The sequence below is a fragment of the Butyrivibrio sp. FCS006 genome (assembly GCF_000424525.1).
GTDB lineage: Bacteria > Bacillota > Clostridia > Lachnospirales > Lachnospiraceae > Butyrivibrio.
In genome coordinates this window covers 576,713-692,055 of record NZ_AUKB01000008.1, presented here as the reverse complement: position 1 = coordinate 692,055, position 115,343 = coordinate 576,713, and the positions used below count along the sequence as shown (strand labels likewise).

Sequence of the window (115,343 nt, the reverse complement as noted above, 5' to 3'; positions counted from 1 at the left end):
CAGCAAATATGTTTGAGGCTACTATTAAGTTTTCATATGTCGATGCCAATGGCGAAACAAATAAAGAAGTCAAAACTGTTTCCTGGGATGCTGATGAAGATGGTGAAAAATATGATTACACTTTACCTTCATTTAATGAAATCTTTAAAAACGTAAGTTTTGAAGATCAGACCTTTGACGGATGGGAAGATGAAAATAACCAATCTCTGGAAGTATTGACTTTAAATAATGCTGATTACAGAGAAGTTACTGCTACTTGGAAAAAGGCTGAAGAATCTAACGAAGAAGGATTCGATGTAGAAGAAAATAAGGTTGATATAGACGTATTTGTAAGGAATAGTACAAATGACGTTACAGAAAAAGAATTTAAAAAGCTTTTAGGTCTGGAAGAAGCTAACGAAGGCCAGTATGCTATTGGTAGCGCAAGCATTTCTGAGGAATTTGTTAAGGCTGAAGCTTCTGATAACGATACTGTCAAAGGTATTTTTACAGAACTCAATACAGACGGTCTTAATGCAAATGCAAATAATACTGTTGCTGATAATGTCGATAAGCTGACTTTTGATTATATTATTGTGAATACTGAGGAAGCAGGATATCAGCTTGTTATTAATATCTCTGATATTGATACGAAGACAGTTACTTTTATAGCTCGTTATTTTGAAAATAAAGATAGCGAATTTATAGAAAGAACTATTGGAGAAATTAAGTATTTACCAGGAAATGATGTTCACGCTTCTGACTCAAATGCTCTGATCGCATATAAGAAGACTTTTAAAGGTGTAGTATATGCGGTAAATGCTATATTCACATTAAATGGTGAGGATGCTGAAGACTACGTCGGATTTAGTAATATACAAGAAGACAAGACTGTATATGTTAAGTATCTGCCATTAAATCTGGAAGGAGATATTGTTGATGCATATTTCTTCCTGTTAAAGCGTGGAGAGACACTTATATTTACTGAAGATGACCCATTAGGCGAGGATCATCAGCCTGACAATGGTTATTTCCCTGAAGGTTCAGGCTACTGGGCAGGTTATGCAAAGAATATTGATTCAGAAGAACTTGCTGATAAGATAACATATCCAAAGCCTGATGATTACGATTACAAGGCTATTTTTGATTGGTATAACGGTATTAACCAGAGCGAAATCGGTTTTGGATTTAAATCGGGAACAACTTCAAGAATTCAGGAACACCTTGATGCTGATTATAATGCTTATCTTGATGCTGATGATGAGCGTTTCACTTTGGATGATATTAGATGGTATGTCTATAAGAGTGAAAGAGCAGCCGCAGTTGCGAATCATATTGATGGATATGTTACCGCTTATGTAACTTATGATTCAAACTACTTCGATACTAAGGATGAAGATCAGACAAGAATTAAAGATGCAAAGATAAAGGTTGATGATAAAACTGCAGTCAAAGACAACATGTTTACATCATACCCTTATGAATTCATCGGATGGAATACAGAAAGAGATGGTTCCGGAACAGCATATTCAGCTACAGATGAAATTGTAGTTAATAAAAAAATTGTTCTTTACGCGCAGTGGAAGAAAGCAAAGAAGTACAAGATAAAGATTCAGGTTGATGCTGATGGCAAGCAATTAGATGTTGTAGAAAAATACAGTGGTATATATTTTACAAATGATCTTAATGTAAATGTTAAAGCTGAAATGCTTGGACATGATGTCGACCAGAATAATACAAATGGCGTCTTTTTCAGAAAGGCAGTTTCTGACTTTGTAAATAAGGTTCTTAGTCTTGGAACACTGGTTGTATATGCTGCTGATGAAGATGCAGATAATAACAAGAGAGTTGTAGACCCTGTGACTGAGCTCATCGATGGGTTGGATGTAACTGTTGAAGGACTTTATACTACCGGTGGAAAGGGCTTGGATGTAGGTAATTATCCTGTAGATCTTCATTATGATGAGCTTAAAATTACTACCAAGGTAGATGGTAGTGATGTTGACGTCAAGGATTTATTCGAAGTAGAAGTTGAGCTGAAAAATGGTGAAGAAACTAAGACCATTTCTATTACAGAAGCTGAAATGAAAGAAACCACCAAGATTGCTAATCTTGAGATTGTTAAGAGAAATGTTGTTCTTACATCAGGCAGCGATAGTAAGGTTTACGACGGAACTCCTCTTACAAAGGATGGCGTAAGCGTTTCAGGTGATGGATGGGCAAATGGAAAAGAAAGAGGTCAGGAAGGCGCTACATATAACGTAACCGGATCTCAGACGGCAGTTGGTAGCAGCAGTAATCCGTTTACTTACACTCTTAAGAGTGAGAATACTTTTGCCGGTAACTATAACATCACAACTAATTTTGGAACACTTACTGTTACACCGCCTAGAAGTGATGATAATCCTCCGCCAGATGATCCGCCTACAATAACACCTCCTACAGAGGGTCAGGTTCTTGGTGCAACAAGACCGGTTGACGGAGCAGCAGTCCTTGGTGCAAGAAGAGGACGTACAGAAGATTCTACCAATACTTTTGGAAGAATAATTACAATTATCGTAGCAGCTGCTATCGGCTTCACAATGGTATTCATTAAAAGAAAGACAAAAGAAGAATAAGCCTACTACATAAAAGAAAGACGTCTGGCCGCTTTGGCGGTCAGGCGTCTTAGTTTTAGTATTAATCACTGATTAGTTTGAGTGATGATATATCAGGTGAAATCGCCATGGAGTAATTGGTGTAATAAACAACGAATCCCGGTTTTGCACCATTTGGTTTTTTCACATCTTTTCTTTGAAGATAGTCTATTTCTACTTTTTCCTGATTTTTTCCTTTAGAATAAAAGCCTGCAAGAGCAGCCGCTTCTTCAAAAGCTCTGTCTGGAACTTCTTTACCACCGGTTAAAAGAACTACATGTGATCCGGGAATCTTTTTAGCATGGAACCACCAGTCGCCTCCGTTTGCTGTCTTAAATGTAAGTTCATCGTTTTGAATGTTATTCTTTCCTACATAAATATCAAAGCCATCGCTGGAGAGGTAGTGGAAAGGAGCACTCTTTACCTTGTCATTCCGTCCTTTTTTACCTGATACATGGGATTTAATATATCCGCTTTCTGCAAGTTCCTGCCTTATCTGAGCCAGGTCAGTTTCTTTCTGAGCTATATCAAGAGAAGTAGCAATAGACTCGAGCTGTTCAATTGCTTCAGCTACTTCTTTCATCTGTTCTTCCAGGGCTTCCTGAGTCCTTTTTAGCTTGGTGTATTTATCGAAATACTTCTTGGCATTCTGATTAGGTGTAAGAGTAGGATCAAGCGGAATTGTGATATCTTCACCTGTGTTATAGTCATTAACAGTGATTGATTTGTCACCTTCTTTAGCACTGTAACCATAGGTGTTTAGAAGTTCTCCGTAGACCCTGTATTTATCTTTTTTCTCAGAATCTGCCATCTGTTTTGACTGAAGATCGTATTTACGGACGTTGCGTTCAAGTGCAGTCTGAACAATTTTTCTAAGGTCAACTGATTTCTGACGGATTCTTGTGAAGGTGTTCTTTTCAGCGTAGTATTGTTCAATAAGTGAAGAGATGGAATCAAATTCTTTTACCTGCCATGAACTATCGGATTCAGAAAGTTCTTTTCCGAAACCATAAAGTGTAAGAGGTATGGAAGAATATTCCTTGGGAGCATTGCTATCATAGTAAATTGCAGGATTATAGTTGCCTGTTTTGATACATTCAACAATATCTCCAAAGTGTCTATAAATAGATGTTGATTCCTTCATGTCTAAAGCAATGGCTGATTTATCAGCGTCAATTCCGGCCCTAAAGCAAATTTCCTGAGCGATAATAGGAGATATTCCGGTATAACTGGAATAGATTGCCTTAAAGACAGGCATTCCTTTGCTAAGAACAAGGGAAGAGAATTCATCAGCCGTGGTTGCGAGCGGATTAGCTTTCTCTTGAGAAGGGATAAAATAAGTCCTTCCGGGGAGAACCTCTCTTACAGAACTTACAGATGCCGGAATATGCTTAATAGAGTCGATTATTACGTCATTTTCATCAGTAAAGATAATATTACTGTATTTGCCCATAATCTCGATTATGAGAGTTTTATGGCGTAAATCGCCCATTTCGTCTAAATGCTCTACCTCAAAGCGGATGACTCTCTCAAGACCGCCGGGCTGTGTTATAGATATGATCCTTCCGTTTTGTATATGCTTTCTTAGGAGCATGCAGAAGTTGGGTGCAGTCATAGGAGATGCTTTTGTTTCATCCGTAAGATAAACAAGTGGAAGAGTGGCATCTGCTGAAAGCACCAGCTTTGTCTGCTTGATCCCGAATTTATCTGCTGCTTCAAAAGAGAGTTTCACAGTGATAAAAAGCTCATCACTTTCTGTCTGAGCTATCTTGTATATACGTCCTCCGACGAGCAGGTCGGAGAAATCCTTTGTAAGGTTTGCGATTGTAATCCCGTCAAATGCCATTTCAAATATTTCCTTTTCAAATAATAAATGCATGACTATTATACAGTAAAATAGCATATTTGGTTGAGATTTTTTGAAATTGCTGATATAGTATTTTAGTATACATTTTGGAGGATTAGCTATGGAAAACGAAAAGAAGATAATGCTCTCCGGCATTCAGCCAAGCGGAGATTTACATTTGGGTAATTACCTTGGAGCCATCAAGAACTGGGCAGACAGGGTAAATGATTTTGAGTGCTATTACTTTATGGCAGATATGCACACCATCACAGTAAGACAGGATCCCAAGGAACTCAGAAGACGTTCTCTTGAGATGCTTGCTCTTTATATTGCATGCGGACTTGATCCTGAGAAGAACACTCTTTTCCTTCAGTCACATGTTCCGGCTCATGCACAGCTTGGATGGGTTCTTGACTGCTATACAATGTTCGGCGAGCTTAGCCGAATGACTCAGTTTAAAGACAAATCCGAGAAGCACAAAGACAATATCAATGCCGGTCTTTTCACATATCCTTCTCTTATGGCTGCAGATATTCTTCTGTATCAGCCTCACTACGTACCTGTAGGAGAAGACCAGAAACAACACGTTGAGCTTACTAGAAATATTGCTGAGCGTTTCAATAACATCTATGGTGACGTATTTAGAATTCCTGAGCCTTATATTGCCAAGACAGGTGCTCGTATTTATGGCCTCACAACACCGGGATCCAAGATGAGTAAGTCAGAGCCTAACGGATGTGTATTCCTTATGGATGAGCCTGATGTTGTAATGAAGAAGTTCAAGAGAGCAGTAACAGACTCAGATACAGAGAACTGCGTTCGCTATGACAAGGAGAACAAGCCGGGCGTAGCTAACCTTATGAATATCTACTCAACCATTACAGGCAAGACCTTTGAAGAGATTGAGAAAGAGTTCGAAGGACAGGGCTATGGTGCATTTAAGCCTGCAGTAGGAGAGGCTGTGCTTGAGACACTTAATCCTATTCGTGAGGAAGCTAAGAGACTTATTGCTGATAAGGCTTATCTTGAGAGTGTATATAAAGAGGGTGCTGAGAGAGCATCTTATATTGCAAACAAGACACTTCGTAAGGTTTATAAGAAAATCGGATTTTATCAGCTCTGATTTAATATGATGATATAAAGGGAAACGCCGCTTTCAATAAAATGAAAGCGGCGTTTTTTAAAAGGATTAGGAGTTGAAATGAAAAATAGAATTACTGTATTTAAGGATTAAAGGCAGCTCTGGTATGCAGCCTTAGCACCCTCTGTGCGGATCTTCTTAAGATCAGCAATAACTGTATCTGTAAGACCATCAATCTTATTGAGGTCCTGATCCCACATCTTTTCATTGCCAAGGACAGCCTTTACAAGGTCTTCCTCAGAATCATTCTTGTGGTCATAGAAGAACTCAAGTGCCCATCTGTCATCGTTGACAGTGTAGGTGTTTCCGGCAGATCTCTTGCATACAAGTCCTGCATCTGTAAGTTCCTGAACATCATTTGAATAGAAAGCTATATATGCTGCCAGTGACATTGTAAGGCAAACAGGGAGCTTGCCGTTCTTATCAATATACTGAAGGAATGAAGGCATGTTTCTTGCCTTCCACTTACTTGTTGAGTTAAGTGAGATTGACATAAGCTCGTGGTTTACAAAAGGATTGTTGAATCTGTCCTTAACAGCAGCTGCGAACTGATTGAGGTCATTCTCATCAAGGTGATCAACGAGAGTAGGGATAACTTCTTCATTGAGCATCTTGTTCATGAAGCCTGCAACAGCATCATCCTGCATGCAGTCACGAACAATATCAAATCCTGCAAGATAGGCTCCGAGTACAAATCCTGTGTGAGCACCGTTGAGGATACGAACCTTACGATGCTTATATGGCATTACATCAGGAACAACATGTACATTTACACCGGCTTTCTTGAAAGGAAGTCTGTCCTCAAGACCTTCAGGTCCTTCGATGATCCATACTCCAAAGATCTCACCAACATCGATGAGCTCGTCGTGATATCCATTCTCAGCTTCAAGCTTCTCAACTTCCTTAGGATCACGGATCCTTCCGGGAACAATTCTGTCTACAAGAGTAGAGCAGAAGATGTTTTCATTATTTACCCAGTTCTTAAACTCATCCTCAAGTTTCCACTGGTCGATGTATTGATTGACACACTTTAAAAGCTCTTTTCCGTTATTATCTATAAGCTCGCAGGAGAGAACAACGATGCCCTTCTTGCCTGCCTTAAATCTTCTGTAAAGTACCTGAGTGAGCTTTCCGGGGAAGCTGGCTGCAGGCTGATCATCAAAATTGCAAGATGAATCATAAGCGATACCTGCCTCGGTTGTATTGGAAGCAATGATATCAAGGTCGTCGCTTTCTGCAATTTCCATAATCTTATCAAAATCGCTCTTATCGTATGGATTTAAGCAGCAGTCACATGCGGAGATAACTCTCTTTGCATCAACTTTCTGACCGTTCTCACTACCTCTTAAGTAAAGGGTATAAAGACCTTCCTGCTTATTTACAAGCTCTGTAAGTCCCATTGAAATAGGCTGTACAAGAGCAACCTTACCGTTGAAACCGGCCTTCTCATTGCTGATGTCAAAGAAATAGTCAACGAAAGCACGCATAAAATTACCTTCGCCAAACTGAAGAACCCTGATAGGAGCATCCTTTAAAACGTACCCCTTGTAACCTGATTTCTCAAGTACATCATAGTTTAATAACTCCATATGAATTTACCTCCTGTAATGTAACCGCTTACAATTATTAGCGCTTAATTTCTTTTCTAAATATTGTTATATCAAATTATGTAAGCGTTTACAATAGTAAAATTTTAATAATTTTCAAATGCTTCTTTTGGCACAGTTACGGATTTCGTTGACATTGACCTTGAAATTGCGTTATATTATAATAACTTGTGTAAATTTATACCCAAAATAAGGGGGATTACTAGATATGGTCTGCAGTATGACTGGTTTTGGCAGAAGTGAAGTCACAGAAGGTCAGCGCAAGTATATTGTTGAGCTTAAGTCTGTTAACAACAGGTACCTTGATATCAATATAAAGATGCCCAAGAAGTTCAATTCTTTTGAGTCAGCTATAAGAGCTGAACTTAAGAACTTTATGAAGCGTGGCAAGGTCGATGTTTTCATTAGTTATGAGGATTTTTCAGAATCAGAATCCAGAGTAAAATATAATAAGGCTATCGCTGAAGAGTATTTCAATTACCTGAAAGAAATGGCGGATGATTTCGGACTTGATAATGATGTACGTATCTCAGTACTTTCAAGATTTCCGGAAGTATTTACTATGGAAGAAGAGGAACTTGACGAAGAAGAGGTCTGGAGCGGAATCAAGAAGGCTCTTGATGAGGCAGGCAAGCAGTTCTTAGAGTCAAGGACAAGAGAGGGCGAGTTCCTTTCCAAGGATTTAAATGCCAAGCTTGATGGTATGTTTGAGAATGTAGAATATATCACCGAGAGATCGCCTGAGATCATAACAGAGTACAAGGCTAAACTCAGAGAGAAGATAGCAGATCTCTTAGATGACAAGCAGGTTGATGAGAACAGGCTTGCGATGGAAGTTACCATCTACGCTGACAAGGTTTGCGTTGATGAGGAACTTACAAGACTTAGAAGCCACATTCTTGCTACCAAGGAAGCTCTTTCTACAGGCGATGACAAGGACGGAATAGGCAGAAAGCTTGATTTCCTGGCGCAGGAGATGAACAGAGAAGCCAATACAATTCTTTCAAAGTCTACAGACCTTAAGATCTCAGACAGAGGAATCGCACTTAAGACTGATATTGAGAAAGTAAGGGAGCAAATACAGAACATTGAGTAATCGTAAAGGTATAATAATAGTTGTTTCAGGATTTTCCGGTGCCGGTAAGGGCACACTTATGAAGGAGCTGACCAAGAAATACGACAATTACGCGCTTTCAGTATCAGCTACAACCAGAAACCCAAGACCCGGAGAAGTTAACGGCAGAGAGTATTTCTTTGTATCAAATGAGGAATTTGAGAAGCTCATTAACGAGAACGGCCTCATAGAACACGCAGGTTACGTAGATCACTACTACGGAACTCCCAGAAAGTTTGTAGAGGATAAGCTTTCACAGGGAATAGATGTTATACTTGAAATAGAGATTCAGGGAGCTCTTCAGATAAGAGAGCAGTATCCTGACGCGGTACTTCTTTTCGTAATGCCGCCATCAGTGGCAGAACTCGAGAAGAGACTTCGAGGACGCGGAACAGAGACTGAGGAAGTAATTCTTCAGAGGCTAAAGAGAGCTAAGGAAGAGTCCGTAGGAATCGAGAAGTATGACTATCTTGTTATCAATGATGATCTTGAAAAGTGCACAGAGAGGCTTCATAGTATAATAGAAGCAGCTCACGGAGCACCATCAAGAAATCTTGATTTTATAGAAACCATCAGAGATGAGCTTAACAGGTTATAAACCTTTAGCTTGTATATGCGGTTATTATCGCAGGAAAGGAATAAAATGATACACCCTTCTTATGTAGATCTTATGAACGTAGTAAACAAGGAAGTTGAAGAGGGCGAGCAGCCTGTAATCAATTCCAGATATTCAGTAGTTATGGCTACTGCAAAGAGAGCAAGACAGATCATTGCCGGTGACGAGCCAATGGTTAAGGTTAAGGACAAGCAGAAGCCTCTTTCAATTGCAGTAGACGAGATGAACCAGGCACAGCTTCGTATTCTTACAGATGAGGAGAAGGCAGCACTTCTTTCAGAGAACGAAGAGACAGCCGCAGCTGAGGAGACAGCAGAGAACGAATAATATGAAAATATTTTTTGTTTCGCTAGGATGCGACAAAAACAGAGTTGATACCGAGGTAATGCTTGGAATGCTCCAGGCCCGCGGATACAGCTTTACAGATGATGAGGATGAAGCAAAAGCAGCAGTTGTAAACACCTGCTGCTTTATAAATGATGCCAAGCAGGAGAGTATCGACACTATTCTAGAGCTTTCCGAGCGCAGGAAAGATGGCAGGCTTCAGGCACTCATAGTTACAGGTTGTCTCGGCCAGAGATACCAGGATGAGATACAGAAGGAGATTCCAGAAGTAGATGCAATCCTTGGAGTTACTTCAATGGACAAGGTAGTTGATGCTATCGAAGCTACCGTCAAGAGGAACAAGCTCTTTTCCCATGAAAATTATTTCGAGGATATCGATAAGCCCGCTAAGGGCGGATATAAGAGAGTTATCACCACAGGAGGACTCTTTGATTATCTCAAGATTGCAGAAGGCTGTGATAAGCACTGCACCTACTGCATCATCCCCAAGGTAAGAGGAAGGTATCGCAGTATTCCCATGGATGAGCTTCTTATTGAGGCAAAAGACCTGGCGGAGGGCGGAGTTACTGAGCTTCTCGTTGTTGCTCAGGAGACCACCATCTACGGTACAGACCTGTACGGAAGAAAGATGCTTCCGGAGCTTTTACGAAAGCTCTGTAAGATAGAGGGCTTTAAGTGGATAAGAGTACTTTACTGTTATCCTGAAGAGATTGATGATGAACTGATAAAAGTCATGAAGGAAGAGCCCAAGATATGTCATTATCTTGACATCCCCATTCAGTCAGGGTCTGACAGGATCCTTAAGCTGATGGGAAGAAGGACGAACAGCGCCGAGATAAGAGCGCTGGTTACGCACCTTAGAGAAGAGATTCCGGACATCTGCATCAGAACTACGCTGATAAGCGGATTCCCGGGAGAGACTGCCGAGGATCACAAGCAGACAGAAGAGCTTGTAAGTGATCTTAGATTCGACAGATTAGGGGTATTTACTTACTCTCAGGAAGAGGACACACCGGCTGCCACAATGCCGGATCAGGTTACTGAGAGGGTAAAGAACACTCGCAGAAACAAACTTATGCGAATTCAACAGAAGATCGCATTTGAAGCTGCGGAGGATATGGTAGGAAAAACTGTAAGAGCAGTTGTGGAAGGCAGGATCACAGATGCTGATGATGACGATGGCCTTTCATACGTAGCAAGAACTTACAAGGATGCACCGGATATCGATGGATATCTTTTTATAACAGGAGTGCAGAGGGAGCTGATGACAGGGGATTATGTTGATGTCCTTATTACCGGCTCGAACGAATATGATTTGATAGGAGAGCTGAAAGATGAATTTACCAAATAAGTTAACTGTAGCAAGAGTAATTCTTATTCCGTTTTTTGTGTTTTTCCTTTTAAACGATTCTATGAACCCTAACTTTAAGTGGGTTGCGCTCGCAATCTTCATTGTTGCGAGCCTTACTGACCTTCTTGACGGCAAGATTGCCAGAAAGTACAACCTTGTAACAGATTTTGGAAAATTCATGGATCCCTTAGCTGATAAGCTACTTGTTTGCAGCGCAATGATCGGCCTTATTGAACTTGGCAGGATCGAGGCGTGGATCGTAATCGTGATCATTGCAAGAGAGTTCATTATCAGCGGATTCAGACTTATTGCAGCAGATAACGGAAGAGTTATCGCAGCAAGCTATTGGGGAAAATTTAAGACTACATTCCAGATGTTCATGGTAATTCTTATGATTGCCAATATCGGAATGACACCATTTCCGCTTATAACACAGATCATCAAGTGGATAGCTCTTGTCCTGACTATCGTTTCACTTGTGGACTACCTTATCAAGAATAAGGACGTAATGAGCGGTCCCTTTTAAGCGATTTTAGGAGTATTAATGAGTAGTAAAGAAGTAAAAGAAGAAGTTAAGATCAGATACGACGAATCAGGTCTTGACGAGAGAATTATCAGAGCAGTCACCGAGATGGGATTCGAGTACATGTCACCCATTCAGGCAGCTGCAATCCCTGTGATGATGGAGGGAGTAGACATCATCGGTCAGGCCCAGACCGGAACGGGCAAGACAGCTGCATTTGGAATACCTCTTCTTCAGAAAGTAGATCCGGACAACAAGCACCTTCAGGCAGTGGTTTTATGTCCTACAAGAGAGCTTGCGATGCAGGCAGCTGACGATATCAGAGATTTTGCCAAGTTTATGTCGGGAGTTAAAGTTCTTCCGGTATATGGCGGACAGGATATTTCAAGACAGATAAAGGCACTTTCTGCAGGCGTTCAGATAGTAGTCGGAACCCCGGGACGTGTCATGGATCATATGAGAAGGCATACCATGAAGATGAAGGATGTCAGAGTTCTCGTGCTTGATGAAGCTGACGAGATGCTCGACATGGGCTTTAGAGATGACATTGAGACCATCCTTCAGGGAATGCCAGAGGAGCGCCAGACAGCTCTTTTCTCAGCAACAATGCCCAAGCCCATCCTCGAGATCACCAAGAAGTATCAGAAAGAGGATGCAAGGTTCATCAAGATGACTCCCAAGGAAATAACCGTGGCGGCCATCGAACAGGCATATTACAGAGTTCCTCAGAAGATGAAGGAAGAGGTGCTCACAAGGCTCATGGATTACTATAATCCTGCAAGAAGCCTTATTTTCTGCAACACCAAGAGAATGGTAGACCAGCTCTCTGAGAGCCTTAAGGGCAAGGGATATCTGTGTGACGGGCTCCACGGAGATCTTTCTCAGAACCAGCGCGATACCGTAATGAATCTCTTTAGAAGTGGCAGGATCAACATCCTCATTGCTACAGATGTAGCTGCTAGAGGAATTGATGTAAGCGGAGTTGAGGCTGTATTTAACTTCGATATTCCCGAGGATATTGAGTATTACGTTCACAGAATCGGACGTACCGGAAGAGCAGGTAAGAGCGGAAAGAGCTTTACCCTCGTCGGCGGCAGAGAGATGTACAAGCTTCGCGAGATTGAGAAGATCTGCCACACAACCATCGAGGAGAGACGAGTTCCAGGTGCAAAAGAGATAACAAGGGCCAAGTCTCAAAAGGTCTTTGCCGAAGTTATCGATATCATTGAGAATGACGACATCACTCAGGTTCTTGAGTATGTAAAGAGCAAGGTTGATGAGGGCGAGTACACAGCTGAGCAGCTGGCAGCCGGATTCATGAAGCTCAAGATGGGCGCTGACATTAAGGATATAGTTCTTTTTGAAAAGAGAGAATCCAAGCGCGACAGATACAGAAGAACCGGTGAAAGACTAAAAAGGCGCGAGGATGAGGGCGGAAGGCGCGAAAGATCTGATGATGAAAAGAGATCTTCGCGTGGCAGACGTTCCGATAAGAAGGACAGATTTGAGAAGACTGAAAAGAGGTTCGAGAAGAAGTCCGATAAGAAGAGCATTTCCGGAAGACCTTCAAGAAAATCAGAGAAGAGACCTGAGAGAGTAGTTGAGAAAAAGCCTGAGAACAAGCTGGATATTGGCGATCTTAACGAACTCAAGGATATTTACAAAAAGAAAGAGAGCAGGTCAGCTGATAAAACTCGCAAGCCTTCAAACGACAGACCTGCAAGAAAGCGTTCATCAGATGCATTCGAAAATGTAGGACGTATCAACATCAAGGGCGAAGGCTCAACCAAGGCCTGGTATGTAGGACAGGACGAAGACACCATGAACCTGTCAAAGTCCAAAAAGAAGTCTGTAAAAGCTCAGAACAAAAAGAGGAGCCTTGATTATCTTCAGGATATGAGCGATCTTGTAATGGAGAGCTTCGGAAAAAGGAAGAACAGGGAGAGCGGGGATAAGAAATGACAAAAACTGGGGGTCGTAATCTAAACCGTGTAAGAGCTAAAGTCTTTAATATGGTCAGTACCGGCGTTGTTGATCAGCCAATCAACAAACTTTACGACATCCTGAGTATTATTGCCCTGATACTCAATCTTTTTGCGGCTTTCGCAATAACATTTGATTATATGGAGGAGCACTATAAAGGGCTCCTCCTTGCTATTGAAGCAGTAACGACATTTTTCTTTGCTATTGATTACGTGCTTCGTCTTTTTACAGCAAAAGAGCTGTATCCAAAACTTTCAGAAAAAGATTCGGTAATAAAATATATCTTTTCCTTTGCAGGTCTGGTAGATCTTTTATCTTTCCTGCCATATTACCTGCCTGTATTCTTCCCTGCAGGAACCACTGTGTTCAGGCTCTTTAGAGTGGCAAGAATACTAAGGCTCTTTAGGATCAACTCCTATTATGACCAGCTGAATGTTATCACAGAAGTCCTTTCATCCAAGAAGCAGCAGCTTACAGCATCAGTATTTATCATTCTGATCCTTATGATGGCTTCCAGTCTTTGCATGTATAGCGTTGAGCACGATGCTCAGCCGGAGGTGTTCCAGAATGCTTTCTCGGGAATCTGGTGGTCTGTATCTACGCTTCTGACGGTTGGATATGGTGATATTTATCCGGTAACAATAGCAGGTAAGATGCTGGGAATACTCATAAGCTTTTTAGGCGTTGGAATGGTAGCTATCCCTACCGGTATCATAAGTGCCGGATTCGTCGAGCAGTATCAGAAGCTTAAGGCAGTAGGACAGTTCGCAGAGGAAGAGAATATTCACTTTATCAGGATCAAGCTTGGCGAAGAGGATTCATGGAATGGAAAAAGAATCTCTGAGATCGGTTTTCCTAAGGACATGATAGTTGTTTCCATCCAGAGAGAGAATGATACCATAATTCCAAGAGGAGATGTTGTCCTTAGGGTAGGAGACGTCGTTGCACTCTGTGCCGAGAAGGCAAAAGACCTCCAGCCTATTGAGCTTAGAGAGATCACAATAAATGAAGGCCATTCCTGGAATGGCGTTGCCATAAAAGATCTGGATATTTCAAGGCAGAGTCACATCTTCCTTATCAGGAGAAACGGAGAGGCAATCATTCCTCGCGGCAGTGTTGTCATAAATGCCGGAGATGTTATTCTTTTACAGGATAAGTATAAGAGAGTGATAATCTAAATTGTGACAAATATGTCACGTGGTAGCGATAATTATTTGAGGTAGAACCGTGAGTGAGAATATTTTAAAGGACTTACAGGATATAGAATTAAAGAAGAAAATTTTAAAAGATACAGAGCTCTTTGTGCTTGACATGGATGGCACTTTTTATTTAGGTGATGAGATCCTTGACGGAGCTCTTGATTTCCTTGAATCTGTTAAAAGAGCCGGTAAGAAATATATCTTTTTTACAAACAACTCATCAGTGTCATCAGAGAACTATATTGAGAAACTAAAAAAGATGAACTGTCACATTTCAAGGGACATGATCATGACCAGCGGAGATGTGATGATCAGATTTATAAAGTCCAGGTACTCTGACAAGAGTGTATACCTGCTTGGAACACCTGAACTGGAAAAGAGCTTTAGAGAGGCAGGAATAAATCTCTTTGAATCAGAGCGAGATGAAAAGGCAGCCATGAGCCATGCAATCTGTGAGAGCATACCGGACATCGTGGTAGTAGCCTTTGATAAGACTCTTAATTATGAGAAGCTCTCAAATGCCTGCGTTTATATTATGAAGGGCGCAAAGTTCCTGGCAACACACCTAGATATAAACTGCCCTGTGAAAGAAGGTTTTATTCCTGACTGCGGAGCTATGTGCGCTGCAATCGAGCTTTCAACTAAGGTGAGTCCTAAGTTTGTCGGCAAGCCATTTAAAGAGACTGTAGATATGGTGGTTGACGCGACAGGAGTAGATGCTTCCAGGATTTCTTTTGTCGGAGACCGTATATACACTGATGTTGCCACAGGCGTTAATAATGGGGCAATGGGAGTGCTGGTTCTGACCGGTGAGTGCAAGCTTGAAGAAGTGCCGGATTCTGAGGTTAAACCCACTGTTATATTTGACTCGATCAAGGAGATGGGAGAACTCCTTGATTAAAGCAAACAAATGTTCTATAATGTTCTTTAGAAAATCAGTTAGTGGGGGAAATTGCTGTGATAGCTTATGTTAACGGCATTTTAGAGAGTATTGAAGAAGGGCTTGCCATAGTCGATGTGGGCGGAGTCGGGATGAATGTATTTATCTCAGGTTCAACAATGGACAGAATGCCAGGCATCGGCGAGGCTGTCAAGCTCTATACATATACCTCGGTAAAAGAGGATTCTTTTACTCTATACGGATTTCTATCAAGGGATGAGCTCTCCTTATTCAAGATGCTCATCTCCGTCAACGGAATAGGCCCCAAGGGAGGTCTTTCCATTCTGTCGGTCATGACACCGGATGATCTCAGATTTGCAATAATGGCGGGAGATGCAGGAACTATCTCCAAGGCTCCGGGAGTCGGCAAGAAGACTGCCGAGAGGATAACTCTTGAACTTCGCGACAAGATCAAGGCTACGGAGGATGATATGCTTCGCAGCTCATCTGCCGTTACACTTGATGATCTTACAGGTGAGGCTTCATCAGCAAGAGATGAGGCAGTTGCTGCACTTGTAGCACTTGGCTACAACTCATCCGATGCAATGAAGGCTGTCAGGAAAGTTCTTGCTGAGAATGATTCTGCATCCGGTGATACTGAGATGCTGCTTAAACTCGCGCTTAAGGAGATGTTCTGATGGAGAAGCGTAAGATTGTAACCACTGCCAGAGGGATGGATGCGGAATTTAGTCCTGAAGATGTCAAGATTGAAGGTTCCCTTCGTCCCAAGACTTTAGATAACTACATAGGACAGAAGAAGATAAAAGAGAGCCTTAAGATTTACATCGAGGCTGCCAAGGGAAGAGGCGAGAGCCTTGATCACCTGCTTTTCTACGGACCTCCCGGACTTGGTAAGACTACACTTGCCAGCATTATTGCCAATGAAATGGGAGTTGGCATTAAGATCACATCAGGTCCTGCTATTGAGAAGCCCGGAGATATGGCTGCTATCCTCAATAATCTTAAAGAAGGTGATGTTCTCTTTGTAGATGAGATCCACAGACTTAACAGGCAGGTAGAGGAAGTTCTTTATCCTGCCATGGAGGATTTCTGCATAGATATCATGATAGGCAAGGGACCTACAGCCAGATCTATAAGGCTTGATCTGCCTCATTTTACGCTTATAGGTGCAACCACCAGAGCCGGAATGCTTTCAGCGCCCTTAAGAGACAGATTTGGAATGATCCACAGAATGGAGTATTACGATATCGAGGAGCTCTGCAGCATTATCCTTCAGTCCGCAAGAGTACTTGATGTTGAGGTTGATAACGCAGGCGCTATCGAGATGGCCAGAAGGAGCCGTGGAACTCCGCGTCTTGCCAACAGAGTGCTTAAGAGAGTAAGAGACTTTGCTCAGGTGAGGTTTGATGGCAAGATCACAGAGGATGTTGCAATAACAGCTCTTGATCTCATGGATGTCGACAAGATGGGACTTGATCACACTGACAGAAATCTGCTCCTGACGATGATAAACAAGTTCTCCGGAGGACCTGTCGGCCTTGATACTCTGGCAGCTGCCATAGGAGAGGATCCAGGTACTATTGAAGATGTTTACGAGCCATTTCTTATCAAAAACGGGTTCCTGAACAGAACACCCAGAGGAAGAGTGGTAACAGAAGCTGCATATCATCATTTAGGGCTTGAAATGCCGAGTGATGCTGACATATAATTGAAATGATATTATGACTTTGAAGTCATGATGTAAATCATTTTACGTACAGTATGAGGGAGAGATAATGGCATCCAAGACAGATACCGAAGTATTGATCGGGGGCAAGGTTTTTACATTAAGCGGATATGAGAGTGAGGAATACCTTCAGAAGGTAGCTTCTTATATCAACAATAAGATTGCTGAATACAACAAGATCGACGGCTTTAAGAGACAGCCCATCGATACTCAGAATGTGCTTCTTCAGCTCAATATCGCTGACGACTACTTTAAGTCCAAGAAGCAGATAGAGCTTATGGAAGAGCAGCTCTCCGAGAAGGAGAAAGAGCTCTATGACCTCAAGCATGAGCTTATCGCAACTCAGATCAAGCTTGAGAACACTGAGAAGAATAGCAAGAACCTTCAGACCAAGCTCGATGATTCATCCAAGAAGATCATTCAGCTTGAAGCTCAGGTGAAGGGTAACAAGAAGTAAGGATGTTTAAGGCTGTCTCAGGACAGCCTTTTTTAAGCGTATGAAAAGAGTAGAACTTCTTTCACCGGCTGGTGGATATGAAACAATGGTGGGAGCATTCAATGCAGGTGCTGACGCCGTTTATCTGGGCGGATCCAAATTTGGTGCAAGAGCCTATGCTGACAATTTTGACAGAGATCAGGTTCTTGACGCTATTTCCTACGCCCATCTCCATGATAAAAAGATATATATGACGGTCAATACGCTGGTCAAGGAAAACGAGTATGGCGAGCTTTATGACTTTATGCTTCCATATGCAGACAGAGGGCTTGATGGAGTAATAGTTCAGGACCTTGGTGTTATGCGTCTTATAAGGCAGGAATTCCCCGGGATAGAGCTTCACGCCAGCACTCAGCAGACAGTGACCGGTGTATATGGTGCCAAACTCCTTAAAGAGAGGGGCTGTACCAGAGTTGTGCCAGCCAGAGAGCTTAGTCTATCTGAGATGAAGGCCATTAGAGATGAGGCTGACATCGAGGTAGAGGCATTTATTCATGGTGCAATGTGCTACTGTTATTCCGGAATATGTCTTTTCAGCAGCGTTGTTGGAGGCAGGAGCGGTAACAGAGGCAGATGTGCTCAGCCCTGCAGACTTCCGTATAGAATGAATGGCAAGTCAGGAGAGCAGTATCCACTAAGTCTTAAGGATATGAGCACGATTGCCATTATTCCTGAACTTATCGAGGCAGGAATAGACTCTTTTAAAATCGAAGGAAGAATGAAGAAACCGGAGTACTCTGCCGGTGTAACGGCTCTTTACAGGAAATATATTGATAAATACTACGAGAATCCAAAGGGGGATCACAGCGTATCCAAAGAGGATATGGAGATACTTAGAAACCTCTATCAGAGGACCGGTATCAGCGACGGATATTATCACAGACACAATGACAAGGCTATGGTAACTGTAGTTTCACCGGCCTATAACCCAACATCGGAGGAGATTCTGTCAGAGGTTCATGAGAAGTTCCTTACATCAGAACTTAAGCTAAAGTGTGACATTTTCTGTGAGCTTAGGGTTGGAGAGGCTGCTAAGATTGCAATGTCGCTTTCTTTTGGTGACGATGTTATTTACGAGGAGTGCACGGGTAGTGAGGTACAGGCTGCATCCAAGAGACCTCTCGAAGAGGAGAATGTAAGAAAGCAGCTCCTTAAACTTGGCGGAACACCTTTCGAGTGCGAGAACATCGAGATCACTATTGATGATAATGGCAGTGGAACAGGAATATTCATCGCTGTAAGTGAGCTTAACGAACTCAGAAGAACGCTTGTTGCAAAGGTGACAGACAGGCTTTATGAGATCAAAAAGAGTGCACAGAAGATAAACTCTTATGAGAATGTTAGGCACTTTACCGACCTTGATTCATATAAATCTGTAGCTACTATGAGAGGACCTTTACATATCCTTTGCAACACTAAAGAGCAGTTAAGTACTGTACTTGAGAGAGCTGAGAATAATACCGATATTGGTAGAATATATGTAGACAGCAATATCTTTTTATCTGTTGATGTAAAAGAACTTTCGACTAACATTTCGAATCTTGAGATGTTTGTAGCGCTTCCTTATGTCACAAGGCAGGAAGACTTTGACGGCTGCAAGGAAGTTCAGAGAGTACTTGATAAGCTCCCGGAATCGGGATATACAGGTGTTCTTGTAAGAAATCTCGAGCAGCTGGGCTATCTATGCGATAAAGGTTTTACTGGCAAAGCTGTCTCTGATTACAGCGTATATACCTGGAATAAAGAAGCAGCAATGGAACTAATAGACTGTAATGAACAGGATGGATTCAGACTTGAGGAAGTAACTGGGCCTTATGAGCTTAACTTTGGTGAAGCAAGAGATATGGCAGGAGAGCTCAAGAAGACAGTAGATATTCCTGTATCCTACAATCTCTATGGCCATATGCCCATGATGGTAAGTGCAGGCTGCATCAAGAAGACAACAGACAGATGCAGTGGACGTGTTCATGAGCTCTACAGTGAAAACACAACCATTATAGACAGACTCGGCAATGTGCTGCCTGTAACCTGCAATTGCAGACATTGCTATAACGTGATCTGGAACGTCCATCCAACATCTCTTCATGGAAGAATGGGCAAGATCATGAACGAAAAGAGCTTTGATCACTACCGCATTGATTTTACTATTGAGAGTGCAAAGAGATGCGGAGAAGTTTTGGACTATTACACGGATCTGTATAACGGAGCAGATGCGTCAGATATATTTGAAAGTGGCAGCTTTACCACAGGACATTTTAAACGCGGAGCAGAATAAGAACTTAAATGGAATTATACGTAACTGAGATATCAAAATATGTCATTGATATTTTTATGCTGATCTATGTGATAGAGGCTTTCATGGCCTTTAGATACAAGACAGAGAAGAAGAGAAAAGGCTTATACATAAGACAGATCATCTGCATGTTTGCCATGCAGGTTTCCTGTTTTATCCAGATAATAGCAAGGACCGGTAAGCCTGTTTATCTCTTTTTCTTTGCGTTTCAGATAATCATCTTCGCATCGGTGCTGATGCTGTTTTATGTTATCTATCCTGAAGGCAACAGGCTTCTTATCAACAATACCTGCCTTCTTCTGATGATCGGAATGATAATCCTGACAAGACTTTCCTATGATAAGGCCGTCAAGCAGTTCTTTATCGTAACTGCTTCCTTTATCATTGGCTTTTTTATTCCTGAGGTGATCCTTAGATTTGATTATCTGAAGAAACTGACCTGGATATACGCAGGAGCCGGGATTGTTGCCATAGGAGCAGTGCTTTTATACGGCGCTGTTACTAATGGTTCCAAGATTTCTTTTACCCTTGCGGGAATTACATTCCAGCCGTCTGAGGCAGTTAAGGTGCTGTTCTTATTTTTTATGGCCGGAGCGCTTCTTGAGGCGGAAAATATCTGGCAGCTGTTTCTTGCATCAGTCGTAGCAGCCGGACATGTGATCATTCTTGTTCTTTCAAGGGACCTTGGTAGTGCGCTTATATTCTTTGTCATATATCTGGCACTGATCTATATTTCTACTGAGAACATCGGATATCTCTTCATAGGCCTTGGACTGGGGGCGGTAGCCAGCGTGGTTGCTTACAAGCTCTTTTCCCATATAAGACTAAGAGTTCAGGCCTGGCTTGATCCCTTCGGAGATATAGAGACTTCCGGCTATCAGCTCTCGCAATCTCTGTTCGGTATTAGTAGTGGAGGCTGGTTTGGCCTTGGACTATATGGTGGTTCTCCCAGATCAATTCCTTATGTTGAGCAGGATTTCATTTTCTCGGCAATTGCTGAGGAAATGGGGGTAATTTATGCTGTTCTTATGGCGCTTGTCTGTGTCAGCACATTCTTTATGCTCATGTATGAGGGCTATTATATCAAGGATAAATACTACCGAATGGTGGTTTGCGGAATTGGTGTAGCTTACATATTCCAGACGTTTCTTACAATCGGCGGAGGTGCCAAGTTCATCCCTCTTACCGGTGTAACACTGCCTCTGGTCAGCTACGGAGGAACATCTGTCCTTGTATCAATTGTGATGATCATGATAGCAGAAGGTATCTGCATGATAAGGACAGACGAGAGATTCGAAGCCATGGAGAGGCGAAAACAAAAACGCGAGCAGGAAAGAAGACAGAATGGAACAACAACAAAAGCCTAAGAAAAAGAAAATACGATCATATCCAATACTTGTCATCTCTGCGTTTTATGCTCTGATTTTCTGTGTGATGCTGGGATATATCAGTGTTTATGCGTATAACAACAGACAGGTTCTTATGAACAACAGCTACAACACCAGACAGCAGATCCTTTTGAATCAAAACCTTCGCGGATCGATACTTTCAAGAAACGGAGATGTGCTGGCTTACTCAGAGACCGATGCAAACGGCAAGGATGCCCGTGTCTATCCCTATGGGAAAGAATTTGCTCACGTGGTAGGTTATTCAACAAACGGAAAGGCAGGTATAGAAGCCCTTGCCAACTATTACCTGATAAATACAAGTATTGATCTGCCTGATAAGGTTGCACTGGATACACAGGGAAGCAAGTATCCCGGAGATATGTGCATCACAACACTTGATGTAAATCTCCAGGAGGTTGCTTACAACGCACTTTCAGCCAGAAAGGGAGCAATAGTTGTAACAAATCCGAAGACAGGAGAAGTCCTTGCCATGGTGTCAAAACCTGATTTTGACCCAAACACAATTCAGAGTGACTGGGAGAGCCTTCTTGCAGACAAATCACCCGATGCCAAGCTTTTAAACAGAGCAACGCAGGGCATGTATCCTCCGGGATCAACCTTTAAGATCATTACAACACTTGCGTATTTAAAGCAGCATCCAAAGGATTATACAAATTATAAGTTTAGCTGTAATGGAAGGTTTCAGGCTGAGGGAGAGAGCATTCAGTGCTTTCACGGAGAGGTACATGGCAGTGTGGATCTTACAAAGTCATTTGCTGAGTCCTGTAACTCATCCTTCGCCAACATAGGTGTAAGCCTTGATCGAAAGGTCTTTTCCGAAACAATAAATCAGCTTTTGTTTAACCAGGAGCTTCCAATAGATATCCTGTATGCAAAGAGCAGTGCCAAAGTTGACCAGAGCACAAGCGTGGGAGATGTAATGCAGCTCTCTATCGGTCAGGGAGCAACTTCAGTTTCGCCTATGCACATGAATATGATCACCTGTGCAATTGCCAATGAAGGTGTTCTGATGAAGCCTTATCTGGTGGATTCAATTAAGAGCGTAGATGGAAAGACTGTTAAGAATTATGAGCCTGATTCCTATAAGAGACTAATGACTGCCCTTGAGGCTGATACAATAAAGGGCATGATGAAAGAAGTTGTTGAGTCCGGAACTGCAAGCAAATTAAAAGGCCTTTCCTACACAGCGGCAGGAAAGACCGGTTCTGCTGAATTTACCAATACTACAACTGATTCTCATGCATGGTTTACAGGATTTGCACCTGCTGATGATCCGGAGATCTGCGTGACCATTATCGTGGAGAACGCAGGAAGCGGTGGAAGTTTCGCTGTACCTATTGCTAAGAGAATCTTCGATGCATACTTCGGAGTGGAGTGAGCATCAGAATACTGAAACAATGGCCAGTTGCATGTTGGTCGAAAGGTCAATAAGTGAATTGTCACTAAGTTTAACGAGAGGGCGTGAGAGCGCCTTCTCATTTATTAATATGACTTCTCCGATCTGGCCGTTACTAAGCTGTACGTTAAAGCCAAGCTGAGAGTTTGCTATATGTGACAGGATGGACTTGATAGCAGCAAAGTCATATTTAACGAAGCCTTCGTTCTCATAGTTAGCTATGATCTGGAATGGATTGAGCTTCTGACGATAGGTTCTTGGCGAAGTCATGGCTTCATAAGTATCGATAATTGCTATATATTTGGCGAACTGATCGATTTCATTTGATTGAAGTGATTTGGGATAGCCTGAACCATCGCACCTCTCGTGATGCTGAAGAGTTGCATTTAAAATATGCTCGTCAAAAGAGCCATAGCTCTTTAAAAAATCGTATCCGATGGTGGTATGTCTCATTACAAGCCTGTATTCTTCAGAAGTGAGCCTTTCGGGTTTCCAGAGGATCTGATAAGGAATGCTGAGCTTGCCGATGTCATAGACAAATCCGCACTGAATGAGGAGGTTGATGTCCTCATTGGAAAGACCGAGCCATGTGCCAAATACGCCGGCGATGAGAGCGGAGTTAAGGCAGTGAGCGTGAGTCATGTCATCCTCACCGGGAAGCATATTGTAGAGGTAATCAAGAAGTAGTTCTCCACTTTTTGCGCATACAATGATATTGCGATAAACCTCCATAAGCTGGTTCATGTTAATGGGAGTTCTGTTGGTTACCGCACTTACTACGAGATTTTTGAAAACAGGGAAATATATTCTATAGGTGGATTCAAAGGCCTTAAAGCCTTCTGTCAGACGGACTTTTTCGAAATGAGTGGTGGCAAAGTCTGCTTCTTCCTTGATGGGGACAACCAAAATAGACTGCCTTGCCAGTTTCTCAATGATTGTATCATTTATTTTGGTGTTCTTTGAAACTATGATCTCATTCTGATAATTCAAGACGTCTTCAGCTACAACCATCCCCGGTTTTAGCTCCATTCTAGCAACAGACTTCATACGACTCCTCCGATAAATGAAGTGCAATCATAATTTAAAAATCTAAATCTATATGATAATATAAGTATATCTGTTTATAAGACGACATTCAATTTGTTTTTATGCAGATAAACGATATTTGGGAGATGTTTTGGGGTATGAGATCAAGAGGCTTTTGCCGATTCTATAAGAACCTCTATTGGGGTGATTCTATTAAGATGCATTCGCAGGTGAAATGGAGACTCTCTCACGGAAGAGGACAGTTCACGATCTATTGTTTAAAAAGAGCTGATTCCGACGGTGATCAGCTTGATATTATCCACAGTGCATTCCTTCAGCAAAAATATTTCAGAGACAATCCTGCATATATATACGGGATTGCAGGAAGTTATAACGAAGCCCTTGATCTTGTGCTTAAGATTACGGATGAAGCTATAAAGGCCGGCTATGAGGGAAGAATTCTGGATTACCTGGATGATAAGGATACTAAAAAATAATTACCGGAGTGTATTATGTTACTTACTGGAGTTTTGACGGTTTTAAAAATAATAGGAATTGTGCTGCTGGTGATACTGGCAGTTATTCTCTTACTTCTGTTATTGGTTTTGTTTGCACCGATCTTTTACAGGATAGATGCAAATGTTCCGGAGACGGAGCTTGATAACGGCTTTGATACGGATAAGGTATTCGCCAAAGTGTCTTTTCACTGGCTATTGTTTGTTATAAGAGGCGGAATAGAATTCCCCAAGAACAAAGAGTTCACGCTGAGAGTCTTTGGGATAAAGATCCTTCCAAAGAAAGAGAAACCTGAAAAAGAAAGCAAAAAGAAGGACAAAGACAAGGAAAAAGATACTGATGAGAAGCCGTTAGAAGATATGACTTCGGAGGAAAAGAAGGAAGAAGAGAAACCGGAGAATGTTAAACCAAGTGAAGAAGTAACTGATTCTGAGGCTTCAGAAACAGGTTCAGATCTTGAAATGAAAACCGAGGATGAAGAGCCTAAATCTTTTCTTGATGTTTTATGGAATATTATAGATAAAATAGACAATATTCTGAAAACACCACTAAATGTGTTTGAAAAAATACGATATACAATATCTAGAGTTTGTGATAAGATAGAAATGATTAAAAGCACCCTTGAAAACGATATTTTCAAGAGAGCATTTGCACTTGTTAAGAAGAAACTGATCAAGATAATCAAGATGATCCTGCCGGATAAATATGATATAGATTTAATGCTAGGCACCGGAGATCCGGCCCAGACAGCAGAGATCATGGCCGGCTATGGAGCACTGTATCCTTATCTGTACAAGAAGGTCAGATTCGAACCTGATTTCGAGCGGAAAGTCATAATGACTGATGCTCATATCAAAGGACATATAACATTATTTACTATTGTCTACAGCGCAGCTGTTTGCTATTTCAACAAGGATGTGAAGAAGACAATAAAAAGATTTAAGAAGATTATCAATTCATAATTTATATATTTTGGAGGGGTATCATGGCAGAGAATAATTTTGGCGGTGTTGTAGAATCCTTACTCAGCGGTATGAACAGAGTAATGAGCACCAAGACAGTGATCGGAGAGCCTACTAAGGTTGGAGATACAATCATACTTCCATTGGTAGATGTTTCATTTGGGGTTGGGGCAGGCTCAACTTCTGCCGATAAAAAGAATGGAGGATGTGGCGGATTTGGTGCCAAGATGTCACCAAGTGCAGTCCTTGTTATAAAGAATGGTTCAACTAAACTTGTTAACATCAAGAATCAGGACGCAGTTACCAAGGTACTTGATCTGGTTCCTGACATCATGAACAAGTTCAGCGCTAAGAACGAAGGAATCATGGATGATGATGAAGCAGTAAACATTGCTTTCCCTGAGGGCACTGAGGAGAAGTAATAAATCCACAAGGCGGGGGGATTCCTTATGGAAGAAAAAAGAAATATTGAAGAAATCATTTTAAACGGAACAGAAGACGAGCTTGCAGAGCTCAGAATATGGCTTTTCAAGGAAAGCGTACGTCTCGAGAACCAGGAAAGTGCTCTTTCTGAGCAGTACGAGGGACTCTACAGAGACGAAATGGCTTTTAAAGAGAGGATGGATGCTGCTGAGAAGAAACTTGAGACAGCAACCCGAAAGCTCAACAATGAAAAGGCATTATTCGATCAGAGACTCAGGATATTGAACAATGGTTTTGATCAGCTTAACTCCGATAAGAAGAAGCTCGAGAGTGAATTTATCAGACTCGAGAGAGAAAAGGCTTATCAGAGAGAGGATGAGTATGATGCCATTGATATGCTCTTTAGAGGTGTCAACAGTCCGCTTACTTTGAAAAAGAGATATAAGGACCTCATGAAGATGTTCCACCCGGATAATGTAAGTGGTGACTCCTACATGGTGCAGCTTATTAACGAAGAGTACAGAGTTCGCTGCAGTCATTATGACATGTCCATGTGATAAGGAAAATTCTTTTGACACTAAAATTTTAATATGATATTATAACCAAGTCATTGCAGTGTCTGTGCAATGACTTGTGTGTTTAGTGGGGACTAAACGTCTGGCGTATCTGCCGGAATTTTCATTTTTATAGTTAAAAATTTATTGACACAATCGAACATCTGTTTTATATTTATATTATCAAGACGAACGGATGTTCTAAAAGGAGGAAATATGGAAAGAGAAGAAAAACAAAAAGCATTGGAAGCAGCCCTTGGCCAGATTGAGAAGCAGTTCGGAAAAGGCGCTGTTATGAAGCTTGGTGATTCCTCGGATACAATGAACATTGAGACTATCCCTACAGGATCTCTGAGCCTTGATATTGCACTTGGACTTGGTGGAATCCCTAAGGGAAGAATCGTTGAGATCTACGGACCTGAGTCCAGTGGTAAGACAACCGTAACACTTCACATGATCGCTGAAGTTCAGAAGAGGGGTGGAATTGCCGGATTTATCGATGCTGAGCATGCCCTTGACCCTGTATATGCCAAGAATATCGGAGTTGACGTTGATAACCTGTATATTTCACAGCCTGATTCAGGCGAGCAGGCTCTTGAAATCACAGAGACAATGGTTAGATCAGGAGCTATCGATATAGTAGTTGTTGACTCTGTTGCAGCTCTTGTTCCCAAGGCCGAGATTGACGGAGATATGGGAGATTCACATGTAGGTCTTCAGGCAAGACTTATGTCACAGGCCCTTCGTAAGCTCACAGCAGTTATCAGCAAGTCTAACTGCACAGTAATATTCATCAACCAGCTCCGTGAGAAGGTTGGTATCATGTTCGGTAATCCTGAGACCACAACCGGTGGACGTGCTCTTAAGTTCTACTCATCAGTTCGTATGGATGTACGTAGAATTGAAGCTATCAAGCAGAATGGTGAGAACATCGGTAACAGAACAAGAGTTAAGGTGGTTAAGAACAAGATTGCTCCTCCTTTCAAAGAGGCTGAGTTTGATATCATGTTCGGTAAGGGAATCTCTATGACCGGTGATGTCCTTGATCTTGCAGCAAACGCTGACATCGTTAACAAGTCAGGCGCATGGTACCAGTACGAAGGTGAGAAGATTGGTCAGGGTCGTGAGAATGCTAAGCTCTACCTTGAGAACAATCCACAGGTACTTGCAGAGATCGATGCCAAGGTAAGAGCTCATTTTGGTCTTCCTGTAGACGGCGCCAAGGCAGCACCTAAGGCAGCTGAGTCTGCAGAGAAAGAACCAGCTAAGAAGGGCAGAGCAGCCAAGGCTGAATGATAGTACCATAATTAGTCGATTTTTTTGTCCCCTGATAGTTCATATAACTATCAGGGGATTACTTTAAATATTGTGTGGGGATATTATGACAGTCACAAATATAGTTGAATTAGATAAAAAGAGATGCAAAGTATATTTGGATGGTGAATTTACATTCGTTCTATATAAAGGGGAATTACGAGATTACAGTATAAGAGAAGGACAGGAGCTATCTGAGACAAATTACCAAGAGATTATGGATGTTGTTCTTCCTAAGCGCTGTAAACTAAGAGCTATGAATCTCTTGCAAAAGAAAGACTACACTGAGAAACAGCTACGTGATAAGTTATCAGAAGGTCTTTATCCAAGAGAAATCATGGATGATGCGATTCATTATGTAAAAGCATATCACTACTTAGATGATGAACGATACGCCAGAGATTATATCTCTTACCATATGTCCATAAGGTCTAAGAACCGAATTATCCAGGATCTTTCAGGGAAGGGTATCAGTAAAGATGTCTTTATGCCTATAGTTGAGGAACTTTATGTAGAAGAGGATTCTGAAATAGAACTTGAACAGATTAAAAAGCTACTTTCCAAGAAACACTATGATCCTGAACAGACAGAATATAAAGAGAAACAGAAGATAATGGCGTTTCTTTTGCGGAAAGGCTTTCAAATGTCTGATATTCGCAGAGCAATGGAACTTTATGATGAATAATCAATAAAAGAGAACTGATTCACATTGTTGAATCAGTTCTTTTTTATATATGCTGTTGATAACGATATGTATGTAATCGTAGACGGGCATATTCTAGAAGACAATGACCCAAACATCAATATTGATGCAGCTAAGGCTTTCTTTGAGATGATTTCATCCGAATATTCATCTGTTCCAAATATTATCTACGAAATATGTAATGAGCCCAATTGTGACACAGATTGGAATGATGTTTATGGATATTCAGAGCAGATAATAAAAATTATACGTAATAATTGTACTGATTCCCTTATTCTTGTCGGCACTCCCGATTATGACAGAAATCTCGCGCCATGCGTAAGAAAGCCACTTCCGTACGATAATGTAATGTATGTTCTTCATTTCTACACAGCATCTCATCATGAGGGATTACAGATCTGCTGTGGACTGGTTCGAGATACTGGGAGAGTACGGCATTATTTCACATTTGATCAGAAATATAGCGTATAGAGTATTGAGGTGATTTGGCTTGACGTTATATAGTCGCACAATATTCTAAAATAAAAATTAAATTTCTTAATTTTACGATTTTGTGTAACAATAATTCGTTAAAATATAATTGTGGGTTTTTCTTTGTTTGAAGTATTGTGCAGGAGATTAATATGAGAAAAAAGATTGTATCTGTCCTTATTGCAAATATTATTTTTGTGTCAAATGTTGCTTTTGCTCCGTTTATTTCAGATGCAGTTTTCTATGATGGTACTGATTTAACTGAAAATACTCAAGTGGAAGAATATGAGGAAGATGTTGAATCTAATGAGTCGGATATTTCTGATGAACAGGTCTATGTCAAGATATCAGGATTTGAAGAATTGCCTGATGAAATTGCTTATCAAGAGGTAAAAGCAGGAACTGCATTAGAAGATATTTTCTTTCCTGACACATTAAATATTGATGTTGTCGCTGATACTGATCATGATGAAAGAATAGCTAAACAACTGGGGAGTGAGCGCGCTAGCCATAAGTCTGAAGATGTGTCAGAAACTGAAGGGCTAGAAAATGAAGAACCAGAAGATGAAGAACTGGAAGAAGACCCCAGTGATGATATCATGTTCTTTGACTCAGAAACAGGAGAGGTATCTTCAGGCGTTATAGATAAAAGTGATTCAAGCGAAAATGATAATGAGATAAATGATGTAGAAAGCAGTGATAGCGTTGAAGATGTCTATGACAATAGTTCAAATTCATCTTCGGACAACATAGTACCTGATGATTCTGAAACGAATGATGAAGAAGTCAGTGAAGATGGTGATTCGATTACATTCTTTGAAGAAACAGATGCTCCGATAGAGGAGGAAGAAACCGAAAACGGAGAAGGACTCATTGGCAAGATTAAAGATGTACTTGGTATGAGCAGAGTCCATGCAATTGATTCTGTTAATGACGATGAAATTAGTCATGAGATGGTATCAGGAATTAAGTGGATACTCGATCCTGTCCTTAATGGAACTGACGAATATGATCCTAATATGGTAGGAATGGAATATGTATTTACACCGATATTGCTTATTCCGGATTTCTACTATGTTGAGGCCAAGCTCCCGACCATTACAGTTAAGATTATAGAAGAGTACTTCGAGTTTGATGAAACTGTAGAAGTAGACGGCGTCAAAATAAGAGTAAGAGCAGATAAGGGAGTATTTCCTTTAGGTGCTTCTGTTAATGCAAGTAAGCTTGATGGAGAGCAAGAAGAAAGAGTAAATAGCGTATTATCGGAACAGATTGAGACAGATTGTAATGTCGTAAAATCATACTCATTTGACATACAGATTCTTGATGAAAATGGTAAAGAAATTGAGCCTGATACTGAAAAAGGCAGAGTAATTGTATCATTTGAATCGGAAGAAGTAACGAATGAATCTCTTAAAGCAGATATTTATCATATATTGGATGAAAAGAAGCAGGAAGATTCTGAATCAGCTGTTCTGGGAGCAACTCGTAGTATGTCCGAAGACAATTCATCTTCAGATGATATAGTAGTTGAAAAGTTAGCAGCAGTAGTTGTTGATGTTGAAGATGCTAAGGCTATTGAAGCTGTAACATATGGTTTCTCAACGTATGTTCTTAGATTTAGCTATGAAGGAGAGCTTAATTACGAGATTAAACAGTCAGTAGTATCTTTGGATGATGTTCTCAAGGAACTGCAGATTGCTCAAGATGACGATGGAAAAGAAATAAATACAATTTCAACAGACGACTCATTAGTGAATTACATCTACGTTGATACACTGGAATATGAAATAGATTCAAGTGGCCAAACAATACCGACAATTGATGATAATGGCCTGTTTAAGCCAAGTAATTCGGGTAAGTGGTTTTTGGTTGTTCAAAAGCCTCAAAAGAATATCGAGACAACATTAGATATAACTTACGGCGGACTTACATATGCTCTCACATTGAGCATTGGAGATATTTCCGCAGAAACAGTTGACTTCGAAAATGGAGGTTATCCATCCGGTATAGAGCTTGGTACAAATTCCTTTAAGCTTAAAATGCCTATAAGGATTAATAGTAATGCACAAGAAAAAGGAGCTGTTTCTTATCAATGGGAGAGCAGTGATACAAATGTCGACAGCTCTTTTACTCCTATCATGTATGCTAACACTCAGGAATATGGCGTTAGTTCTTCTTCTGCTGTAGGAAAATGGTACAGATGTCGAATCAATGGTCAGGCAAGTAATGCTGTTCAGGTAATAACCAAAAACTCAGATATGTTACGAGACTGGGTTGGTGTAAATACTGATTCAGACCAGTGCTATATTACAAATGGTACTATGGCATATACGCTCAATTCTATAACAACTTCGGCAGGAAGAGTAGTACAGACCTTCGATGTAATCGGAGACTTTGAAGATGATATGCTTACAACTACTGCAAGTGGTGAAGGATGGAAAGTTCTATCAAGCGAGCAGGCAAATCCAATAAGTTCAGGTTTTGGCGCTGGGGCAGCTTTGAAAGAGCTGTATTTCAGGTTTAACGAAAACGATCCTTCGATTTTGTATGGTTCAGCAAATCTGCCAGATGGTTACCGCTCTTTTGCATTTGGAGAAGACACTGCTATTGGCAATAATTCAATTGCAACTTATGCAACAAACGGTACCATTTATGCAAATAAAAATAGTGGCGCTATAGATTGCGTCACATACATGGCTGTTGATTCTATCCAAACAGCATCTACTAAGATGAAAAGTAAGGCTGAAGCGATCCAGTTACCGGCATATGCTGTTCTGCCGATAACCACAACAGGTCTAAAAGTATGGATGGGTATTCAAAATCCATCGCATCCACTCGCTTACACAAGCAGTGAACTCAATTTGCTTGAAAACAAACAGGGGTCACTGGGGATGTCATGGGTTAATGTTCCTTCCGGATCGAATGTTGAGTTTGCTTTTTCTCTTGATTCTTTATGGGATGTATACTCACTTGAAAAACATAAGAGAGTATCCAATTCTTCATATTATATGCCAAGTGAATTAAAGACAAATGTAAAAGGTGTATCACTCAATAACGAAGGAAAAGCTAAGCTTCAGACTTATGCTGAAACAGTTGGTACTCCTTATGACGATGTTGTTGTAAATATGAATTTTGCTTCTGCTGAACTCTCGGACTCAATCATTGACGAGTTTAAAGGAAAGAAGAATCTGACCAGAGATTCTCAGGATTCATCAGATGTAGGAAGTACAACAGCATATTTCGCCGATATAATTGAAATTGATGTAAATCAGACGGTTACTACAAATGGTTCTTCAAGTAAAAGCAATGTTTCAGAGGTTGTTGATAACAATAAGAAAGCTGTACTTCTTCCATTTGAAATATCCTACGATTTCAGTGACAAGAAAAACATAACTTTACTCAGGGAACATGATGGTACTGTAAGTTCCATGAGTACAAGTGGTTCCGGGGAACGTTATAAATTAGATAAGTCTAATGGCAAGATAATTGTTTATGCATATAAATTTTCGACTTACGCTGTAGCATATCAGTCATCAATTCAGTATTACACTGTAACTTTTGACAACGGAACAGAAAAAACAACAGTTAAAGTTAAATCCGGCGATAAGGTTTCACAACCTTCCGATCCTGTAAAAGATGGATATACATTCAAGGGATGGTATCTGAAGGGGGCTGCGACAACCGGTACAACATCATCTAAGAATACTACCACTGCGTCTGCATATAACTTTGATACACCGATAACAAAAAATATTACACTAATAGCAGGCTGGTCAGCTATAAAAGAGGCTAAGGGTGATACTAAGGATGTTAATGGTGATTCAAGAGCGCCTAAAACCGGAGATACACTTCCTATAGTATGGCTATGGGTAATTATCTTGGTAGTTGGTCTAATTACTTTTGCATTTTCAGCTCACGAATTATACACAGGTGATAAAATAAGCACAACTATAAAGTTTTTGATCACCAAAATTCGTGAAAACAGTGCCAAGATTTTATGCATTATCAGTGCGATTGCAATAGTTGGTTCTTCAATTGCTCTTTTCACTACAAGAAATCAGTATGAAGAAGCTGAGCACATTTATAGTGAAGCAGAGGAGACTTATATTGAGGAAACACCTGATCAACCGGAGGAAAGGCCCGAGGTTGCAGGAGTGAAAAAGGAACGAGAAGAGTGGAAGCATGTAAATGTTAATATGACTGAACTCCAAAAGAAGTATCCTGAGGCAGTTGGATGGATTTATTTCGAGAATGAGGATATCAGTTATCCGATAATGTTTTCCGGTGATAATTCAAAATATGTTACTACTGCATATACCGGTAAGAAATCAAAGGCTGGCGCAATCTTTGTTGATTGCGAGTCGTCACCTGATTTTTCGGATCCGCACAGCCTGGTTTACGGCCATAATATGAAAGACATGTCTATGTTTGGTAAACTTCGCTACTATGAGACAGATCCGGAATATTATGATGAACATCAATATTTTCAGATTTTCACAAATGATTCGGTTTACAGATATCAGATTTTTGCATGCGAAGAAGTAGCTGACAGCCATGATGTATTCTGGACATTTGGAAAAGAGCCTTCAAATTATTGGAAGACTCTTAAAAAGCTTGAACGTGATTCGCTGATTGATACGGGAATTCAGACAAACGAATCAGATCACGTTATAACTCTGTCAACATGTACAGATGATGAGAATACAAGACTGATAGTTTGCGGAGTAAGAACTGATTCATATGATTATGAATAGTAGAGATTGGCTGGTATTGACATCGGTAAATACTCTTATGTTATGCGCCTCTTGTCTTTTTGGGCAAGAGGTGTTTTGTTTACAGAATGCTTTTTAATACGTATTATCTGGGATGGCATAAGATCTAATTATATTTTTCTATACGGATAAGTGACAAAAGATGTTATAATTTAAAATCGAATTAAAGATGTTCTTTAATACTCATCTTTGATCTTATATAAGGAGCATAACATGCAATTGCCATATAAAAAAGCAAATGTTCATCTGTTTATTGAAGTCTTTAAAACAATGAAGTGGGCTTTGAATGTTTTAAAGAACTATCAATCAAGACTATATTTATACATTGTCATTTTAATCTTGCAAGCAGTTTATCAGATTTATATGACTAGCAGAATAGGAAATATTGTTGATCTGGCACTTGAAGATAACATATCAAAAATGCTTGGCACAGGACTGATATTATTGGGGTTATACATTGCAAACATAATAATTTCAATTATCAGTAATCGATTTGCCTGCAGAAATTACAATGGAATGTATAATGACCTAGAGTTAAAAATTTATCGCAAGATTATGGATGCCTCATGGCAAGAACTTTCGGATTATCATTCAGGTGATCTTATTACGAGATTATCATCAGACATAAAGACTATTGCAGGTAATACCAGTGGACTTGTTCCGACACTTATAGCAGAGTTGACCTTAATTACAAGTGCGGGAATCTATATGATTTACTTGGATTATAGTATGGTTTTTCTTGCAATTGTAATAGCACCGATTGTAATTATCGCATCACGAATTTTTATGGGAAAGATATACGAATCGGAAGGGAAAATACGTGAGATTGAATCAAAGATAAACTCATATAATGTTGAAACCTTCGAAAATATACAGGCTGTTAAAGCTTTCGGTATTAAAGATTATTTCTATGATAGAATGAACCGGATAGAAATAGACAGAAAAAAAATAGATTTAACTACTAATAAATATATAATGAGTTCTTATGCTGCATCTTCTCTTGCCGGAATAGCAGCAGCTTTTATATTGTTTATTTGGATGTTTTATAGAGTGCATTCAGGTGTCATATCTTTTGGCTCACTTTCTGTAATTGCATTTTTGGCACTACAGATAGCCAGAGCAATGGAAAAGCTTTTGGATCTCATACCAACAATAATGGCATATATGGCAGCGTCTGACAGAGTTAAGAAGCTTCTTTTAATACCAGACGAAAAGAACTTTGATTCTGAAGAAAATAAGAAGCTTTTGAGTGATATCGCGAATAAAGGCTTTTCGATTTATATAAAGGATATGTATTTCAAATATAAAAATGACTATGATGTCTTTGAGGGGGCAAATCTTACAGCCGGCGTAGGCGAGACAATTGCAATTATAGGTCCATCCGGAGAGGGTAAGACCACGATGCTTAGAGTTTTACTTGGGATAGTCACAGCAAATTGCGGAAAGGTTTACATTTCAGACGGAGACAGGGAAGTTAATATGGGAATTCTGACAAGACCAATTGTCTCTTACGTACCGCAAACCAATACCATGATGGCTGGAACAATACGTGAAAATCTGAAAATGATCAGACCAGAGATTTCTGATGATGAAATTTATGAAGCTCTTAAAATAGCATGCATTTATGATTTTGTTGTAAAGTTACCTAACAGACTTGATCATATGCTCGGACAAAATGGACAAGGTCTGTCAGAGGGGCAGAATCAAAGACTGGCTATTGCCAGAGCATTACTCAAAAGATCTCCGATTTTGCTACTTGATGAAGCAACTTCGGCTATTGATGTTGCAACCGAAAGAAGAATAATTGATAATATACGAACGCTGTATCCGCAGAAGATCATTATACTTACAACTCATAGACCTACAGTCTTGTCTAAGTGTGACAGGGTATACAGAATAGCTGATAAAAAGACACAAGTAGTTGAACAGGCAGATATTCAAAGACTGATAGATGAATTTTAGGAAAATCAATCTTTTTGAGAGGTAACAAGTTTTGGGACTAGACATGAGGGTAATGTAATTAAGTTATGAGCGAAGACCTTACACATCAAAATAAGATTTATTCATATAATTAAGAACTGTAGATAAAATATTTAAAATGATTATTGATATAGTGGGCATGTGCACCTTGACACCCAAAACAAATATAGGGTAAAATTAATCTGTTGTAATCTTGTATATTAGTGCGCTTATTTAAGGCAAGCTATACAAAATATTGTACAATGAAAATTGAATAAGGAGGTGCTCCTGTAATGACCACTGTAATTGCAGTAGTAGCAACTCTTGTCATCACTGCTCTTATTACCTGGTTTTTGGCAACAACACATTTTAAGAATGTATCAGATGCCAAGATCGGTAGTGCTGAGGAGAGGGCAAGAAAAATCATCGACGAAGCCCTTAAGAATGCTGAGGACACAAAGCGTGAGAAGCTCCTTGAAGCTAAGGAAGAAGCCCTTAAGACCAGAAATGATCTTGAGAAGGAAGTCAAGGACAGACGTAATGAAATGCAGCGCTCTGAAAGACGTATCCAGCAGAAAGAGGAAAATGTCGAGAAGAGAACCGAGGCTATCGAGCGAAGAGAGCAGAGTTTAAGTGCTCGTGAAGAGAACTTGAACAAGAAGACAGAAGAGGTTGCTAAGTTAAACGAACAGAGGCTACAGGAACTGGAAAAAATCTCTGGCTTAACCTCCGATCAGGCCAAAGAGTATCTTTTAAAAATCGTTGAAGATGATGTGAAACACGAATCAGCTATCATGATCAAGAACATGGAAGCTGAGGCAAAGGAAGAAGCAGATAAGAGAGCCAAGGAAATAGTTGTAGGTGCTATTCAGCGCTGTGCAGCAGATCACGTTTCCGAGACTACCATATCTGTAGTACAGCTCCCCAATGATGAGATGAAGGGTCGTATCATTGGTAGAGAAGGACGTAACATTAGGACCCTCGAGACTATGACCGGTGTAGATCTTATTATTGATGACACACCGGAGGCTGTAGTTATTTCCGGATTTGATCCGATCCGCAGAGAAGTTGCACGTATCGCTCTTGAGAAGCTGATCGTGGATGGACGTATCCATCCTGCAAGGATTGAAGAAATGGTCGAGAAGGCACAGAAAGAAGTTGCTGCCAAGATCAAAGAAGAAGGTGAAAATGCTGCTATCGAGGCAGGTGTTCACGGACTTCATCCTGAAGTGATCAAGATTCTCGGACGTATGATGTTCAGAACAAGCTATGGACAGAATTGTCTGAAGCATTCAGTAGAGGTAGCACAGCTTTGTGGACTTATGGCATCTGAGCTTGGACTTGATGTCCGTGTAGCGAAGAGAGCCGGACTCCTTCATGATATCGGTAAGGCTGTTGACCATGAGCTTGAAGGCTCACATATTCAGCTCGGTGTTGATATCTGTAGGAAATATAAGGAATCACAGGTTGTTATCAATGCGGTAGAGGCTCATCACGGTGACGTAGAGCCACAGTCCCTTATAGCAGTTCTTGTTCAGGCAGCTGATACAATTTCATCAGCAAGACCTGGAGCTAGAAGAGAGACACTTGAAACATACACATCACGATTAAAAGAACTCGAAGATATTACAAATAGCTTTAAGGGTGTTGATCACTCATTTGCTATTCAGGCTGGTCGAGAAGTCAGGGTAATGGTAGTTCCTGAGCAGGTTACTGACGAAGACATGGTTATCATGGCTCGTGAGATTGCCAAGAAGATCGAGGACGAGATGGAATATCCCGGACAGATCAAGGTCAATATCATCAGAGAGAGCAGAGCAACTGACTTTGCTAAGTAATGATATCCATTATGCTTAGAAAAATGCATAAAAGAGGTTATCCTTTTTGGATAACCTCTTTTTTATTCTTCATATCTATAGTATTATATATTTAAAAAGATTGTGCGCTATTAAATAAAGGGGGTACAACTATGCACGAATCAGGTGAAGACTATATCGAGACCATATATCTCCTCAAGAAGAAAAAGGGAGTTGTACGTTCTATTGATGTTGCAAATGAACTTGGTTTCTCGAGACCCAGTGTATCAAGAGGCGTCAGCATCTTGAAGGAAAACGGCCTTGTTATCATGGAAGATGACGGTGAGCTTAAGCTTACCGAAGAAGGACTTAAGACTGCCAAGAAGGTATATGAAAAGCACACCAATCTCACCAAATTCCTGATGCTCACAGCGGGGGTAAATAAAGAGATAGCAGAGACCGATGCCTGCAGGATTGAGCATATAATAAGCCCTGAGACTTTCAAAGGCATCAAGAAATTTGTAAAAGAACACAAAGAAGAGCTTTAATAAGAATCTTTTAATAGGATCATAACTAAAGGTTATGGTCCTATTCGTTAGTAAATGAGGTACAATATGCTTCCGGAATTATTTAAGGAGAAGATGAAGAGTCTCCTTTCGGAAAAAGAATATGATGAATTCATTTCATCTTTTGAAGAAGATGAGGAAAGACATCACGCCTTGAGACTTAATCCTCTTAAGGTAAAAGAGAAACCGGACTTCTGCAAAGAGCCTGTTCCTTGGGAAGAAAACGGCTTTTATTATGATGCAGATTCAGCCCCGGGCAAGCACCCATACCATGAAGCGGGTATTTACTATATCCAGGAACCTTCAGCCATGTCTCCGGTCCATTTCCTTGACCCCAAGCCCGGTGAAAAGATCCTGGATCTCTGCGCAGCTCCAGGAGGAAAATCCACACAGATAGCTTGCAGAATGGACTCCCAGGGCATTCTTGTTACAAATGAAATAAACAGAGACAGAGCTAAAATATTATCTCTTAACATCGAGAGAATGGGCATAAAAAACGCTCTTGTTCTAAATGAGGATTCAGGCCATCTTTCTCAGGTCTTCGAAGGATACTTTGATAAGATCCTTGTTGATGCACCATGTTCCGGAGAGGGCATGTTCAGAAAGAACGAAGAAGCCTTTTCTGAATGGAGTCCTGAAAATGTTGAGATGTGTGCAGCCAGACAGAAAGAGATCCTGGACAATGCAGCTAAAATGCTTGTTCCCGGAGGAAGGCTTGTCTATTCCACATGCACGTTTTCGCCCGAAGAGAATGAAAAGAACGTCTCATCATTTTTGGAGCGAAACCCTGATTTCCATGTAATGCACGTTGAACTCACCGGCGGAATGGAGAATGGTCGAACTGAGTTTGCAGATCCTGACTGCAATGCGGAAGTCGCTGATTCAGTAAGACTATGGCCTCACAGAGTACGTGGTGAAGGTCATTTTCTCTGTGTATTTAAAAGAGACGGTGAAATGGTATCAGGAGCTGCCTCATACATTCCCGGTGGTAGAAACATCAAGGCTAAAATCGAGATGATCAAAGTGTTTAACACATTTGCGGAAGAATGCTTTGATAAGAGCTTTAAGCTTCCCGAGGGCATTATAATATCTTTTGGAGATCAGCTCTACCTAACGCCATCTGATATGCCCGGTATAAACGGCCTGAAAGTCATAAGACCCGGACTTCACCTTGGAACTGTGAAAAAAGACCGTTTTGAGCCATCCCATGCACTTGCTCTTGCAAGTAAGCCTGAAAATGTCAAGCTCTCAGTAGACCTGCCATCAGATTCTGCTGATATCAAGCAGTATCTAAACGGGCAGACACTTAGGCTATCCGACAGCTCTTTTGCCGGAAAAGACAAATCGAAAGGGTGGTGTCTTGTGACCACCGACGGCTACAGCATAGGCTGGGCCAAGCTTGCATCAGGTATGCTGAAAAATCATTATCCAAAAGGACTTAGAATAAATTACTGACATGAAAAAACTCCTTAAATACTTAAAACATTACAGACTTGAATCTATTCTCGGACCGCTCTTTAAGCTCTTGGAAGCTTCTTTTGAGCTTCTGGTTCCGCTTGTCATCGCATCAATGATTGATGTCGGCATCGCAAACGGAGATAAATCACACATTATCAGAATGTGCCTTATTTTGCTGCTGCTTTGTGCTGTTGGCTTTGCCTGCGCTGTGACAGCACAGTTTTTTGCTGCAAAAGCTGCTTCGGGATTTGCTGCCAAGGTGAAGAGAGCGCTGTTTGACAACATCCAGAAATTATCCTATGCAGATATCGATAAAGTCGGCACATCTGCCATGATCACCAGGATGACCAGTGATATAAACCAGGTTCAGCAGGGAGTCAATCTGACAATAAGGCTGCTTCTTCGTTCGCCTTTTGTTGTGTTTGGCGCATTTGTCATGGCCTATACCATCAGCCCGAGCCAGTCCCTGATTTTCCTTGTTACCATAATCCTGCTCTTCATCGTTGTCGGCGTCATCATGAGATGGAGCATCCCCAAGTACGGTCTGATACAAAAGGGACTTGATAAGCTCCTTTGCCTTACAAGAGAGAACCACACCGGCGTAAGGGTGATCCGTGCTTTTAATCTGCAGGAGAAGGAAAAAGAGAATTTCAACGAGCACAATGACCTTCAGATGAAGCTTCAGAGCTTTGTCGGTAGCGTATCGGCACTTATGAATCCCGTAACTTACGCAATACTCAATCTCGCCGTAGCATTTCTCATCTACAGAGGCGGAATTGTTGTAAATAGAGGGGAGCTTTCGCAGGGTGATGTTGTTGCTCTTTATAACTACATGGCTCAGATACTTGTTGAGCTTATTAAGTTCGCAAACCTGATCCTTACTGTGACCAAGGCTATAGCGTCCGGAAACCGTGTAGAGGAGATGCTTGAGATGAAATCCTCTATGACAGACGGTAATATAACTGAATTTAAGAACACCAAGGACCACATTGTATTTACCGATGCTTCCATGAGATATGCAGGAGACATCGAGGATTCACTTTATCCATTTTCACTGAATATTAAGAGGGGTGAGAGAATCGGTATAATCGGCGGAACAGGTAGCGGTAAGACAACGCTTGTAAATCTGATTCCTAGATTCTATGACACAAGATCAGGAAGCGTTACAATTGACGGTGTTAATGTCAAAGACTATCGCATGGATGCCCTTAGGGAGAGAATCGGTATCGTTCCGCAGAAGGCAGTTCTTTTCCATGGAACGATCAGAGACAATATCAGATGGGGCAAGAACGATGCCACTGATGATGAGATTAATGAGGCGCTTACAATTGCTCAGGCAAAAGAGATTGTTGACGGCAAAGAAAACGGTCTTGATACCGTTGTGGCTCAGGGAGGTAAGAACTTCTCTGGAGGCCAGAAGCAGAGACTTACGATTGCACGTGCCCTCGTTAGAAAGCCAGAAATACTGATCCTTGATGACAGTGCATCAGCTCTTGATTACCTGACGGATAAAAGGCTGCGCGATGCTATTGCATCCATGGATAATCCTCCGACCACCATAATTGTGTCTCAGAGAACAGCCTCTGTCATGAATTGCGATAAGATAGTTGTCCTTGATGACGGACATGTGGTTGGAATAGGAAATCATGACAACCTCCTTAAACACTGCGAGGCGTACAGAGAGATATATGAATCTCAGTACAAGAAGGAGGTGGCACAATGAACAGGAAAGCTTTGAAAAAAGTTCTGCGTTATGCAGGAAAATACCATTTCCTAATAGCTGTTTCGATGTTACTTGCTATTGTGACAGCTCTTTTGTCACTGTATGTTCCTATACTTGCCGGCAATGCAATAGATTGTATTGTTGGAAAAGACAATGTGGATTTCGCAAAAGTTACCGAGATCCTAATCAGAATGGCAATTACGGTACTCTTTATCGCCATATGCCAGTGGATCATGAATACCGTCAACAACAGGATAACCTTCAGAGTTGTAAGAGACGTAAGGAGAGATGCCTTCGCAAGGCTCCAGGTATTGCCTTTTGAGTATTTGGACAACAAGCAGACAGGAGATATAGTTAGCAGGATAATAGCTGATGTTGACCTCTTTGCGGACGGACTTCTTATGGGCTTTACACAGCTCTTTACGGGAATAGTGACAATAGTCGGAACCCTTGTTTTCATGTTCTATTTGAACTTTGGTATTGCTATTGTTGTAGTCGTATTAACGCCATTATCACTCCTTGTTGCGAGGTTTGTTGCGACCCGAAGCTTTAAGCTCTTTAAGCAGCAGAGCGAAGCAAGAGCAGCACAGACATCCTTTGTCGATGAGATGATCGGTAATCTATCGGTGGTTAAGGCATTTGCTCATGAAGATGAGAATATAGATGCCTTTGATACTATGAATGACAACCTTGAGAAAGTCAGCGTAATGGCAACCTTCATTTCTTCGCTGACCAATCCTTCGACCAGGTTTATTAACAACATTGTATACGCAGCTGTTGCGCTGTTTGGCTCGTTCACCTGTATTGCTGGTGGAATGACAGTCGGAGGACTTACCATTTTCCTTAGCTACGCGAATCAGTACACTAAGCCATTTAACGAGATTTCCGGTGTCATAACAGAACTTCAAAATGCCCTTGCATGTGCAGCACGAGTATTTGAGCTGATTGAGGAAACTCCTGAGAAGAATGACCTTGATGATGCAAAAGAGCTTATGGACGTCAAGGGTAAAGTAGATATAGAGGATGTGTCTTTTTCCTATAATAAAGAAACCAGCCTTATTGAAGACCTGAACCTGTCCATAACAAAGGGGCAGAGAGTTGCTATCGTAGGACCTACAGGTGCAGGAAAATCCACACTCATCAACCTTCTTATGAGATTCTATGATGTAGATAAGGGAAATATCCTGATTGATGGAATTGACATAAGAGATCTTAAGAGGGGAAGTCTTCGCGAGAACTTCGGCATGGTTCTTCAGGAAACATGGCTCAGAAGCGGAACCATCAGAGATAATATCACGCTTGGAAGAGAGGGCTTTACTGATGAGCAGATAATAGAAGCTGCCAAGGCTGCCCATGCACACAGCTTTATAAAAAGGCTCCCTGATGGGTATGATACTGTCATCACAGAGAATGGCGGAAATCTCTCACAGGGCCAGAAACAGCTCCTTTGTATTACAAGAGTAATGCTGGATATCCCACCTATGCTGATTCTCGATGAAGCTACATCTTCAATTGATACAAGGACAGAGATAAGGATCCAGAAGGCCTTTAACAAGATGATGAAGGGCAGAACCAGCTTTATTGTTGCCCACAGGCTCTCAACAATACGCGAAGCTGACCTTATACTTGTTATGAAGGAAGGCCATATCATCGAGCAGGGAATACATATGGAGCTTGTTGCTAAGAGAGGCTTTTATTATGAGCTTTACACGAGCCAGTTTGGGTGATAAATTAGTATCCTCACTTGTTTTATAAATGAAAGGATAGTTGCTATATGAGAAACCCTGATATATCCGGGGCTTATGATGAACAGCGCTGTAAGGACATTGAGCGCAGTATCATCAAGAAATACCGAAAAGAGATATGGTGCAAGTTTACAAAGGCCATAAATACTTATAAACTAATAAGTGACGGCGACAAGATAGCTGTCTGTATATCCGGTGGCAAGGATTCCATGCTGATGGCCAAGCTCTTCCAGGAGATACTTCGTCATGGGAAAAAGAACTTTGACGTAGTTTTTCTTGTGATGAATCCGGGATACAATAAGCTAAACTACGACCTTATAATGACAAATGCCACAATAATGGGCATTCCGGTACAGGTTTTTGAGTCGGACATATTTGATGTAACCAGTAGCCTTGTTGAAGGTTCACCCTGTTATCTCTGTGCGAGAATGAGAAGGGGCGCTCTTTACGCCAAGGCCAAAGAGCTGGGATGCAATAAGATAGCCCTCGGCCACCACTATGACGACGTTATCGAGACCATTCTCATGGGAATGCTCTATGGCGGACAGATTCAGACCATGATGCCCAAGCTTCACTCCACAAACTTCGAGGGCATGGAGCTGATAAGACCCATGTACCTTATAAGGGAAGAGGACATCAAGCACTGGTGCAATTACAATGAGCTCAAGTTCATTGCCTGCGCCTGCAAGATGACAGAGAAAAGAGATGCATCTGTAAACCCCGGCGATGTCAGTAAGCGTGCTGAGGTAAAAGAGCTGATCAAAGAGCTCAGGGAAAAGAGTCCCTATATTGAATCAAATATTTTTAAAAGTGTGGAAAATGTCCACCTTAATGCGATAATATCTTATAAGACGAACAAAACAGGCAGACATCATTTCCTGGATACATATGATGAAGGTGATTTTTAAGGAGATTTATGAGCGAGCAGGAAAACAGCAGACCAATATTTATAATAGGACATAAGAACCCTGATACAGACTCTATCTGTGCAGCCATAACCTATGCTAACCTCAAGAACAAGGTTTTTGGCGGCAATTATATAGCTTGCAGAGCTGGACATTTAAATGAGGAGACTCAGTTTGTTTTGTCTCACTTTGGAGTTGATGTTCCGGCTTATGTAAAGGATGTAAGAACACAGGTCAGAGACATGGAGATAAGGCGTATTGACGGTACCAGCAGAAAGATGTCTCTTAAAAATGCCTGGGCCAAGATGCGTGATGCAGACGTTGTTACACTCTGTGCAACAGAGGGCGACGAGCTGGCAGGTATCATTACAACCAATGACATTGTTGAGACCTACATGGATGTGATCGATCCTCACATTCTTTCACAGGCCAAGACTTCTTACAAGAATATTGTTGAGACGCTTGATGGAGAGCTTATTGAAGGTGATATCAACGAAGAACTCACAAGTGGTAAGGTTGTTATCGCAGCTGCAAGCCCTGAGATGATGGAGAACGTCATTGAGGCCGGAGATGTGGTAATCCTTGGAAACAGATATGAGACACAGCTGTGCGCAATAGAGATGGATGCAGCATGCATTATAGTTTGCGAGGGTGCAGAGGTTGCAAGAACTATTAAGGCTCAGGCATCGGAGCATGGCACCAAGATCATAACAACACCACACGATACCTTTGTTGTTGCAAGACTTATCAACCAGAGTATGCCAATCGAGCATATCATGAAAAAAGACAATCTGGTAACCTTCCACATGGATGACTACATTGAGGATATCCAGGAAGTAATGGCTTCCATGAGGCACAGATACTTCCCGGTTCTTGATAAAAACGATAATTACATCGGTATGATCAGCCGAAGAAATTTCCTCGGTGCTCACAAGAAACAGCTCATTCTTGTAGACCACAACGAGAAGAATCAGGCAGTAAACGGAGCTGATGCAGCTGATATAAAAGAGATCGTTGACCATCACAGACTTCGTACCATTGAGACAGCCGGTCCTGTTTATTTCAGAAACATGCCTCTTGGCTCAACATGTACAATCATATACCTCATGTACAAAGAATATGCTCAGGAAATAGATCCTACTACAGCAGGTCTTTTGCTTGCAGCTATTCTCTCAGATACATTGATGTTCCGTTCACCTACATGCACCAAAGTAGACAGAGATGCAGGTGAGGAGCTTGCCAGGATTGCAGGCATTGATTATGAAGAGTTTGCAAAAGAGATGTTCCACGCAGGTTCAAATCTTGGCAGCAAGACAGCAGATGAGATCATCCATCAGGATTTCAAGAAGTTTACTGTGGATGATATGACAATCGGTATCGGACAGATCAACTCCATGAGTGCTGACGAACTTGTTGAGATCAAGGACAAGATAATGCCTGAACTTAAGGACGTTGCTGAGTCTGACGGACTGGACATGCTGTTCTTTATGCTTACAAATATCATTGACGAGTCTTCACAGGTTGTCTTCTCGGGGGCGAAGGCACTTCATACACTTAACTCGGCATTTGGTATAAATTCAGAGGGGGATGTGGTTTTACTTCCGGGAGTTGTTTCTCGTAAGAAGCAGCTTCTACCGGCTATTGTAGAAACCATACAGCAGTAAAAAACTATATTACGGGGGTTACGGGTAAATGGAAGAATTAAGAACGCTTCTCTTGCACGAAATAGTAAAGGTATATGGACCTTTACAGGGGCAGGGAATAGGAGCTATAGTCATTCCTGCATTTATCGGAGATTTCAAGAAGGTACTGGATTCAGAGGAGAGCTTTGATGAGGTATCAGAGGAATACATGACTGAGGACAAGAAAGTCCATCTTATATTGGAAGGTCGCAGGAAACTCGGCAAAAAAGGTGTTAAGCTTGAGATCACCGGAGCTGTAGTCAATGACAAGAGGCTTCATTTAACAGAAGAGCATTGCTACGTATGAAGGATGAACTGATCAGAACTGAATTGTTACTTGGTGCACAGGCGCTTGAGAAGCTAAAAAACTCAAGGGTCTGTGTTTTTGGTGTGGGTGGAGTCGGAGGCTACGTTGTAGAGGCTCTTGCAAGGAGCGGAGTAGGATCAATTGATATAGTTGATAATGATGAAGTAGCTATGTCCAATATAAATCGACAGATCATCGCACTTCACAGCACAGTAGGAAAAGATAAAGTTGATGTGGCAAGGGACAGAATACTGGATATAAATCCGGACTGCGTAGTTACTTGTCATAAATGCTTTTACCTTCCTGAAACAAGTTCTGAGTTCGATTTTAATGAATACGATTATGTGGTTGATGCGATAGATACTGTAACAGCCAAGATAGATATCATCATGAAGTGTAAGGAACTTGGTGTTCAGATCATCAGTTCAATGGGAACAGGAAATAAGCTTGATCCTACTAAAATAAAAGTTACAGACATTTACAAGACTGAGATAGATCCACTTGCCAAAGTTATGAGGCGAGAACTTAAAAAGCGTGGAATTAAAAAGCTTAAGGTCGTATACTCAAACGAAGAGCCTATAAAACCTGATAAGGAAATGATCGATGCTGAGCTAAAGGCATCCGGTTCGCAAAAGAGGACAGTTCCCGGAAGTTCAGCGTTTGTTCCTCCTGTTGCAGGCCTTATAATAGGGCGAGAAGTAGTAATGGATCTTATAAAAAATGATACAGAGGCATCAAAATGAGTGAAGAGAATTTAAGGTGGAAACTGGTTAAAGAAGAACATTTAAAGCAGGATAAATGGATCGATTTTCGCCAGAATATATATGAGCTTCCAAATGGAACAGATATAGGACCTGTATATAACTTTTCAAAACACAGCTTTTCAGTGGTTGTAGCTACAGATGAAGATGGAAAGTATATCTGTGTCAAGCAGTACAGACATGGAATAGATGAGGTTACAACAGAGTTCCCAGCAGGTGGAATTGAGTATAAAGAGACTGAAAACCACCCGTATATTACAGCAAGAAATACTATCGCAACTGAAGAGGAAGCCTTAGAAGCTGCAAAGAGAGAACTTGCTGAAGAGACTGGCTATGTTTCCGATAACTGGAGACATCTTCTTACAATACCTGCTAATGCAACTCTTGCCAGCAATAATGTACATATATATGCTGCAAAAGACTGCCGGAAGGTAACTACTCAGCATCTTGATGATTCAGAATTCTTAAATGTAGTTCTATTTACTGAAGATGAGCTTAAAGAGCACATCTTTGGTGGGGACTTCAAACAGGCCCACCATGTACTTGCGTGGTATTTGTCAAAAGAATGAATAAAGAGGTCAGTGAGTCAGTGGGGACGTTTCAGTTTGACTCATTTTGCTTCACAAAATGAGTCAAACTGAAACGTCCCCACTGACTCACTGACTCCTTGATTTACTACTTGAATATGAATTACCCCTGTGATAAACTAATTAAGTTGTTAGCCGGCATGTCGGAATGGCAGACGATGCAGACTCAAAATCTGTTGTGGGTAACCACGTGTGGGTTCAAGTCCCACTGCCGGCATTTAAACCTCGGAGCAAATTGCTTCGAGGTTTTTTGTATATTTAAACGCAATTACGTCAATACTATGCTATAATTAGAATATGAAGCTGGTATCTGTTGACAAGTTAATACCCGGAATGGTTGTTTCAGAGAATGTCTATACTCTGGATGACAGGCTTGTTCTTCCCAAGGATACAGTCCTTGATCAGAAGGATATTGAGAGAATAAAATCCTATTCACTCTACAATATCTTTGTCGAAGAGGAGATGAAACCTGTCGGGTCAGGTGCCAAAAAGCCTGAAGGGCCTCTTTCTACACCGTCCTATGCAGAGAAGATAAGAAACACCGAGGAGTTTATCATATTCAAGCAGCACATCGAGGACTATTCCGAGCAGCTTGAAGAATCTTTTAGAATGCTCGCAAATGACTCCATTCCTCTGGACGTAGAAAAGCTTACTGAGCCTGTATATCACCTGTTTGTAGAAGCCGGTGGTACAGCGGGTATTTTTGATATGCTTCATAATCTGAGAGATAATTCCGATGCAGTTTTCATGCATTCCCTTAATGTATCCCTTATCAGCAATACTCTGGCAACCTGGATGAAACTGCCTGAAGAAAAGGTTCAGGTGGCAACAGCTGCAGGCCTTCTTCATGACATCGGCAAAATGCTTGTTCCGTCAGAACTCCTTAACAAGAAGCAGGAGCTTACCGAGTATGAGCAGAGAGCTATGAACGAACACGTTATAAAGGGATATGAACTGGTAAAGGATAAAAACATTGATGCACATATCAAGAACACTATCCTTATGCATCATGAACTAAGGGATGGAAGCGGATTTCCGCTTCATCTTAAAAATGAAAAGATCGATGAGATCGCATCTATTGTTACCGTAGCAAACGTCTATGATAACCTGACATCCAGGAGAATCTACAGAGAACCTGTATGTCCTTTTGCTGTGCTTGAACAGTTTGAGAAAAACGGCTTAGATAAGTACGAACCTAATGCCATCATGACTTTTATGGGTAACATCGTAAATACCTTTATTGCCAACAGAGTAAAACTCAGTAACGGACAGGTTGGCGAAATAATCTTTATCAATCCTGATCATCTTTCTAAGCCGACAGTTAAATGCGGAGATGAGTTTGTTGATCTTGCGCACAATAAAGGCTTATCAATCACCGCAGTCATCTAAAAGTAAATTTGCACAAAAGCAGGAAACGAAATTTGGTAAAAGCGTTTCTTGTTTATAATATTGCCTTTTGTTACTATAAGCATGTGGAAACCATTAATTCGTTATCGGTTTCCTAGTATAGAAACAAATGTCATTTAAACAGCCATGTTCGGCGGAATGGAAGGTAATATGACTGACAGATCTAAAGTAATATTCGGTAATGTCATTGATGCAAAAGATTACAATAAAGCATTAAAATCCAAAAAGAAATTCATGAAGAAATACGGAGATGATTCAAACGTCGATTATAAGATCAGAGTATCTGACAACGAAGTAATAGGACCAATCCTCGGAGTTAAGAATATAGATGTAACTGCTAAGATTCCTGCAAACGAAGGCACAATTGACAAGGATAAAGCAATCATTGTTGGAAACATCAGAATGGGCTTTGGTCATTACCGTATTTCAATGGCTATGGCTTCTTACGCACAGCACCTTGGATATACACCTTACTGGCTTGATCTTAATTCATTTAAAGAGACAACCTGTACCAAGGTAATCAGTGCTCAGAATGACCTTTATTCCCTTGGTTCAAGGCTTTCCAAGAATCCTATCTTCAATAAGCTCGTCTGGGAGCCTACAAATTATGAAGGATTCAGAGCCCTGACCTACAATTCATCAGATCAGAAGAACGCAGAGCTTATGGCTCCTGTATACAGAAATATTGATAAAGACATTCCTGTTATCGCAACTCATGTATGGCCTGCCCAGGCAGCTATTCATGCAGGAATGAAGCATGTTGTAAATGCAATCCCTGATAACTGGCCAATGGCGCTTCACCTTTCAGAAGGTTCCCTTCACACCATACAGTGCAGAAATGCATACATGGGATACAGGATCCTCAACGGAATGAACAAGAAAAAGGTATGTAGCCCAATGCCTCAGGATTCTCTTGTTTATACAGGCCACTATATAGATTACGAGCTTGTAGAGAACATTGAAAAAGACTGCGAAGCACGCGTGGCCAGAAGAGAAATGAGAAAGCCTATGAGATTTCTTTTGACCATCGGCGGAGCCGGAGCACAGAAGGAAATCTTTGCTGAGATCATTAAGCATCTGATCCCATACATCAGGGATAACAAGGCAGCTCTCTATGTAAATGTTGGTGATTACAGAAACGTCTGGGATGAGCTGGTAAAAGAGATCCCGGGAATGAAGGAACTTGCAACAGAGCATATGGATAAATGGGATGACACCTGCAAGTTTGCAGAGGATGCCCTTGATGAGAACACACTGGTTACAGGAATTCATGGCTTCTATCATGCAGATATCTTCAAGGCTGTATATACAACAAACCTCCTTATGAGAAGCTGCGACGTACTTGTTACAAAGCCAAGTGAACTTGCATTTTACCCGGTTCCCAAGCTCTTTATAAAGAGAGTAGGTAAGCATGAGATGTGGGGTGCAATCCATTCAGCCGAGATCGGCGACGGCACACTGGAGTGCAGAGATATTCCTCATACAATCCAGATGCTTGAGCAGTTCTTAAAAACAGATCTTCTCAATGAAATGTGTGCAAATATTATTGAGAACAAAAAGGCCGGAATCTACGATGGAGCAAAGAAAGTAGTAGAGCTGGCAGTAGCAATGAAAAACAAATAAGCCAAAAGGCGAGGGAGACAATCGTGGAAAAGAGAACTTTAACAGGACTTGAGAAATTTGCATACGGTATCGGTGCGGTTGGAAAAGACATGGTCTACATGCTTTCCGCATCATATGTACTTTACTATTTCCAGGACATCATGGGCGTAAGTGCAATCGCAATGGGTATCATTCTTCTGGTTGCCCGTGTGTTTGATGCATTTAATGACCCTATCATGGGTGTTATCGTAGCCAAGACAAAGACAAAGTGGGGTAAATTCAGACCCTGGCTCATGATCGGTACTATCACAAATACAGTACTGCTCATCATGATGTTCGCAGCACCGCCTTCATTATCACCTAAGGGACTCATTGCTTATGCTGCAGTTACCTACATCATGTGGGGAGTAACCTACACAATGATGGATATTCCTTACTGGTCAATGGTACCTGCCTTTACTGAGAGCGGAAAAGAGAGAGAAGGTCTTTCAGCTCTTGCCCGTTCCTGCGCAGGTGTGGGTTCAGCCATCATCACAATCGTTACAGTTATGAGCGTTGCAGCAATCGGAAGCAGCATGGCAGCTAAGAGCACCGACAATATTGTAAAAGAGTTCGATGCAAGCAATACAGCATTTACATATTATGTAATTGAGAGAGATGCTGACGGTAATGCAACAAGCAACAAGACAGAGCTTTCAGATGCTTCAGTGGATATCGTAGTAACAGGGACTCAGAAGGTATTTGACGGAGCTGTTGGTGATGAGAATACCAAGGCCGGTGTTATTTACCTCAATAATGACAACACAGATTACACCTTTACTGCATCCGGTATAACCCTTGGAAAGTCAGACGGAAACAATGCAATTGAAATTTCCATGGATAGCCAGGATTGCGGAGAAGCAGTAGTTGCAGTCTATGTTCCAACTGAGCAGTACAGTGCCATTACATCCGCATCGGATAAGTCACTTAAAATAATGGCTGCATCCACACTTGAAGTTGAGAGACTTGGTTTCAAATACTTCTCCATCATAATCGGCATACTGTTTATTCTCTTTATTACAATTACCTGTGTTTGCATCAAAGAGAAGTCTACAGTTGATATGAAGACAGCTTCAATCGGAGAGATGTTCAGAGCTCTTGTTCAGAATGATCAGGCCATGACAATTGTTATCACCATCGTTCTCGTAAACACAGCGCTTTACATCACATCCAATCTGCTTATTTACTTCTTCAAGTATGACCTTGCGGGAAGTAACTGGCAGGGCAATTATACACTGTTCAATACCTTTGCAGGCGGAATGCAGATCCTCGCTATGATGCTTTTGTTCCCGCTTCTTCGAAAGGCATTTACAACACTTAAGATATTCTATGTTTGCGTAATTGCAGAAATTGCCGGATACATAGTTCTTCTTACCATGGCTCTCAGCGGAGTTACAAATGTATTTGCATTCTTTGTTCCCGGATTCTTTATCATGTCCGGTGCAGGAATCCTCAACGTTGTAGTTACAGTATTCCTTGCAAATACCGTTGATTATGGCGAGATTAAGAACTATAGAAGAGATGAGTCCGTTATCTTCTCAATGCAGACCTTTGTTGTTAAGCTTGCTTCAGGTATCGCAGCTCTTGTTGCATCTATCTGCCTGACAATCTTCAACATTCAGGAGAGCAGCGCAGCAGTTCTTGATATGGCAGGACTTCTTAACAAAATCGCTAATTCAGGTGTGCTTGCATCAATTGATAACAGCTCAGTAATCGGCCTTAGAATGATCATGACAATCGGACCTACAGTTGTACTTGTGATCGCGCTATTATTCTTCAAGGCTAAATACATACTTAATGATGAGAAGCTTCAGGAAATCTCCATGGAGCTTGTCATGAGAAAATCAGAAGGCATAGAAGAGAAGTAATTCTCATTCCATACTAAACTCATCTTCATTTCCTTTCCAATGAGTACCGTAATACATTTTACGGTACTTTTTTGGTGTCATTTTTGTCTCTTCGGAAAAGAGCTTTATGAAGTGGCTCTGGGATGAGAAAGATAGATAGGAAGCAATCTCGACCATAGAAGAATCGGAAAACCTGAGAAGGTTCTTGGCCTTATCTATCTTTACTTTTCTGATATAATCACTGGGAGAGATTCCCATTTCAGACTTAAACAGTCTTGAGATATAGCTTGCTGAATTTCCTGTAAAATCAGCAAGATCTTCAATGGTTATACGCTCCTTGATATGGGCATAGATGTAGTTGATGCACTCGGAAATAGGTCTTGAAAGGGCAGCATTTTGCCTTAGTATCTGCATTCTCTTTGTGTAATCAAGGATCATTTTGTTATGCCACTGTTCAATTTCATCAAGGGTAAAGAGATAATCAAGCCTTTGAATATAATGGTCTGAAAGCCTGAAAGAGAGCTCCATTTCCATACCGTTTTCGGTGCATATTCTTGAAACGAGTGCAGCTGTAACAATGAAGTGATACTTAAGATTAAGGACAGGGTCTTTTGACAAAACACCTACACCCTCATTGTCCATAAATCTATGCTGGCGGCAGTTTTCCAATATAGCTTCGACATCGCCTCCTGCAACCTGTCTGTAGAACAATAGCTCATCGTTCTGGCTTCTGTGTATCATTTCCTTATCAAGATTAAAGAGCTTTTCAGTATCCATAGTTTTCTCCTGCATCCTATCTGCTTCTGCAAATGATAACATATCCATGCTTTAAAATGCAATTTAATGTCATGAATATGTTATTTTTTCTTTGCTTTTGATATAGAAATTACAAAAAATGTATTAACATGACCTTTGTAATTCAACTATAAGTTTTGGGTAAGGAGATGCTTATGAAAAAGTTTAGACGCAGAAGCTTAAGTGTTATAGCAATGTCGGCTTGCCTGGCATTTACAGGAATTCAGTTTCCGGTAATAGCTAACGCAGAGACAGATGCTGCAGATGACGGTTATTCTCTTGTCTGGTCTGATGAATTCGAGGATGGGGCCCTTAATACATCAGATTGGAACGTAGAGCAGCATGAACCCGGCTGGGTTAATGCAGAGCTTCAGAGATATACTTCTCTCGACGAGGGTAACATTGAGGTAAGAGACGGAAATCTCGTTATCAAGCCTCATGTAACAGAACCTGAAGTAACCGAAGAAGAAAGCTCAGAGCCGGCAGAAGTTAAGGAAACAGATGTAGGCTTCACTGTTGATTTCGGAGCAGATACATCAGAGTCAATTGCAGTTCAGATCAATTTTGGTCTTATAGGTGATGGCTTTGAAGGGACCTCAGGTGCTGCAAACGTAACTATTTCAGAAGTTTCATTAAAAGATATTACAGATGAAGAGAACGTAGTCGAAGTTTTCTCATCTTTTGATTCAAGCTGGATGGGAGGAGTAACATCTCCTGCGGCAGGGAGCTTTTGCTTCGATAACGGAGCAGCCTATCTTACGATCGAAAATGCAGGTGATCAAAACTGGAATTTTCAGATTCAAAAAACCGGTATTACTTTCGAAACAGGACATAAGTACAGCTTCCATATGAAAGCATCATCTGATGCAGACAGATCAGTTGAACTCAGCGCTCTTGATCCTGACAACGGATATGCATGGTACGGCGGTACAAAGGCTCTTATCGAAGGCAGCGCAGCTCAGGGAAATAGTGGATCTGCCGGCAGTGGAAAGAGAGAAATCACTTCAGGCCGTATTACTACTCAGAATAAACACGATTTCACATACGGACGTTTTGAGGCAAGAGCTAAGGTTCCTGCAGGTCAGGGATATCTTCCTGCATTCTGGCTCATGGCTACAGATGAGGGATTCTACGGACAGTGGCCAAAATGTGGCGAGATCGACATCATGGAAGTAATGGGACAGAATACATCTAAGTCCTATCACACAATACATTACGGATACAGCGCAGGAACAGGACATAAAGAGAACCAGGGAACCAAGGTCCTTTCTGACGGTAGCTTCTCAGATGAGTTCCATACCTACACACTTGATTGGGATCCCGGTAAACTCACATGGTATGTTGATGGTGAGCAGGTTTACACAACAAGTGACTGGTACACAGGAACCGATGATGACAACCAGGTTACATATCCTGCACCTTTTGATCAGGATTTCTACATCATTCTTAATCTTGCTGTAGGCGGAAGCTGGGTTGGATATCCGGATGACGCAGCCTATGGTGATATGAACAACCAGGCATATGAGATCGATTATGTAAGAGTTTATCAGAAATCTGCTGAGGAATATGAGAGACTTGAAGCAGAATGCAAGCGCCCTGAGAAGGAAGAAGTTAAATTCAGGGAAGCAGATGAGACCGGCAACTTTGTAATTAACGGGGATTTTGCAAAGGAGATCGGTATTGACGGCGATGCATCAGCTGATAAGGACAACTGGAAGTTCCATACAGAATCAGATGCTGCAGGCGCAACATACGCTATAAAAGATAATTCTATAAAGGTAACACCTGATAAAGCAGGTTCACAGAACCACAGCGTACAGCTCAAGCAGGAAAACATTCCTATGTACAAAGGCTGGGAATATGAGTTTTCCTTCGATGCTGTAGCAGATGAAGAGAGAGACATTGTAATTGATGTGGAAGGGCCTGATAGAGGCTGGACCAGATACATGCAGGATACAACTGTAAGAGTTGGAACTACCAAGCAGAGCTACAGCTACACATTTACAATGAATGACAAGAATGATCCAAACGGATCACTTGAGTTTAACTTTGGTAAGAACACTCCTGCATCAGCAGTAACAATTTCAAACGTAAGACTTACACACAAGTCAGGCGATGAGATCGTTGACGACAACGCTAAGGTTATCAGACCTGATGGAAACTATATCTATAACGGATCCTTTGATCAGGGCGATAGAAGACTTGGTTACTGGGAGTTTGATGAAGAAGATGCGCAGTACATTTCAGTAACTAATTCAGGATCAAAGAGAGAACTTAAAGTAACTGTTCCTGAAGGTAAGAATGTAACTGTTAAGCAGTCAGAACTTTCACCTATTGGCAAGGGACAGTATGAGCTTTCATTTAATGCAAGATTTGAGAATGGCGCAGCTGACGGACTTACAGTTAATATGGCAGGAAACAGCTATATCCCTGAGCTTACAGACACAGACTCTAAATTCTCCAAAAAGCTTAATTATGATGAGGACCTTGACAGAGCAGCATCAAATGTAGAGCTTAAATTCGAGAAAACCGGAACATATTATCTGGACAACATTTTCTTTACAGAGTCTGCTCTTATTAAGAACGGTTCATTTAACGCAGGTATGGCAAGCTTCAGCCCATATATCGACTCTCAGGTAAAGGCAAATTATGTTGTTGATAATATGAATGGCAATGACAACACATTTGCGATCACCATTGAGGATACAGTAGCAGAGTCTGCAGCCAACGACTGGTATGTACAGCTCAACCAGGACGGTGTTACTCTTGAGCAAGGAAAGAGCTACAGATTGTCCCTGAGAATGAAGTCTTCAATCGAGAGAAAAGTTAAGTACTGCATGCAGCAGTTTGAAGGAGACTGGACAAACTATTCAGGAAACGGCCCTGTAACAATAGGACCTGAATGGCAGACTTTCACAACTGAATTTAAGATGGAATACCCAACAGATACAAAGACAAGATTTAATGTGACTATGGGTTCAATCGACGGTGAGAGAATTGCCCAGCAGCACGATGTATTTATCGACGATATCTCTCTTATTGAGATTGATGAAGCTGTAGTAGAGCCGGTAGATCCTCAGCCCGGAGATGATCCGGTGGTAGAGCCGGTAGTCCCTCAGCCTGGAGATGATCCGGTGGTAGAGCCGGTAGACCCTCAGCCCGGAGATGATCCGGTGGTAGAGCCGGAAAACCCTGATCAGCCTGAGCCTGAACCTGAGCCACAGCCGGAGCCTGTAATTGTGATCCCTCCTATCATTCAGATAATTGCTCCTGTGGTAAAAGTGGTCAAGAAGATTGTAGTAACAGTATTCAGCATTCTTAGAAGACTGTTCTGGTAATAGCAAAAATTCAATATACCCTACACACTGCTCCCTGATAATAAACCCTGATTATCAGGGAGCTTTTCGTTGTAAAAACATGGGTTTTGTAGTATTCTATATCTTGTAGAATTATTTGAAATTAGCCCTTTTTGGCATACAACATGTTGACAATAGATTGACTATGATCGAATGCAAACAGATGGAAAAGTTAATTCCGCAGTTTCTTGATGATGACCTGGATAATCAGGACCTTGCTGACTTTTTGAATCACATTGATAACTGCCCCGAGTGCAAGGAGGAGCTGACAATACAGTTCCTGGTCCGCGTAGGTATGCAGAGACTTGAGGATGGTAACACCTTCAACCTTGTCAAGGAGCTTGAGAGAGAGCTTGCGGATGCTAAGAAGAAAATGCACCGAAGGAAAACCCTGGTGCTTATAAGCTACATACTTGAGATCGCAGTGGCAGCGTTGTTTGCACTGTGTCTTTTGCTTGCAATCGCACTTTAAACCCGGAGAAATATGTCTGACAACAAACTGATAATTGATGGAACCAAGTTAATAAGAGATGCTTTTTATGCAATCCCTGATTTTACCGATGCTGAGGGAAACCACATCAGTGGCCTCTACGGCGCATTTTTTAAGTTAAAAGAGCTTATGGCGGGTGGAGCTTCTTCCCTTGAGATAACCTTTGACGGTGATACAAGCTCTTTTACCAAAGATGTATCCTGGCAGGTCAATAAGTTTAAGGAGCTAATAGACTCCATAGAGGGAGCTTCATCAGATTCGGAATTTGAAGTTACCGAAACTGTTAAAGCAGCTGTAGAAGAGACTTTAAAGATCTTATCACCATCAGGCTCTGTCAAGGAACTTCCTAAGTTTAAGCACGCGCTAACAATAACTTCAGATCTTAACGAAGTTGAGCAGATTTTTGCAGAAGCAAAAAAGACCTGCACCGGCAATCCGGACAGCTTTGTTGGATACCACTTTGTTACCGAGAAAACAGGAACCGGCAAGTCAGATTTGAAAGTGCTGGGACTTTCTCTGTGCTTTAGTGAGGATAAGGCTTTTTACATTCCTGTAATCAACTTCATTACAGCCTCTTACCTTGGTGAGAAATTATCCGGTCTTAGCAGTTTTGCATCACTATCCGGCTTTGATATGAAGGAAGACTTCAGATTCTTTGTCCCAGCCGAGATGAAGGACAGAACTGAAGGATACAAGAACGCTGATGACAGCTATAAGAATAGTGCAAGAGCATTTGATGTTCTGATCGGAGCATACGTAGTTAATCCCATCAAGAACGACTATCAGCCCTGGGATATAAGCACTGAATATCTTGGAATTCCTCTTCCTAAGATGAGCGATGTCTTTGGTAAGGAAAAGCTCTCAAACAGCGATGAGAATACCGTTGCCGATTATGCAGGCAAGATAGCTGCAGTATGTTTCTTAAGCGCTCCTGTCATCAGGAAGAAACTGCAAAAGACGGGTATGGAAGAGCTCTTTTACAATATAGAGATGCCCCTTTCATATATCCTGTTTGAGATGGAGAAAGAGGGAATCATCGCAAGAAGAGATGCCCTCAAAGAATACGGAGATAAGCTTCAGATACGTATCACAGAGCTTGAGAAGCTGATATACGAAGCTGCAGGCTGTGAGTTTAACATCAATTCACCCAAGCAGCTCGGCGAGATATTATTTGAAAAATTGGGACTTCCTGCAGAAAAGAAGACCAAGTCAGGCTATTCAACAGCAGCTGATGTCCTTGAGAAGCTTGCGCCTGAGCACAAGATTGTAGCAGATATCCTTGAATACAGAGGACTTGCTAAACTCAAATCAACTTATGCCGACGGTCTTGCTAATTTCATAGAAAAAGATGACAGGATCCATACAAGCTTTAACCAGACAATAACAGCAACAGGACGTATCAGTTCAACAGAGCCGAATCTTCAGAATATCCCCATGAGGACTGAGCTTGGAAGGCTCATTCGTAAGGTCTTTGTACCAAAAGATGGCTATGTATTTGCAGATGCCGATTATTCGCAGATTGAGCTTAGGATTCTTGCTCACATGTCAGAGGATCAGGGGCTTATCAGTGCCTATCACGAGGGCGATGATATTCACAGAATTACAGCTTCCAAGGTATTCCATGTTCCCTTTGAAGAAGTAACACCTCTTCAGAGGAGAAATGCCAAGGCTGTTAACTTCGGTATTGTTTACGGAATCAGCTCTTTTGGACTCTCTCAGGACCTTTCGATTTCCGTCGGAGAAGCTAAGGAGTACATGGAGAAGTACTTTGAGACTTATCCGGGAGTTCGTGATTATCAGAACAAAGTCATTCAGGATGCCAAGAACAAGGGATATTCCGAGACGATGTTCGGAAGAAGAAGACCTATCCCTGAGCTTAAGTCAGGTAATTACATGATGAGGCAGTTTGGTGAAAGAGTTGCGATGAATGCGCCGATCCAGGGAACAGCTGCTGATATCATGAAGATTGCCATGATAAATGTCTTTTTCAGACTTAAGAGAGAGAATTTAAAATCAAGACTTATATTGCAGATCCACGATGAACTTCTGATTGAAACCGCACCTGATGAAATAGATAAGGTTTCGGATATACTCACAACAGAAATGGAGAAGGCAGTAGAGCTTTCAGTACCGATGGAAGTTGACTGCCATACAGGAAGTGACTGGTATGAAGCAAAATAAGCTGACCTATGGAAAGACCAATATCATCGGAATAACAGGAGGCGTAGGCGCAGGAAAGAGCGCTATCCTTGAGTTTCTTGAGCAAAATTATAACGCAAGAGTGATTTACTCCGACATTGTCGCCAATGACATTAAGAAAAAGGGGTATCCGGCCTATGATGAGCTTATTGAGCTCTTTGGAGAAGGCATTCTTGGAGACGACGGTGAGATAGACAAAAAGAAGATGGCAGAAGCCATTTTCGGTAATGAAAAACTCCTTTCCAAGGTTAATAATATTTTGCATCCTGCAGTAAATACATTTATTATTAATATAATAGACAACGAGAGGGAAAAGGGGCAGCTGGACTTTGTATTTGTGGAAGCAGCTCTTTTGATTGAAAACGGATATAAGAGATTTGTGGATGAACTGTGGTATGTCTACGCAGATGAGCCTACAAGGCGAAGTCGCCTTAAGTCATCAAGAGGCTACAGCGATGAGAAGATTGACAGCATCTTTGCTTCGCAGCTTGATGAAAAGACCTTTAGAGAGAATGCGGACTTTGTTATAGATAACAGCGCCGACTTAGATTATGCCAAGGCGCAAATAGACAAAAAACTTGGGGAGTGGAAAGCAAAATGGCAAGCTTAGAACAGGCAGATCAGAAGGTTGTTTACGGACTCGACATCGGAACCAGAAGTGTTGTTGGAACTGTCGGCTATATGAATGACAACCAGTTTAATGTTATTGCTCAGGCTGTTGAGAAGCATGAGACAAGAGCTATGCTGGATGGACAGATTCATGACATCGGCAAGGTTGGTGCTACCATCAGAAAGGTAACGGATAAGCTTGAACAGCAGACGGATATTCATCTGACAGATGTCTGCATAGCTGCTGCCGGTCGTGTACTTCAGACTGTAAGGACAACCTATGAGTACGAGTATCCGGATAACCACACCATAACCGATGAAGATATCTATAACCTGGATTCGGCTGCAGTTGAGCAGGCGTATTCGGAGTTTCTTAAAAAGAACACATCTGACCTTAAGTTTTATCTGGTCGGATATTCTGTTATGCATTACTACCTTGATGGATATCAGATTGCAAACCTTGAGGGCCACAATGCAGGCAAGGTAAGCGTTGAGCTTATTGCTACATTCCTTCCGGATGACTGCGTAGATGGTCTTTATAAGGCATGTGAGAGAGCAAGCCTTAACGTTGCAAATCTTACTCTCGAGCCTATCGCAGCTATGATGGTTGCAATCCCTGACAGATTCAGAATGTTGAACCTTGCTCTTGTAGACGTCGGAGCAGGTACTTCCGATATTTGTGTAACAGATGACGGTTCAATCACTGCCTACGGAATGCTTCCTATAGCAGGTGATGATATCACAGAGATAATTGCCCAGCACTGCCTGGTTGACTTTAATTCAGCTGATGAGATCAAGATCAAAGCCAGCCATCAGGATCAGGTAGAATATGTCGATATCATGGGCCTTAACAAGACCATCAGTGCCAAGGAAATCTCGCGTCTTATCAAGCCCAAGGTTGAAGAAATGGCACAGAAGGCTACAGATGAAATAAAGCGCCTTAATGGCGACAGAGCTGTCAGCGCTGTATTTGTCGTTGGTGGTGGCGGATGTGTGCCCGGATATACCAAAGCTATAGCCAAGGATATGGATATTCCAGAGGAGCGTGTAGCTCTTAGAGGTGAGGAAGTAATGAAGAACATTACTTTCCTTAACAACGATGGAATAGACAAGGATTCACTTCTTGTAACTCCTCTTGGTATCTGCATCAGCTACTATGAGGAAGCCAACAACTTTATCTTTGTTTCATTTAACGGAACACAGACCAAGATTTATGACAATGGTAAGCTTCAGATTGTGGATGCTGCCATGCAGGCTGCATTCCCTAATGAGGACCTTTTCCCTAAGAGAGGCGCAGAACTTAAATATACTGTAAACGGCAAGGAGAGAACATCAAGAGGTGAACCAGGTGAAGCTGCAGTTATTCAGCTTAACGGCAAGCCTGCAGATATTCACTCCAAGATCCATGCCAACGATATTATAAATGTTACTCCTTCAACTGCCGGAGCCCCCGGTAAGGCTACGATCGAGAGTATTCCTGAATTTAAGACTAAGTTCAATGTAAATGTAAACGGAAAGAGTGTAGAAGCATCCAGATATGCAACCGTTAACGGAGAAGCTCAGACCGGTTACTATGACATTTCTGCCGGTGATGATGTCAAGATTCTTGACTACAATACAGCAGCTCAGATTGCTGAACTTATGGATATCACCATTACAGAAGATACCGTGATCATCGTCAACAACGAAAGAGGCGATATAAATACTCCTGTTTACGAGAACTTTAAGGTTGAGTTCAAGGATCAGGAAGATATGATAATGGATTATTATAAGGACTTCCCAAGTGCCGATGAAATGGCTATTTCTCAGGCAAATGAAGAATCCTATGAGAACATGGACTATGAAGCAAGGCTCCGAACTGACAAGGATGGTCAGCTCTCTTTTGATGACCTTCCTGATGATGACGGAACATATGAAAAGAGCGAGAGCGAAGATGCAGAACCTGAGGTTGTAAGAAATATCCTTGCTCACGACCTTCACATTATTGTTAACAATGAAGCTATAACACTTCATGGAAAGGCAGATTATATCTTTGTAGATATTTTTGATGCCATCGACTTTGATCTTTCAAAGCCAAACGGAAGGAGCATCGTAACAACACTTAACGGCTCCACACCGGATTATATGCAGCCTATAAAAGAAGGCGATAAGATAGAGGTTTATTGGAAATAATGCGATTTACAAGTATTGCCAGCGGAAGCAGCGGAAACTGTACCTATGTGGGTTCAGATAATACACACATCCTTGTGGACGCCGGAGTTAGTAAGAAAAGAATTGAAGAAGGATTGTGCCAGCTGGATCTGGGCTTTGATGATATCAGCGCGATTTTCGTGACCCATGAACACACAGATCATATAGCAGCTATTCGCACTATCCTTAAGAAACATCACATTCCTGTTTATGCCACAGAAGGCACCATTACAGGCATCAGAAACTCTGACAAAAAGGGTGAAATTGACTTTTCATCCTTTGTTCCTGTCAGGGCAGATGAAGCAGTTGTAGTAGGTGACATGATTATAAATCCAATGAAGATTTCCCACGATGCTCTTGAGCCCTGTGGTTACAGAGTATATTGCGGAGACAAAAAAGTTGGCATCGCAACAGATCTTGGCTGTTATGATCAGTACACAGTCAGTGCTCTGTCAGGCTGCGATGCTCTTTTGTTGGAAGCAAATCACGATGTGAGAATGCTTCAGACAGGGCCATACCCCTATGTTTTGAAGTCCAGGATCCTTGGCGATAAGGGGCATCTCTCCAATGAAAAGAGTGGAGAGCTTCTGTGCAGTCTTTTAAATGAAAAGATGAAAGGCATATTCTTGGGACACCTTTCCAAGGAAAACAATCTGCCCGAACTTGCCTATGAAACGGTAAGAGTCGAGATTGAAATGGGTGACAATCCTTATCACGGCAACGATTTCCCTATAATGGTTGCTGAGAGAAGCTGTATTTCACCTATAATTGAATTCTGAGCATTAAGAAGTGGAGGAGAGCGTTATGAATAAAACTATCATTACAGTAGTCGGAAAAGACACTGTCGGCATCATTGCCAAGGTCTGCACCTATCTTGCAGAGTCAGGTATCAATATTCTTGATATTTCCCAGACAATAGTCAGCGGATATTTCAACATGATGATGATTGTTGATATGTCAAAGACAGCCAAGGAATTTAATACTGTAGCTGATGACCTTGAGACTCTTGGTAAAGACATCGGAGTAGTAATAAAGTGTCAGCGTGAAGAGATATTTGACTCTATGCATAGGGTTTAAGTGAGGTGCAACAATGATAAATATACACGAGGTCGTAGAGACCAACGAAATGATTGAAAAGGAAAACCTGGATGTAAGGACCATTACTCTGGGTATAAGCCTTTTGGACTGTATAGACAGTGACCTTAATAAGCTTTGTGACAACATTTATAACAAGATCTATGATACAGCCAAAGACCTTGTAAAGACCGGAGACCAGATTGCAAGAGAGTTTGGTATTCCTATTGTAAACAAAAGAATTTCGGTAACACCCATATCGCTGATCGGCGGAGCAGCATGCAAAAGCCCTGAGGACTTTGCAAAAATAGCCACAACCCTTAATAAAGTTGCAAAGGCAGTAGGAGTTAACTTTATCGGTGGCTATTCAGCACTTGTAAGCAAGGGAATGACTGATTCAGATAAAATGCTGATAGAGTCGATTCCACTTGCTCTTTCAAAAACAGATGTTGTCTGCTCATCTATTAACGTAGGTTCCACTAAGACCGGTATCAACATGGATGCTGTAAGACTTATGGGAACCATAGTTAAAAAGACTGCAGAAGCAACCAAAGAAAAGGATTCGCTCGGATGCGCCAAACTAGTTATTTTCTGTAATGCCCCTGATGACAATCCTTTTATGGCAGGTGCATTTCATGGCGTAACTGAGGCTGACAAGATAATAAATGTAGGTGTCAGTGGACCGGGAGTAGTTAAGACAGCACTTGAAAAGGTAAGAGGTGAGAACTTTGAAGTGCTGTGCGAGACAATCAAGAAGACAGCATTCAAGGTAACAAGAGTTGGACAGCTCGTTGCTCAGGAAGCGTCAAAGAGACTTGGCGTTCCTTTTGGAATAATCGACCTTTCTCTTGCGCCTACACCTGCAATTGGTGACAGTGTTGCTGACATACTTCATGAGATTGGAGTAGAGCATGCCGGAGCACCCGGTACAACTGCAGCTCTGGCTCTTTTAAATGATCAGGTTAAAAAGGGCGGTGTTATGGCATCAAGTTATGTCGGTGGACTTTCCGGAGCATTCATCCCTGTTAGTGAGGATCAGGGAATGATAGATGCAGTAGAGGCCGGAGCACTTACATTAGAGAAACTCGAAGCCATGACCTGTGTATGTTCTGTTGGACTTGATATGATCGCAATCCCCGGAGATACCAAGGACACAACAATAGCTGGAATCATTGCTGATGAAATGGCAATCGGTATGATCAATCAGAAGACAACAGCTGTAAGACTTATTCCTGTGATAGGAAAAGGTGTTGGTGAGACCGTTGAGTTTGGTGGACTTTTGGGATATGCACCGATCATGCCTGTAAACAAATTCTCCTGCGATGAATTTGTAAACAGAGGAGGAAGAATACCGGCACCTGTACACAGCTTTAAGAACTAAGGGTTTGTTTTTGAGGAGAGGGAAATGGAAAATGCAAAGACTAATAAGAGCTGGCTTACAGCTCTTATCATTGGACTTAGTATTGTGGCAAGCTGCTTATGTTTAGCACTTGGACTGTCTCATTTCAGATCAGAGAGTGTTCATACAATTTCAGCAACAGGAAGTGCAAATGTAGATTTTGAGTCTGACCTTATTATTTGGAGAGGCTCTTTTTCTGCTGCCGATTACACTTCAAAAGCAGCTTATGACAAGATAAAGAAAGACAGTGCTGTAGTTAAGAACTACCTTATTGCCAACGGAATAACAGAAGATGAGATAATCTTCAATTCAGTTGATATCTGGAAAACTTACAAGGACATCTATGATGACAACGGTAATTACATCGGAAGAGAACAGGACGGATACAGCCTGTCCCAGTCTGTATCTGTTACTTCAACAGATATCGACAAGGTAGAGAAGATCTCAAGAGATATCTCAAGCCTTCTTGAGACCGGCGTTGAATTCGAGTCACAGGCTCCCGAGTATTACTACACAGGTCTTGATGACCTTAAGCTCTCTCTTATCGAGCAGGCAACTGCCAATGCAAGAGAGAGAATCGATATAATGGCCAAGAATTCCGGTGCAAAAGTTGGAAAACTTAGAAACTCAAGTCTTGGAGTATTCCAGATTACTGCAACTAATTCAGGTACAAGCAGTTACTCCTATGACGGAGCATTCGATACGACATCCAGAAATAAGACTGCTTCTATTACAGTAAAGCTGGAATATGACCTTAAATAAGGTCTGTTTATAAAGAGAGGGAAGTTATGAAAAGGAATTTTATGAAAAGGATTTTTTCTGTGGCTTTGTCCGCATTTTTGGCGGCGGGCATGATTGGCTGCGGAAATGCTGAAATTGTTACGCCTGAAGTAACGGAGGAAACTCCGGAAGTGCAGGAACAGGCGACGCAAGAACTTACTACTGAGGAGTCTTGTACAGAAGAAACTGCCGAGGCTGAAAAGGAAGTGGAGCCCATTGAGCTTACCGGTGAAAACATGCTGGAAAATGGAGACTTTTCAAATGGCACCGAACTTTGGGGGACTTTTTGCCAGGATGGATTGGCTGAGATTTCAGTTACAGGGGACGGTGAACTTGATGTAGATATTAAAAACCTTGGAACTGTTGCACACGGGGTTCAGTTATATCATGATGGCTTTTCTCTCGATGAGGGCTGTGTTTACAAGATTACTTTTGATTGCTATTCAGATATAGAAGACAAGTGGCTCGAAATGCGTTTTCAGCTAAACAGCGGTGATTATCACGCATATTTTGAAGACCATTTAAAGATAGGAAAAGAAAAACAGAACCACGAATATACATTTACCATGAATGAGACAGGAGATCCGGCTCCCAGATTTTGCTTTAACATGGGCGTCGTAGAGGATATGGATAAGAATACTCCTGAACACCATGTATATTTCGATAACTTTGAACTTACTTTGATAGATGCTACCAACAGAGTTGCAAGCAGTGGAGGTGTTGATGTGCCTGATATTGCTGTAAATCAGATTGGATATCTTCCAGGTTCATACAAGAGCGCTACATTAAGAGGATCAGCTCTTAATAAGACAGCTGTTCTTATCAATGAAGATACAGGTGAAAGCGTTTTTGAAAAAGAAATCAAGAACAGCATTGATGATCCGGATACCGGAGAGAAGGAAGCTATCTTTAATTTCTCTGATATCACTGATGAAGGAACATATCATGTAGAAGCCGGAGATGCAGTATCTCACAGCTTTAAGATCTCCAAAAATGTATATGATGACGCCTTCAAGGCATCAATCAAGATGCTTTACTATCAGAGATGCGGAACAGAGCTTACTAAGGATCTTGCCGGTGACTTTGCTCACCCTGTTTGTCACTCTGATATGGCAATTTTATATGAAGATGCCTCCAAGAAGCTTGATGTATCAGGCGGATGGCATGACGCCGGAGACTACGGCAGATATTCGGTAGCAGGAGCTAAGGCTGTTGCAGACCTTTTACTTGCGTATGAGAACTATCCGGGCGTATTTGATGATGCTGTTGGCATTCCCGAGAGCGGCAACGGAACACCTGATATCCTTGATGAGGCAAAATATGAACTCGACTGGCTCTTTAAGATGCAAAGAGAAGACGGCGGAGTATATCACAAGGTAACATGCAGAAACTTCCCGGGAGAGATCATGCCTGAGGAAGAGACTGATGAGCTTGTTATCATGCCTGTGACAACCACTTCAACTGCAGACTTTGCAGGTGTAATGGCCATGGCATCACGAGTTTATGCCGGAATTGACAAGGAATATGCTGACAAGTGCCTTGATGCTGCCAAGAAGGCCGCTGAATATATCGCAAAGACACCTCGCGATCCGAAAGGCTATAAAAATCCTGCTGATATCTCTACAGGTGAGTATGAAGATGTTAATGACGTAGATGAGAGATTCTGGGCGTATGCAGAACTCTTTAAGACAACCGGAGATAAGGCTTATGAGGAACTTCTAAAGAACGAGCTTCCTGATAACGGGTACTCACTTGGCTGGCAGGGCGTAGCAGGATACGGCGGATATGCTTATCTTACAGCTAAGGATGCTGATGCAGCTACACTTGAAATGGTTAAGTCCGAAGCAAACAAGATGGCAAAAGAAGTGGTATCCAATTCTGCCAAGTACGCATATGGCTCTTCAATAGTTGGAGCTTATCCATGGGGAAGTAACCTTACCATTGCCAATAATGGTCAGTATATGTTCATGATGAAGGGACTTATTGATACTTACAACAAGAACGTTGCAGACATGCAGCTTAACTATCTGTTTGGTAATAACGCTACAGGCTACTGTTTCCTTACAGAGTTTGGAACAATTTACTCTGATCATCCGCACCACAGACCTTCACAGGCTAAGGGCGTAACTGTACCGGGTATGCTTGTAGGCGGTCCTAACAGCGGACTCAATGACCCTTATGTCCAGAATGTACTTAGAGGAGCAGCAAGTGCTAAATGCTATGCGGATAATGCTCAGAGTTATTCAACCAACGAGATCACAATCTATTGGAACTCACCTCTTATCTATCTGCTTGCTGCAGAAATTTCTGAGACCAATTAAGGTCTTGTCAAAAAATATAATGTGTTGGAGTTGTTTTTGTTATGGAAGAAAATGAAAAAGCCGGCAGTTTTATGCTGAAAATATGCGCATTTATCGTAGATAAGCGCAATCTGTTTTTTCTTATTTATGCAATACTTGGTATTTTTGCATTTGTAGCCAGTAACTGGGTAGGGGTAGAAAATGATCTTGCATACTACCTTCCCGGTACCACTGAAACAAGACAGGGTCTTGATCTGATGGAGGAGCAGTTTACCACCTATGGCACAGCCAAAGTAATGGTGGCAAACATCTCATATGAACAGGCCCTGAAGATCCAGGAGGATGTGGAAGATATTGAGGGTGTATTTTCCGCAGAAGTTGATGATTCAAAAGACCATTACAATAATGGATCAGCTCTTTTTAATATCACCTTCGATTATGATGAAGATGATGAACAGTGTCTTACATCACTTGATGCTGTAAAAGAGTACTTTGAACCTTATGATACTTATCTCTCAACTGAACTTGGTGACGTACATTCAGCTCTTATTGAGAAGGAGATGAGCGTAATAACGGTTCTGGTAGTATTTGTCGTACTTGCAGTGCTTCTTTTTACCTGTGAAGCTTATGCGGAGATACCTGTTCTTCTTATTACTTTCGGAAGCGCAGCTCTGGTACAGATGGGAACGAACTTCTTCCTTGGAAAAATCTCTTTTGTATCAGATTCTGTAACAATAGTTCTTCAGCTTGCACTTTCTGTTGACTATGCAATTATTTACCTTAACCGATACAAGGAGGAGCTCTCAAAGGGTCTTCCTTACAGAGAAGCGACGGTTATAGCTCTTACAAAATCTATTCCTGAGATAACGGGAAGCTCACTGACCACCATCGGCGGTCTTGTTGCTATGCTGTTTATGCAGTTTGGTATTGGTGTAGATCTTGGTATCGTTCTGATAAAGGCTATTATCCTTAGTCTTATGTCAGTATTCCTTCTGATGCCGGGACTTATCATGGTATTTGCCAAGCTCATGGAAAAGACAAAGCACAGAAATTTCGTGCCGCCTATTCCTTTTGTAGGTAAGTTTGCCTATGCATCAAGATACATTATTGCGCCTTTATTTGTAGTGATCATCATAATCGCCAATTTTGTATCATCCAAAACACCTTACGTTTACGGTTATACCAAGATCCATCCGCCTCTTACCAATGAGGTGCAGGAAGCTCAGAACCTTCAGGATGAGAACTTCCCGACCAACCCTATGGTTGCGCTTGTTTTCCCGTCAGTTGATTACGAGACAGAGAAAAAGCTTATCGATGATCTATTGACCTATGATGAAGTTTCAAGCATCACAGGTCTTGCTAACACTGAGGCTATTGGCGGATATACTCTTACAGACAAGCTCTCTCCCAGACAGTTCTCCGAGCTACTTGATATTGACTATGAGATAGCAGAGCTTGTTTATGCTGCTTATGCGGTAAACGATAAAGATTATGCAAAGGCAGTAAACGGCCTTGCAAACTATAAGGTTCCTCTTATTGATATGTTCATGTTTGTATATCAGGAAGTAAAAGAGGGATATGTAACACTTGATGATGAACTGATGCAGAAGCTTGAAGATGCAAATACAATGATGGAGTTTGCCAAGAAGCAGCTTCAGGGACCTGACTACTCAAGAATACTGGTTTATATGAACCTTCCCGAAGAGTCAGAAGAGTCTTTTGCATTTATAGAGAAGCTCCATAAGATAGCTGAGAAATACTATGACGAAGATAAGATCTACGTTGTAGGAAATACTGTCAGCCAGTACGACCTTAAGAAATGTAACGCAAGAGATACCAAGGTTACATCCATCATTTCCATATTGGCGGTACTTATTGTTCTTCTTTTTACATTTAAGTCAGCCGGTATGCCCGTTCTTCTTATTGCGGTAATTCAGGGATGTATCTGGATAAACTTCTCTTTCCCTGCAATCCAGCATGAGAATCTGTTCTTCCTTGGCTACCTTATCGTAAGCTCTATTCAGATGGGTGCCAATATCGACTATGCTATTGTAATAGCCGGCAGATACACTGAACTTCGTGAGAAGATGGGTAAAAGAGATGCCATCATTGATACAATGAACCTATCATTCCCAACAATCATTACTTCCGGAACCATGATGGCTGTTGCCGGAATACTTATAGGTAAGATGACTTCTGATGCGGTTATTTACGGAATCGGTAAATGCCTTGGACGAGGAACAATTATTTCCATTATCGTTACCATGTTTGTTCTTCCTCAGATACTTCTTGTGGGAGATAAGGTAATCGAGCTTACAGCTTTCGTTATGAACATGCCCCTTCAGACCAGACAGGTTGCAGGAGCTATGCGTATTGACGGTATTGTAAGAGGACACATCGACGGAACTATCAACGGTGTAGTTCATGCTGTGGTTAAGGGTAATGTCAGTGCTTATATCGAGAATAGCGACGTTACCATGCTTGATGAAAATAGTGGAAATGAGGATACCACCCCGGATGGTAATGAAGGGGAGGGCATTTGATATGAGAAAAAAGATCTTAGCTTCTTTAATGGCTATTACGCTATTTACAACTTCAGGCCTTATCAGCTTTGCTGAAAATGAGCCCGAAAAAGATACGACTCAGGAAAATGCTATAACTACAGGAACGCAGGAGAGAGCTGCTGAAAATAAAGTTGATGTAGATGCAGATATTGAAGATGATATTGCTGCAGCTGTTCCTGCCGAAATAGAAACAATTGAGATCTCTAATGTTGATGAGTTTTTAGAGTTTGTAGATAACTGTAAATTAAACACGTGGTCAGACAACAAAAAAATTCTCCTGACATCGGATATTTCTCTTGTTGGTAAGGAGTTCTATGGAATCCCTGACTTTGGGGGAGTATTTGACGGACAGGGTCACACAATCTCTGAGATAAACATTTCAAAAGGCCAGTCCTATGTTGGACTATTTATTCACGTTGAGAAAAATGCTGTAATTCAGAATCTTAATGTTTCAGGTTCTGTAATTCCTGCAGGAAACCCTGTTATCATCGGTGGTATTGCCGGTGAAAACTACGGACTTATCAAAGATTGCTCATTTAGAGGAGTTGTAAAAGGTAACGATTATATTGGTGGAATTGTCGGCATGAATCAGCTTTCAGGAAATGTTTCATTTTGTTCATCTGAAGGCTTTATCAGTGGTGTACATTTTACCGGCGGTATCTGCGGCGAGAACATGGGTAATATCGCAAACTGCAGAAATGAAGCTATGGTAAATACCACCAATACTGATACTGAAATTACAGTTGATTCAATGGAAAACCTTAATAAGGTTCTTACACTTATCAAGAATGGAATCAGCAAGGAAGACGACGAAGCAAGTTCTGATGTAACTGTTTCTGATACAGGCGGAATTGTCGGACTCTCAATCGGTATCGTATCAAGATGTATCAATAACGGTGAGATCGGATACGAGCACGTTGGATATAACGTAGGTGGTATTGCAGGAAGACAGTCCGGATATCTGTATAGCTGTTCTAATAATGGCAAGATAAAGGGAAGAAAAGATGTAGGAGGCATTGTAGGACAGGCAGAGCCCTACATTCAGGTAGATCTTGCTTCTGATATCGCTTATCAGCTTTCAGAAGCTATAGCTCAGCTTCATGACACAGTATCTGCAACCCTTGCCGATACCAAGAATCAGTCTGATGTTGTGTCTGCACGACTTGCTATAATTCAGAAGTTTACAGGTCAGGCTGTTCAGGATACCAAGTTTATTGCAAACGGCACAATTGACTACGCTAATGATATTTCCGGCGCTACTAATGAAGCATTTTCAAGGGTTGAGTATGTTCTTGATGAGACGACCAAGAACGGAGGCCCTATAGACAATATTTCCAGTGGTGCTTCAAGCACAAAACAATCAGCTGATGATCTGAAAAATGCTGTAAAAGATTTGAATGTTGAGAACTATATAGTCAGTGAGGATGAGAAAAAACAGTACGAAGAAGCGAAACTCGTACTTGAAAGTGCTGCACAACAGTACAACGAAAACTATAATAAAGCTTATACGCCAAATTACAATTATCAGATCATGCAGGAAAATGTTACGGGTATAGCATACTATCTTTCCTCAGGAGGAACAGCAGATTTATCTGAATGGGATAGAAATCCTGGATTAAACACCCAATTCGACCGGTCTGTAATCGGGTCAGGAGAAGATTGTGATGCAAAGGGAAGTTGGAAACATACAGCCGACGAGTCAGCATTTCCTGATTCATCCGTAACTGAGGAAAGTAATGCTCATCAACAAGCTGTAAAAGAAGCTCAACGAGAAGCAGACAATTACGCAAGAGATAAGTATGTAAATCCGGTCACAAAACAGGGTGGATCCTCTCAGTACACAGATGATCTGCAGCATTATTCTACAACTCTCGCCACAATATACGGTAATCACGTCGGTGAGATGTCTGATGCGTCCAGAGCTGATGCAGAGAGTGCCATGAATAATCTAAGTGCTGCATCTGATAGTTTCTCAAAGGCAGGTCAGCAGACCAAGTCAATACTGGGAAATGTCGCCGGAAGAGATGACATCAGATTCCCGAGACTTGACGAGGAATACAGAGCTCACACCAACAGCCTTGCGGATAACATGGCTGCAATGAATGATAACTTTGGACTTTTAAACTCAGAGATGAATAATGCAACCGGAGTTTTGGTCGGAGATCTTCAGGCTGTAAACGATCAGTTCAACAATATTCTTAATCTTTATACGGATGCTCTTGACGGAGTACTTGATAAAGATTACACAACCATGTATTCAGATGAGTCCTATCAGGAAGCATCATATACAACAGATGCGACAGTTGATTCCTGCTTTAATTTCGGAAAATGTGAAGGTGATATAGATATTTCCGGTATTGCAGGAACTATGGCAATTGAGTACGAGTTTGATAAAGAGGGCGATATCACAGGTATAAAGGATGCAAACCTCAATTCATCCTATATCACCAAGTGCGTTCTTAGAAATAACAGAAACTACGGAAATATTGAGAGCCAGAAAGATTATGCAGGAGGTATCTGTGGACTTCAGGAAATGGGTACCATCCTTAACTGCGGAAGCTATGCAAAGATTGAGTCAACTGACGGTAACTATGTTGGCGGAGTTGCAGGCTCTTCTGTATCTTACATTGTAGAGTCTTATGCAAAGGGCGAACTTGACGGAAATACCTATGTCGGTGGAATAACCGGTGATGGAATGCACATCAAGGACTGCCTTACTTTGGTCAGCGTAACCAGAGCAGAGAACTGGTATGGCGCGATATCCGGTCATATTGCAGAAAAGGGTGAAGTAAGAAATAACTACTTTGTAAGTGATGATCTTGCGGGAATAGACAGAGTAAGCTATGCATTAAAGGCTGAACCTATCAGTTATGCTGCAGTTGAGAAAAATGAAGTTTTTGAAGAAATCATGCAGGAAACTGAAGAAAGCGAAGAAAAACTTGAAGTAGTTCCTCTAAGTACCGGCACTGATGAAGATATGACAGAGGAAATAAAGTACAGAGATCTTCCTCATGAATTCTCTAATATCACTGTAAACTTTGTCCTTGAAGATGAAGACCTTGAAGATGGAAGCGAACAGGTAGACAGACTCAATAAGAAATACGGAGAGAGCTTAAAGCCGGAGGAATATCCATCTGTACCCGAAAAAGAAGGATACTATGTAGACTGGGATGTTCCGGAAGTTGACAGGCTTGTCTGTGATGTTACAGCAACTGCAACTTATAAGCTTTACAGAACAACTCTGGCTATCGAAGATTCTGCTGAAAAGAATCAGTCAATACTGCTTGTTGACGGCAACTTCAGGGAAGGCGATAAGATAGAGGCTACAAGAACAATTCTTCTAAATGAAGAAAACAATAACAGCAGCCTTGATGAAATGGAAATAATTGAGCTGACTATACCGGATGACGGTCAGGATGTTCATCAGATACGCTTTAAACCTGACAATAATTACAATCAGGTGCTTGAGGTCTTTGGAAAATTTGCAAGTTCCACTGATTACGCTCTGTACGAGGTTACAGAAAATTCCAAAGTGAAACTGACACCTACAGGAAAAATGGGTGCATACTCGACTTACGAGCTAAAGGGTAATACCCATACTCTTTCTTATGGTGTAAGCAATGCACAAAATATTGGATTTATCATTATTGCTATATTTCTTTTAGCAATTGTAATGATTATTGTTATAATAATCATTATAGTAAATATTATTAAGAGACATGGCGGAAAAGTGCCCAAGATATTCAGAAGATTTGTTATGAAGGTTTCTGACAGAATCGAGAATAAGGAAACAATCTTCTATGATGACACCGATGAGCTACAGACCAAGGTACGTGAAAAGATTACAGAAACTGCAGCTGAAATAAAAGAAGAGGATGAACTTGAGCAGTTGACCGACGAAATCTCTGAGTATAAGGAAGAACTTGCCAAGGAAAAAGGTGAAGAACTTCCGCAAAAGAAGGAATTCGACAGCAAAAAGTACAGAAAGCTTCGGCGTAAAGTAAAGAAGAATAACAAGAAGTAAAGATTTTATCAGGGAGATGTTTCCATGAAAGAGATGCTTAATGAGCTGCTTATGGCAGACAAGACCTTGATCCATGTGCCTTTTGGAAACGGTTTTTTTGACATCTACAAATCGGTAGTGGTGTCCTGGATAGTACTTGCGATTTTGATTGTCCTGATCGTTGCACTTACCAGTAATCTGAAGGTCCACAACATATCAAAAAGACAGGCGGCAGTAGAATCGGCCGTATTATGGATCAGAGGCGTCGTTGGAGAACTGCTTGGAGAAGAGGCTATTGGTTATGCACCATATATAGTTACGGTGCTGATCTTCATTGCTTTTTCAAATATGATAGGACTGATTGGACTGGTTCCGCCAACAATGGACCTGAATGTAACTCTGGCTCTTTCTCTAATGAGTATCGTGCTTGTTGAACTGGCAGGAATTATTAAAAAAGGTCCAAAAAAGTGGCTAAAGAGCTTCACAGAGCCAATGGCAGTCATAACCTTTATGAATGTTTTAGAGCTCTTTATAAGACCATTGTCACTGTGTATGCGACTCTTTGGTAATATCCTCGGAGCTACGGTCATTATGGAGCTGATCAAACATGTGGTACCAATAATACTGCCTGCAGCACTTAGTATTTACTTTGATATATTCGACGGTTGTATTCAGGCATATGTATTTTGTTTTTTGACATCGTTATACATCAAGGAAGCAGTTGAATAAAAGGAGGACATAAGAAATGAGTTTAACAGCAATCGGAGCAGCTATCGCTGCATTCACAGGTATCGGAGCAGGTATCGGCATCAGCCTTGCAACAGCAAAGGCTACAGATGCAGTTGCAAGACAGCCCGAAGCAGACGGCAAGATCATGAGACTTCTAATCCTTGGTTGTGCTCTTGCAGAGGCAACAGCTATCTATGGTTTCGTTGTAGCTATCATGATCATTCTTTTCTCATAAACACCGAAAGAAAAGGGGAAGCAAAGTGTTAAGTATAAGCCTGATTAACATATTATTCACAGTAATAAATATTCTTATACTCTTATTCTTTGTGAAGAAATTCCTGTTCGGAAAGATCGATGAGATCATCAAAAAGAGACAGGAAGAAGTGGACGAAGCTACCGTGGCTGCTGATAAGGCAACTGCTGAGGCTCGTGCCATCAAAAAAGAATATGAGAAGAAGATTGAGCTTGCCGACGAGGAAAAAGAGCAGATTCTCTCAGATATCAAAAAGCTCGGCTATGAAGAGTACGAGAGAATCGTTATGGATGCCAGAAAGACCGGCGACAAGATCGTAAAAGAGGCAAGACAAAACGCCAGAGCAGAAGCAGAGAAGGAAAGAGAACTTCATGCCGATGAGCTTAAGGATATGGTTATCGATGCAGCTGCCAAGATCGCTGCAACCAAGCACAGCTCAGAGGATGACAGTTTGCTCTACGATAAATTCATAAATGAGGCAAGGGCTAATAATGGATAAAAAGATTAAAGCTACACTGCGCTATGCCTCAACTCCGCCGACGGAATCACAGCTTGCCAGCATCAGGCAGCTAATTGCTGAGAAGCTTGACAATCCTGATGTTAAGCTAAAGGTCATAAATGATCCTGAAGTAGGCGGAGGCTTTATCGTTTCTTGTGGCGGCTTAGAGTACGACTGGAGCGATAAAGGCAGAGCCAGACAGCTTCGATACGAACTTGGAAGCGTTCATTCAAAAGACATCATTCCTATGCTAAAGCAGAAGGTTGAAGACTTTGACCTTTCCATCAAAGGCAGGGAAGTTGGCGTTGTTACCTGGATAGGTGACGGTATAGCCAATGTCGAAGGAATTGAGCACGCTTTCTACGGAGAGATAATTGAATTTGAAGACGGAACCAAGGGTATGGCCCAGGATATCAGAGATGATCATATCGGGTGTATCCTTTTTGGTGATGAAAGAAGCATAAGACAGGGAAGCAGAGCCGTTCGCACTTACAAAGAGGCCGGTGTTCCTGTCGGAGAAGCTTTTATTGGAAGAGTTATTGATGCTCTCGGTGCGCCAATTGATGGCAAGGGAGATATCAAAGAGAGTGGATATCGCGCCGTTGAAGAGAGGTCACCGGGAATTATTGAAAGACAGTCGGTAAATGAGCCTATGGCTACAGGTATTCTTTCTATTGATACCATGTTCCCCATTGGAAGAGGCCAGCGTGAGCTTATTATCGGCGACAGACAGACCGGCAAGACTTCAATTGCTCTCGATACAATCATCAACCAGAAGGGCAAAGGAGTTATCTGTATCTATGTAGCAATAGGTCAGAAGGCTTCAACTGTAGCCCAGCTCATAACTACTCTTAAAAAGACCGGAGCGATGAAGTATACGATTGTTGTAAGTTCTACAGCATCTGATCCTGCTCCGCTTCAGTATATTGCACCTTATTCAGGAACTGCACTTGCTGAGTACTTCATGTACAAAGGAAAAGACGTGCTTATCGTTTATGACGATCTTTCCAAGCATGCTGTTGCTTACAGGGCATTATCACTACTTCTTGAGAGGCCACCGGGACGTGAGGCTTATCCGGGAGATGTCTTTTACCTGCATTCAAGACTTCTTGAGAGATCAAGTAAACTCTCAGATGATCTTGGAGGAGGCTCAATTACAGCGCTTCCTATTATTGAGACACAGGCAGGAGATGTTTCTGCGTATATTCCAACAAATGTTATCTCCATTACTGATGGTCAGATATTCCTTGAAAGTGACCTGTTCTTTGCCGGTATGAGACCTGCGGTTAATGTAGGACTTTCAGTATCCCGTGTAGGTAGCGCAGCTCAGACCAAGGCAATGAAAAAAGCTACCGGAAGCATAAGAGTAGATCTTGCGCAGTACAGGGAAATGGCTGTGTTTACACAGTTTTCATCAGACCTTGATGAGGTGACAAGGAATCAGCTTAATCACGGACAGGTCCTGATGGAACTTCTAAAGCAGCCCCTGGAGCATCCGCTTGCAATGCATGAAATGGTACTGATACTTCTAGCAGCCGGCTCTAAGAGAATTGACCACGTTCCTGTAAGGAAAGTCAACGAATACAAGGAAAAGCTTATTACCTTCTTCAACAACGAACACAAAGATGTATGCAATGAGATCAAGAAGACAAAAGACCTCTCGGATGAACTTAAGAAGAGGATATATGACCTCATTGATGAATTTAACGAAGATATAAAGGTACAGTAATTTGGCTAATATAAAAGAGATCCGCGAAAGGATCGCAAGTGTAAGTGACACAAAGAAAATTACAAATGCGATGTATATGATCTCCTCGACAAAGCTTCGAAAGGCAAAGAAGATTTTATCGGACACGGAGCCTTTCTTTTATGCCACGAAGGATATGATCGAAAGAGTTGTGAACAACCTTCCTGAGGGAACAGAGAATATTTTTCTTGAGCTTAGAGATGATATACCTGAGAACAAAAAGAAACGTGGTTATCTCGTTTTTACCGATGATAAGGGTCTGGCGGGTGCTTTTAACCACAATGTTATAAAGCTTACGGAGGAAGCACTTGCTAATAAAAAGGGTGAAAACAAGCTTTTTGTGATCGGAGAGGTAGGCAGATATCATTTCAATTCGGAAAATGTAGATATCGAAGAGTTTTTCCCTTTCACATCTCAGAATCCAACGCTTCACAGAGCAAGAAAAATATCTGCTGAGATAATGGATTATTACTATAACAGGAAGATTGATGAGTTCTATATCATATTCACGACCATAAGAGGAAATACCTGCGATGCAAGGATTGAAAGAATTTTGCCACTTGATTTCCTTTCGGCGCTGAAGAGGAAAAAAGCACCGATTCGTGGAAACATGTATGAAGAATTTCTAATGGAACCATCGCCATCAGCAGTTTTGGACAATATTGTTCCAAATTATGTGACAGGATACATATACGGAGCGCTGGTCGAGTCCTTCTGCAGCGTTCAACAGTCCAGAATGATGGCCATGGACAATGCCAATAAGAATGCAGAGATGATGATCGTTGACCTGAAAAAGAGCTATAACCGCCAGAGACAGGCTATGATCACACAGGAGATCACTGAGGTTGTCAGCGGAGCCAAAGCGCTTAAGCGCAGCAAGGAAATAAAGAAGCATGGAAAACGGTAAGATTGTTCAGGTCATGGGACCTGTAGTAGACGTACAATTTAAGGATGCTCAGCTTCCATATATCAGAGACGCCCTGACTGTAACAGTGGGTGGAGAAAAGAGAGTGATGGAAGTATCTCAGCATGTCGGCGGAGATATAGTCAGATGCATTATGCTTTCTCCAAGTGAAGGCCTTTCAAAGGATATGGAAGTTGTATCTGAAGGCGGACCAATTAAAGTGCCGGTTGGTGATCAGGTACTCGGCAGACTTTTTAATGTCTTTGGCGAAGCTATCGACAAAAAGGGAAGTGTTGAAGCAAGCGAAAAATGGGAAATCCACAGAAAACCACCAAAGCTTGAGGATCAGAGCCCTGTTGTTGAGATACTTGAGACCGGAATTAAGGTAATCGATCTTCTTGCGCCATATGCAAAAGGCGGTAAAATTGGTCTTTTCGGAGGAGCGGGTGTAGGCAAGACCGTTCTTATTCAGGAACTTATTCAGAACATCGCCACAGAGCACGGCGGATACTCGATATTTACAGGTGTAGGTGAACGTTCAAGAGAAGGAAACGACCTCTGGACTGAGATGACAGAGTCAGGGGTTATTGAAAAAACTGCACTGGTATTCGGTCAGATGAATGAGCCTCCGGGAGCTCGTATGAGAGTTGCTGAGACCGGACTTACAATGGCTGAGTACTTCAGAGATGTTAAGAATCAGGATGTGCTTCTTTTCATCGATAATATTTTCAGATTTGTACAGGCAGGATCCGAGGTTTCATCACTTCTTGGAAGAATGCCTTCAGCCGTAGGTTATCAGCCTACACTTGCAACAGATCTCGGTGCTCTTCAGGAGAGAATTACTTCTACCAAAAACGGATCAATTACTTCTGTTCAGGCAGTTTATGTCCCTGCGGATGACCTTACAGATCCGGCTCCTGCTACAACATTTGCGCATCTTGATGCAACAACGGTTCTGTCTCGTAAGATTGTAGAACAGGGTATTTATCCTGCAGTTGACCCTCTTGAGTCATCAAGCCGTATCCTTGAAGAGACGATTGTAGGAAAGGCTCATTACTCAACTGCCATGAAGGTTCAGGAGATTTTGCAGAAGTATAAAGAGCTTCAGGATATTATTGCAATCCTCGGTATGGAGGAGCTCTCAGAAGAAGATAGGGCAACAGTCCACAGAGCACGTAAAATTCAAAGATTTTTGTCTCAGCCTTTCCATGTAGCTGAGCAGTTTACAGGACTTAAGGGTAAGTATGTGCCTCTTTCAGAGACCATCAAAGGATTTATGTATATCATAGGCGGAGAGATGGACAAATATCCGGAGGCAGCATTCTTCAATGTTGGAACTATTGATGAAGTGGCTAAGAAAGCTAAGGATATCGAGGCCTGAATATGGAAGAAAATAGCAAGACCTTTGGTCTTAAGGTCATTTCTATCAATGGAATATTTTATGACGGACAGGCACTGGAGATCATTTTGCCCTGCCATGATGGGGAATTGGCGCTGCTTTTTGGGCATGAAGAGATGATCTACGCTATCTATGACGGCGTCATAAAGATAAAAACTCCTAAGGGAGATTGGATTTATGGTGTTGTTAGTATCGGCTCGGTGCAGTATACTGTTGACAATGAGTGCATCGTCCTGGTAAACACCGTAGAAAGTCCGGCTGATATCGACAAGAGACGAGCACTGGAAGCCTATGAATTTGCAATGGACCATCTTAATCAGAAGCAGTCTATAAAAGAATTCAAGAAATCTCAGGCGGGACTTGCCAGAGCTATGGCAAGGCTGAGTGCGGCTTCTAAGTACAAAGATTAAAAGAAAAGTTGGTGGGAAATAATTGTTTAATAATAAGAGATTAAATGTTTGCGGAATTGCTATAGTTTTAATTGGATTACTTGTTACAGGTTGTGGGAAGAAGGAAGATCCGAAGCTTGAAGCTTACAGGGAGAGTATGACTACTTTCTACAGTGATCTAAGCAGGTATGACAATGAGATAAACGCCTTAGATCCTGATGACGAAGCTGCTAAGATTCAGCTCCTTGATCTTTTGGATCAGATGAATTTAACTTATAAGACTATGGCAGAGGCACCTGTTCCGGATGAATTCTACGGAATAGCCGACATATCTGTAGAAGCTGCAGATTATATGCAGAAGGCCGATGAATTCTATCATATGGCTTACGACAACGAGTTTGATTCTGACTCGGAGATGCTGGCTCAGCAGTACTATGAGAGAGCTAACAGCAGAGCCCAGGTAATATTACAAGTTCTTCACGGAGAAGTTCCTGAAGGAGAGGGCATTTCTGTCGAAACCCAGAGTACCTACGAATTTTCAACAATAGATTCAAGCACTGATGGAGAATGATCAGTGCTTGTTTTGCATACAAGGAAATCTATGGAAAGATCAAACGATAATAACTTTATATATTCCTTAAAATTCATAGCTTGCCTTTTTGTGATAACCATACATGCACCATTTCCGGGATTTTTTGGGGATGTGGTTTTTGCTATTTCACGATTTGCTGTTCCTTTTTTCTTTGCAATCTCAGGTAGATTTCTTTTGGTCAAAAGAGATGGCTCTTATGCCGGAAATACAGCAGAAATTAGAAAATTTACAAAGAACAGACTGATTAAACTATTAAAAATGACTGCAATTGTCTATGCCTGTCATCTGATCTATTCACTTTGCTACTTTCTTTTTAATGGCTATAGCTTAGGATATTGGTTTCATGACAAGTTTAATGCTTATGAAACAAGTATTTTCTTATTGTTTAATTCAGGAAGATATATCTATGATGAGTCCTATGTCTTTGATCATCTCTGGTATCTTTTTGCTTTGATCTATGTTTATATTCTTATAATTATCTTTGCACAGGTGCTCCGAAAGTGGTACAAATGGCTGATTGTGCTTCTTTTGGGACTGATGTTTTTTGGTGAGCTTTTACAGACTGTTTATCCTATAAGGCCTTTTGATATCAGCATATCAACTTGGTATTTACTTAGAAACTGGCTTTTTGTCGGTATGCCTTTTGTACTTATAGGTGTTGTTTTTACCGATAATGCTGAAAGAAGAAAGAATGAACTTGGAATTGAGAAGTATAAAGAAAAGGCAAAAGCTCTTTTGCCAAGGAATATATTGATACTGACTTTTGGCTTTGCTTTGAGCGTAATTGAGAAGTTTGTGATTGGAAGTAAAGAAGTCTATATAGGCTCTGTGATTATTGTGATCGCACTTTTAATGCTATCTGAATGCGGCATAAACAGTGGAAAAGTACTGCCGTATTTTGGAAAAAGAGCTTCTTCCTTGATTTATTTTTATCACGTTATGATAATTTCAGCACTTGATGTATTATCTCAAAATGGCATAATACCATCATATACCATGTGGCAGAAGCCAATTCTGATTATGGTTATAGCAATTCTTATTTTTGGAGTAATCCCTATTTTAATTGATAAGGTAAGAGTAAATGAACAGAAATGAATTCCTTGAGTTTTGCAAAGAAAGAATAGTATTCCTTGATGGCGCAACAGGCAGCAACCTGATGAAAGCTGGTATGCCTGCGGGAGTATGTCCTGAGAAGTGGATATTAGAGCATAAAGATGTAATGCAGAGATTGTCAAAGGCCTATGCGGATGCAGGTTCTGATATTGTGTATGCGCCGACCTTTACCAGTAACAGGATCAAACTTGAAGAATACGGCCTTGCAGAGAACATAGTTCAGATAAATACTGATCTTGTAAGTATCACAAGAGAAGCTGTCGGTAATAAAACCTTGATAGCAGGTGACCTTACCATGACAGGAAGACAGCTTAAGCCGGTAGGAGATCTGGATTTTGAAGAACTTATTGACGTTTATAAAGAGCAGATTCGTATTCTGGATAAAGCAGGTGTTGATCTTCTTGTAATTGAGACAATGATGAGCCTTCAGGAATGCAGAGCAGCTCTCATCGCAGCCAAGGAAGTATCAGATCTTGCTGTAATAATCACGATGACTTTTGAAGCTGATGGAAGAACACTTTTTGGTTCAGACCCGGCAGCTTCTGCAATATGTCTTGAGGCATTAGGTGCAGCAGCCATCGGCGCTAACTGTTCTACAGGCCCTGACAAGATGATGGATATCATCAGCAATATGTCAGCAGTTACAAGCATCCCGATAATTGCTAAACCCAATGCAGGACTTCCTAAGGTGGATTCAGAGGGTAATACCATTTACGATATGGAGAGCGATGTTTTTGTCAGCGAGATGAAAAAACTCATCGGCTGCGGAGCATCAATCCTTGGAGGATGCTGTGGTACAACACCTGAGTTTATAGCTCTTTTGAAAAAGACTTACAATGATTTAAATCCTGCTAATGTAAAAGGCGAAGATGGAAATCCTGTGCCAAGAAAAATCTGTGGCAGAAGATATCTTTCATCCGAAAGGAGGGCTCTTTCCTTTGGCATGGACGATCTGTTTATGATCGTCGGTGAGAGAATTAATCCCACAGGTAAGAAAAAGCTTCAGGCAGAGCTTCGTGTGGGGAATCTTGATATGGTTTCTGAATTTGCCAGAAACCAGGAGGAAGAAGGCGCATCTATCCTTGATATCAATGTTGGAATGAGTGGAATTGATGAGAAGGAAATGATGCTAAGTGTCATGGAAGAAGTCTCAGGTATTACCGACCTTCCGCTTTGTATCGATACTTCAAGCCCTGAGGTTATGGAAGCAGCACTTCGTATTTATTCGGGAAGAGCACTCATCAATTCGATATCGCTTGAAAAGGGTAAAGCTGAGAAATTTCTCCCGCTTGCGAAAAAATACGGTGCTATGTTTGTACTTCTCCCTTTAAGCCCTGAGGGTCTCCCCAAAGACCTTGATGAGAAGAAAGACAATATCCTGACTCTTAGCAAAAAAGCTTATGATTTAGGCCTAAGTATAGAAGACATTGTTGTAGACGGCCTTGTTGCAACTGTGGGAGCTGATCCAAGCGCTGCGCTTAATACTCTTGATACTATCAGTTTTTGCTATGAAAGAGGCTATGCAACAATTTGTGGATTGTCAAATATCTCTTTTGGCCTGCCACAGAGAATGAATGTGAATACAGCCTTCCTTACTATGGCAATTTCGAGAGGACTTACCATGGCAATTGCCAATCCGTCTCAGGAAATGCTGGTAAATGCTGCATTTGCATCAGACCTTCTGAAGAAAAAAGATGGTGCTGACCTCAGATATATCCAGAGAATGGAGAGATATAACACTGAAGCCCAGGGCCAGACACCAGGCAAAGAAGTTAAAAACGACTCTGTTAAAGGTGACAACTATATTGATATAATAAAAAAGGATGTTCTTACAGGATCCAAGAGGACCATCGTCAAGAACACACAGAAAGCCGTTGAAGAGGGAATAAATCCTAAGCAGATCCTGGATGAAGCTCTTATGCCGGCGATAAATGAAGTTGGGGAATATTTTGATAAGGGGAAATACTTCCTGCCACAGCTCATAGCAGGTGCTGAGGCAATGAAGATGTCTATAGGATACCTTGAACCTCTCCTTGCAGAAGGAGCAGATGATTCTAAAAAACTCCCGACTATAATAATCGCAACTGTACATGGGGACATCCATGATATCGGTAAAAACCTGGTGGCATTGATGCTAAAGAACTACGGTTTCAACGTCATTGACCTTGGAAAGGATGTGCCTAAGGAAGAAATTATCAGAGCTGCACGAGAAAATGACGCCAGTGTTATAGCTCTTTCTGCGCTAATGACCACTACCATGAAGGAAATGAAGAACGTGGTTGAGCTTGCAAGGAAAGAGAATATAAAATCCAAGATAATAATTGGCGGAGCGGTAGTTACTGAAGATTATGCATTTGAGATCGGCGCAGACGGCTATTCATCCGATGCAGCCGATGCTGTTAAGGTAGTAAGAACTATATTAAGCATTGCTTGATAAGAACGGAGGAGCTTTCATGATTGGAGCAGAGGCTATAGTAAAATGCCTTGAAAAAGAAAATACTGAGGTAATCTTCGGTTATTCGGGAGTTGCCATTGATCCGTTTTGGAACAAGATTTTAGATTCTGATATAAAGACTGTGCTTATCCGTACAGAGCAGAATGCTGCTCATTGTGCGAGCGGATATGCCAGAATAAGCGGAAAGGTTGGAGTCTGCGCTGTTACTTCAGGCCCCGGAGCAACTAACCTGATTACCGGAATCGCTACTGCCTATGCGGATTCGATACCGATGATAGCAATTACCGGACAGGTTAACAGCGACATGATCGGAAGTGACGTATTCCAGGAGGCGGATATTACCGGCGCTGTAGAATCTTTTGTTAAATACAGCTATCTCATCAGAGATGTAAATGATATTCCTAAGGTGTTTAAGGAAGCTTTTTATATCGCAAGTACTGGAAGAAAAGGGCCTGTACTTATAGATATTCCTTTTGACATCCAGAATGATGAGATGACTGAGAAGTTTGCTTATCCCGAGACTATTTCCATGAGGTCTTATAAGCCTACAGTCAAGGGAAATACGGTACAGATCAAGAAGGTAATCAAAGAGGTTGAAAAAGCAAAAAGACCGATTATCTGTGTTGGTGGAGGCGTACATCTTAGTGGCGCTACTCAGGAGCTTATAAAATTTGCCGAACTCAATGACGTTCCTGTTGTTTCAACCATGATGGGAATAGGAGCTATGCCATCTGACCATCCGCTGTTCTTTGGAATGGTGGGAAATAACGGAAAGGCTTATGCCAACAGAGCAATGAATGAATCTGATCTTCTTTTGATGGTGGGTGCGAGAGTTGCTGACCGAGCTGTGAACAGACCTGATCTGATCACAGAGAACAAAGTAATGGTCCACATTGATGTAGACCCTGCTGAAATTGGAAAGAACGTTGGTCCGACAATTCCTTTGGTTGGTGATATCAAGCATATATTTGCTGAATTCCTTGCACAGGATGACCATGCAGATGACCATAAAGAATGGGTAGAAACATTAAGAAGCTATAAGGAGCAGATGATGACACTCAGGGCTCCTGCTGCTGAAGGATTTGTTGATCCCGAAGCATTTATCAGAGCTCTTTCAAAAGCAATGGATGATGATGCCATTTATGTTGCTGACGTTGGACAGAATCAGATCTGGTCCTGTGCTTATCATATTGTAAAGAACGGAAGATTCCTGACATCAGGTGGAATGGGAACAATGGGATATTCAATCCCTGCAGCTCTTGGTGGTAAGATTGCTGCACCAAAAAGACAGGTAGTTGCTGTAATTGGCGACGGAGCATTCCAGATGTCAATGATGGAGCTTGCGACTATGCGCCAGTACGGTGTAAAAGTCAAGATTGTTGTCATGAATAACGGCTATCTTGGAATGGTTAGAGAACATCAACATAACGCATATAATGACAAATATTCCATGGTAAAACTTGAGGGTGATCCTGATCTTTCTCTTATTTCTGCTGCTTACGGTATGGAGTATTACAAGGTTGACGGAAACACTGATATGGAGAAAGCTCTTGCTGATTTCCTCAAAGATGACTCCTCAGAACTGATGGAAGTTATGGTTGATCCAATGGCACTTACAAGATAAAAACAGGCAGGTAAAGACTATGAAGAGAATTTACTCGGTTCTTGTAGAAAACAGAGCTGGTGTCCTTTCGAAGGTAGCAGGTCTCTTTTCAAGAAGAAACTTTAATATTGACTCAATGGTTGTTGGAGAGACGGCTGACAAGGCCGTTTCCTGCATGACTATCGTCTCAACAGGTGATGAACGAACCATAGAGCAGATTGAGAAGCAGCTCAACAAGAAGATTGATGTCATCAAGGTAAAGACTTTTAAGGAGAGCATGAGTATCAACAGAGAGCTTATGCTTATAAAGGTCAAGTACAACAAAGAAAACAGGCGTGACATAATGGAAAACTGTACTATCATGAACGCCCAGATTGTTGATATGTCCAAAAATATGATGATAATCCAGATTTGCGATACTTCAGACAGGATTGAAGTTTTCATCGAGATGCTGAAGAGTGTAAGCATTGTCGAGATCGCACGAACAGGAACAGTCGCTCTAACCAAATGCAAGGAGCAGTAATAGTAATACTTTAAGATGATATGGGTCTCCCGGAATGCCGGGAGACCCTATTTTTACGGGTATGAATTTAACGGTGTAAAGTGCTGAAATATTTTTGTTGACTTATGTGCTTCAAGTGGTATAATTTGATTTAAATTGATGAAAAAACAAGCCAAACAATATCAAAATAATAAGAAAACGACTTGAATTTGAATCATTGAAAATCAGCACTTTAAAGTGCTAAAGGTATTAGATAGACACTAAAGTCAAAGGCATAATTGGAGAGCGAAAAATGAAAGAATTAAAGAAAAAAGTCTTTCAGCTGATCGTTGATAACAACCCCGGTGTTCTTTCCAGAATATCAGGACTGTTTTCAAGACGAGGATACAACATCGAGAGTATCACGGCGGGTGTTACGGCAGATCCCAGATTTACCAGAATAACAATTGTAGCATCCGGTGATGATGTAATTCTTGATCAGATTGAGAAACAGGTGGCCAAGCTCGTTGATATTAGAGATATTCATGAACTGCTTCCTGAGGATTCGGTTTACAGAGAACTTGCTTTGGTCAAGGTAAGAGCCGAGGCAACCAACAGGCAGAGCATTCTTGCTACAGCCAATATTTTCAGAGGAAACATTATTGATGTAAGTCCTGATTCACTTATTATCGAAATCACCGGTGGACAGTCCAAGGTTGATGCATTCCTTAAGCTCCTTGAGGGATATGAGATCTTAGAGCTTGCAAGAACCGGAATCGCGGGACTTGGAAGAGGCACAGACAAGGTTATTTACCTTGATGAGTAAGGAATAATATAAAACAAAAATATGGAGGATTTAGTTATGTCACAGGATGCTAGAATTTTTTACCAGGAAGATTGTAATTTATCACTGCTTGAGGGCAAGACCATTGCTATTATCGGTTACGGCTCACAGGGACATGCACATGCACTTAACCTTAAGGATTCAGGATGCAACGTAATCATCGGTCTTTACGAGGGATCTAAGAGCAAGGCTAAGGCTGAGGCTCAGGGGCTTAAGGTTTACAATACAGCAGAGGCTGCTAAGATGGCTGATATCATCATGATCCTTATCAACGATGAGAAGCAGGCTAAGATGTACAAAGAGGATATCGAGCCCAACCTTCAGCCCGGCAACATGCTTATGTTTGCTCATGGTTTCAACGTACATTTCGGTCTTATCAAGGCTCCTAAGGATGTTGACGTTGCTATGATCGCTCCTAAGGCTCCCGGACACACAGTAAGAAGTGAGTACCAGGCAGGTAAGGGAACACCTTGTCTTGTTGCTGTTGAGCAGGATGCTACAGGTAAGGCTCTTGACCTTGCACTTGCATATGGTGCAGGAATCGGCGGAGCAAGAGCAGGTCTTCTTGAGACAACATTCAGAACAGAGACAGAGACTGACCTCTTCGGTGAGCAGGCAGTTCTTTGTGGTGGTGTTTGTGCTCTTATGCAGGCCGGATTCGATACACTTGTTGAGGCAGGCTATGATCCAAGAAATGCATACTTCGAGTGCGTACACGAGATGAAGCTCATTGTAGATCTTATCTACCAGTCAGGTTTCGCAGGAATGAGATATTCAATCTCTAACACTGCTGAATACGGCGATTACGTAACAGGACCTAAGCTCATCACAGATGAGACCAAGAAGACAATGAAGAAGATCCTTGCAGACATCCAGGACGGAACATTTGCTAAGGAATTCCTGCTTGATATGTCAGAGGCAGGCGGACAGGTTCACTTCCAGGCTATGCGTAAGCTTCATGCTGAGCATCCTTCAGAGAAGATCGGTGCTGAGATCAGAAAGCTCTACAGCTGGAACAATGAGTCTGATAAGCTCATCAACAACTGATTTTCGGACATTTGAAAAAGTCCTGAATTTGGCTTAATATTTAAGAGTGTCATGCAAATGGCACTCTTAATTTTTATCAGGGGAAACAATGAAATGCTGCTTACTAAGGAACTCACTATTAAAGAGAATACGAGTAAAAGGGTGTATGCTCCGATAATAGTCTTTGCAAGCAGTTTTTTAATGTATCTTATTGCGATTCTTCCTATTCTGGTTCTAAGAGGATTACCCTTTTTTTATTACGGCGATTACAATGTTCAGCAGATCCCTTTCTACATTGTTGCTCACAGAGCTGTAAGAAGCGGGGAGTTTTTCTGGAATTGGAATATTGATCTAGGAGGAAGTATGGCAGGAGACTTCTCATTTTATTTATGGGGAAGTCCGTTCTTTTGGCTGACAGTTCTTTTTCCTGAAGGTGCGATCCCTTATCTTATGCCTGTACTTATGGCGCTTAAGTATGCTTTTGCTGCACTTTGTGCCTACATCTACATCAGAAAATATGTAAAAAGAGATGTTTATGCCATGATAGGCGGCTATCTCTTTGCTTTTTCGGGCTTTAATGCATGCAACATTGTATTTAATCACTTTACAGATTCTGTTGCATTTTTCCCACTTTATCTGCACTTCTTTGACAGGCTTATGGAAGAGAAGACGTTTGATGAAGAAGGATATCTATTCCTTCCGAAGAAGTCAATGATTCGCTTTATTCTGATGACTACGTTCATGTCCATAGTAAATTATTACTTCTTCTTCGGACAGGTTCTTTTTCTGCTGATCTATTACATAATTAAGTTCGGAGTTAAAAACCACCTGAGTGAGAATCTGGTTCTTTTTAACAGAGCTCTGATAAGCGGTGTAATAGGTGTTCTTATAGCAGGATTCTTCCTGGTACCTGCTTTTGTTGGTGTATCCGGAAATACAAGACTTGATAATTTTATCAGTGGCTATGATATGCTCATCTACCCAAGTGAAAAGCTTATCTGGGATATCTTTAAGAGTATGGCTATGCTTCCTGACATTATCGGAAAGGGCACACTCTTTTACACAAGTACAGTCAAAAACGCTTCGCTGGCAGCATACATTCCAATGTTTGGCTTGTCAGGTGTTGTGGCATTTATGCTTTTTGAAGACAAGAAAAAGAGCTGGCAGAAGCATCTTCTTATAGTATGCCTTGTGATTGCGCTTATTCCCGTATTCAATTCAGCCTTTTCTTTCTTTAATTCAAGCTACTATGCAAGATGGTTCTATATGCCTGTTCTTATTATGAGCCAGATGACAGCTGTTACAGTTGAGAGAGGCAGGACCAGGGAATTCAAGAAGGGAACAATTTTTGCAGTTTTGTTCTTCCTTTTGTTTGTTCTTATTTATTTCTTGCCAAGTACAGACGAAGACGGCAAAAGAGTATTTTTCAAAATGTCTGATAACAATGCCATCTTTATCAGAGATTTGATTGGAACTGCAGTACTGTGTATTTTCCTCATTGCCACCACATTTTTTATCAATAAAAAGAGGAAGATTATAACTTTTTTCCTTGTGGTGATCAGCTGCATTATTGCAACTTACATTCCGGTTAAGAACGGAAGCTCAATAATAAGTGACAGGGGAAAAGAAATGTGGCAGGAGCAGATGCTTGAAAACACTGTCACTGTTGACCTTAGTGATTTCTGCAGAGGTGAAGTTGATTCTACGTCCACAAATTACGATATGGTCTGGGGAATCCCTTCGATCCACTGCTTCCTAAGTACTGTTCCTTCGCAGATTTTCACGTTTCTCGAAGGAACCGGCAATATCAAGAGGACGGTAGAAACCAATATTCCTGTTGAAAGAGCCGGTTTAAGAGCAATAATTTCAGCAAAATACTATTTCGAAAATGCTGAGATCAGTAAAAACAGAACCTACTATAACAGCGAGGGTACTGATGGTTATCAGTATCTGGATACTCAGAACGGCTTCGATATATTTGAAAATCTGAATTTCATACCCATGGGATTTACTTATGACTACTATATAACTGAGTCGGAATGGAGCGATGTTGAGGCAAAAGAGAGAGATTACGATTTGGCAAGACTCCTTATCCTTCCTGACAAAGTGGCAATGGAAGTCGAAAAGACCGTAGCCATGAAGGAGATTACGGCTGAGGACTTATTTGAGGAGAATATATCGTATCTGAAGTTTACGCAGGAATGCGAAAAGAGAAGACAGACTTCCTGTAGCAGCTTTGAAACAGATACTCATGGATTTACAGCAAGAACTGCCAAGCTAAAGGATGATACCCTTGTATTTTTCTCAGTGCCAAACAGAAAAGGCTTCAAGTGCAGAGTTGACGGCAAAAAGACTCAGATATATACAGCAGATTACGGCTTGATGGCAATCCCGGTAAGTAGAGGAGAGCATGTGATCAGAGTTGATTACAGACCGGAAGGGCTATTTGCCGGCATACTGATGACAGGTTTTGGACTGTTGTTACTGGCTCTTTATTACTGTATGTTAAAAATAATCAAGAAAAACGATTAAATTTGTATGTGTTCGTGATTTGTTAGTTATGTTATATTTGCTATAAAGTTTTTGATTTATATTAAGACATCAAAGGAGATTAACGGTATGAGTAAAATGACTATGAGCCAGAAGATACTGGCTTCTCATGCAGGGCTTTCAGAGGTTAGTGCCGGTCAGCTTATTGAGGCGGACCTTGACCTTGTTCTGGGGAATGATATAACAAGCCCTGTGGCAATCAGGGAGATGACCAAATTTAAGTCTGACAGCGTATTTGATAAGGACAAGATCGCGCTTGTTCCTGATCATTTCGTTCCTAATAAGGACATCAAATCAGCTGAGAACTGCAAATGCGTTCGTGAATTTGCCAAGAAGAACCACATCACAAACTACTTTGAAGTAGGCCAGATGGGTATTGAGCATGCACTTCTTCCTGAGAGCGGACTTACACTTCCGGGAAATGTTATCATCGGAGCAGATTCTCATACCTGCACATATGGTGCGCTCGGAGCTTTTTCAACCGGTATCGGTTCTACTGATATGGCAGCCGGAATGGCAACAGGAAAGGCATGGTTTAAGGTCCCTTCAGCTATCAAGTTCAATATTGTCGGTAAACCTTCCAAGTGGGTCAGCGGAAAAGATGTTATCCTCCACATCATCGGAATGATCGGTGTTGACGGAGCTCTTTATAAGTCAATGGAATTCGTTGGAGAGGGAATAAAGAACCTTACAATGGATGACAGATTTACAATTGCCAATATGGCTATTGAAGCAGGTGGAAAGAACGGTATTTTCCCTGTTGATGAGATTGCTATAGAGTACCTTAAGGAACATGCACCGGGAAAAGAATACAAGATCTTTGAGGCTGACGAGGATGCTGAGTATGATGAAGAATACACCATTGATCTCAGCACTTTGAAATCAACAGTTGCTTTTCCGCATCTGCCTGAGAATACTCATACCTTTGATGAAATCCAAGATACAAAGATAGATCAGGTTGTAATCGGATCATGTACAAACGGACGTCTTAATGACCTTCGCTGTGCAGCTGAGATTTTATCAGGAAGACATGTTGCAGATGGTATGAGATGCATCATCATCCCCGGAACTCAGAAGATTTACCTGCAGGCAATGCAGGAGGGGCTTTTAAAGACTTTTATAGAGGCCGGAGCAATTGTTTCAACACCTACATGCGGACCATGTCTTGGCGGATACATGGGAATTCTTGCGTCGGGCGAGAGATGCGTATCTACAACAAACAGAAACTTTGTTGGAAGAATGGGCGCAATTGATTCTGAGATTTATCTGGCTTCACCGGCTGTTGCAGCAGCAAGCGCTGTCACAGGTAAGATTTCCGAGCCAAGTGAGCTTGGACTTTAAGGAGGATTAGAGATGAAAGCTGCAAAGGGAACAGTTTTTAAATATGGAGATAATGTTGATACAGACGTAATTATTCCTGCGAGATATCTTGCCATTTCTGATGCAAAAGAACTTGCGACTCACTGTATGGAAGATATCGACAAAGACTTTGTAAATAATGTAAAGGCAGGAGACATCATTGTGGCCGATAAGAACTTCGGCTGTGGCTCATCAAGAGAACATGCGCCTCTTGTTATCAAAACAGCGGGCGTTAGTTGCGTTATCGCAAAGAGCTTTGCCCGTATCTTTTACAGAAATGCCATTAACATCGGACTTCCCATCATTGAATGTGTGGAAGCAGCAGAGAATATCAAGGCCGGAGATACTGTTTCAATCGACTTTGACACAGGCATCATAACTGATGAAACAACGGGAGAAACCTTTAAGGGCCAGGCTTTTCCTGAGTTCATGCAGAAGATCATAGATTCGGAAGGACTGATCAACTACATTAATAAAAAATAATGATAATAATGATTAAAAGATGATAAAAATTGAGCGTTACGGCGTTAAAACCGTAGCGCTCTTTTTGAATTTGTTTTATTATATTAGTAAGTATCATTTTTTGACACTAAATTGGAGGGTGGCTATGGATTACAATAAACTGATAAGTGATTTGCAGGAATTGTTCGATCATGATTATAAGTATGCTGAGTGGAATGTTGTGAGTGAAGATATACTTAGGGATGATGATACACCCACTGAGATTCTTGATAAGCTCTATGAACTGGATAAGACAAATCTTGCTGCTCTGAGGGGAATATCTGCACATCCCAACGCATCTGAGGATATTCTTGAACTTCTTTCCATAGACATGAATGATGCTGTACGCTGGGGAGTAGCGGAAAATGCCAATACTTCCACACGTATCCTGGAGAGGCTATCAGTTGACGAGAGCGATGTCATCAGATACAGGGTCGCCAAGAATAAGAATACTCCTGCTGAATCAATAGCCAAACTTGCTTCTGATGCCAGTGAGGTGGTCAGAAGTGGAGTCGCAGGCAATCCCAGTACTCCTTCAGCTGTTCTTGATAAGCTTTCAAATGATGCTGAAGATGTTGTGAGGCTTGCTGTTGCTGAGAATCCAGGGACTTCCGCATTAGTTCTGGATAGACTTGCAAAAGACACTGTAGAGGATGTCAGGGCAGCGGTAGCTGCAAATAAAGGAACTTCGGAATCAACATTCACAGTCCTGGCCAGGGACAGGTCTGCAGTGGTTCGTGAGAATGTTGCAAAAAATACAAACGCTCCCTTCACAGTATTAAATGCTCTTTTGGGAGATCTGGATACCAGCGTAAGAGGAGCTGTTGCTGAGAATCCGGGGACCTCCACAGAGCTTTTAGAGAAGCTCTCTCAGGATGTTAAGCAATCAATCCGCTCGGCGGTTGCTCAAAATAGCAATGTCACGGATTCTGTCCTGAAACGTCTGTCGGAAGATGATGACGGTTATGTGAGAAAGGCTGTTGCCAGAAATGAGAGAACTCCTGAACTGGTCCTTAAGAAACTTGCTAAGGATGAGGACTGGAGAGTCTGTGAGAGCATAGCAATGAACACCAAAACACCTGACAATGTTCTTGAGTATCTTGCAGGCTACAATGATACATATGTAAGAAAAGCAGTTGCAAGCAACATGAGTACTCCTCAGATAGCACTGGGAAAACTTGCTCAGGATGAAGAGTGGCTTGTTCGTGAAAATGTGGCCAAGAATCCGGGGGCACCTATTGAAGCTCTTATGAAGCTTGTAGGTGACAGTGACTGGCGTGTTTCAAAGCTTGTAACCAAGAATCCGGCTATTGCAGATGAGGCTCTTGAAAAGCTCACCTCCGAAGCGCACACACGAATTAAATATAAGGCTTACATAGAACTTATAAAGAGAGCTACTAAATCATAAAAACTTGAAAATAGACCGGAAAGAGTTTTCTTTTTGATGAAGATTCTTTCCGGATTTTTTATTTTTATTTCTTAATAATTTATATTAATTAGACGATATATATTTTGAATGAGATGATAATAGTAAAAAAAAGATAAACTCAGAGGTTTAATGACTTTATAAAATATTTCTAAAATTGAGTGTTTTTTTTCTTGATATGACGATTATTGAGAGATAAGATTATATTATGAAGATTGCATCGGAATAATGCTGGATGTTCCGTGGCAATAAATTAAGTGCTCCCAAAATCATCATGGGGGAGTGCAAAAACTAAAAATAATGATGAAGGGAGATTGAAGACAATGTACAAGTTAAAAGAGAGAAAAGGTTTTACACTTGCTGAGTTGCTTATCGTAGTAGCTATCATTGCAGTATTGGTAGCTGTAGCTATCCCGGTATTCACAACACAGCTTGAGAAGTCAAGAGATGCAACTTCTGTTGCGAATATTCGTTCTGCATATGCTGAAGCTATGACAGATTATTTGACAGGAGAGGCAGGATCAAGTAATACAATTACCAAGTCAGCAGTTATTCAGACTACAACTGCTAACAGTTGGAGCGGTAACGGTGCAAATCTTCCGTTTAAAGCGCCTAAGGATAATGGCGGAGTAAAAAAAGCTACGTCTACGAAGATTACCTTCACTTTTGCTGACGATGGGTCTGTTACTGCTTCGTGGTAATTCGTTAGGAGATTGCTCTATAGTATAAGTGGGGCATATTTGGGGTCTCAGCCATAATAAGAATTATGGATGAGACCCTTTAGTTTTTTTGAGAATGGGATTTTCATTATAATGAAAAAATGTATTGAATGGATCAGAAGGTCTTTCTTGATTGTTTTGCCTTTATTTTTTATATTATTCTTTTTTGGATACTTTAATCCGGAATATGATATCAAATTATATATAGGCAATGTGGTTGGAGACGGCGAAGTGCGCATGAATTTGAGCGCTCCGAGAGCTTATGACTATTACTATGATCTGTATGCTCCATTAAACAGCAAGACAGAAACGGTCATAGTCGATAATGTTCACTATGATGTGGAGGCGTTTGCGTTTATTTTTTCTTCAGTCTCTGAGATGGATTTGCTGAGATATGAAGTTCGATGGCTTGGTTTTTTGGTTGCACAAATCGATTTTAAAAATATACTTCCCCCCGGTGATTATGAAAGGGTGATTTTCAGTCCATCCGGTGACGGACAGGGTGTACATGCCTTAATCAAGAATCCTGAAAGTGATTTTACATTAAAGGTTCGTATTAATTATGTACCCTTATGGATGTGGGCTGTGTATTGGATTAGCATGATAATAGTGACTATTCTTCTTTCTGTAGGGCTTGGAATTGTGCTTGATCATGTTCATGTGATTTACTTTCCATTAGCAAGTCTATCGGCAATTACAGCGACAATTCTTGCGGGGATATTTTTTTGCCGGAGTTTTGCCGATGCAGAGTATATCAGTTTGCTTTTGAACATTTTTTTGCTCTTTGGAATCACGGTGATATTGTGGGCAATCTCAACTCCATTGATTGGAACATTCATTGCAATGGTGGGGGCATTATTATATTATATTGCGAATTATTTTATAATCCTCTTTCGAGGAAGACCTGTCATGCCGGCTGATTTTGCTGCTATAAATACAGCGAAGGAAGTTGCTGGAGGCTATACCTTAGTACCAAGCTGGCAAATGATTCTAGGCGTTGTTGTCTGTATTATTTACTTAGTTTGGCTAATTTTTATTAACAAGACGATATGCAGACATGATTCAAAATTATCTTTGAAAAATAATATTATACGGAGGGCAATAGCTTTTGCTACAGGGGCAGCTATAGTTTTTATCTGTATAAGTAATTCTTTTTTTGCACATATAAACAGTTCTGCCTGGGATAACATGGCTCTTTTAAATTTTCATAAAAACGGCATGCTGTTGACATTTTTTAAATACGCTAAATATTCAAATGTAGATACTCCAGAAGGATATAATCGTGAAATTGTAAATTCGTATTTAGATACATACAGAAACAGTCCTGAAGAGAACAATGAGGAGTCCGGCATACAACCAACGAATATTATTATGGTTATGAATGAAGCATTTTCGGATCTTAGAACTTCGGGGATGGATGATCGGATAGATGTAATGCCGTTTATTGATAGCTTACAGGAAAATACTTTAGAAGGAAAACTGTATGTTTCTGTAATAGGTGGTGGTACTTGCAATACAGAGTTTGAGGCACTGACAGGAAACTCTTTATCTTTTTTAGGCGTGGGAGCATATCCTTATTCACAACATGTAAATAATAAGCTGTTCTCCTTGGCATCATATTTTGAAAGTATAGGCTACATTTCGAATGCATTTCATGCAAATGAAGCAAAAAACTGGAACCGGGATAAGGTCTATCCACTGCTAGGGTTTGAAAAATTCTATGCATTAGACGATTATCCGGAGACAGACGAAGACGATTACCTTCATGGTTATTTATCGGATAAGACAAACTACCTTTTCCTGGAAGATATTATTGAGCAAAATTCAGGAAAAGAGAGGTTCAGTTTTAATGTTACCATGCAGAATCATTCGGGATATGATTCATGGGATAACATTGACCAAGATGAGAGTGTTATGGATTATGGTGCCGAGTTGGCTCGGGATGCACAGGTATATCTTTCCTTGATCAAAGCGTCTGATGATGCTGTTAAACAGCTTGTGGAGAAGTACAAGGATTCCGACGAGCCTACAATGATAATTTTCTTTGGAGATCACCAGCCTGCCTTATCATATGATGCAGGAGTGGAAATTTATGGAGACGAACTTACTCCTATAAGCCTTCAGAATACAAAGTTCTTCATTTGGACCAACTATGAATCGGATATGGAACATGGAACATCCATAAGCGCAAATTTTCTTCCATTACTGGTTTTGGAGCGGGGTAATTTTACTCTGCCTCCATATATTAAAATGCTGAAGGATGTACATGAAAAGTATCCGATCATAACTTCCGCTGTAATAATGGATGATGAAGGAAATTCATATAGCAATATTTCGGAAATCCTGGATGATCCGCTTATAAGAATGTATCAATATGTTCAGTACGCTAATCTTTTTGATGAAATTGATCCGGCATGGTTTGAAATCAGCCAATCTAATTGATTTTTAGAACTTTTTTGTTTTTTAATAAATGTTAAATAGTATAATAATGTATTATAATTAATAAAAGAATATGAATGGCGTTATAATATTTTTTCAACTAAAAATCATGATTATTCCAATCTGCAAAGGGGGGACAACATGGCTAAGAGGAAAATTGGCGAGCTACTGATTGAACGTGGACTTTTGACCGACAGCGAGCTTGAATTTGCACTTGATATGCAAAAACTCACTCATGAAAAGCTGGGTGAGGTCCTCATAAACAACAAGATCGTCACACCCGAGAACATAGCCCAGACTCTTGCCAGCCAGCTGGATGTGGACTATGTGGATCTCAACAAGAGAACCATCCCTACCGATTTAATGCGTATTGTCAGGAGGAACACCGCCAGACAGAATCATCTCATTCCTGTTCAGAAGGATGGAGATACTCTGTATGTTGCAATGGAAGATCCTCTTAATTACTTTGCCATGGACGAGGTGAGGAAGGCCACCAATTTAAGGGTCGTTCCTCTCATCGCCACTCAGGCTGCCGTTGAGCATGCCATTAATTCTCTTTACGGCAATGAGACTGCCAACAAGGCTATTGCCGATTTTAAAAAAGAGCAGAAGGATGATGAAGATCAGTCTGAAGCTCTTACTAACTTTGACTTTATCATTTCATCAAATGTGATCAGTGGAGATGCCGAGAGTGCTCCCACCATCCGTCTGGTAAATTCCATTATTGAGCGCGCTGTTCAGGAGCGTGCTTCTGATATCCATTTCGAGCCCAGAGAGAACGATATGGATGTTCGAATGCGTATAGACGGCATAATGAGGGAGATCCTCACAGTGCCCAAGAATATCACGGCTTCAGTTATCGCCAGAGTAAAGACAATGTCCGGAATGGACGTTGCTGAGAAGAGAGTTCCTCAGGACGGGCGTTTTGCTGCAAGCGTTCTAAACAAAAGTATCGACATGCGTGTATCTACTCTTCCCATAGCCTGGGGTGAGAAGATAGTATGTCGTCTTCTTGACAAATCCAACACTAACATTGATAAAGAGATGCTTGGCCTCAGACCGGATGACATGGAGAAGTATGAGAAACTCATCCACTACAAGAACGGTGTCATGCTCCTTGTTGGTCCTACAGGTTCAGGTAAGACCACGACCATGTATGCCATGCTCAATGAGCTTAATACAAGGGACGTGAACCTTGTAACCCTAGAGGATCCTATCGAGTATAACCTTGAGGGCCTTAACCAGGTACAGATCAATCCAAAGACCAACATGACATTTGCCAACGGCCTTCGTGCCATACTTCGTCAGGACCCGGATATCGTATCAGTGGGTGAGATCCGTGACGGTGAGACTGCTGAGATCTGTATGAGAGCGGCCCTCACGGGACGTTTTGTAATCAGTACTATCCATACTAATGATGCAGTTGGTGCTATTGACCGTCTCATTGATATCGGTGTTGAGCCATATCTTGTTTCGGCTACTCTCAGGGGCGTTATATCCCAGAGACTTATAAGGCGTATATGCCCTTACTGCGGCGAAGAGTATGAACCTCAGAGAGATGAGGTGGAGAGGCTCAATCTCAAGATGCAGCCCGGTATGAAATTCAGATACGGCAAGGGCTGTCAGCACTGCTACAACACCGGTTATTCCGGGCGAATAGCAGTATTTGAGATCATGCTGATAACACCAGAGGTAAGGGAGCTGATCTATAAGAATGCAGGAAGAAAGGCTATAGAAGAAGAACTTTACAAGACGGGCAACTTCGTATCCCTTAAGGATGCCGGAGCAAAGCTTGTCCTGGAGGGTATTACCACAGCTTATGAAGTTATGAGAATAACCAACGAGAATGACTAAAGCTTAAACGGGGGATATGTCATGACAAGTATTGAAGAGCTGGTAAGAAGAGCAAAAGAAGAAGGGGCTTCCGACATCCATATTATATGCGGACTTCCGCCCAAGTACAGAAAGGACGGAGAATTAGAGAATATGGAAGATACTGTGGTAACCGAAGGTGACTGCCTTGAAATTGCAAGACAGCTCTCAAAAACAGATGAAGCCTATGATGAGCTGATGACCACAGGAGAACTTGATGCTGCCGATACCTTTGCAGACAACCGTTGCCGTATCCATCTGTTTAAACAGCAGGGGGTTCCGAGTCTTGCTCTGCGTATTCTGTCTGAACGAATCCCTGAGCTGTCTACTCTTGGCGTTCCTATCGCAGTTATGGAGCTTCCGAAACTCCATAAAGGCATCGTTCTTGTTACAGGAGAGACCGGTTCAGGTAAATCAACAACCCTGGCAGCGATACTTGATAATATCAACCACAACTACAAACGTCATATCGTGACTCTTGAAGACCCGATAGAGTATATGTATAAGCCTGACCTGTGCGCAATTAATCAGCGCGAGGTTGGAAAAGATACCCAGAGCTTTGCAATGGGACTGAGGGCATCTCTTCGTGAGGATCCAAACGTCATTCTCATTGGTGAAATGCGTGACAGAGACACAATAGAAACAGCTATTACAGCAGCTGAGACCGGACACCTTGTATTCGGAACACTTCATACTGGATCTGCATCGGATTCCATAGACCGTATGGTACAGGTATTTCCAGAAGCTGCCCAGCAGCAGATAAGGCTCCAGCTCTCCATGGTCCTTCAGGCAGTGCTGACACAGCAGCTGATCCAAAAAAAGGGCGGAGGAAGAGTTCTTGCAGCTGAATATATGATAGTTACCGATGCCATCAGGAATCTTATCCGAACAGGTAATACTCCGCAGATAGCCAATGCTGTTGCTACCAGTGCCGAGATAGGCGGACAGACCATGGACCAGGCGCTTGTAATGCTGGTGCGCAAGGGACTGATCACAAGAGACAATGCACTTCATTATGCTGTAAACAAAGACTATGTCACAAGACACATGATGTAAACGGGGGTAACATACGTGAACAGCTATAAGTATTCAGCTCTTTCATCTACAGGCGAAAAGATAAACGGAATGATCGAGGCGGTTGACCAGCTTGATGCTTCCTCAAAGATAAGACAGCAATACAGTATGATCCTTGATATCAAGGAGATCAAGGGAGTTGGGGCACTTCCCGGGTTCCTCAACATGGACATCGGAGGTAATAAGCTCAATAACAAGGAGTTTACTCTGATGTGTAGCCAGCTTGCCACTGTTCTTTCCGCCGGAATACCTATTTCCAGAGCCATAAGACTTATAGGAGATAAGGTTTCAGACAAGACTCTTAAGAGGATCCTGACCCAGGCAGGTGAAGATGTAGAAGCGGGTCGTACAGTTTCTTCATCTTTCGAGGAACATGGAGGCAATCTCTTTCCTGTTACCTTTATAGAGACCATTAGGGCGGGAGAGGCTGCCGGTGACCTTGCAGGAGCCTTTGATTCAATGGCCAGACATTTCAACAAACAGGCCAAGATGGGCGCCAAGGTAAGGGCAGCAATGGGTTATCCTCTTTTCGTACTTGCTGTTGCGGTAGTTGTTGTAATGGTACTTATGGTCAGGGTTGTTCCTACATTCACGGCAATATTTAAAGACCTTGGAGGAAATCTTCCGCTGATGACAAGGATACTCATCGGCACTTCTGACTTTTTCAAGAATAATATCATCTATATGATATTGGTAATTGCAGTGATAGTTTTGGCTTACATTTTGTATAAGAGAACCCCTAAGGGAGAGATGAATCTTGCAAGACTCCAGCTCAAACTCCCGGTCCTTGGCAATATTGCAGAGCTCAATGCCGCAAGTCTTTTTGCCAACACCATGGCTACCATGATAGGAGCAGGTCTTCCCGTTACAAGAGCGGTACAGATAACCAGCCAGGTAATGACGAACCTGCTTTTCAAGGAAAAGGTAGCGGGTATGGTGACCAGGATTGAGGAAGGGCGAACAATACTTGATTCCATGAGAGAGACAGAGATCATGCCTGACATATTGTGCGATATGGTGGGTGTTGGCGAAGAGACCGGTGAAATGAAGCACACTCTTGATCTGACTGCGGAGTATTATGACAATGAGCTCGAACAGGCAGTTCAGAGCGCTATTTCAAAGCTTGAACCGGGACTTCTGATCTTCATCGCTCTTATAGCAGGATTTATCGTAATAGCGATTTACATGGCCATGTTTAGTATGTATTCAATGATGTGATTAAAAATATTATCGAAGCGCACAACAAGGATTGGGGGGACAAAAGAAATTGCTGATCTATTACGGAGTATGCGCAGGTCTACTGGGGCTGATCTTCGGTTCTTTCCTGAATTGTACGGCTATGCGCATAGTAAGAGGAGAGGATTTTGTAAAGGGGAGAAGCCACTGCATGAGCTGTGGTCATGAGCTCTTTGCACCGGATCTGATACCTTTGTTTAGCTACCTGGTACATAAGGGCAGATGCAGATACTGTAAAGCTAAGATATCTGCAAGATATCCGATCACTGAATTTGTATTCATGCTTCTGAGCCTGGGACTTTATGTAGCATTTATAGGCTTTGGGTTTGGCTCCTATATAACATTTTTTAAGTATTGGGTTCTGACCGGGTGCTTATTTTTGATAGCCCTTACGGATCTTGAAGCCTTTGATATACCTGACGGAGCACTTTTACTGGGGGCTGTTTCCTGGGTCATCTTTACGGCTGTTGAGGTGATAATTGGAGTGCATGATCTGAAATGGGCGTTTCATCATCTGCTTGCAGGCCTGATCATCGGCGGAGCGATGCTTCTGATAAGCCTTATCATGGACAAGATACTTGGAAGGGACAGCCTGGGTGGAGGCGACATAAAACTATATGCTCTGCTGGGACTTTATCTTGGATACGCAGGAAGCTATGAACTCATCATATTGTCCTGCATACTGGGACTATTGTTTGCAGGGGCCAGGAAGATCCTTTTTCCGGAGTCGTCGAAAGAATTTCCTTTCGGACCTGCTATAGCACTTGGCGGATATATCCTCCTGATCTTTGGGGATGCGCTTACAGGCTGGTATTTGGGACTTTTGACATAAAGAACATAAAAGTATATTGCAAGGGGAAAACAAATGGCAAAAACTGATGGAATTCTTGGAATTGATGTAAGACATGGTAAACTTTCACTTTCTATCATCAGGGGCGGCAAGATCAACAAAACCGTCTGGGTGGACGTACCCGGCAACATTGTAGATGATTATAAGATCCTGTCAGAGAATCTTTTTTCTGAGTTTCTCAAGGACAAGATGAAGGAAAACAAGATTAAAGCCAAAAAGGCTGTTGTTGTCATATCTGACACCGATCTTGTCATCCGCAGCTTCAGCATGCCTGCCATGGATGATTCGCAGCTGAAACTGAATGTGCCCTTTGAATTCAGCGACTTCATCTCCGGGGATATGAAGGAGTATATCTTCGATTATGTTAAAAGAGATGCAAGACCTGAGGACGCTTCGGGACAGGTGAATCTGATCGCTTATGCTGTTCGTGTGGAATATATCAGGAAAGTCGGCGAAGCCTTGAGAAATGCAGGTCTTAAACTTGAAAGAGCCGTTCCTGAGACTATTTGCTATGAAACACTCCTTGAGAGCCTCAGTGATCCTGAGGATGCTAATAAAGAGAGGTGTTTTCTTGATATTGGCACAAACCATATCACCATGCGCATATTCAGAGATGGGGACTACAGGCTCAGCCATATCATTGATTTAGGCGAAAATAAAATAATTCAATCTATTGCGGATGAACTAAACTGTGACGTCAATTTAGCCGAAACATATTTAAGAAGTAACTATCAGGATTGCCAGAACTGCCAAGGTGCTGTTAATGCCTACAAGGATATCTCTCTGGAGATCATAAAGGGCCTTAATTATTACGATATGTCCGATGCCACCTCCAAGCTCAAGGATGTGGTACTCTGTGGCCCGGGAGCAATGACAGGTCCGCTGGTAGCTCTTTTGCAGGAAAGAATTGATAAGTCGGTTTACACCATACAGGATATGTTCCCGGGTGGTGAAAACAATGCCGACCTGAATGTGACATCACCTTCAGTCATAGCGCTTACCAGTGCTGCAAACGGGATAGGTATACTTGAGAGCGCTGCGTATACCGATGTTAAAAAGACTGATTGGAAGCTTGTGCTCCTGGGAGCAATTGCAGCTGTTGCTGTAGTCGTCCTTGCAGTAAAGGTAGGTATACTTGACAAGTATAACGAGCTGGTAAGGTCACAGGCTTATGAGGCTGAGCTTCAGGCCAGGGTGAATGCAGATACCCTGTTTATAAAACAGGCTGAGGAACTCTCTGTTGAGTATTATCACTACACCTGGGATGACATGACTGAAGAAGAAAAAGGAAGAGTCAGCCGCGTGGATGTGGCAAACCTGGCTGATTTCATCGTAAGTCAGGGAGTATCTGTAAGATCAATTAACCTTAAAGAGAAGACACTGGTTGTTGGTGTTACCGGAGATTCTCTTAATACCATGAGTAAACTTACTGCAGCACTGACAGATCTTGATATAGTTGAGAGCTGTTCCCTCTCCATGGCGCAGAAAGAAAGCGCAGAGGATACAAATACAAGCGTACCGGTATCTTCAACATCTTCTGATGAGGAGGTGGCTGAGGAGGATTACGCAGTCGAGACTGTTGACCTGAACAGCGTCGTGAATGCTGAGATCAACATCTATCTGACAACGCTTAATTCAGAAGAGAGGGGAGGAGAACAATGAATATTTTAACCAAAAAGTTTTCGACAAGAGAAAAAATACTGTTGTCTGTACTTGTAATTATCATTGTGGCAGCACTTTATTATATGTTCATCTATCAGCCTCTGACTGCAAGTTTGAATAATTCAAAGTCAAATGCCCAAGCTCTTGAGCAACAGCTTGTTGCACTTGATATAAAGGTTGAACAGATTAAAAACATGCAGAAGTCCATTGAGGAATATGCAGACAACGGACATATCGTCAGCATCATGCCCAGCTATAATGCAGGCAAGCAGGAACTTGTATTTTTGAACAGCACTCTGGCAGCTTCAGATGATTATTATGTTGGTTTTACAAACATCACAAGACAGGGAAATCAGATCAGAAGAGAGTTTTCATTGAAGTTTACCGTGGATCGTTACAGCGATGCCGAGAATATCATAAACATTCTCGAGCACAGTGATCTTCGGTGTCTTATAAGTGATTTCTCTGTTAAACCTGTGGAGCAGGACGGCAGAGTTGAAACCGATGAAGTGGAGGCTAACTGCGTGGCAACCTTCTATGAGACAATGTTTGGTGGAGTTGCTGATGCTGAGCTTCCGCCTGATTCTGCCAAGGAGCAGGAGGAGGTCATAGGCACATACGAGTATGAGCCGGGCTCCCTCGGTAATTAGTGGTCCAAATTATTTACAGAGGAGTATTATTATGAAAAGAAATTTCGGAAGGATTTTGAGTCGAGGATTTCATAGAGGGCTTAAGATTGTTTCAATTTCCGTGCTTGGAAGCCTGGTGGCGTTTTGTTCCCCCCAGGCTCTTTGTCATGTTATGGCGGCAGGACCTGTAAGGTTCACCACATATCTCATGGTCGATGAGAACGGTGAATTTGCTACAGATGCCGGAGGAGAGTATATTCAGCTCTTTGACGAAAAGGGTAATCTTCTTGCCTATAATGATGATGTCAAGGAATTTCTAAAGAAAAACTCCGATAAGGACGGAAATAATAAGCTTGCTGCGAAAGAGAAAGAGTTCTTTCTCATTGACGGAAAGCTATACCTTGATGAGTCGGGCTCGGAGGAGCTGGCTGATCTTTCTGTGGTAATGCCGGCAATTTTTAAATATGACATCATTGATTCGGGATACACCCTTGAAGCAGGTAACGGAACAGTTTTTATCAGTCCGCTGCAGGTGAATGGTGATTCTGTCTATGTGGCAAGAGTCGCCGGAGATTATCAGAAACTTCCTGCATTCACAATATCTGAAGACGGTAATATCGGATATTTTGAGAGAGGCTCAGTTTCAGGTAATGGCAGCGAGATTTCTTTTGTATATGATTCAAACTATTTCTACGATGAGAACTTAAATCAGATAGACAATATGAGTGCAATTGTTCCGGGACCGGGAGATGAGAGTGCCCCCATGTTTACAGGATATTACATCAAGAACGGCAGTGATCGAAGGCTGTTTGTTGATGTTGATGGCGCAGTTGTGATGTCTCCGGATGAGTACAGGTCAATAATTGGCGGTGCAAGCATCGAGCCGGAATACTGCTACACTGTTAATCTGAATGCTGACGGCGTTGATACATTCACGATTTATTCAGATACTGAAAGTGGAAGTCTTTACAGCGATTACAGAAAAGAAGCAGCTTTTGAAAATCTAAGTGGCGATATGCTCTCACAGCTTTCATACGAAAACAATACGGCCAGAGGACATTTTGCAGGATTTTACTCAGCAAATGAAGAAAGTACTCTGAAGTTTATTGATAGTGCAGGAAACCTGACAGGTGAAGATGGAGAAGCAGAAGGAAACAGAGACTACTTTGCCCGCTTCTATCATGTCATTACTGCTGATGGAGGTAATGGAGGAGAAATCTTTTATTCAGACGGAAAGACATACAGCGACTCTGAACTTACAACTGAAGTCTCCAATATTGCAGATATTACAGGTGGAATACCCGAAGATTATACGGAAGATGTACATAGCGATGAAAAAGAAATGGATGGTATTACCACCAGATATTTCATTGGTTATTACTTTGCGTCCGATTTCGGGGCAGATGAAGAAGCTGATGAAAAAGAGATGCTTCTTTCCGAATATGAGGAGGAAGGATTTGACCCTTCGGCTGTAGAGATCAACAAAGTTAAATTTGCAGACAGGGACGGAAACATTGTATTTAATCATGATGAAGCGCCTTCATTTGATGGTGATATGGCTGTTTATCAGAACTGGTATACAGTGACGGTATGGGACGACGGAGAAGTCGAGATCGGCGAGGAAGCTGACGAGATCAAAGCCGATGAGGAAACTGACGAGACCAAAGTCGATGAGGAAACTGACGAGACCAAACTCGATGAGGATACTGAGAAAACTGAAGAACCGGAAAATCCCGAAGATGTAATCCCGGAAGAAGAAAAAGATGCAGCTTCCACAGAACCTGCTATCAGTGAGCCCGCAGCTGAAGGCACAGACAGCACTGCCCCAAATACCAATTCAGAGGAGGGCGAAGATAAGAATAAGGAAGGCATAGAAGAGGATGCCAAGCCTAATGACGATAGTACGAAGAAAACTGAAGGGTCTGATTCCGGAGATGACGGTGGAAATGGTGGAAACGGTGGAACCGGTGGAACCGGTGGAGATGGTTCCGATAATAGTGGCACCGATAAGCAGGGCGGCGATAATACTGGAATAGACATGAATGTGCCCAAATCAGAAGATGAGACAGAGGGCAACTAAAGTTATTAACTGAAAGAGGTTTCTGTAATTTTTTCTTTCAGGAGGGGTGATATTATGAACAGAGGGATCAGGTTTTTTACCGGAACAAAACGGAAAAAGGCGGGATTTTCGCTGGCAGAGGTTCTGGTTGTAATTGTTATATTAGGCATTCTGGCAGCTGTAGGAGGTGTCAGTGCTGTTTCAATGTACAAAAACATGAAGCAGACTCAGCTGGATAAAACTGCCGAGACAATATTCCATGCTGCTCAGGACAGACTCAGCGAGCTGTATGCCTACGGTAAGGAAGACACTATTGAGAATGGCGGAACACCGGTAACCGGATTCGCAGATAAAAAAGTCTTTTATATAAAGAGCGGTGTATCAAGTGAGGCCAATACTGCGATCATGGGCGATGACACCGTAAATGGCGATGTTTTTGCCAATTACTGGGTTATTGAGTACCAGGCATCCACCTGCCGAGTGCTCAATGTTGTGTATGCCGACAAGAACGACACCGGCCTTGGAGGCTTTGGCAGAGGTATCAACGAAACTACAGCGATTGGTACACTGGAAAATGCCATTATAAATCATGCATTCTCTATAGATGACCGCAGGAACAAGTTTGGCTGGTACGGCGAAACTGATATTAAACCACTTCTTTCTGCAAACAAACAAGTGGGCAATACTTCTGTGGATGTTGACATTATAAACGAAGAGAATCTTTACGCACATGTAAGAGTATCTGTCGGCTGGGAAGACAGCCTTACAGAGGATAAGATTCAAAAATTTTTGGAAAATGTATCTATACAATTGAAACTGAAGGATGCAGATACAGGTGCTGAATATGTATATCCCAGTATTCCTGCAGATAAACTGCTGAGTGGCCCGGGACTCAATAATACGCCTGAAGGCTTTTATAACGGAAAGTCAGATGCTGACGGTGGTGCAACTGACTATGTGTCTGCCAAATATATCAGTGCGTCATGGGATGTCCTTCTGGACAGCCTTTATGATGACGCCTTTGATTCAGGGAGTAAGAGCAGATATGTTCCTGCAGTAACTCTCGGACATGATTTTTATCTTATAGCTAAGCTTGAAGGTGCTAAAGGTATCACACCGACTGTACAGGATTATGATATTGACAACAGTCTTTTTGCTGCGGCTTCAGGCACCAAGGCCTATATTGAATACGGAAGACATCTTCAGAATGTGGGCAAAGCAGAGGTCAGCGGTCTTAACGCTATTCAGATTGCTGACATTAACTTCAATGCCAAGGCTCCGGATGGAGTTACCAGAGATAACGATCTGGATAAGTTCAATAAATTCTGGCTCTCTGTATATGACGATGTAGGCGGATTCACCAATTTTAAGCCAACTGATTCATCATACCTTGCTTCTTATGACGGACAGAATCATCTTATCAAGAACCTTGATATCAATCAGGTGAACGGTACATCTGATTCCGGAATATTAGGAACTCTTTCTTATGCAGATACTGTTGTCAGCGTTAAGAACGTCATTATAACCGACAGCACCATAAGCAGTACTTCCGGAGCCGGAAAAGCAGGCATGTTTGCTGCAAATGTCACAGCTTCTAATGGAGTTACTCTGGAAAACTGCTATCTGAACAAAGTGACTATAGATGGTTCAAATACAGCTTCTCTGGGCGGATTTATCGGAGAGGCTACTTCTGATGTAACAGCAGAAAACTGCTCATTTGCAGCTGTAAAAGTCGGAACAGACGTATCACCTGCTGTTTCGGGTTCATTCATCGGCAAGATCAGTGCGGGTTTGGAAGGAAAGAACCTGTCTGTCTTGGGCGGAAGTGTAAGGGCTACATCAAATTCAGGCGGTATTATCGGTTCTTCTGATGCTGACTCTAAAGATATTACCCTGAAAGGATGCAAAGTTTTAGGAACTGAGGTAGCTGCTTCAAATGGTAATGCGGGCGGAATCGCAGGAAATGTTAAAAATGCTCAAATTACAATTAGCGAAGATACTGCAGTAGCATCAGGTATTGTAAGATCTTCGAGCGGAAATGCCGGTGGATTCATCGGTAATGCAGATGCTGTCATTAACATAAAGGATTCTGAGTATTTTATTCCTTCATCAGCTGAAAGCGATAAGGATGCATGCAGTGTCAAGACTGAATTTGTCAAGACCATGGGCCTTAGTGCGAATACTCCGAATGCTATTTTAAAATATGTCCATCTCAAGGATAAGTTTGAATTTAAGTATATTGAGGATCTGAAAGCAGATGATGTTGTCAGCAAGAGAACAATTGTCGGTTATGGCAATGTCGGAGGCCTTGTAGGTGCATCAACTAAAAATATAACTATAGAAAACACCTTTAGTGCAGGTGTTCTTTCTGCTGCTACAAATGCAGGCGGTTTTGTTGGATCTACAACAGGTAAGCTATCAGTAAACAGTTCATACTCTGATTTCTACATCTCCGGTAAGAATGTAGGTGGTTTTGCAGCAGCGTGCAACAGTAGTTCTGAATTCCATTCCTGCTACACAGCCGGATTCCTCACAAGTACTGCGGATACTGCAGCAGGTTTTGCTCCAGTGGAAATTGGCGATGTGTCTGATTCCTACAGCGTATTCAATTTTGACAATGTATGTGATTTTTCCGGAAAAGCAGGACAGGACTCTGATCATAATGTAAATGTAAACGGAACAGTTAACAATTACCCTGATGTGAATGCTCATAACAACTGCTACCCGATAGCTCCTAAATCAAAAGGAGTAGCATATTATGTATATACAGCTACAACTTTCACAGAATCAGCTAATGCAGTAGCTGTAACTTCAACAGAACTTGCAGAAAACACAAAAACCGGCGGCGGAACTCTTTTAGGCGGCAATTTTGTTACAGGTACAGATAGTGGAAGTACCTATCCATATTCACTTTCATCGTTCCTGGATACAACTTTGGTTGACTATCCGTTCCCTAAGCTCAATGTCAGCAAGGTTACCGTTGTAGATAGCTCACCTACTGACAATGTAAAACTCGGTCATTACAATGACTGGCTTACATTTGACGGAAAGAACGATATCGAAATATGGTACATGATGTATGATGAGAACCTTAAAGAACTTAGGACAGATGTCAGATTTGCAAGAAAAACTAAAGCTGTTCCGGTAACAACAGCATCCGGTACAGAATATCAGATAAATGTTGGATCACATTCTTCTTTCAGTGGATATAAGTTTGTGGGATATTATGATCCCGATACAGCTTATAAGGTAGGATCAACTTCTTTTGACAGAGCTAAGAAGTTGGATTATCTTGCCAAAACAGATGATGCTCTTTTGGATTCTGTTAAGAGTACCATGAAGACTGGTGACAGAGTGGTTCAGACTTCTATAAACGGAACTAATACATTCGGTGAAACATGTTCCACTCACTCATCAATTTTTAGAGCAGACAGCAACGGAACAAAAAAGATGTACGCTGTCTATAGATTTAATAAACCGTATTCAGTAAGACTATCTTATATTGAATATGTACTTCCTGCCAAGAATGCAACATCTGAATCAAAAACGCTTAGGCAGATATATACAGGATCTAAAGTCGCATCTACAGATGAGTTCCAGGTTGCTTACAAGGAACCTTCAGATGGTTGCGATGTAATTTACAGCAATCAGCCTGATATAAGAGAAAAGGTAAGAGCATCACACAGTAAACTTGCACATGATGAAGAACTTATTGAAGACTATATTGCAGAGAAGATATTGAGTGATGAAACACTCCTACGTCAGCTGGATGAAAAACGAGCTGCTGCAAATAAGGTTATTACTAGAGAAATTCCTAATTTTAAGAGTGCCGGATTTGAGCTGCTCGATCTTCAGGCATTATATCAGAATCGCGTAATCACCAGGGCGTATAGAGATAATGTACTTCAAAAACCGGTATATACAATAGTCAGAATTGGACCCGAAAAGGATTCTGACGGTAATACTGTGCCTTTTGAAAACAGGGGATGTACGGAAGTTACAAAAGATAGTGATAACAAAATCAGTATGTCGACTTATAAGGCATTTGACTATGTAATTCTGTACAACTCAGACTATGCTAACAGAAGACTTAACCTTGTATTCGAGAACACGAAGCAGAATGAATCAAGTACCATACCTGTGGTAAATAATTATGAGAGTTTTAGTGAATCTCTTGCGGCTAGAGAGATTAGTACTGATGCTTCGAAAAAGTATACAGTAAGGGTTGGTGATGAAGGTTTTACGGATATAGAGGGCAGTACTCTTGTGAAATTGATGGACGAAAAGACTGCTCCGACATTTGCCGGATTTACAAAATCAAAAACTGATGCCGGCTATGTTAATGGTGTATATACAGTTACGCACTATTATCAGCGGAACAAGTATAAGATTTATTTCGGGCTGAATTGGCCTCAAAGACTGACTCCCCCTGAGAAATATAACGGTAGTGAAGCCAGGGCTCCTAAGACTGATATTTATTATGGGCAGACATACCACGATACTCTGTGGGAGGATAAGAAGACCGATGTTGAAATCAGTATTACCGGTCCTAATATCAATGCGCTCAAGGGGTCTAATGAAATATGGTTGGGAACAAGGAATTACGGAGGCGGATGGAGTTATAACAGACGTTTTTATAGTTATGAAGAAGTTCAAACATATATAAAGAATAATTTATCAGGTAATACCGGATCAATCAGGCTTAGGATTGGTTCTGGCTATTTTTCATCCGCAAATGATTATAATTGGTATAAAACGGATGTGATTTCATATGCATTTACACGTGAAGGATTTATTCTTACGGGATTTAAATACTATTATCAGTCAGATACCGGAACAGTTCAGTATGATGATAAAAAATTTAGAGAAGCCGGCGAGACAAATAGCGTAGAAGAAATATTGACTATGCCTGACAGGGATGTGCTTGTAGTTCCGATTTGGACAGAAAACCCCCTTACCCTTAGAGTCGAAATTTATTATCAGAGTGCATATGACAATATTAACGCATCAACAAAGCAATATGAGTTATACAAGGGAACTACTTTCGGTGTTAATAATGGTATAGCTTCCGGAGCGGTAGATGCTCAGGGCAATACACTTAAGGTTACTGACCTTATCATGAAGAGTAGTGATACCTCTTTTGTAGATTATCTTGAACCCTTCGTAAAGAATAATTGTTTCGATATCAAAGATGATCATAATATCGAGAAACAATATCCTTATGAAGCCAATAAGGCAAACTCAGCCAGATATGGCAAACCGCACTTTGACGGAAGCAATGCGATGGTTGTTGCGTTGTATTATGATCGTATTGAGGTGGAATACAGGTTCCATTTTATTACCGATACTGATAACTCTGTTACCTCAAATAGAGTGTTGGATCAGGTTCTTATTGATGGTCCCAATATGAACAATCTGAGAAATTCAGACAATATATATAGACGTAGTAATAATGGCTATCAATATTATGTGGGCGATTATGATGATCTTATAACATATATTGCGAATAATACTTCCGGTAATTCAGGAACGATCTATTTGAAATTATCATACTATGGGAATAATTTCACTGCTTACACCTGGACCAAGACATATATAAACAGCAGGGTTGTCACACATCATGATGATGCTGACTGGTCTCAGTGGGATGATTTCCATAAATACAGCACACTTGATGATATTAGTGCCGATGATGAAAGTGCCCCTGCGGATAAAAAAGCATTCAGTATGGCATTAAACAGTACATCATCTATGTCTGATTTTGTGCCTGTAGGAAATCATGCAAAAGTGAAAGTAGTATTCGGAGATCATAAAGCTGTGAACGGAACTTCGGTTGATTATGTAGAATACACAGGATCAAGAGGATATGCGTTCCGAAATAATATTACGGATACAAGCAAAGTAAATTATGGAGTAATTGTTTATATTAGAGGGCTTTATGGTGCTCCGGCAGTATTCTCTTCAGATGGCAGCAACCTGATGCCGACATGGTTCTATTATACGAGCTTAAGTGATTCAGAGCCGTTTGAGTTGCAGGAATACAGGTTAGGTGGTACTTCAGGTACGAGCTACACAGAATTCAGCTTACGTCTTTTCCAGGACATAAATAAAGATTTGGCAGATTATGACCGAAAAGGTAAAGACCTGTACCCTAATTATCTTAATAATGTTAATGGTAGTGGAACTTCTATAGGATTTACAGAATTCTATACTGAAATAACACCCGGTGATGATGCCTGGAGCACTGCTACAAAAAAACGAACGAATGCAAATACGCCTGATGATTTCGGATCAGATTATTTTAATGATCTTCCAATAATAAATAATTATGGAAGAACAACCAATACAAATACATACTTCATCACCAACGATGCAATGCGTATTTTTGTAGAGGGATATACCACATACTATATTTTAAATTACAACGATGAATATTCTTATCATGCTTACAATGAGAATAATATTCCAGAATACACCGGATATGGATATCTGAATCAATATGTATGGCTTAAACGTAATACATTTACTCTGGATTTTGTTGATGCCACTCTGAAGAACGGGGTTAATTTTACTACAGACTACTTATATAAGCAGGAAATTCCAAGGCTGCCAAGAGGAATAAGAGTCACTGAAGGTACTCAGGTACTTGAACCGGAGATAACTGCTCCTAGTGACGATTATATCTTTGATGGATGGTATGCATCCAGTGCTCATGATCCTGCGACAAAAATTGCCGAAGCAGATGGCACTATATGTGAATCATACAAACAACTGGCATCGACGCTCGTAGATAGTAATAATAATCTTCTTATGAACTGTCAGAATTTGCAGGCATTCGCATACTGGGCACCAAAAGAGTGTAATATTCAGTTCAATCCGTTCTATCCTGATGTAACAAATAATAAGGTAGATACGGAGCTGATATGCAATCCTAATCCGGTACCATATAAAACGACAATCACAAGTCTTCCTGAAAAACCAAGAGACTTAGACGAAAATCGTATTATGGTTAAGGAGGGAGACGATTACTTCTATGTGATCAAAAATGATGCCGGAGATGTTGTCAAAAAGTACAAGTTCCTGGGATGGTACCTGTATTCGGGACTTAATGAACCTACAGATATGAGTGATCTTACAGAGCAGGTTATAGCTGGACAAACCGAGATTATAAATCACTCTACGTTGTATGGTAAGTGGCAACTAATTGTTGGAAATCCGACATATACAATAATCTGCTCTGATTATACAAGTGGAAATGAGGAGATATTCAGCGTAATAAGATCAGGCAATCCGGGAGAGAGTATAACAATAAATCCTCCTATCAGTACTGATGATAGAAGTAAGGATATCAGGATACTCAGTGGATCCTATGAGAATCTTAAGAACTACGAAGCTCTGTCGAATCCTGTCCAAGTGACCATAATCGACGGAATGACACTGAGATTCAGATATAAGGAGGCCTCGGCATGGCAGTATATTGTTAATAACTGTATTAATATCGATGGTCAGGATATTATAATCAGTTCATATCAGGTAGATGATGTCACATACGCACGGGCATTGGTAGCCCCGACTGATATTCCAGGATATTCAATCTATGAATATCAGATTGATACGGATACCACGACTATAGCAGATACCAGTGATTATATACCTGTTAACAGGCCTGAAAATTCAGCAGATGCTGTTACGATAACAGTTAGATACAAGCTGAAGCCAAACGTAATAATCGCAAGAAGCGGATCAATAAATTATTATAAGTATGATCCGATTGACTGGATTACTTATGTTTCTGAAGATGTTTCGAATTCATTTAAATGGGCTGATGAAACATATGGTCCTGCTATCATTTACAATGTTAATGGTGTGACTACATCTACATTTTTAGATAATGATGCATCTGACGCTGCTGCGATTGAAGCAATAGCTGCTATCGCACCAGGCACATATCCTGTCACAATGCAGCTTGTGGCGATGAAAAGGAATGATACTTCTTCATATATGCCGATCAAGGTTTCGGTTAATGCGGATGATGAGACCACTAGTGATGTCGATGTTGTTGTACAGACTTCAGTGACGATCAATAAGTCAGCTTATGCATTGAAATTTGTCGGCAGTACAGAAGAAAATGATGGTTTCATTTACTATAAGTTTGCGGGTAAAGAAGGAACTACAGGATTATGGTACTGGGATGAAGAACTTAAGTATGAAATCGGTGCAGATGGTACAAGTATAGTTACTTATGATATAAGTACATTACCGACAGGAATTCAAAAAAATGCTCAAAATGTTCAAAACATAATTGAGGCAACGAAGGATATTGATACAGGAAAGTATAAATTCTTCTTCATCGTCAATGGTACAGAAGCATTTATAGTTGTTGACAGCGATGGAATACTCGGCAATGGTAATAAGCTTAATAATGATCTTGTGGCTTATGTTGAAGCCAGCAGCGGAACCACCAAATATATTATTAAGCTGTACAATGTAAATGGTGAAGAGACAGGCACGATAGAAGTGTGGATTTAATCTGTTTATACAATGATTAACGATGATGGAGTTATGAAATTGAAAAAACTTCTTTTTCAGAAAAATCTAATATGGTTTAAAAGATTGAGATCCTCAAAGGGTGCGTCAGTTGTCTTTGCCCTTGTCGGCTTTATGTTTGCCGCAATGATAGCCTTTGTGGTTATCAACGCGGCATACAGTGCCGCCACCAGGGTTAAGAGACTCAAATATGATGAGCAGTCATTCCTTCTTGCCGAATCCATGTCAGGAATCATCACGGAGGCTCTTACCGGCAATGGTAACTTAGTAGAGCTTCCTGATCACTCTCAAGTACGAAGACCTGATAAAGCGGCAGGTGACCCGGATGAATATCTTAAGTATGATGCACTGACCCTGAATTATCAGTACATTGAGCAAAAGAACCCTTCAGATGGAAGTATCACCATGTACTTCAACGCTACAGAAAATGGTGGAGCTTTTATTGAAAGTGTTGCTTCCGGAGATACGAAACCGACATTTTATGACGTTGTCAAGGCTAAGGATACTGCGGATGTGAGGGATGTCAGCAAGGCAGTGCGGAATATGATCCGTGATCTGGCAAGAAAGATCGATCGAGGCGAAACTGAGGTCCAGGAAACTCTTACAACTAACTTCACCAATCCGGACACCAATGAATACTTTTCTGTTGAGACAAAGTTTACCATGAATAGTTCCTATTCTATAAATGCTGTGACGGAAGCAAAGGTTCTTAAGACAGCAGGCGGAGATGTGTTGTCCAAATATATTGTTAGAATGGATGCAGCAGCAGCTGTTAGGACCGACAAGCTGATATGTGCAGGAATTAAAAGCGAAAGTGGCGGTGTAAGCGCAATTCAAATTAATGATTTTACAGATAATGTTGCAGATGGTTCGGAGGAACTTGTTAAAGTTTCCTGCTATTCCGTTACATGGCCTGCTGACCAGATGAGAAGCGTATA

Annotated in this window: 83 protein-coding genes, 1 tRNA gene and 1 pseudogene (2 of these 85 running past the window's edge); 81 read left to right on the top strand and 4 right to left on the bottom strand. The window is 41.4% G+C overall.

Translation table 11 applies throughout. From position 1 onward, the window contains the following. Positions 1-2,597: the 3' portion of an InlB B-repeat-containing protein gene (locus G633_RS0102990; RefSeq protein ID WP_026519023.1), read on the top strand. It extends 430 nt beyond the left edge of the window; 2,597 of the gene's 3,027 nt are visible here — the last part of the coding sequence; the start codon falls outside the window, past its left edge; it ends in the stop codon at positions 2,595-2,597. 61 nt (positions 2,598-2,658) lie between these two features. On the opposite strand, the gene G633_RS0102985 is transcribed toward G633_RS0102990, so the two are convergent. Further along, entirely contained in the window at positions 2,659-4,461 is a 1,803-nt protein-coding gene (locus G633_RS0102985) for an Rqc2 family fibronectin-binding protein (protein WP_026519022.1), read from the bottom strand. Positions 4,462-4,582: 121 nt separating this feature from the next. Here G633_RS0102985 and trpS point away from each other — a divergent pair, with 121 nt between their 5' ends. Then, entirely contained in the window at positions 4,583-5,584 is a 1,002-nt protein-coding gene (gene trpS, locus G633_RS0102980; protein ID WP_022765591.1) for a tryptophan--tRNA ligase, read from the top strand. A gap of 107 nt (positions 5,585-5,691) precedes the next feature. Here trpS and G633_RS0102975 read toward each other — a convergent pair whose 3' ends face one another. Further along, positions 5,692-7,191, bottom strand: coding sequence for a tagaturonate reductase (locus G633_RS0102975; RefSeq protein WP_026519021.1), 1,500 nt, complete (start codon positions 7,189-7,191; stop codon positions 5,692-5,694). Positions 7,192-7,417: 226 nt separating this feature from the next. Between G633_RS0102975 and G633_RS0102970 the strand changes: the two genes are divergently transcribed. From G633_RS0102970 to G633_RS0102905, 14 genes are all read left to right on the top strand, one after another. Next, positions 7,418-8,305, top strand: coding sequence for a YicC/YloC family endoribonuclease (locus tag G633_RS0102970; RefSeq protein ID WP_022767002.1), 888 nt, complete (start codon positions 7,418-7,420; stop codon positions 8,303-8,305). Continuing rightward, complete coding sequence (gmk, locus tag G633_RS0102965; RefSeq protein WP_026519020.1) at positions 8,298-8,921, top strand: guanylate kinase; 624 nt, start codon at positions 8,298-8,300, stop codon at positions 8,919-8,921. Before G633_RS0102970 ends, gmk begins: the two co-directional genes overlap by 8 nt. Before the next feature lie 45 nt (positions 8,922-8,966). Beyond that, a complete protein-coding gene (rpoZ, locus tag G633_RS0102960) occupies positions 8,967-9,266 on the top strand; it encodes a DNA-directed RNA polymerase subunit omega (protein ID WP_022767004.1) in 300 nt (99 codons plus the stop codon). Position 9,267: 1 nt separating this feature from the next. Then, positions 9,268-10,635 (top strand): 30S ribosomal protein S12 methylthiotransferase RimO, encoded by a 1,368-nt coding sequence (gene rimO, locus G633_RS0102955; RefSeq protein ID WP_026519019.1) that lies wholly within the window; start codon positions 9,268-9,270, stop codon positions 10,633-10,635. After that, entirely contained in the window at positions 10,619-11,161 is a 543-nt protein-coding gene (gene pgsA / locus G633_RS0102950) for a CDP-diacylglycerol--glycerol-3-phosphate 3-phosphatidyltransferase (protein WP_022767006.1), read from the top strand. Before rimO ends, pgsA begins: the two co-directional genes overlap by 17 nt. Before the next feature lie 18 nt (positions 11,162-11,179). After that, the gene (locus G633_RS17190; protein WP_081664666.1) at positions 11,180-13,120 is read left to right on the top strand and encodes a DEAD/DEAH box helicase; all 1,941 of its coding nucleotides are present in this window, start codon (positions 11,180-11,182) and stop codon (positions 13,118-13,120) included. Continuing rightward, complete coding sequence (locus G633_RS20425; RefSeq protein ID WP_026519018.1) at positions 13,117-14,319, top strand: ion transporter; 1,203 nt, start codon at positions 13,117-13,119, stop codon at positions 14,317-14,319. The genes G633_RS17190 and G633_RS20425 overlap by 4 nt, the downstream gene beginning before the upstream one ends. Positions 14,320-14,368: 49 nt before the next feature. Then, a complete protein-coding gene (locus tag G633_RS0102935) occupies positions 14,369-15,241 on the top strand; it encodes an HAD-IIA family hydrolase (protein WP_330363321.1) in 873 nt (290 codons plus the stop codon). 56 nt (positions 15,242-15,297) lie between these two features. After that, complete coding sequence (ruvA, locus tag G633_RS0102930) at positions 15,298-15,918, top strand: Holliday junction branch migration protein RuvA (protein WP_022767010.1); 621 nt, start codon at positions 15,298-15,300, stop codon at positions 15,916-15,918. Further along, positions 15,918-16,949 carry a Holliday junction branch migration DNA helicase RuvB gene (gene ruvB / locus G633_RS0102925; protein WP_026519016.1) on the top strand — a complete coding sequence of 344 codons (1,032 nt, stop codon included), beginning with the start codon at positions 15,918-15,920 and terminating at the stop codon, positions 16,947-16,949. Before ruvA ends, ruvB begins: the two co-directional genes overlap by 1 nt. 64 nt (positions 16,950-17,013) lie before the next feature. Continuing rightward, entirely contained in the window at positions 17,014-17,424 is a 411-nt protein-coding gene (zapA, locus tag G633_RS0102920; RefSeq protein WP_026519015.1) for a cell division protein ZapA, read from the top strand. Positions 17,425-17,464: 40 nt separating this feature from the next. Beyond that, positions 17,465-19,738, top strand: a complete 2,274-nt coding sequence (locus G633_RS0102915) for a peptidase U32 family protein (protein ID WP_026519014.1) — start codon at positions 17,465-17,467, stop codon at positions 19,736-19,738. 8 nt (positions 19,739-19,746) lie between these two features. Then, positions 19,747-21,123: an FtsW/RodA/SpoVE family cell cycle protein gene (locus tag G633_RS0102910; protein ID WP_026519013.1), complete on the top strand. Its 1,377-nt coding sequence runs from the start codon at positions 19,747-19,749 to the stop codon at positions 21,121-21,123. Beyond that, entirely contained in the window at positions 21,101-22,543 is a 1,443-nt protein-coding gene (locus tag G633_RS0102905) for a peptidoglycan D,D-transpeptidase FtsI family protein (protein ID WP_026519012.1), read from the top strand. Before G633_RS0102910 ends, G633_RS0102905 begins: the two co-directional genes overlap by 23 nt. A 3-nt stretch (positions 22,544-22,546) precedes the next feature. On the opposite strand, the gene G633_RS0102900 is transcribed toward G633_RS0102905, so the two are convergent. Continuing rightward, positions 22,547-23,608, bottom strand: coding sequence for an HD-GYP domain-containing protein (locus G633_RS0102900; protein ID WP_026519011.1), 1,062 nt, complete (start codon positions 23,606-23,608; stop codon positions 22,547-22,549). Between the two features lie 137 nt (positions 23,609-23,745). On the opposite strand from G633_RS0102900, the gene G633_RS0102895 reads away from it, so the two are divergent. The 24 genes and pseudogenes from G633_RS0102895 (at position 23,746) to G633_RS20370 (ending at position 51,710) form a co-directional block, all read left to right on the top strand. Continuing rightward, positions 23,746-24,084, top strand: coding sequence for a hypothetical protein (locus G633_RS0102895; protein ID WP_022767017.1), 339 nt, complete (start codon positions 23,746-23,748; stop codon positions 24,082-24,084). 15 nt (positions 24,085-24,099) lie between these two features. Continuing rightward, positions 24,100-25,065, top strand: a complete 966-nt coding sequence (locus G633_RS0102890; protein ID WP_026519010.1) for a DUF2953 domain-containing protein — start codon at positions 24,100-24,102, stop codon at positions 25,063-25,065. Between the two features lie 23 nt (positions 25,066-25,088). Beyond that, positions 25,089-25,487 (top strand): GerW family sporulation protein, encoded by a 399-nt coding sequence (locus G633_RS0102885; protein ID WP_022767019.1) that lies wholly within the window; start codon positions 25,089-25,091, stop codon positions 25,485-25,487. A gap of 27 nt (positions 25,488-25,514) precedes the next feature. Continuing rightward, entirely contained in the window at positions 25,515-26,045 is a 531-nt protein-coding gene (locus G633_RS0102880) for a hypothetical protein (protein ID WP_022767020.1), read from the top strand. Between the two features lie 213 nt (positions 26,046-26,258). Beyond that, positions 26,259-27,338, top strand: a complete 1,080-nt coding sequence (gene recA / locus G633_RS17185) for a recombinase RecA (RefSeq protein ID WP_035770421.1) — start codon at positions 26,259-26,261, stop codon at positions 27,336-27,338. A 235-nt stretch (positions 27,339-27,573) separates the two neighbouring features. After that, entirely contained in the window at positions 27,574-28,041 is a 468-nt protein-coding gene (locus G633_RS0102870) for a regulatory protein RecX (RefSeq protein WP_242838816.1), read from the top strand. 27 nt (positions 28,042-28,068) lie between these two features. Then, a complete protein-coding gene (locus G633_RS0102865) occupies positions 28,069-28,530 on the top strand; it encodes a cellulase family glycosylhydrolase (protein ID WP_026519008.1) in 462 nt (153 codons plus the stop codon). A 152-nt stretch (positions 28,531-28,682) separates the two neighbouring features. Next, positions 28,683-33,287: a class B sortase gene (locus G633_RS19035; protein WP_051199863.1), complete on the top strand. Its 4,605-nt coding sequence runs from the start codon at positions 28,683-28,685 to the stop codon at positions 33,285-33,287. 231 nt (positions 33,288-33,518) lie between these two features. After that, positions 33,519-35,267: an ABC transporter ATP-binding protein gene (locus tag G633_RS0102855; protein ID WP_026519006.1), complete on the top strand. Its 1,749-nt coding sequence runs from the start codon at positions 33,519-33,521 to the stop codon at positions 35,265-35,267. A 290-nt stretch (positions 35,268-35,557) separates the two neighbouring features. Further along, positions 35,558-37,102, top strand: coding sequence for a ribonuclease Y (rny, locus tag G633_RS0102850; protein WP_022767025.1), 1,545 nt, complete (start codon positions 35,558-35,560; stop codon positions 37,100-37,102). Between the two features lie 131 nt (positions 37,103-37,233). Continuing rightward, positions 37,234-37,608, top strand: a complete 375-nt coding sequence (locus G633_RS0102845) for a metal-dependent transcriptional regulator (protein ID WP_026519005.1) — start codon at positions 37,234-37,236, stop codon at positions 37,606-37,608. A 66-nt stretch (positions 37,609-37,674) separates the two neighbouring features. Further along, positions 37,675-39,081: an RsmB/NOP family class I SAM-dependent RNA methyltransferase gene (locus tag G633_RS0102840; RefSeq protein ID WP_026519004.1), complete on the top strand. Its 1,407-nt coding sequence runs from the start codon at positions 37,675-37,677 to the stop codon at positions 39,079-39,081. Between the two features lies 1 nt (position 39,082). Continuing rightward, on the top strand, positions 39,083-40,807 hold the full coding sequence (locus tag G633_RS0102835; protein ID WP_026519003.1) for an ABC transporter ATP-binding protein: 1,725 nt from the start codon (positions 39,083-39,085) through the stop codon (positions 40,805-40,807). Beyond that, positions 40,804-42,534, top strand: a complete 1,731-nt coding sequence (locus tag G633_RS0102830) for an ABC transporter ATP-binding protein (RefSeq protein ID WP_026519002.1) — start codon at positions 40,804-40,806, stop codon at positions 42,532-42,534. Before G633_RS0102835 ends, G633_RS0102830 begins: the two co-directional genes overlap by 4 nt. Before the next feature lie 47 nt (positions 42,535-42,581). Beyond that, on the top strand, positions 42,582-43,460 hold the full coding sequence (locus G633_RS0102825; RefSeq protein WP_035770420.1) for a tRNA 2-thiocytidine biosynthesis TtcA family protein: 879 nt from the start codon (positions 42,582-42,584) through the stop codon (positions 43,458-43,460). A gap of 8 nt (positions 43,461-43,468) precedes the next feature. Then, positions 43,469-45,121 (top strand): putative manganese-dependent inorganic diphosphatase, encoded by a 1,653-nt coding sequence (locus tag G633_RS0102820; RefSeq protein WP_022767031.1) that lies wholly within the window; start codon positions 43,469-43,471, stop codon positions 45,119-45,121. A 28-nt stretch (positions 45,122-45,149) separates the two neighbouring features. Then, positions 45,150-45,446 carry a hypothetical protein gene (locus G633_RS0102815; RefSeq protein ID WP_022767032.1) on the top strand — a complete coding sequence of 99 codons (297 nt, stop codon included), beginning with the start codon at positions 45,150-45,152 and terminating at the stop codon, positions 45,444-45,446. Beyond that, a complete protein-coding gene (locus tag G633_RS0102810) occupies positions 45,443-46,189 on the top strand; it encodes a tRNA threonylcarbamoyladenosine dehydratase (protein WP_026519000.1) in 747 nt (248 codons plus the stop codon). Before G633_RS0102815 ends, G633_RS0102810 begins: the two co-directional genes overlap by 4 nt. After that, a complete protein-coding gene (locus G633_RS0102805) occupies positions 46,186-46,776 on the top strand; it encodes an NUDIX hydrolase (RefSeq protein WP_035770416.1) in 591 nt (196 codons plus the stop codon). The genes G633_RS0102810 and G633_RS0102805 overlap by 4 nt, the downstream gene beginning before the upstream one ends. 152 nt (positions 46,777-46,928) lie before the next feature. Continuing rightward, positions 46,929-47,011: transfer RNA gene (locus tag G633_RS0102800), tRNA-Leu, on the top strand. An 80-nt stretch (positions 47,012-47,091) separates the two neighbouring features. Next, on the top strand, positions 47,092-48,183 hold the full coding sequence (locus tag G633_RS17180; protein WP_081664665.1) for an HD-GYP domain-containing protein: 1,092 nt from the start codon (positions 47,092-47,094) through the stop codon (positions 48,181-48,183). 168 nt (positions 48,184-48,351) lie between these two features. Then, the gene (locus tag G633_RS0102790) at positions 48,352-49,824 is read left to right on the top strand and encodes a DUF6937 domain-containing protein (protein ID WP_022767036.1); all 1,473 of its coding nucleotides are present in this window, start codon (positions 48,352-48,354) and stop codon (positions 49,822-49,824) included. Between the two features lie 89 nt (positions 49,825-49,913). Next, positions 49,914-50,372: pseudogene (locus G633_RS20420) on the top strand (MFS transporter); the annotation flags it as partial. Further along, complete coding sequence (locus G633_RS20370) at positions 50,352-51,710, top strand: MFS transporter (protein ID WP_081664669.1); 1,359 nt, start codon at positions 50,352-50,354, stop codon at positions 51,708-51,710. The pseudogene G633_RS20420 and the gene G633_RS20370, both read left to right, overlap by 21 nt. A 3-nt stretch (positions 51,711-51,713) precedes the next feature. Here the strand turns inward: G633_RS20370 and G633_RS17165 are convergent, their stop codons facing one another. Beyond that, complete coding sequence (locus G633_RS17165; RefSeq protein ID WP_022767038.1) at positions 51,714-52,466, bottom strand: helix-turn-helix transcriptional regulator; 753 nt, start codon at positions 52,464-52,466, stop codon at positions 51,714-51,716. A 173-nt stretch (positions 52,467-52,639) separates the two neighbouring features. Between G633_RS17165 and G633_RS17160 the strand changes: the two genes are divergently transcribed. The 41 genes from G633_RS17160 to G633_RS0102575 form a co-directional block, all read left to right on the top strand. After that, complete coding sequence (locus G633_RS17160; protein WP_026518998.1) at positions 52,640-55,822, top strand: carbohydrate binding domain-containing protein; 3,183 nt, start codon at positions 52,640-52,642, stop codon at positions 55,820-55,822. A 181-nt stretch (positions 55,823-56,003) separates the two neighbouring features. Further along, positions 56,004-56,312, top strand: a complete 309-nt coding sequence (locus G633_RS17155; RefSeq protein WP_196804219.1) for a zf-HC2 domain-containing protein — start codon at positions 56,004-56,006, stop codon at positions 56,310-56,312. Positions 56,313-56,324: 12 nt separating this feature from the next. Further along, positions 56,325-58,511: a DNA polymerase I gene (gene polA, locus G633_RS17150; RefSeq protein WP_026518996.1), complete on the top strand. Its 2,187-nt coding sequence runs from the start codon at positions 56,325-56,327 to the stop codon at positions 58,509-58,511. Beyond that, positions 58,498-59,139 (top strand): dephospho-CoA kinase, encoded by a 642-nt coding sequence (gene coaE, locus G633_RS0102760; protein ID WP_051199861.1) that lies wholly within the window; start codon positions 58,498-58,500, stop codon positions 59,137-59,139. Before polA ends, coaE begins: the two co-directional genes overlap by 14 nt. Beyond that, the gene (locus G633_RS0102755; protein WP_026518994.1) at positions 59,127-61,310 is read left to right on the top strand and encodes a cell division protein FtsA; all 2,184 of its coding nucleotides are present in this window, start codon (positions 59,127-59,129) and stop codon (positions 61,308-61,310) included. Before coaE ends, G633_RS0102755 begins: the two co-directional genes overlap by 13 nt. After that, complete coding sequence (locus G633_RS0102750; protein ID WP_026518993.1) at positions 61,310-62,107, top strand: MBL fold metallo-hydrolase; 798 nt, start codon at positions 61,310-61,312, stop codon at positions 62,105-62,107. Before G633_RS0102755 ends, G633_RS0102750 begins: the two co-directional genes overlap by 1 nt. A gap of 25 nt (positions 62,108-62,132) precedes the next feature. After that, positions 62,133-62,405 carry an ACT domain-containing protein gene (locus tag G633_RS0102745; RefSeq protein WP_022767045.1) on the top strand — a complete coding sequence of 91 codons (273 nt, stop codon included), beginning with the start codon at positions 62,133-62,135 and terminating at the stop codon, positions 62,403-62,405. Positions 62,406-62,418: 13 nt separating this feature from the next. Further along, positions 62,419-63,783 carry a PFL family protein gene (locus tag G633_RS0102740; RefSeq protein ID WP_026518992.1) on the top strand — a complete coding sequence of 455 codons (1,365 nt, stop codon included), beginning with the start codon at positions 62,419-62,421 and terminating at the stop codon, positions 63,781-63,783. Positions 63,784-63,807: 24 nt separating this feature from the next. Continuing rightward, the gene (locus G633_RS0102735) at positions 63,808-64,563 is read left to right on the top strand and encodes an SIMPL domain-containing protein (protein WP_022767047.1); all 756 of its coding nucleotides are present in this window, start codon (positions 63,808-63,810) and stop codon (positions 64,561-64,563) included. A gap of 41 nt (positions 64,564-64,604) precedes the next feature. Further along, complete coding sequence (locus tag G633_RS0102730; RefSeq protein WP_196804218.1) at positions 64,605-66,902, top strand: glycoside hydrolase family 9 protein; 2,298 nt, start codon at positions 64,605-64,607, stop codon at positions 66,900-66,902. 41 nt (positions 66,903-66,943) lie between these two features. Next, positions 66,944-69,424 carry an efflux RND transporter permease subunit gene (locus tag G633_RS0102725; RefSeq protein ID WP_026518990.1) on the top strand — a complete coding sequence of 827 codons (2,481 nt, stop codon included), beginning with the start codon at positions 66,944-66,946 and terminating at the stop codon, positions 69,422-69,424. 1 nt (position 69,425) lies between these two features. Then, positions 69,426-73,469: a hypothetical protein gene (locus G633_RS0102720; RefSeq protein WP_035770412.1), complete on the top strand. Its 4,044-nt coding sequence runs from the start codon at positions 69,426-69,428 to the stop codon at positions 73,467-73,469. Between the two features lie 33 nt (positions 73,470-73,502). After that, positions 73,503-74,177 (top strand): F0F1 ATP synthase subunit A, encoded by a 675-nt coding sequence (locus G633_RS0102715; protein WP_442852340.1) that lies wholly within the window; start codon positions 73,503-73,505, stop codon positions 74,175-74,177. Positions 74,178-74,193: 16 nt separating this feature from the next. Further along, positions 74,194-74,412 carry an ATP synthase F0 subunit C gene (atpE, locus tag G633_RS0102710; RefSeq protein WP_022765699.1) on the top strand — a complete coding sequence of 73 codons (219 nt, stop codon included), beginning with the start codon at positions 74,194-74,196 and terminating at the stop codon, positions 74,410-74,412. 25 nt (positions 74,413-74,437) lie between these two features. Continuing rightward, the gene (locus G633_RS0102705; RefSeq protein ID WP_022767052.1) at positions 74,438-74,929 is read left to right on the top strand and encodes an ATP synthase F0 subunit B; all 492 of its coding nucleotides are present in this window, start codon (positions 74,438-74,440) and stop codon (positions 74,927-74,929) included. Next, the gene (gene atpA / locus G633_RS17145) at positions 74,922-76,658 is read left to right on the top strand and encodes a F0F1 ATP synthase subunit alpha (protein ID WP_242838813.1); all 1,737 of its coding nucleotides are present in this window, start codon (positions 74,922-74,924) and stop codon (positions 76,656-76,658) included. Before G633_RS0102705 ends, atpA begins: the two co-directional genes overlap by 8 nt. Before the next feature lies 1 nt (position 76,659). Continuing rightward, entirely contained in the window at positions 76,660-77,583 is a 924-nt protein-coding gene (gene atpG / locus G633_RS0102695) for an ATP synthase F1 subunit gamma (RefSeq protein ID WP_026518987.1), read from the top strand. Further along, positions 77,570-78,961: a F0F1 ATP synthase subunit beta gene (gene atpD / locus G633_RS0102690; RefSeq protein ID WP_026518986.1), complete on the top strand. Its 1,392-nt coding sequence runs from the start codon at positions 77,570-77,572 to the stop codon at positions 78,959-78,961. Before atpG ends, atpD begins: the two co-directional genes overlap by 14 nt. 2 nt (positions 78,962-78,963) lie before the next feature. Next, complete coding sequence (gene atpC / locus G633_RS0102685) at positions 78,964-79,389, top strand: ATP synthase F1 subunit epsilon (RefSeq protein WP_035770410.1); 426 nt, start codon at positions 78,964-78,966, stop codon at positions 79,387-79,389. A gap of 22 nt (positions 79,390-79,411) precedes the next feature. After that, positions 79,412-79,939 carry a hypothetical protein gene (locus G633_RS0102680; RefSeq protein WP_026518984.1) on the top strand — a complete coding sequence of 176 codons (528 nt, stop codon included), beginning with the start codon at positions 79,412-79,414 and terminating at the stop codon, positions 79,937-79,939. 30 nt (positions 79,940-79,969) lie between these two features. Next, on the top strand, positions 79,970-81,055 hold the full coding sequence (locus G633_RS0102675) for an acyltransferase family protein (protein ID WP_026518983.1): 1,086 nt from the start codon (positions 79,970-79,972) through the stop codon (positions 81,053-81,055). Then, positions 81,042-83,507, top strand: a complete 2,466-nt coding sequence (locus G633_RS0102670) for a homocysteine S-methyltransferase family protein (protein ID WP_026518982.1) — start codon at positions 81,042-81,044, stop codon at positions 83,505-83,507. The genes G633_RS0102675 and G633_RS0102670 overlap by 14 nt, the downstream gene beginning before the upstream one ends. Before the next feature lie 19 nt (positions 83,508-83,526). Continuing rightward, positions 83,527-85,152 (top strand): biosynthetic-type acetolactate synthase large subunit, encoded by a 1,626-nt coding sequence (ilvB, locus tag G633_RS0102665; RefSeq protein ID WP_026518981.1) that lies wholly within the window; start codon positions 83,527-83,529, stop codon positions 85,150-85,152. Positions 85,153-85,171: 19 nt separating this feature from the next. Next, positions 85,172-85,654: an acetolactate synthase small subunit gene (gene ilvN / locus G633_RS0102660; RefSeq protein ID WP_022767060.1), complete on the top strand. Its 483-nt coding sequence runs from the start codon at positions 85,172-85,174 to the stop codon at positions 85,652-85,654. A 271-nt stretch (positions 85,655-85,925) separates the two neighbouring features. Further along, positions 85,926-86,438, top strand: coding sequence for an acetolactate synthase small subunit (gene ilvN, locus G633_RS0102655; protein WP_022767061.1), 513 nt, complete (start codon positions 85,926-85,928; stop codon positions 86,436-86,438). Positions 86,439-86,474: 36 nt separating this feature from the next. Then, positions 86,475-87,503 carry a ketol-acid reductoisomerase gene (ilvC, locus tag G633_RS0102650; RefSeq protein WP_026518980.1) on the top strand — a complete coding sequence of 343 codons (1,029 nt, stop codon included), beginning with the start codon at positions 86,475-86,477 and terminating at the stop codon, positions 87,501-87,503. Between the two features lie 57 nt (positions 87,504-87,560). Further along, positions 87,561-90,014 carry a YfhO family protein gene (locus G633_RS0102645; RefSeq protein ID WP_026518979.1) on the top strand — a complete coding sequence of 818 codons (2,454 nt, stop codon included), beginning with the start codon at positions 87,561-87,563 and terminating at the stop codon, positions 90,012-90,014. An 87-nt stretch (positions 90,015-90,101) separates the two neighbouring features. Beyond that, positions 90,102-91,373, top strand: coding sequence for a 3-isopropylmalate dehydratase large subunit (gene leuC / locus G633_RS0102640; RefSeq protein WP_026518978.1), 1,272 nt, complete (start codon positions 90,102-90,104; stop codon positions 91,371-91,373). 12 nt (positions 91,374-91,385) lie between these two features. After that, the gene (gene leuD / locus G633_RS0102635; protein ID WP_026518977.1) at positions 91,386-91,874 is read left to right on the top strand and encodes a 3-isopropylmalate dehydratase small subunit; all 489 of its coding nucleotides are present in this window, start codon (positions 91,386-91,388) and stop codon (positions 91,872-91,874) included. A 124-nt stretch (positions 91,875-91,998) separates the two neighbouring features. Then, entirely contained in the window at positions 91,999-93,300 is a 1,302-nt protein-coding gene (locus G633_RS0102630) for a hypothetical protein (protein ID WP_026518976.1), read from the top strand. A 341-nt stretch (positions 93,301-93,641) separates the two neighbouring features. Beyond that, positions 93,642-94,019, top strand: coding sequence for a type II secretion system protein (locus tag G633_RS19030; protein ID WP_051199860.1), 378 nt, complete (start codon positions 93,642-93,644; stop codon positions 94,017-94,019). A 111-nt stretch (positions 94,020-94,130) separates the two neighbouring features. Further along, positions 94,131-96,479, top strand: coding sequence for an LTA synthase family protein (locus G633_RS0102620; RefSeq protein WP_196804217.1), 2,349 nt, complete (start codon positions 94,131-94,133; stop codon positions 96,477-96,479). Positions 96,480-96,617: 138 nt separating this feature from the next. Next, on the top strand, positions 96,618-98,330 hold the full coding sequence (locus tag G633_RS0102615; RefSeq protein WP_026518974.1) for a GspE/PulE family protein: 1,713 nt from the start codon (positions 96,618-96,620) through the stop codon (positions 98,328-98,330). Between the two features lie 21 nt (positions 98,331-98,351). Beyond that, a complete protein-coding gene (locus G633_RS0102610; RefSeq protein ID WP_026518973.1) occupies positions 98,352-99,404 on the top strand; it encodes a type IV pilus twitching motility protein PilT in 1,053 nt (350 codons plus the stop codon). Between the two features lie 15 nt (positions 99,405-99,419). Next, positions 99,420-100,640, top strand: a complete 1,221-nt coding sequence (locus G633_RS0102605; RefSeq protein WP_026518972.1) for a type II secretion system F family protein — start codon at positions 99,420-99,422, stop codon at positions 100,638-100,640. A 49-nt stretch (positions 100,641-100,689) separates the two neighbouring features. Next, entirely contained in the window at positions 100,690-101,490 is an 801-nt protein-coding gene (locus tag G633_RS0102600; RefSeq protein ID WP_026518971.1) for a prepilin peptidase, read from the top strand. 33 nt (positions 101,491-101,523) lie between these two features. Continuing rightward, entirely contained in the window at positions 101,524-103,170 is a 1,647-nt protein-coding gene (gene pilM, locus G633_RS0102595; protein WP_026518970.1) for a pilus assembly protein PilM, read from the top strand. Further along, complete coding sequence (gene gspM, locus G633_RS0102590) at positions 103,167-103,820, top strand: type II secretion system protein GspM (RefSeq protein ID WP_026518969.1); 654 nt, start codon at positions 103,167-103,169, stop codon at positions 103,818-103,820. Before pilM ends, gspM begins: the two co-directional genes overlap by 4 nt. A gap of 31 nt (positions 103,821-103,851) precedes the next feature. Continuing rightward, the gene (locus G633_RS0102585; RefSeq protein WP_026518968.1) at positions 103,852-105,879 is read left to right on the top strand and encodes a hypothetical protein; all 2,028 of its coding nucleotides are present in this window, start codon (positions 103,852-103,854) and stop codon (positions 105,877-105,879) included. 54 nt (positions 105,880-105,933) lie between these two features. Next, entirely contained in the window at positions 105,934-114,387 is an 8,454-nt protein-coding gene (locus tag G633_RS17135; RefSeq protein ID WP_035770404.1) for a type II secretion system protein, read from the top strand. A gap of 12 nt (positions 114,388-114,399) precedes the next feature. Next, on the top strand, positions 114,400-115,343 hold the 5' portion of the coding sequence (locus G633_RS0102575) for a hypothetical protein (RefSeq protein ID WP_207638098.1). Its footprint extends 16 nt past the window's final position; 944 of the gene's 960 nt are visible here — the first part of the coding sequence; the start codon lies at positions 114,400-114,402; the stop codon falls past the right edge of the window.

Bases quoted from the DNA above. Each gene is read 5' to 3' on its own strand.
- G633_RS20370 (WP_081664669.1), top strand. From the start codon at position 50,352: ATGAGCGTTGCAGCAATCGGAAGCAGCATGGCAGCTAAGAGCACCGAC.
- gspM (WP_026518969.1), top strand. From the start codon at position 103,167: ATGAATATTTTAACCAAAAAGTTTTCGACAAGAGAAAAAATACTGTTG.
- atpE (WP_022765699.1), top strand. From the start codon at position 74,194: ATGAGTTTAACAGCAATCGGAGCAGCTATCGCTGCATTCACAGGTATC.
- G633_RS0102675 (WP_026518983.1), top strand. From the start codon at position 79,970: ATGGAAAGATCAAACGATAATAACTTTATATATTCCTTAAAATTCATA.
- G633_RS0102915 (WP_026519014.1), top strand. From the start codon at position 17,465: ATGAAAAGAGTAGAACTTCTTTCACCGGCTGGTGGATATGAAACAATG.
- G633_RS0102835 (WP_026519003.1), top strand. From the start codon at position 39,083: ATGAAAAAACTCCTTAAATACTTAAAACATTACAGACTTGAATCTATT.
- G633_RS0102750 (WP_026518993.1), top strand. From the start codon at position 61,310: ATGCGATTTACAAGTATTGCCAGCGGAAGCAGCGGAAACTGTACCTAT.
- rny (WP_022767025.1), top strand. From the start codon at position 35,558: ATGACCACTGTAATTGCAGTAGTAGCAACTCTTGTCATCACTGCTCTT.
- atpD (WP_026518986.1), top strand. From the start codon at position 77,570: ATGGAAAACGGTAAGATTGTTCAGGTCATGGGACCTGTAGTAGACGTA.
- G633_RS0102725 (WP_026518990.1), top strand. From the start codon at position 66,944: ATGGAAGAAAATGAAAAAGCCGGCAGTTTTATGCTGAAAATATGCGCA.
- leuC (WP_026518978.1), top strand. From the start codon at position 90,102: ATGAGTAAAATGACTATGAGCCAGAAGATACTGGCTTCTCATGCAGGG.
- G633_RS0102810 (WP_026519000.1), top strand. From the start codon at position 45,443: ATGAAGGATGAACTGATCAGAACTGAATTGTTACTTGGTGCACAGGCG.
- G633_RS17155 (WP_196804219.1), top strand. From the start codon at position 56,004: ATGGAAAAGTTAATTCCGCAGTTTCTTGATGATGACCTGGATAATCAG.
- G633_RS0102905 (WP_026519012.1), top strand. From the start codon at position 21,101: ATGGAACAACAACAAAAGCCTAAGAAAAAGAAAATACGATCATATCCA.
- G633_RS19035 (WP_051199863.1), top strand. From the start codon at position 28,683: ATGAGAAAAAAGATTGTATCTGTCCTTATTGCAAATATTATTTTTGTG.
- G633_RS0102585 (WP_026518968.1), top strand. From the start codon at position 103,852: ATGAAAAGAAATTTCGGAAGGATTTTGAGTCGAGGATTTCATAGAGGG.
- G633_RS0102895 (WP_022767017.1), top strand. From the start codon at position 23,746: ATGAGATCAAGAGGCTTTTGCCGATTCTATAAGAACCTCTATTGGGGT.
- G633_RS0102885 (WP_022767019.1), top strand. From the start codon at position 25,089: ATGGCAGAGAATAATTTTGGCGGTGTTGTAGAATCCTTACTCAGCGGT.
- atpC (WP_035770410.1), top strand. From the start codon at position 78,964: ATGGAAGAAAATAGCAAGACCTTTGGTCTTAAGGTCATTTCTATCAAT.
- G633_RS0102715 (WP_442852340.1), top strand. From the start codon at position 73,503: ATGCTTAATGAGCTGCTTATGGCAGACAAGACCTTGATCCATGTGCCT.
- recA (WP_035770421.1), top strand. From the start codon at position 26,259: ATGGAAAGAGAAGAAAAACAAAAAGCATTGGAAGCAGCCCTTGGCCAG.
- G633_RS0102970 (WP_022767002.1), top strand. From the start codon at position 7,418: ATGGTCTGCAGTATGACTGGTTTTGGCAGAAGTGAAGTCACAGAAGGT.
- G633_RS0102840 (WP_026519004.1), top strand. From the start codon at position 37,675: ATGCTTCCGGAATTATTTAAGGAGAAGATGAAGAGTCTCCTTTCGGAA.
- ilvB (WP_026518981.1), top strand. From the start codon at position 83,527: ATGATTGGAGCAGAGGCTATAGTAAAATGCCTTGAAAAAGAAAATACT.
- G633_RS17135 (WP_035770404.1), top strand. From the start codon at position 105,934: ATGAACAGAGGGATCAGGTTTTTTACCGGAACAAAACGGAAAAAGGCG.
- leuD (WP_026518977.1), top strand. From the start codon at position 91,386: ATGAAAGCTGCAAAGGGAACAGTTTTTAAATATGGAGATAATGTTGAT.
- G633_RS0102825 (WP_035770420.1), top strand. From the start codon at position 42,582: ATGAGAAACCCTGATATATCCGGGGCTTATGATGAACAGCGCTGTAAG.
- pilM (WP_026518970.1), top strand. From the start codon at position 101,524: ATGGCAAAAACTGATGGAATTCTTGGAATTGATGTAAGACATGGTAAA.
- G633_RS0102805 (WP_035770416.1), top strand. From the start codon at position 46,186: ATGAGTGAAGAGAATTTAAGGTGGAAACTGGTTAAAGAAGAACATTTA.
- ilvN (WP_022767060.1), top strand. From the start codon at position 85,172: ATGAAGAGAATTTACTCGGTTCTTGTAGAAAACAGAGCTGGTGTCCTT.
- atpA (WP_242838813.1), top strand. From the start codon at position 74,922: ATGGATAAAAAGATTAAAGCTACACTGCGCTATGCCTCAACTCCGCCG.
- rpoZ (WP_022767004.1), top strand. From the start codon at position 8,967: ATGATACACCCTTCTTATGTAGATCTTATGAACGTAGTAAACAAGGAA.
- G633_RS0102615 (WP_026518974.1), top strand. From the start codon at position 96,618: ATGGCTAAGAGGAAAATTGGCGAGCTACTGATTGAACGTGGACTTTTG.
- G633_RS17190 (WP_081664666.1), top strand. From the start codon at position 11,180: ATGAGTAGTAAAGAAGTAAAAGAAGAAGTTAAGATCAGATACGACGAA.
- G633_RS0102720 (WP_035770412.1), top strand. From the start codon at position 69,426: ATGAGAAAAAAGATCTTAGCTTCTTTAATGGCTATTACGCTATTTACA.
- G633_RS0102820 (WP_022767031.1), top strand. From the start codon at position 43,469: ATGAGCGAGCAGGAAAACAGCAGACCAATATTTATAATAGGACATAAG.
- ilvN (WP_022767061.1), top strand. From the start codon at position 85,926: ATGAAAGAATTAAAGAAAAAAGTCTTTCAGCTGATCGTTGATAACAAC.
- ruvB (WP_026519016.1), top strand. From the start codon at position 15,918: ATGGAGAAGCGTAAGATTGTAACCACTGCCAGAGGGATGGATGCGGAA.
- G633_RS17160 (WP_026518998.1), top strand. From the start codon at position 52,640: ATGAAAAAGTTTAGACGCAGAAGCTTAAGTGTTATAGCAATGTCGGCT.
- G633_RS0102870 (WP_242838816.1), top strand. From the start codon at position 27,574: ATGGATGTTGTTCTTCCTAAGCGCTGTAAACTAAGAGCTATGAATCTC.
- G633_RS0102790 (WP_022767036.1), top strand. From the start codon at position 48,352: ATGACTGACAGATCTAAAGTAATATTCGGTAATGTCATTGATGCAAAA.
- G633_RS0102845 (WP_026519005.1), top strand. From the start codon at position 37,234: ATGCACGAATCAGGTGAAGACTATATCGAGACCATATATCTCCTCAAG.
- G633_RS0102670 (WP_026518982.1), top strand. From the start codon at position 81,042: ATGAACAGAAATGAATTCCTTGAGTTTTGCAAAGAAAGAATAGTATTC.
- G633_RS0102880 (WP_022767020.1), top strand. From the start codon at position 25,515: ATGGAAGAAAAAAGAAATATTGAAGAAATCATTTTAAACGGAACAGAA.
- G633_RS0102645 (WP_026518979.1), top strand. From the start codon at position 87,561: ATGGCACTCTTAATTTTTATCAGGGGAAACAATGAAATGCTGCTTACT.
- G633_RS0102620 (WP_196804217.1), top strand. From the start codon at position 94,131: ATGAAAAAATGTATTGAATGGATCAGAAGGTCTTTCTTGATTGTTTTG.
- G633_RS0102735 (WP_022767047.1), top strand. From the start codon at position 63,808: ATGGAAAATGCAAAGACTAATAAGAGCTGGCTTACAGCTCTTATCATT.
- G633_RS0102910 (WP_026519013.1), top strand. From the start codon at position 19,747: ATGGAATTATACGTAACTGAGATATCAAAATATGTCATTGATATTTTT.
- G633_RS0102830 (WP_026519002.1), top strand. From the start codon at position 40,804: ATGAACAGGAAAGCTTTGAAAAAAGTTCTGCGTTATGCAGGAAAATAC.
- G633_RS0102890 (WP_026519010.1), top strand. From the start codon at position 24,100: ATGTTACTTACTGGAGTTTTGACGGTTTTAAAAATAATAGGAATTGTG.
- G633_RS0102815 (WP_022767032.1), top strand. From the start codon at position 45,150: ATGGAAGAATTAAGAACGCTTCTCTTGCACGAAATAGTAAAGGTATAT.
- G633_RS0102985 (WP_026519022.1), bottom strand. From the start codon at position 4,461: ATGGCATTTGACGGGATTACAATCGCAAACCTTACAAAGGATTTCTCC.
- G633_RS0102740 (WP_026518992.1), top strand. From the start codon at position 62,419: ATGATAAATATACACGAGGTCGTAGAGACCAACGAAATGATTGAAAAG.
- polA (WP_026518996.1), top strand. From the start codon at position 56,325: ATGTCTGACAACAAACTGATAATTGATGGAACCAAGTTAATAAGAGAT.
- trpS (WP_022765591.1), top strand. From the start codon at position 4,583: ATGGAAAACGAAAAGAAGATAATGCTCTCCGGCATTCAGCCAAGCGGA.
- ilvC (WP_026518980.1), top strand. From the start codon at position 86,475: ATGTCACAGGATGCTAGAATTTTTTACCAGGAAGATTGTAATTTATCA.
- coaE (WP_051199861.1), top strand. From the start codon at position 58,498: ATGAAGCAAAATAAGCTGACCTATGGAAAGACCAATATCATCGGAATA.
- G633_RS0102730 (WP_196804218.1), top strand. From the start codon at position 64,605: ATGAAAAGGATTTTTTCTGTGGCTTTGTCCGCATTTTTGGCGGCGGGC.
- G633_RS0102630 (WP_026518976.1), top strand. From the start codon at position 91,999: ATGGATTACAATAAACTGATAAGTGATTTGCAGGAATTGTTCGATCAT.
- G633_RS0102855 (WP_026519006.1), top strand. From the start codon at position 33,519: ATGCAATTGCCATATAAAAAAGCAAATGTTCATCTGTTTATTGAAGTC.
- rimO (WP_026519019.1), top strand. From the start codon at position 9,268: ATGAAAATATTTTTTGTTTCGCTAGGATGCGACAAAAACAGAGTTGAT.
- G633_RS17165 (WP_022767038.1), bottom strand. From the start codon at position 52,466: ATGGATACTGAAAAGCTCTTTAATCTTGATAAGGAAATGATACACAGA.
- G633_RS20425 (WP_026519018.1), top strand. From the start codon at position 13,117: ATGACAAAAACTGGGGGTCGTAATCTAAACCGTGTAAGAGCTAAAGTC.
- pgsA (WP_022767006.1), top strand. From the start codon at position 10,619: ATGAATTTACCAAATAAGTTAACTGTAGCAAGAGTAATTCTTATTCCG.
- G633_RS0102900 (WP_026519011.1), bottom strand. From the start codon at position 23,608: ATGAAGTCTGTTGCTAGAATGGAGCTAAAACCGGGGATGGTTGTAGCT.
- G633_RS0102755 (WP_026518994.1), top strand. From the start codon at position 59,127: ATGGCAAGCTTAGAACAGGCAGATCAGAAGGTTGTTTACGGACTCGAC.
- G633_RS19030 (WP_051199860.1), top strand. From the start codon at position 93,642: ATGTACAAGTTAAAAGAGAGAAAAGGTTTTACACTTGCTGAGTTGCTT.
- G633_RS0102975 (WP_026519021.1), bottom strand. From the start codon at position 7,191: ATGGAGTTATTAAACTATGATGTACTTGAGAAATCAGGTTACAAGGGG.
- G633_RS0102745 (WP_022767045.1), top strand. From the start codon at position 62,133: ATGAATAAAACTATCATTACAGTAGTCGGAAAAGACACTGTCGGCATC.
- G633_RS0102610 (WP_026518973.1), top strand. From the start codon at position 98,352: ATGACAAGTATTGAAGAGCTGGTAAGAAGAGCAAAAGAAGAAGGGGCT.
- G633_RS17180 (WP_081664665.1), top strand. From the start codon at position 47,092: ATGAAGCTGGTATCTGTTGACAAGTTAATACCCGGAATGGTTGTTTCA.